Annotated in this window: 64 protein-coding genes and 7 pseudogenes (1 of these 71 only partly in view); 30 read left to right on the forward strand and 41 right to left on the reverse strand. The window is 58.0% G+C overall.

All coding sequences use genetic code 11. From position 1 onward, the window contains the following. The 11 genes from nodC to ACFFWD_RS07765 form a co-directional block, all read left to right on the forward strand. Window positions 1-287, forward strand: partial view of a chitooligosaccharide synthase NodC gene (gene nodC / locus ACFFWD_RS07715; protein ID WP_376963139.1) — the 3' portion only. The gene continues 1,072 nt to the left of window position 1, outside the view; 287 of the gene's 1,359 nt are visible here — the last part of the coding sequence; its start codon lies off the left edge, out of view; it ends in the stop codon at window positions 285-287. A gap of 19 nt (window positions 288-306) precedes the next feature. Continuing rightward, window positions 307-945, forward strand: a complete 639-nt coding sequence (gene nodS / locus ACFFWD_RS07720; protein WP_376963142.1) for a nodulation methyltransferase NodS — start codon at window positions 307-309, stop codon at window positions 943-945. Between the two features lie 13 nt (window positions 946-958). Next, on the forward strand, window positions 959-2,668 hold the full coding sequence (nodU, locus tag ACFFWD_RS07725; RefSeq protein ID WP_376963145.1) for a nodulation protein NodU: 1,710 nt from the start codon (window positions 959-961) through the stop codon (window positions 2,666-2,668). 7 nt (window positions 2,669-2,675) lie between these two features. Beyond that, on the forward strand, window positions 2,676-3,590 hold the full coding sequence (nodI, locus tag ACFFWD_RS07730; protein ID WP_376963148.1) for a nodulation factor ABC transporter ATP-binding protein NodI: 915 nt from the start codon (window positions 2,676-2,678) through the stop codon (window positions 3,588-3,590). 3 nt (window positions 3,591-3,593) lie between these two features. Continuing rightward, complete coding sequence (locus tag ACFFWD_RS07735; RefSeq protein WP_376963151.1) at window positions 3,594-4,382, forward strand: nodulation factor ABC transporter permease subunit NodJ; 789 nt, start codon at window positions 3,594-3,596, stop codon at window positions 4,380-4,382. Between the two features lie 329 nt (window positions 4,383-4,711). Next, on the forward strand, window positions 4,712-6,757 hold the full coding sequence (locus tag ACFFWD_RS07740; RefSeq protein WP_376963154.1) for a carbamoyltransferase family protein: 2,046 nt from the start codon (window positions 4,712-4,714) through the stop codon (window positions 6,755-6,757). Between the two features lie 177 nt (window positions 6,758-6,934). Next, the gene (locus ACFFWD_RS07745) at window positions 6,935-8,050 is read left to right on the forward strand and encodes a nodulation protein NodZ (RefSeq protein WP_376963157.1); all 1,116 of its coding nucleotides are present in this window, start codon (window positions 6,935-6,937) and stop codon (window positions 8,048-8,050) included. A gap of 717 nt (window positions 8,051-8,767) precedes the next feature. Next, window positions 8,768-9,607: an SDR family NAD(P)-dependent oxidoreductase gene (locus ACFFWD_RS07750; RefSeq protein ID WP_376963159.1), complete on the forward strand. Its 840-nt coding sequence runs from the start codon at window positions 8,768-8,770 to the stop codon at window positions 9,605-9,607. Window positions 9,608-9,867: 260 nt separating this feature from the next. Then, entirely contained in the window at window positions 9,868-11,622 is a 1,755-nt protein-coding gene (gene nifA, locus ACFFWD_RS07755; protein WP_376963311.1) for a nif-specific transcriptional activator NifA, read from the forward strand. A 584-nt stretch (window positions 11,623-12,206) separates the two neighbouring features. Further along, window positions 12,207-13,049, forward strand: a complete 843-nt coding sequence (locus ACFFWD_RS07760) for an electron transfer flavoprotein subunit beta/FixA family protein (protein WP_376963162.1) — start codon at window positions 12,207-12,209, stop codon at window positions 13,047-13,049. Window positions 13,050-13,137: 88 nt separating this feature from the next. Beyond that, window positions 13,138-13,509: a hypothetical protein gene (locus ACFFWD_RS07765; protein ID WP_376963164.1), complete on the forward strand. Its 372-nt coding sequence runs from the start codon at window positions 13,138-13,140 to the stop codon at window positions 13,507-13,509. Window positions 13,510-13,870: 361 nt separating this feature from the next. On the opposite strand, the gene ACFFWD_RS07770 is transcribed toward ACFFWD_RS07765, so the two are convergent. From ACFFWD_RS07770 to ACFFWD_RS07795, 6 genes and pseudogenes are all read right to left on the reverse strand, one after another. Beyond that, window positions 13,871-15,223, reverse strand: coding sequence for an MFS transporter (locus tag ACFFWD_RS07770; protein ID WP_376963167.1), 1,353 nt, complete (start codon window positions 15,221-15,223; stop codon window positions 13,871-13,873). A 386-nt stretch (window positions 15,224-15,609) separates the two neighbouring features. After that, the gene (locus ACFFWD_RS07775) at window positions 15,610-15,744 is read right to left on the reverse strand and encodes a hypothetical protein (RefSeq protein ID WP_376963170.1); all 135 of its coding nucleotides are present in this window, start codon (window positions 15,742-15,744) and stop codon (window positions 15,610-15,612) included. 174 nt (window positions 15,745-15,918) lie between these two features. Next, window positions 15,919-16,698 (reverse strand): HAD family hydrolase, encoded by a 780-nt coding sequence (locus ACFFWD_RS07780; protein WP_376963173.1) that lies wholly within the window; start codon window positions 16,696-16,698, stop codon window positions 15,919-15,921. 362 nt (window positions 16,699-17,060) lie between these two features. Beyond that, on the reverse strand, window positions 17,061-17,669 hold the full coding sequence (locus tag ACFFWD_RS07785) for a LysR substrate-binding domain-containing protein (RefSeq protein ID WP_376963176.1): 609 nt from the start codon (window positions 17,667-17,669) through the stop codon (window positions 17,061-17,063). Window positions 17,670-17,726: 57 nt separating this feature from the next. Beyond that, window positions 17,727-17,894: pseudogene (locus ACFFWD_RS07790) on the reverse strand (helix-turn-helix domain-containing protein); the annotation flags it as partial. Between the two features lie 302 nt (window positions 17,895-18,196). Beyond that, a pseudogene (locus ACFFWD_RS07795) lies at window positions 18,197-18,417 on the reverse strand (integrase core domain-containing protein); the annotation flags it as partial. Between the two features lie 1,030 nt (window positions 18,418-19,447). Here ACFFWD_RS07795 and ACFFWD_RS07800 point away from each other — a divergent pair. Continuing rightward, a complete protein-coding gene (locus ACFFWD_RS07800; protein ID WP_376963178.1) occupies window positions 19,448-20,767 on the forward strand; it encodes a GFA family protein in 1,320 nt (439 codons plus the stop codon). Then, window positions 20,764-21,429: a 2OG-Fe(II) oxygenase gene (locus ACFFWD_RS07805; RefSeq protein ID WP_376963181.1), complete on the forward strand. Its 666-nt coding sequence runs from the start codon at window positions 20,764-20,766 to the stop codon at window positions 21,427-21,429. The genes ACFFWD_RS07800 and ACFFWD_RS07805 overlap by 4 nt, the downstream gene beginning before the upstream one ends. Window positions 21,430-21,664: 235 nt before the next feature. On the opposite strand, the gene ACFFWD_RS07810 is transcribed toward ACFFWD_RS07805, so the two are convergent. From ACFFWD_RS07810 to ACFFWD_RS07835, 6 genes are all read right to left on the reverse strand, one after another. Next, window positions 21,665-21,955 carry a hypothetical protein gene (locus ACFFWD_RS07810; protein ID WP_376963184.1) on the reverse strand — a complete coding sequence of 97 codons (291 nt, stop codon included), beginning with the start codon at window positions 21,953-21,955 and terminating at the stop codon, window positions 21,665-21,667. A 475-nt stretch (window positions 21,956-22,430) separates the two neighbouring features. After that, on the reverse strand, window positions 22,431-23,747 hold the full coding sequence (locus ACFFWD_RS07815) for a preATP grasp domain-containing protein (protein WP_376963187.1): 1,317 nt from the start codon (window positions 23,745-23,747) through the stop codon (window positions 22,431-22,433). A 175-nt stretch (window positions 23,748-23,922) separates the two neighbouring features. Then, window positions 23,923-25,458: a class I adenylate-forming enzyme family protein gene (locus tag ACFFWD_RS07820; RefSeq protein ID WP_376963190.1), complete on the reverse strand. Its 1,536-nt coding sequence runs from the start codon at window positions 25,456-25,458 to the stop codon at window positions 23,923-23,925. After that, on the reverse strand, window positions 25,459-25,686 hold the full coding sequence (locus ACFFWD_RS07825) for a hypothetical protein (RefSeq protein WP_376963193.1): 228 nt from the start codon (window positions 25,684-25,686) through the stop codon (window positions 25,459-25,461). It abuts the gene before it with no gap. A 1,075-nt stretch (window positions 25,687-26,761) separates the two neighbouring features. Beyond that, on the reverse strand, window positions 26,762-27,064 hold the full coding sequence (locus tag ACFFWD_RS07830; RefSeq protein WP_376963196.1) for a hypothetical protein: 303 nt from the start codon (window positions 27,062-27,064) through the stop codon (window positions 26,762-26,764). 70 nt (window positions 27,065-27,134) lie between these two features. Further along, window positions 27,135-27,659: a flavin reductase family protein gene (locus tag ACFFWD_RS07835; protein ID WP_376963198.1), complete on the reverse strand. Its 525-nt coding sequence runs from the start codon at window positions 27,657-27,659 to the stop codon at window positions 27,135-27,137. Between the two features lie 579 nt (window positions 27,660-28,238). Between ACFFWD_RS07835 and ACFFWD_RS07840 the strand changes: the two genes are divergently transcribed. After that, a complete protein-coding gene (locus ACFFWD_RS07840; RefSeq protein ID WP_376963201.1) occupies window positions 28,239-28,403 on the forward strand; it encodes a hypothetical protein in 165 nt (54 codons plus the stop codon). Between the two features lie 149 nt (window positions 28,404-28,552). On the opposite strand, the gene trpC is transcribed toward ACFFWD_RS07840, so the two are convergent. From trpC to ACFFWD_RS07905, 13 genes and pseudogenes are all read right to left on the reverse strand, one after another. Continuing rightward, on the reverse strand, window positions 28,553-29,371 hold the full coding sequence (trpC, locus tag ACFFWD_RS07845) for an indole-3-glycerol phosphate synthase TrpC (protein WP_376963203.1): 819 nt from the start codon (window positions 29,369-29,371) through the stop codon (window positions 28,553-28,555). Between the two features lie 15 nt (window positions 29,372-29,386). Continuing rightward, window positions 29,387-30,400, reverse strand: coding sequence for an anthranilate phosphoribosyltransferase (trpD, locus tag ACFFWD_RS07850; protein ID WP_376963205.1), 1,014 nt, complete (start codon window positions 30,398-30,400; stop codon window positions 29,387-29,389). Between the two features lie 122 nt (window positions 30,401-30,522). Then, window positions 30,523-30,813: a hypothetical protein gene (locus ACFFWD_RS07855; protein WP_376963208.1), complete on the reverse strand. Its 291-nt coding sequence runs from the start codon at window positions 30,811-30,813 to the stop codon at window positions 30,523-30,525. Between the two features lie 553 nt (window positions 30,814-31,366). Further along, window positions 31,367-32,974: an acyl-CoA carboxylase subunit beta gene (locus ACFFWD_RS07860; RefSeq protein ID WP_376963211.1), complete on the reverse strand. Its 1,608-nt coding sequence runs from the start codon at window positions 32,972-32,974 to the stop codon at window positions 31,367-31,369. 1 nt (window position 32,975) lies between these two features. Next, a complete protein-coding gene (locus tag ACFFWD_RS07865; protein WP_376963214.1) occupies window positions 32,976-33,479 on the reverse strand; it encodes an acyl-CoA carboxylase biotin carboxyl carrier protein subunit in 504 nt (167 codons plus the stop codon). A 2-nt stretch (window positions 33,480-33,481) separates the two neighbouring features. Next, window positions 33,482-34,951, reverse strand: a complete 1,470-nt coding sequence (locus ACFFWD_RS07870; protein WP_376963217.1) for an acetyl-CoA carboxylase biotin carboxylase subunit — start codon at window positions 34,949-34,951, stop codon at window positions 33,482-33,484. Window positions 34,952-37,837: 2,886 nt separating this feature from the next. Beyond that, window positions 37,838-38,191 carry a hypothetical protein gene (locus tag ACFFWD_RS07875; RefSeq protein WP_376963220.1) on the reverse strand — a complete coding sequence of 118 codons (354 nt, stop codon included), beginning with the start codon at window positions 38,189-38,191 and terminating at the stop codon, window positions 37,838-37,840. A 248-nt stretch (window positions 38,192-38,439) separates the two neighbouring features. After that, window positions 38,440-38,647, reverse strand: a pseudogene (locus ACFFWD_RS07880) (LabA-like NYN domain-containing protein); the annotation flags it as partial. A gap of 157 nt (window positions 38,648-38,804) precedes the next feature. Further along, entirely contained in the window at window positions 38,805-39,068 is a 264-nt protein-coding gene (locus tag ACFFWD_RS07885) for a Flp family type IVb pilin (protein WP_376963223.1), read from the reverse strand. Window positions 39,069-39,296: 228 nt separating this feature from the next. Then, window positions 39,297-40,196, reverse strand: a complete 900-nt coding sequence (locus ACFFWD_RS07890; protein WP_376963225.1) for an alpha/beta hydrolase family protein — start codon at window positions 40,194-40,196, stop codon at window positions 39,297-39,299. Window positions 40,197-40,391: 195 nt separating this feature from the next. Beyond that, complete coding sequence (locus ACFFWD_RS07895; protein ID WP_376963228.1) at window positions 40,392-41,228, reverse strand: Crp/Fnr family transcriptional regulator; 837 nt, start codon at window positions 41,226-41,228, stop codon at window positions 40,392-40,394. A gap of 664 nt (window positions 41,229-41,892) precedes the next feature. Then, window positions 41,893-42,368 (reverse strand): annotated as a pseudogene (locus ACFFWD_RS07900) (Lrp/AsnC family transcriptional regulator). A gap of 415 nt (window positions 42,369-42,783) precedes the next feature. Then, window positions 42,784-43,038, reverse strand: a complete 255-nt coding sequence (locus ACFFWD_RS07905) for a hypothetical protein (RefSeq protein WP_376963231.1) — start codon at window positions 43,036-43,038, stop codon at window positions 42,784-42,786. Between the two features lie 901 nt (window positions 43,039-43,939). Here ACFFWD_RS07905 and ACFFWD_RS07910 point away from each other — a divergent pair. Both ACFFWD_RS07910 and ACFFWD_RS07915 read left to right on the forward strand, forming a co-directional pair. Beyond that, window positions 43,940-44,224, forward strand: coding sequence for a hypothetical protein (locus ACFFWD_RS07910; protein ID WP_376963233.1), 285 nt, complete (start codon window positions 43,940-43,942; stop codon window positions 44,222-44,224). Beyond that, on the forward strand, window positions 44,221-45,546 hold the full coding sequence (locus ACFFWD_RS07915) for a DUF3422 family protein (protein WP_376963236.1): 1,326 nt from the start codon (window positions 44,221-44,223) through the stop codon (window positions 45,544-45,546). The genes ACFFWD_RS07910 and ACFFWD_RS07915 overlap by 4 nt, the downstream gene beginning before the upstream one ends. Before the next feature lie 892 nt (window positions 45,547-46,438). On the opposite strand, the gene ACFFWD_RS07920 is transcribed toward ACFFWD_RS07915, so the two are convergent. The 3 genes from ACFFWD_RS07920 to ACFFWD_RS07930 form a co-directional block, all read right to left on the reverse strand. After that, window positions 46,439-47,701 carry a serine hydrolase domain-containing protein gene (locus tag ACFFWD_RS07920; protein ID WP_376963239.1) on the reverse strand — a complete coding sequence of 421 codons (1,263 nt, stop codon included), beginning with the start codon at window positions 47,699-47,701 and terminating at the stop codon, window positions 46,439-46,441. A gap of 457 nt (window positions 47,702-48,158) precedes the next feature. Then, a complete protein-coding gene (gene modB / locus ACFFWD_RS07925) occupies window positions 48,159-48,845 on the reverse strand; it encodes a molybdate ABC transporter permease subunit (RefSeq protein WP_376963242.1) in 687 nt (228 codons plus the stop codon). 5 nt (window positions 48,846-48,850) lie between these two features. Next, on the reverse strand, window positions 48,851-48,994 hold the full coding sequence (locus ACFFWD_RS07930) for a hypothetical protein (protein WP_376963245.1): 144 nt from the start codon (window positions 48,992-48,994) through the stop codon (window positions 48,851-48,853). 1,180 nt (window positions 48,995-50,174) lie between these two features. Here ACFFWD_RS07930 and ACFFWD_RS07935 point away from each other — a divergent pair. Further along, window positions 50,175-50,319, forward strand: a pseudogene (locus ACFFWD_RS07935) (transposase domain-containing protein); the annotation flags it as partial. Window positions 50,320-50,373: 54 nt separating this feature from the next. On the opposite strand, the gene ACFFWD_RS07940 reads toward ACFFWD_RS07935, so the two are convergent. Continuing rightward, window positions 50,374-50,811: a hypothetical protein gene (locus ACFFWD_RS07940; RefSeq protein WP_376963247.1), complete on the reverse strand. Its 438-nt coding sequence runs from the start codon at window positions 50,809-50,811 to the stop codon at window positions 50,374-50,376. A gap of 236 nt (window positions 50,812-51,047) precedes the next feature. Then, a complete protein-coding gene (locus ACFFWD_RS07945) occupies window positions 51,048-51,818 on the reverse strand; it encodes a YopT-type cysteine protease domain-containing protein (protein WP_376963250.1) in 771 nt (256 codons plus the stop codon). 1,755 nt (window positions 51,819-53,573) lie between these two features. On the opposite strand from ACFFWD_RS07945, the gene ACFFWD_RS07950 reads away from it, so the two are divergent. From ACFFWD_RS07950 to ACFFWD_RS07960, 4 genes are all read left to right on the forward strand, one after another. After that, window positions 53,574-53,765, forward strand: coding sequence for a hypothetical protein (locus tag ACFFWD_RS07950; protein ID WP_376963251.1), 192 nt, complete (start codon window positions 53,574-53,576; stop codon window positions 53,763-53,765). A 77-nt stretch (window positions 53,766-53,842) separates the two neighbouring features. Then, complete coding sequence (locus tag ACFFWD_RS45250; RefSeq protein ID WP_446680515.1) at window positions 53,843-54,166, forward strand: DUF7694 domain-containing protein; 324 nt, start codon at window positions 53,843-53,845, stop codon at window positions 54,164-54,166. A 614-nt stretch (window positions 54,167-54,780) separates the two neighbouring features. After that, a complete protein-coding gene (locus tag ACFFWD_RS07955; protein ID WP_376963313.1) occupies window positions 54,781-55,428 on the forward strand; it encodes an FkbM family methyltransferase in 648 nt (215 codons plus the stop codon). An 891-nt stretch (window positions 55,429-56,319) separates the two neighbouring features. Next, complete coding sequence (locus tag ACFFWD_RS07960) at window positions 56,320-56,652, forward strand: hypothetical protein (RefSeq protein ID WP_376963254.1); 333 nt, start codon at window positions 56,320-56,322, stop codon at window positions 56,650-56,652. Window positions 56,653-56,712: 60 nt separating this feature from the next. On the opposite strand, the gene ACFFWD_RS07965 is transcribed toward ACFFWD_RS07960, so the two are convergent. From ACFFWD_RS07965 to ACFFWD_RS08010, 10 genes and pseudogenes are all read right to left on the reverse strand, one after another. Continuing rightward, window positions 56,713-56,955, reverse strand: coding sequence for a hypothetical protein (locus ACFFWD_RS07965; protein ID WP_376963257.1), 243 nt, complete (start codon window positions 56,953-56,955; stop codon window positions 56,713-56,715). 597 nt (window positions 56,956-57,552) lie between these two features. Beyond that, window positions 57,553-58,128: a hypothetical protein gene (locus tag ACFFWD_RS07970; RefSeq protein ID WP_376963260.1), complete on the reverse strand. Its 576-nt coding sequence runs from the start codon at window positions 58,126-58,128 to the stop codon at window positions 57,553-57,555. 303 nt (window positions 58,129-58,431) lie between these two features. Beyond that, window positions 58,432-58,665 carry a hypothetical protein gene (locus tag ACFFWD_RS07975; RefSeq protein ID WP_376963263.1) on the reverse strand — a complete coding sequence of 78 codons (234 nt, stop codon included), beginning with the start codon at window positions 58,663-58,665 and terminating at the stop codon, window positions 58,432-58,434. Window positions 58,666-60,568: 1,903 nt separating this feature from the next. Next, window positions 60,569-61,306: a carbonic anhydrase gene (locus tag ACFFWD_RS07980; RefSeq protein ID WP_376963266.1), complete on the reverse strand. Its 738-nt coding sequence runs from the start codon at window positions 61,304-61,306 to the stop codon at window positions 60,569-60,571. 370 nt (window positions 61,307-61,676) lie between these two features. Further along, window positions 61,677-63,538, reverse strand: a pseudogene (locus ACFFWD_RS07985) (extracellular solute-binding protein). 997 nt (window positions 63,539-64,535) lie between these two features. After that, window positions 64,536-64,721 (reverse strand): hypothetical protein, encoded by a 186-nt coding sequence (locus ACFFWD_RS07990; RefSeq protein ID WP_376963269.1) that lies wholly within the window; start codon window positions 64,719-64,721, stop codon window positions 64,536-64,538. 79 nt (window positions 64,722-64,800) lie between these two features. Further along, entirely contained in the window at window positions 64,801-65,706 is a 906-nt protein-coding gene (locus ACFFWD_RS07995) for a beta-1,6-N-acetylglucosaminyltransferase (RefSeq protein WP_376963272.1), read from the reverse strand. 295 nt (window positions 65,707-66,001) lie between these two features. After that, window positions 66,002-66,442 carry a VirK family protein gene (locus ACFFWD_RS08000; protein WP_376963275.1) on the reverse strand — a complete coding sequence of 147 codons (441 nt, stop codon included), beginning with the start codon at window positions 66,440-66,442 and terminating at the stop codon, window positions 66,002-66,004. A gap of 2,465 nt (window positions 66,443-68,907) precedes the next feature. Beyond that, the gene (hemN, locus tag ACFFWD_RS08005; RefSeq protein ID WP_376963277.1) at window positions 68,908-70,260 is read right to left on the reverse strand and encodes an oxygen-independent coproporphyrinogen III oxidase; all 1,353 of its coding nucleotides are present in this window, start codon (window positions 70,258-70,260) and stop codon (window positions 68,908-68,910) included. Window positions 70,261-70,659: 399 nt separating this feature from the next. Continuing rightward, on the reverse strand, window positions 70,660-71,346 hold the full coding sequence (locus tag ACFFWD_RS08010) for a universal stress protein (RefSeq protein WP_376963279.1): 687 nt from the start codon (window positions 71,344-71,346) through the stop codon (window positions 70,660-70,662). Between the two features lie 824 nt (window positions 71,347-72,170). Between ACFFWD_RS08010 and ACFFWD_RS08015 the strand changes: the two genes are divergently transcribed. The 6 genes from ACFFWD_RS08015 (at window position 72,171) to ACFFWD_RS08040 (ending at window position 77,259) form a co-directional block, all read left to right on the forward strand. Next, window positions 72,171-72,551, forward strand: coding sequence for a hypothetical protein (locus ACFFWD_RS08015; RefSeq protein ID WP_376963282.1), 381 nt, complete (start codon window positions 72,171-72,173; stop codon window positions 72,549-72,551). Between the two features lie 236 nt (window positions 72,552-72,787). Continuing rightward, complete coding sequence (locus ACFFWD_RS08020; protein ID WP_376963283.1) at window positions 72,788-72,991, forward strand: hypothetical protein; 204 nt, start codon at window positions 72,788-72,790, stop codon at window positions 72,989-72,991. Between the two features lie 1,467 nt (window positions 72,992-74,458). Beyond that, window positions 74,459-74,731, forward strand: a complete 273-nt coding sequence (locus tag ACFFWD_RS08025; protein ID WP_376963286.1) for a hypothetical protein — start codon at window positions 74,459-74,461, stop codon at window positions 74,729-74,731. Between the two features lie 75 nt (window positions 74,732-74,806). Continuing rightward, window positions 74,807-74,992 carry a hypothetical protein gene (locus ACFFWD_RS08030; protein ID WP_376963288.1) on the forward strand — a complete coding sequence of 62 codons (186 nt, stop codon included), beginning with the start codon at window positions 74,807-74,809 and terminating at the stop codon, window positions 74,990-74,992. 336 nt (window positions 74,993-75,328) lie between these two features. Then, window positions 75,329-75,481, forward strand: a complete 153-nt coding sequence (locus tag ACFFWD_RS08035; RefSeq protein WP_376963291.1) for a hypothetical protein — start codon at window positions 75,329-75,331, stop codon at window positions 75,479-75,481. Between the two features lie 509 nt (window positions 75,482-75,990). Further along, window positions 75,991-77,259 carry an IS256 family transposase gene (locus ACFFWD_RS08040; RefSeq protein WP_376963293.1) on the forward strand — a complete coding sequence of 423 codons (1,269 nt, stop codon included), beginning with the start codon at window positions 75,991-75,993 and terminating at the stop codon, window positions 77,257-77,259. Between the two features lie 128 nt (window positions 77,260-77,387). Here ACFFWD_RS08040 and ACFFWD_RS08045 read toward each other — a convergent pair whose 3' ends face one another. Then, a complete protein-coding gene (locus tag ACFFWD_RS08045) occupies window positions 77,388-77,903 on the reverse strand; it encodes a MarR family winged helix-turn-helix transcriptional regulator (RefSeq protein ID WP_376963296.1) in 516 nt (171 codons plus the stop codon). 1,049 nt (window positions 77,904-78,952) lie between these two features. Here ACFFWD_RS08045 and ACFFWD_RS08050 point away from each other — a divergent pair. The 3 genes and pseudogenes from ACFFWD_RS08050 to ACFFWD_RS08060 form a co-directional block, all read left to right on the forward strand. Beyond that, complete coding sequence (locus tag ACFFWD_RS08050) at window positions 78,953-79,168, forward strand: hypothetical protein (RefSeq protein ID WP_376963299.1); 216 nt, start codon at window positions 78,953-78,955, stop codon at window positions 79,166-79,168. Window positions 79,169-80,186: 1,018 nt separating this feature from the next. Further along, window positions 80,187-80,448: pseudogene (locus ACFFWD_RS08055) on the forward strand (hypothetical protein); the annotation flags it as partial. A gap of 330 nt (window positions 80,449-80,778) precedes the next feature. Continuing rightward, the coding region (locus tag ACFFWD_RS08060; protein ID WP_376963302.1) for an ArdC family protein at window positions 80,779-81,485 on the forward strand (707 nt) is incomplete at its 3' end.

Below are 81,485 nucleotides of genomic sequence, written 5' to 3' on the forward strand. Positions count from 1 at the left end.
CTCGCCAGATCCGATTTATCGGGTTTTCCCTGCACACACCCATCAACATCTTTCTTTTGCTGCCTGTGAAAGCTTATGCGCTCTGTACATTAAGCAATAGCGATTGGCTGTCGCGCAAGATCGCCAACTCACCAACTGGAGTTGAAGAACAGGTCGTCGTCCAGAACCCAAACGCTCGGCCAAAAGCTGCAGGAGGTTCGGAAATTGGTGGGGAAGTTCGTCCGACTGATTGTTCTCGCGGGTCGTTGAGTGTTGCGGGGACGGACAACGCTTGCGGTCGCGAGTGATCAGACAAATCGCAAATACATGGATTGGCTCGTGGCAGAAGACAAGACGTATCAATTGTTAGAGCGTGCGTTGGCGGTCGACGATCCCTGGCGTCTCGACGGCAATCCATTCGAGCACGAGCGTCACGCACAAATGCTTCGGATGTCGCTTTCCAAAGGGAGTGTTACGAATGCCCTTGAAGTCGGATGTGCGGCCGGCGCATTCACGGAAAGGCTGGCACCCCACTGCCAACGCCTCAGCGTGGTCGACGTCATGCCGCGAGCAATTGACCGAGCGCGCCAACGAACGAAGAGGTGGTCGCACATAAAGTGGATAACTGCCGACGTTCAACAGTTTTCCACCGCGGAGTTGTTCGATCTGATCGTCGTGGCGGAGGTTCTTTACTACCTCGAAGACATAACCAAGATGCGCGCGGCCATCCGGAACCTGGTGAGCATGCTGGCGCCAAATGGGCTTCTGGTTTTCGGGTCCGCGCGTGATGACACATGCCGACGCTGGGGGCACGCTGCTGGTGCCGAGACAGTCATTTCCATCTTCAATGAAACGTTGATCGAGGTCGAGCGCCTGCATTGCCAGGCTGATCCGGTTAACGAAGACTGCTTGCTCGTCCTGGTCCGGAAGCCGGTGCAGTCCGCGCAATCGAATTGCCATCATTAGGCAAGGCGGAAGTATGCGCATCTGCGGTATTAAACTAACGCATAACGGGGCGATCGCTGTTGTCGATGATGGGCGGCTTGTCTTTTGCACCGAGCAGGAGAAGCTGGGCAATAATCCGCACTATCAAGCCATTGATAATCTCGATGCAATTGTCGCCGCCTTGGGGGATTATGGTCTGGATCCGCGGGATATTGGCCAGTTTGTCATCGATGGCTGGAACGGGGAGGTCGAGTCGGAATTCCAGGTCCTCAGCGGGGCGGTACCTATCACACTCAAGGGGGCCCCATATGTTGAACTCCGTGCCGAGGGCCTCCTCGATTGTGTCGACGGCTTTGGCCTGATTCTCGGCAGCAAGGCGTTCTCCTATCGAAGCTATCCGCACGTCACGGGCCATGTCGCCTCAGCATACTGCACCAGCCCCTTTGCAAAGGCCGGGCGACCCGCGTTCTGCCTTGTATGGGAGGGCTCCATCCTTCCACGTCTTTACTATGTGGAACGCAAAGGCGCGCGGCTCATTCAGTGTCTGTTTCCCATCATAGGTCATGCCTATGCTGCTGCGGGCCATCATTTCGGACCGTACAGGCAGGCGAACCGAGGCAATTGGGATCTAGGCGTTGCCGGCAAGCTGATGGCTTACATCGCTCTCGGGTCTGTCGATGAAGGCATCGTGGCAGTGTTCCAGGAGCTCTATGAAACGCGCTTTGCGGCCGACACGGAGCGGGCTCGTCGTTACCGCGCGGACATCAACAACGCCGGGTCCTCACTTGAGGCGATGCGCGATTTCTTCGATGCGAGCGCGCTGCGATTAAACGGGAAGCGACCCGAAGATGTACTCGCATCGTTCCATGAGTTTCTCGAACGTCTGCTCGTTCAAGAAATCGCGTTCGTTTTGTTGCGGTACTCGTCGCTTCCGGGCGCGCGCAATCTCTGTATAGCGGGTGAGTGCGGCCTCAATATCAAATGGAACAGCGCACTACGTGCTACCGGCTTGTTCGATGATGTCTGGGTGCCGCCCTTTCCGAACGACAGCGGCTCGGCGATCGGAGCCGCTTGCTGTGCGATGGCGGCGCAGAACGGATTCGTCCCGCTGGAATGGTCAGTCTATAGTGGACCGGCCCTGCGAGCCGGTGAGATCCCGCCAGAATGGGAGGCCGCGCCGTGCAGCATGCACGAGCTTGCCGCAATTCTCGCCAGCAACAAGCCCGTGATATTCCTTGCCGGGCGTGCCGAGCTCGGACCACGGGCCTTGGGTGGCAGAAGCATTCTCGCAGCCGCGACGTCGCCAGGAATGAAGGATCATCTCAACGACATCAAACGTCGCGAACACTTTCGACCAGTGGCGCCGATTTGCCTGGAAGATCGGGCGCCTGATATTTTTACCCCTGGAACGACAGACCCTTACATGCTTTTCGATCACCAGACACGGGCGGAATGGCGGGACAAAATCCCCGCTGTTGTACATCTGGACGGATCTGCGCGACTGCAGACGATTTCGAGAAACTCTCAACACAAGATCGCGGAGCTACTTGTCGAGTATGAGCGACTCACGGGCATTCCGCTGCTTTGTCATACAAGTGCCAACCGCCACGGATGTGGATTCTTCCCGGATGCCGCAGCCGCCTGCCAATGGGGACGTGTTGAACATGTATGGTGCGACGGCGTGCTCTGGACCAAGACGGTCGTGAGGGAGCCATCGTCGACCGAGCGACTTGTTTCAGCCTAAGACGAAGATGTCCACCATAGCAGTCGACCTTGCCCGCGTAAAAAAGTCGTTTGGCGACAGAATCGTTGTCAACGAGCTGTCGTTCACCATTGCGCGCGGAGAGTGCTTCGGCCTGCTGGGGCCAAACGGCGCCGGCAAGAGCACGATCGCACGTATGGTCCTTGGCATGATGTCACCCGATGCGGGAACGATTACGGTACTCGATGAGCCGGTGCCGGCACGCGCTCGTGTGGCACGTGTGCGCATCGGCGTTGTCCCGCAGTTCGACAATCTTGACCACGAGTTTACGGTACGAGAGAACCTGCTGGTATTCGGTCGGTACTTCGGCATGAGCGCGCGCAATGTCGAGGCGATCGCGCCGTCGCTGCTCGAGTTTGCCCGCCTGGAGAACAAGGCGGACGCTCGCGTCGCCGAGCTGTCCGGTGGCATGAAGCGCCGGCTGACGCTGGCCCGTGCGCTCATCAACGATCCACATCTGCTTGTCATGGACGAGCCGACCACCGGGCTCGATCCGCACGCGCGCCATTTGATCTGGGAACGCCTGCGATTGCTGCTGGCGCGCGGCAAGACGATTCTTTTGACCACCCACTTCATGGAAGAGGCCGAGCGGTTATGCGACCGGCTCTGCGTGCTTGAGAATGGGCTCAAGCTCGCCGAAGGCAAGCCTCACGCGTTGATTGATGAGCACATCGGTTGCCACGTAACCGAGATCTATGGCGGTAATCCACATGAGCTGGCTGAGCTGGTCAGGCCTTATGCGCGGCGCATCGAAGTGAGCGGCGAGACGCTCTTTTGCTACGGCCCGGATCCCGAGCAGGTACGCATGCAACTGCGCGGGCGCGCGGATCTTCGCCTTCTGCAGCGTCCCCCGAATCTCGAGGATGTCTTTTTGCGGTTGACCGGGCGCGAGATGGAGAAATGAACGATGGGTGAAGGCTACGCGGCGGCGATGCCCGCCAACGCATACAACTGGGTCGCGGTATGGCGTCGGAATTTCCTAGCATGGAGGAAGGTTGCTGTTGCATCGGTGCTTGGTAATCTCGCCGATCCCATAACCAATCTGTTTGGCCTCGGCTTTGGTCTCGGAATGATCGTGGGGAGCGTTGACGGTACTTCATACATCGCGTTCTTGGCGGCGGGCATGGTCGCGACCAGCGCCATGACCGCCGCGACCTTTGAAACAATGTATGCAACCTTTGCCCGGATGGATAGCAAGCGCACCTGGGAAGCAATCCTGTCCACACAGCTTACGCTCGGCGACATCGTTCTGGGTGAATTGGCGTGGGCGGCAAGCAAGGCCGTCCTGGCCGGGACGGCAATTGGGATTGTCGCTGTCGCGCTGGGGTATGCACAGTGGCCGTCCATTCTCCATGCGATGCCAGCAATCGCCTTGACTGGGTTCGTCTTCGCCAGTCTGGCTATGGTCGTGATATCTCTTGCGCCAAGCTATGACTATTTCGTGTTTTACCAGACGCTTGTCGTCACACCGATGGTGTTTCTGTGCGGCGTAGTCTTTCCGGTGAGCCAACTGCCCAGCGCATTTCAGCGCGTGGCGGGCTTGTTGCCGCTGGCGCATTCGGTCGACCTCATCCGCCCAGTGATGCTTGGACGGCCAGCCGGCGGCATCGCCCTGCATATTAGTGCGCTTTGCGTCTACGCGGTATTGCCGTTCTTCGTTTCGACGGCGCTCTTTCGTCGGCGCCTGATGCGTTGAGGCGACATTCCGCAGCCACGAAGGAGATGCAACTGATGCAGTGCCACGATGTGAGCTGCGCGGGCTCGAGACGCCGCAGTATACGACAATCGCGGATCTACAACTGTCCTCGGAAAGACGACATCAATCAGAGTCAGGGAGCACTCCAGTCAATCCGTCAGCGCGATGGAAAGCGGAACTGTGATCGGCTGATCGGGCGTCGTTAAGTCGGACGGAGCTTGAGAAAGGCGTAGTCGGGGTGTGTAACTCGCGTACTCAGCGGGCTGCGGCGGTAAAGGTAACTTAGATGGAACGGTAGTTTAGCCTTTGACGATTAAACGGAGAACGAGATGCTGTGCCTGGGACTGAGCGGCGGGCTGGACAAAGTATATGAAAATCCACTTGAGCTGCCGAACACGTTTCTGCACGATGGCGCTGCGGTGCTCGTCCGCGACGGACACGTGATAGCAGCCATCGAAGAGGAGCGCCTCAATAGGATCAAGCACTCGAACAAGTTACCCAGCAGTGCGGTCCGATACTGCCTTGCAGCTGCTGGAGTGCAGCTCGGTGACATCGACCGTATCGCGTTCTACGCGACCGAGGCCTATTGCAATGCCATGCTCGAGCGCCTGTTTGTGTCGCAGCCTGACGTCTCCATTCCGTTGGACGCCAAACTGTTGCTGAGGAAGTTGCTGGCGCAGGAGTGCGGTACTGAGGTCGATGCATCGCGAGTGTCATTCGTGAATCACCATCACGCGCACGCCGTGAGCGCGTTTGCGATGTCGGGGTTCGAGCAGAGCCTGATTGTTGCTATCGACGGCGGCGGTGATTTTCTCTCGGGTCTAGTGGCGGTGGGGTCTGGGACCGAAATTACGCAACTGGAAACCTTTCCAGAGAATAACTCTCTAGGGCTGTTTTACCTCGAGACGATTCGCTATCTCGGTTACGGCTTATTCGACGAATACAAGGTGATGGGGCTTGCCCCGTATGGGGATCCCGCTCCCTACCGCGATCTCTTTGAGCAGTTCTACGAGCTGTTGGATAATGGTGGCTACCGCGTCCACCTGGACCGAATCGGACCGACATTGCTCCGCAATATCCAGGTCCGGCGGAGGGGAATGCCATTCACGCAGCAGCATCGAGATGTGAGCGCTTCATTGCAGGAAGCGTTGGAGCGGATCGTGTTTCACATCCTGCGGCACCATCGCGAGGCCACCGGCATGAAGCGCTTGTGCCTGGCTGGTGGTGTAGCCCACAACTGCACCGTGAATGGCAAGCTGCTGTATTCCGGGCTTTTCGAAGACATCTTCGTCCAACCCGCGGCACACGATGCTGGTTGCGCATTAGGCGCAGCATTGATGATGTCTAACGATGCGGGCAAGCCGGCCCCACGTGAGCGTCTGCAGCAGGTCTATTGGGGACCTGATCTCGGAAGCGAGCGAGCCATAGAACAGGAACTGCATGCATGGGCAGGGCACCTCGATGTCGAACGTCGTGACGACATAGCAGGCAGTGCAGCCGATTGGATGGCTCATGGCGCCGTGATCGGCTGGGTCCAGGGGCGCTCCGAGTTCGGGCCACGTGCTCTTGGCAACCGCAGCATTCTTGCCGATCCGCGGCCGGCGGCAAACAAGGACCGGATCAACGCAATGGTCAAAAAGCGTGAGGGCTATCGGCCGTTCGCCCCATCGGTGCTGGAGGAGGATGCGAGCGAGTTCTTCGAGCTGCCGGAAGGCCAGCGCGAATTTCCCTTTATGAACTTCGTCGTCCGCGTGCGGGATTCCAAGCGTAGCGTGCTCGGCGCGATCACGCATGTTGATGGTACGGCTCGTTTGCAAACGGTATCGCGCAAGACAAATCCCGCCTATTGGGATGTTATTCATGCCTTCAAGGAGCGCACGGGCATCCCAGTGCTGCTCAATACGTCCTTCAACAACAATGCCGAGCCGATCGTGGATTCCGTTTCTGACGCAATCACGACATTCTTGACGACCGACCTGGATGGACTTGTGGTTGGGCCGTTCCTGATCAAAAAGCGGACCACGACGCTGGAAGACTGGACTGCACTTGCGGTGTCATTGCCGCCTTATGCGTCCCTTTATCGAGTCCGCGCTTACGCAGCCGAAGATCGCCAGGAAACTGTCTGCGAGATCCGGAGCGGACACTCGATCCGTGACAGCGTGCGTATCTCTCATGACTTGTTCGATCTTCTGATGAGAATCGAGGGTGAGGCCGTCCTCGGATCGCTGCTCGATGCAACGACGTTCGACCTGGCGAAGCGTGAAGCTCTGGTGAAGGAACTACGGATATTGTGGGAGCAGCGTCGGGTTCGACTGCATCCGCCACGCGCTGCTCGCGTTGGTCGAGACAGCAGTCAAAGGCAAGGCGGAGTCTAGCGGGAACTCATGAACGTGATCGTATCCGTACCTCAGCATTCGGGAGACCGCCGAGTCCGACGCGAGTTGATAGAGCGGATTGCCATCCGACAAAATGACGTACGGCTACGGCAGCATTCTTAGCGCGGAAGGACGGAAGGCAGTGAGAGAGCTCATCACATTCAGGCGAGCCGTGCTATGAAGTTCTATCGGCGCAGCAGGCCGGCATCGCGATCGCTGACGGGCACCTCGGGCCAAGCCCTGCAGGGAGCTCCTGACGTGACTCATCTTATCCAACCAACATCCCGGAACGAGGCAACGCAAATGCTCGTTAATGGCTCGAGGCACGATCGGTTCGTTGTTTCTCGACGACGTACAGGGTTTGGTGATTGCCTGTGGTCGCTCGCCGCAGCTTGGCGTTATGCACAGCGAACCGGGCGGACGCTAGCCATCGACTGGCGAGGCTCCTGTTACCTCGATCAACCACTCATCAACGCGTTTCCAGTGTTCTTCGAACCAGTTCAAGACATCGCTGGGGTACCGGTCATTTGCGATGACCAGATCAGTCAGGTGTCGTTTCCGGGTCCGTTCTTCCCCTCGTGGTGGAATAAGCCGACGATCGACTGCGTCTATCGGCCAGATGAACAGATATTCCGAGAGCGTGACGAGCTGGATCAGCTTTTTCAAAGCCGAGCAGATAGTGACGCCAAAACTGTGGTCTGCGACGCTTGCTTGATGTGGCGCTGCGACCAGGATGCCGAACGGCAGATATTTCGGAGCCTCAAACCGCGATCTGAAATTCAGGCGCGGATTGATGCCATCCACCACGAACATTTTGAGGGGCACAGCATAATCGGAGTTCATGTTCGCCACGGCAACGGCGAAGATATCATGGAACATACGCCCTACTGGGCGGATCCGGAGCTCGCCTTGCAGCAGGTGTGTACTGCCATTCATAAGGCCAAAGCGTTACCGCATCAAAGACCTGTGAGGGTGTTCTTGTGCACGGACAGCGCGCTAGTTCTTGACAAATTATCGGGCATATTCCCCGATCTCTTTACTATCCCAAAACGTTTCCAGGAGCCTCAGGCCGGGCCTTTACACAGTGCAGCGCTCGGGGCCGAAGGCGGATTTTCTGCTCTCCTCGAGATGTATCTCCTTGGGCGATGCGACACCGTGATTCGTTTTCCCCCGACGAGTGCCTTCACGCGCTACGCTCGCCTCTTCGCACCGCGTATTATGGAGTTCGATTTGAACGATCCCACTCGCTTAATTTTGATCGAAGAGGCGTCGGAAGAGCTTGCGGCTTCGTGACATGAGACCAGACCGATCCGTCAAAGGGATCAATTTGCGGCTGCGAAGGCGACTTCAACTGTGCCGATGAGGTTCAGTCGGGAACTTGCTGGCTGGGGGCCGGCGCATCTTGTGATCGGTTAGGTGGGTTAGCGCAGAAGTCCAGTGCGCCAGCTTTGTGGTCGCGCAATCATTTGGCGCGATCGAGTGGCACCGCTCGACCAAACGGTGCAGAGCGCGACGAATTCAAGTGCTAGTCGCAGGCGAACCTTACCTACTGACTGGTAACGTCAGCTTTGTGTTCGCTACTGCTGAGACCAGCTCGGCCGACCTATTTCCTCGCATCGGTTCGTGGGCCCTGAAGAGCCGGTTTCCCTTTGCTGGTTGGTCTGCTCGCTCGTGCGGATGAAGTGGCCCAGCTCGATCAGGAGAGGGCAACGCCCAGCTGTAACTGGCGCGGGTTCTGCGAGGATCGAGCGGTGCATCAGGGTCAGAACGAAGATCCCTGAACGGAACCAGTTCACACGCGCAAGAACCGCACCGGCCATCTACACTCGCAACAATTTCGAAGCGCCCGGACCTTGCGTGCGTCGTGCATTGTTGCTGTCGGAAAGCAAACGCGTGATGTCCGGAATCGTCCAAGCGTTTTGGCAAGCGCGACATTGAGCCGCAAGACCGTGGAGCCGTTCCGCTGTATGGCAGTGGCCCAAATCCTGCAATGCATTCGCGGGCGAGGCTATGGGATGGGAGGCGTGCTTGAGTCCCGATCTACTAAACTGTGATCCGGTATCGGCGACGGACGTGGGCTGCCCGTTTCACGCCGATAAAGCCCGCGTCCAGGAGGAGCGAAAAACGCTGTTGCTGACAGGAGCATCTCGTGGCATCGGTCACGCCACCGCCAAGCTGTTTTCGGAAGCGGGCTGGCGTATCATTTCTTGTGCGCGCCAACGGTTTGATGACAAGCGGTGCCCGTGGGACTCAGGGGCCGACGATCATGTCCAGGTCGACCTCAGCAACCATCGGATGCTGCCCCGCGTGATCGGCGCGGTCAAGGAACGACTCGCGGGCGCGCCGTTGCACGCATTGATCAACAATGCCGGCATTTCGCCGAAAAGCGCGGATGGCACCCGACTGACGTCGTTGGCGACGTCAGTCGAAACCTGGATGAGGGTGTTCCATCTTAATCTGGTCGCGCCGATCCTGCTCGCGCAGGGTCTGTTTGACGAGCTGAAAGACGCGTCAGGATCGATTGTCAATGTCACGTCAATCGCAGGTTCGCGGGTGCATCCCTTTGCCGGCAGCGCTTATGCGACGTCGAAAGCTGCGCTCGCGAGTCTCACACGCGAGATGGCACACGATTATGCGCCGCACGGCATCCGCGTGAACGCGATCGCGCCGGGCGAAATCAAAACGGACATGTTATCGCCGGAAACGGAAGCGCGTCTTGTGCCAAGTATCCCGTTGCGCCGGGTGGGCACACCCGAAGAAGTCGCTAAGGTCATCTTCTTCTTATGCTCGGATGCGGCAAGTTATGTGACGGGTACCGAGGTTCCGATCAATGGCGGACAACATCTGTAATCGGTGAGACCTGGCGATTCGCGGCGCATTTGAGCGACATCAGTCGAACTCGTGTTCTTCGCCAAATTAGCGCGATGATTCCGCAACAATGAAATGTGTAGAGCAAGGCACCGTAAGGTTACCGCCGTGCCATGAAAAGGTGTTATCTTTCCGTGTCATCTCGTCAACTTGAAGGCTACAGCGAGAATGACATGCAACACGAAGCTAGCAAGCCCGAACAAGGTGTCAGGGAGGACGATCAAAAAAACGGAGACCTCCTCATGCTGCATATTGCTTCCGCACGCGAAAGACCTAACTCAGTGTCAGATACGGACCGCGAGGTGTCTATTGCGCCGTTGCGCGAGAGCGCGCTGACCGGCATCTTCGAAATTTCGAAAGTGCTCGCCGCCCCGTGCCGGCTAGAAGTCACACTAGCCAACGTCGTTGATCTTCTCCAGTCATTTGTGCAGATGCGGCATGGCATCGTGTCGCTCTTCGACGAAGAGGGAATGCCGGAGATTACCGTGGGTGCCGGCTGGAGCGAAGGAAGCGATGAGCGCTATCGGATGCGCCTGCCGCAAAAGGCAATCGATCAGATTGTGGCGACGGACAAGCCGCTCATCGCAGAAGACGTGACAGTGGAGTCAGCCTTCACTGCTGCGGACATCAATTTGCTCGGGGCCTCCGACAGCATGCCAGTGTCGTTCATCGGCGTCCCCATTCGTATTGATGCGAAAGTCGTGGGCACGCTAACCATCGACCGCATTCTGGACAACAGGTCGAGTGTCCGGCTCGATTACGACGTGCAGCTGCTCACTATGATCGCCAATCTCGTCGGGCAGACAGTGAAGCTGCATCGCCTGTTCGCTTGCGACCGCGAACGATTGATGGTGGAAAAGGACAGGCTGCAAAAGCAATTGTCCGAACTGAGGCAGCCCGCGCGAGAGCGTAAGAAGGTTCATGTCCAGGGGATCATTGGCGACAGCCCGCCATTGCGAAGCTTGCTGGAGAAGATCGCGGTGGTAGCCAAATCGAACAGCACGGTTCTGCTGCGCGGTGAATCCGGCACCGGAAAGGAACTGGTCGCCAAGGCCATTCACGAGCTGTCGGCGCGTGCAAAGCGGCCCTTTATCAAGCTCAACTGCGCAGCGCTCCCTGAGACAGTCCTGGAATCGGAGTTGTTCGGTCATGAGAAAGGTGCCTTTACCAGCGCGTTTAGCTCGCGCAAGGGGCGCTTCGAGCTTGCCGATAAAGGCACGCTGTTTCTCGATGAAATCGGCGAGATATCTGGCTCGTTCCAGGCAAAGCTGCTGCGAGTCTTGCAAGAGCAGGAGTTTGAGCGCGTCGGCAGCAACCAGACAATCAAGGTCGACGTTCGTGTGATTGCCGCGACCAATAAGAACCTTGAAGAGGCTGTGGCAAGGAACGAGTTCCGCGCGGATCTCTATTATCGCATCAGCGTGGTTCCCTTGTTGCTGCCGCCACTGCGCGAAAGGCGCAGTGATATCCCGCTCCTCGCTGCCGAATTTCTCAGGATGTTCAACAGCGAGAACGGCCGTGCGCTAACCTTCGATGCGAGTGCGATCGATGTGCTAATGAACTGCGGCTTTCCTGGCAACGTCCGTGAGCTTGAAAATTGCGTGGAACGCACAGCGACCCTCGCGCCGGGACCGTCGATCCTCAGAAGTGACTTTGCATGTTGCCACGGTCAGTGCCTTTCTGTGATGCTATGGAAGAGTAAACCGGACGAGACGACGCTCCAGCCGGGAGCGGCCGTACCAGTGCACGTCAAGCCTGCCACGCGGCCAATTGAAACTGCTGCTCCGGTCTCACCGGCCGGCGGCGAGATGACTCCGCTAGCGCCTGCCGGCGCAGCCCTCGTAAGTGGCGCGAAGATGGCCGATCGCGAACGTGTCATTGCGGCTATGGAAAGATCCGGTTGGGTGCAGGCAAAGGCGGCGCGCCTGCTTGGGCTAACGCCTCGCCAGATTGGCTATGCGTTGCGGAAATATGGGGTCGAGATCAAGCGCTTCTGAAGGCATTATTCGGACCCGGCGGCTTCTCGGGACGGCGACCAATTCAAGTGACGGCGAATAGCTGACACATCAAGCCATGATGTCTCGGACGCTGGATCCGATCACGATCGCGTACGGTCCGCCGCATCAGCGCCAATGGGCGCCGAAGACAACATTTATCCGAGCTCGGCGCGGTCAACCAAAAAGCCGCAGTCGCGAGAGACAGTCAGCCTCTCCGGCGAGCGGGCGACTTGCTGTTCGGGATACAAGGTATTTCAGTGTAAATTGACCCGGAGCCTGGGCATCTGCCGCGCTGCGACCGTCGCGGCGGAGGGCTCGATCGGCACCGGGATTGACCCTGGCACGGCGCGTCTCAGGCGCCGTGCTCTTTGGGGCCAAGATCAGCCACAGATCAAGCCTCTTGAATGGCGCTGTCGCAGCCACGACGAATGTCGGAGTGTTGTCGTCCTGCAACGGCGGGCTAAACAGCACCCACCTGCGGATAAGCCTTTGCATTAGGCGTCAATCGTTTGAAGCGTCGCGTAACTGGTACGACACTTGCTGCTCTCTTCGCCAGCTGTCTGTCGTATCTTCTGGAGAAGCACATGCACACCGTCGTCTGCATCAAGCAAGTCCCCGATTCCGCGCAGATCCGCGTGCACCCTGTAACAAATACGATTATGCGTCAGGGCGTACCGACCATCATCAATCCATACGACCTCTTCGCGCTCGAGGCCGCGCTGGAGCTGCGCGATCGGTTTGGCGGCGAAATCACCGTGCTTACAATGGGGCCACCGTCGGCCGAGGACTCATTACGCAAGGCGCTGACCTTTGGTGCCGATCGCGCCGTATTGCTCACCGACCGCTGCTTCGCGGGATCCGACACCCTGGCAACAACTTATGCACTGGCCACCGCCATCCGAAAAATTGGCGAGGAGTATGGCCCGCTAGACCTCGTCTTTACGGGCAAGCAGACCATCGACGGCGACACCGCGCAGGTAGGGCCCGGCATCGCGAAGCGGCTCGGCATGCTGCAGCTGACCTACGTCGCCAAGGTCAGAGCCCTGGATCTCACCGCACGCACAATTGAAGCGGAGCGGCGCTCCGAAGGCGGTGTCCAGGTCCTGCACACCAGACTGCCGTGTCTCATCACCATGCTGGAGGCGACCAACCAGATACGCCGCGGTGCCATGGCAGACGCATTGCGTGCCGCCCGCGCACCAATCGCGAAATGGAGCGCGCAGGACGCCGGCGTTGAGGATCTCTCCAGATGCGGTCTCAAAGGCTCGCCGACCGTCGTCAAGCGGGTGTTCGCTCCCCCCGCGCGCGCTGAGAAAGCGGCGCTGGTGGAGGTCGCCGAGCAGCCGGCGCAAGCGTTGATCGACGCCATCTTCAAGCACCAGCCCAAGCTCGAAAGCGACCTTGCGACACTGGCACGCGAGGTCTGATCCGAAGAGTCTGCGCGATGGAATAGTATCGGAGCACACGCGTCGCCGCGGAAAGGAGCGCCAGCGCTGATAAGGAGGCATCGTTGCAGTGCAAGGCGGACAAGGATCGATCTGGGCCTTCAGCGAACGCCGCCATGCCCGGCGCCAGCTATCGCTGCTCCCCTGCGTTGATGCAGAAGGGCTGCTTCACATCGGCCGTCGGATGGGGCAGGCCGGCAAGGCCCATTCGGCCAAACCTGTATTGCCGTCGGCGTTTCAGGGCGATCCAACATGGCGTCGGCATCGAGGGAGCGGATCACGCGTGTCCGCCAACACGGATAAGGACGCTTCGATCTTCAACGCCGCATACATCGAAATCGTTACCGATGCGAGCGCTTTGTTGCCGATCCTAACAGCGGTTATTCATGGTGCGCCACGGCCGCATTCACGGGCGCGTTTTGAGAGCATGCGCCACGAATAAGGCAGAGTGGGCATGATCAATTGTTCGGGGTCAAAATGGGTCGAAAACGCAGGGCGCGACTGATCATGCCTGAACGTAGCAAGAAGTGCTTTAGCTCGAGCAATAACAGCTCGGCAGAGTGGAAGACGCCTCGCCAGTCGAGCGCCCACTATCGGCATGGCATTTCGACGCGGCGCATCAGCCCTGGCAGCCCACCGATACCGGTCGATGACAGGATCGACCAGGATGATCGGGTGGATGAATCTCCCATCTCGCAATATGGACCCTGACGATCGCTGCGGAAATCCCGCCGAGGGCCACAGTTTTGCTTGTGGCCGTAACGTGATCGGCGAACTTGGGCATGAGTGGTCGGGACCGCTGGCTAACGCGATGTGGCCGGCACGCCTAAAACCTTGCTGGGCCGTTCAGGGCGCGACGGTTTCGCAACTCTCAACGGCCTGGAGGTCCCGGGATAGATGGTAAGTGCCGCGATGATGCCGAGCAGGGCTGCGATCATCAGCCAGAAGCCGGGTGAAGCCTTGTCCGAAGTTCGGTCGATTAGCCAGGTCGAGGCGAACGGCGTGAAGGTGCCAAACAAGGCGGCGGCGAGTGCGAAGGCCAGGGAGAAGCAGGTTGTGCGCACATGCACTGGTACAATCTCGACAAGGGCACCCAGCATAGTGCCACTGTAGATGCCGAAATAGAACGAAAACATCATCGCCACCGCTATCATCTTGCCGAAAGTGGGGGCGCTTACCAGCCAGTGCAAGGCCGGATAAGTGGTCACTAACGCAAGGCCCGCAATAGTCAGCAGAACCGGCTTGCGGCCGAGTCGATCAGAGACGGCGCCGCCAATTGGATTCCAGATGAAGTTGGTTACGGCGACCAAGAGCGTCACCAAGAGCGCGTCCTGGGTGGACAGTTTCAACACGGTCTTGCCGAACGTGGGCGTGTAAACTGTGACGAAATAGAAAGTTGTTGTGGTCAGGATCGCGACCATCATGCCGAGAATGACGACGCGCCAGCTCGCGAGCGCCGAGGCAAAGACCTCGCGGGCGGTGGGATGCCTCTTCATGGCTAGAAATTCCGGAGTTTCCTCCAGCGTCCGGCGCAGGAAGAAGATAAGCGGAATAATTAGGCAGCCGAGAAAGAACGGGATACGCCAGCCCCAGGCGGCCACGGTTTCAACCGACATCGATTCGTTCAGTACGTAGCCCACGGTCGCCGCAACAAAGATCGCGACCTGCTGGCTGGAGGACTGGAACGAGGTGTAGAAGCCGCGCTTGCCTGGCGTTGCGATCTCCGACAGGTAGACTGAAACACCTCCGACCTCGACGCCGGCGGAAAAGCCTTGCAACAGCCGTCCGACGAGCACGATGATGGGGGCGGCAATGCCGATTGTCACGTAGCTAGGACAGAAGGCGATGATCACGGTGCCGATTGCCATGATTGAGAGCGTGACGATCAGACCTTGGCGACGGCCGATTTTGTCGATATAGGCTGCCAGCACGATCGCGCCGACCGGACGCATCAAGGCGCCCAGCCAGAACACGCCGAAGGTATTGAGCAGCGAAGCGGTTTCGCTTTCGGACGGGAAGAATGCCTTCCCAATGGCGCTGGCGTAAAAGCCGAACAGAAAAAAGTCGAACTGCTCGAGGAAGTTGCCGCTGGTGGCACGCAAGATCGCGCCGATGCGCGACTTGACCGTGGCATGCGGAATGAACGCTTGTGACACCGCGAGTTTCCTCTCTGTCTGGAATGGCCGGTCGCAAAAAAACTCACGCCAGCCAATTGTCATTTAGGCCGGGACCCTGCCATCATGGACACCGACCAACCCGAAATCGCCTGATCTTTTGGGCATATTTTCGGCGACCGTCGGATGCCTGCACAGATTTCAGCATCGTTTTTGCATGTTCCGCCAGGAGTCAAACGCGGACTAAGCGGAGCATTGGCCGAGTTCGGTGACACCACTCCATCGACCGCAAGCGCAACCTTCCTGGTCGAACCGCGTGTCGGAGAAGAATCGGAGTGCAAAACGCAACATATGTCGCACCGGCACGAAGATAGCCGACTACCGAAAATCGCGAGGCCATTGTTCCCATCGCTGTGATCCGTTGTCCTTTAGGAAAGTGCGAGATGAGGCAAGTCACCTTTTCCTTCAGCAACAGAGGTATGGAATTTTTGCGCGGCGACGATCAGAACCGGCACGCTTATCGCCGTTTCGCTCGCTAATCGCACGCCGCGATCAATATCCATTGTGGCATTTGTGATGGATATTGCAAAGTATCTGGTTCGTCGCCCGGCAAAAAGGCAGCGAAGTCTCGGAATATTCCGCTGTTGGTCGCACCGCGACTGACGAGAGCGTAAGGTTGCAAGATCAACGCGAAGGCCATCGGCAAACTAGCAAGCGACCGCCGCTATGCCCCATCGTCATGCTGTTATCGACCAGCTTGAGCTTATGGCCTTGCCCAACATCACCGACATGAGCGATGTTCCCGCAAAATGCAGTAAGAAGAGTCCGCAAGCGACTATGCGTCTCGGAAAAAGGCCGCCGTCTCGCAAAATGGGCAGCAGCTTGTGATGGTCATCAATAAGGTAATCAGGTTGCGCCGCCTGCAAGCGCAACTCGGAAACAAATCCGCCGGTAATGGCTATGCTGGTCAAGCCAAGATTGCGCGCAATGTCCATTTCGACCGGCATATCCCCGACGATGAAGGTTGACCCCGGGTTCAAATTGTGTGTTTCCATATACTGGCGAAGACGTTCGCCTTTGCTCATGCTTTTATATTGAGTAGCGCGGCTTTCAAAGGCCAGAACCTCGCTAACGAAATCGTCGATTCCCAGCCTTCGCAGTTGGGTACGAAGGGGGTCGACGATGTGGTTGCTGACGATGATGGTTGAAACGGCTTGTTGACGTGCGGTTTCCAAGATACGGCGCGCGCCTTCGCGCAGAGCGGATTTGCTCGCCAGCGGTTCGTAGGTGTCGTGAAAAATAGCGCTATCATCCCTATCCACTGTTTCGACTTCGCGCGCTGACATTCCGAGATTGCGGTAAAGGACGGACAGTGGGACGTCGAATTGGTCTCGAAAGGTTTGCATATCGATGGCGGCGCGGCCGAAGCTGCCCAGAATGGTGTTAGTTGCTTGAAGCACCGCATCGGCATCGTCGAGCAGAGTGCCGTTCCAATCGAATACGAGAGCAGCTTTCATCGTGACCTCAGATGGCGGACAATTTCGTGAAGGCAGGGCCGGCAATCAATCGATTCAGGTTCTCGTTCGCGCGCTTTTGCCCACGATGGGTTGACATCCGGAACACCATGTCTGGGGCCAGACAGCAAGCGAATGCAATTTGCCAGCTCGGTGCGCAGCACATGGTGTTGTTGCCTCGTCAAGCAAGGCGCATACCAAGGTTCTTGTCGGCACGCTCAAGACTTTGCTATCGGCCGAAAATGCGGGATCTGAGCAAGCCGCCCGGAGATCCAGACTGTCAGACTTGCGAGTAGCTCGCCGGCGGCTGTTCGCTATGCATCAGGTCATCGACAATCTCAGTTTCTGTACCTAGCGACCACCTGCTAACCGGTTTGTTGATGTTTGTCGTCGAATATCTTCATGAGCCTTTTCACAAGTCTGGTCGCAACTTCCTCTCGAAGCCCCGGCCTCGCACAGATGAGGGCTCGGAGGTCGGACAATTGAGGCAAATAGTACTCAGGCGATCGAACCAAATCGTCAGGCACGGAGAAGGACGGCAGGGCAGTTAGGCCGATGCCAAGGCGTACGGCTGACAGCCTCACCAAGTAGTCAGAGGTGTGAAGAACAACCTTGTAAGCCGATCCCATCCTGTCTAACGGACCAATCATCCAATCGTGGTCAGGAAGCGTTATTATCGGAATAGGAGCGCCGGGACTGAGAACAAACTCGCGCGAGCGAACCCAGACTGCCGGGAATGCCCGTTGTTCAAGTACGGTCTTTGAAAGTTCAGAATCGACATATGGCGCCAAAATAAAGGCTACGTCTATGTAGCCTTCGATCAACCCCTTACGGATCGTGCTGGAATGATCGGCATGTATAAAGAGATCGGAAAAGTCGTCGTTTCCGGCCCGCTCGAGAAGCTTTTGAGCAAAGAGGTTGCTTAGGCCAACGCGATGAACAGGCGCGTTGCCATGACCTCCAAGCCTGAGCATTTGGTCGTTGGCTTCGAGTATTATTTGTGCCTGCTGGAGGGCGAGTTCGCCGAGGTCTGTGAGGGTCGTGCCATTCGTTGTTCTGACGAACAGTTGCCCACCAATGAGCCCCTGTAATCGCTTAACTTGAGCGCTGACGGCGGGCTGACTAAGTCGAAGCTTGGCTGCAGCTTTCGATAAGCTGCCCGTCTCGGCTATGGCTACAATAGTCCGAATTGCCTCGATTGGAACCGTTTGGTGCTGGGAGCGTTATTTTGCGCAAAAGGGAACCGCGAACTGCGTCAACTTTGAAGTTGCAATCTCAGTATCATACAACGCGCGTGAGGCGCGATCAGATTTGGGATAGAACGACTAGTGCAACGTAGATCCCTCATCTTCAATCCCGTCGCTTAAATCATAACAGTTCATTCTGTCCGAAACGTACCAACGTCTCACCTGCGCGCTTCCATACAATTGTCTCGTTTGCGGATTTGCGTTAGGCCTATGCAAAGCCAAAGACGGAAACTCCAGCATCGCTGCCGCGTGACCTACAAAATGTTCATCCAGCGGCGCTTAGAGTCTTGGAGTTTTTGTACGCCAAGTGGCGTGGGCGGAGCGGCGGACGATCGGCGGAACTGGTCGAGGTTCGTAGCCGATCGTCCGTTATGGAGAGGTGTGCGGCGTAGGCCGTGGAGGGCAGGTATTTCAGCGACGAATGCGGTCGCCGGATATTGTGGTCGGCGACCCAGTTGGCAATCTTGGCGCGGGCAGGCGAGTATGACATTGCAGGTGAACTGGTGCCACGATCGGACACGACATTCCTGGCTTGCAGCGTCCCCCGACGATTGTCATCAGTCCGCGGGCCAACGCCGTCTTCTCCGGCGTGTCCATTTTGACATGGGGCGCGATAAAAAATCTCCGCATTGCCGCCTGTTAAGAGACGATTCTTTTGTGCTGAGACCCGATCCGCTGGCAGACCGGTCGTCTGCTTTCTCCCGAGACTTAAGCCGCTGTTGGAGAAATCCAGCAGCGGCTCTTTTTCTAGAAACCTGCCATCTCTTCCATTGAAGCAAAATGATATCGCCGCGGCTCCGCTGGCTCCCTGGCGTTCGTGGGCCAAGCATGAGCATCTTTTCGGTCTGTGCGAGCGGTCGAACGACAAACTCGCATGGCCCTCGGTTCGGCTCGCGATCCGGTCTGACGCGAGGGAGACCGCGTACCGACAATTCATATGCCTCGACGCGTGTCCTCCTAGAGTGGCGTTGGCCAATTCGCGTGCCGAGGGCTCATCAAACATCATTGCTTCGAACAGCATCAGCCTCTGGTCACCGTGTGGGAACTAACACCTTGGCCCACGGTCGTTGTCCGGTTTCGGACCGCCGCACCAATCCTGTCAGGTTCAAAACACCTGGCGTGATCGGTCTTTCCCGAGTTTTGCTGTGGGTAATCATAAGCTTATAGGTAAGGACGGCGCTGGCACGGTGGTTGCTGTGAGCATGCAGCAAGGGCTGGCGGCGAACGCCGGCAGCGTCGAGGACTTCAAAATCGGGATCTGATGAAAGTCGAAATATCAGTGCATGGAGACGTCCGCCGCCGGAGGACGGCTGCCCCGGTCGCTGCTTCAGCGCCTGCATCAACTCCCTGGAAGAGAACACTCTTCTTGACCAACGGACTGTTCGGCAGTCACCGCTTGATGGTCACGGTGTTCGCGATCGCTGCCTCGCTCGTGCCAATCTCTGGTGCCGAGAGCCTGCAATGCGAGTCACGGCTTACAGTCTGTCAGGGCTGAACAGGCTGTTATGACAACAGGAACCCACGTCGGTTCGCTCCTGTTTAGCTCTTTTCTTTCCTCGCCCAACAAACGTTCTCTCTGCACTGTCGAGGTTCAAGTGTCGCCTTTTGCTTCTTCTTTCAAACTGCATCAGCGTCCAGAGATAACTGTCGGCGAGCACTTGGCTCACCACGCTCGGGATGCGTTCGGCCCCCATCCGTTCGCTGCAGAGTTGTCTAAAGGTCAGGTTGCAAGCCTACTACCTGAATATTTTGCGATGTCACAGGCGTTCCCCTACCTGCAAGCAGGATCGCAGAAGGATCTCATATTCGATGCAATAAATCGCAATCGAGGTCTTCCGAGGGACATTGAGCTGACCAGTGTGGTCGCAAATTTTATCTGCTGGGATGAGACGGGAGGTCATGGTCGGGTTCTGCAGGGCGGCAACGCTGCGCTACCCGATATTCTGGACACGGAAAACTTCCACTCAAAGCTGCTAAGAAAAGATGCGTCGCGGCTGCTTGGTCAAGCGATAAAGCCTAACTACGGCACCGCAACGCGCCGCTACCTGCGTGCGCTATATCATGGCCTATCGTCGAGAGACCCCATAGTGCGTTGCGCCTACATGGTCGCCTTTGAGCTACATGCTGCGGAAATGATCCAGTCACTTTGGACCACCATAGTCGGAATCTTCGACGCTCGGTCTGACGATCTTGAGTATTTCCGGATCCACGTGGGTGGCGAAGATCCCGCGGAGAAATATCACGGAGAAATGACAAGCCGGCTCATTAGCGAACTTGTCCCGGTCGATTGCGTTAACCGCTTCTCAGAGGAATTCGATCGTGCCTATCAGCTCAACTTGGAGTGGTGCCGCAATCTGGTACGAACTCAGTCACTTGACGAAAACGATCAGGCGGAGGTTGACCACCGTGGTCGTTGTCACTGTGGTTCGGTCAAGTTTTACGTCCGAGCGCCGGAAGAAATCTCTGCAGTGAAGTGCAATTGCTCAATCTGCCAAATGTCCGGATTCCTGCACTTGCTCGTTCCCGACGACAAGCTCGCGATTGAGTGCGGCGAAGAATTGCTCACGACCTATCAGTTTAACACGAACATCGCTCGGCACACATTTTGTCGGGTTTGCGGCGTAAAGCCATTTTATCGGCCGAGATCGAATCCGTCAGGATTCAGCGTAAATGTTCGATGCCTGGATAGGACAACTATCAAGGGAATAAGAATGGTTGAGTTCGATGGCGAGAACTGGGAGCGGGAAATCAGCTCGATGCAGGAGGATTTGGAAGACGCGCTTAAGCCGCAATTGTTGAGTGAAGCTGAAAGGCGCGCGCAATGAATGATAAATCTGGTCTGCTTTCTGAAGAGGTCCTCGCGAAATACCGCGCAGAGCTGAGAGATAAGGGTACGGTTCTGGTTGCGCCTGGGGCGCTGTTCACCCAAAATGACCTGGCAAGGATCGATCAGCTGCAGTCCGATATTCCCGAAGAGGAAGTTCGGAGGGGAGATGCTGACGACTCCCACAATGTGTTTGTAAAGCGGCTGCGGGTAGATCCCCCCGGCGGTCGGCCTAGCAACGTGAATGGTCCGGCTTCAGCACAGATTATCGAACTACTTGAAAGAAAAGACCGGAGCTTTGCACTTCAGAAGATCTTCGGAGCGTCATCAGAGTACGTCATTCGCCGATGCCAGATGCATCGCATGCCGCCTGGATCCTTTGTTGGTATCCATTTGGATGCGGAGAGCGACCCTGACTTCGAGTATTCTGTGATTGTTCAGCTCGCGAGAGGCTTCGAGGGTGGCGAGTTCGTGGTATATCCAACTACCCGCGAGCCCGAGGTATTTCGCCCACAGTTGGGAACCGTGGTTATCACCAAATGTAGCTTGCGGCATGAGGTAAAGCCGGTGCATGCGGGCGAGCGGCGGTCACTGGTCTACTTCTGTTCAAAACGGGATGGTGCGAACCGCCGGGTAATCGAAAAACCCCCGGCTGGCCGATGAAGCCGGCTAGCCAGGACGAGCGATTGGCGCTGTCCGAATTGGGTGTTGGCCGGCACTCTGCAACGAGTTGCGCCAGAACCAACGCAGCGATTTTGCCGTCTTCGTCATCGTTCGTTATCGTCCGTCCGACTGGAACTGAATCGATTGCGAGATTGCGCCCGCTGCCCCCATGATGGGCACTCGCGGGGCGAGGTTATTGAGGCCACCGAGACGCCCGCGGGCTAAGCTGCTCTGGCTAGCTGACGGGAAGCTGACGAGACCTGCTTTTCGGCACCAAAGATCGGACTCTGGCGCGTGCGCGCTTGTCGTGCATGTACTCGCGCTTGCGCTTGCGTTCCTTTTCGGCGTGCTCGGGGTCATCGGCGAGCTTGTCGCGCTTGCGCGCGCGACTGCACTCTAGGCACTTCCTGTCCGAAACGAGCCGCTCCGCAACGTGCCCCTTCGAACACAGTTTGCCGTTGAAGTAGCGCTTCAGCCCTAGCGCGTGGGCCTCGTTGCGGCTGATGGTGATGATCTGTTCGCTCATGCCCCCACGCCCTACCGCCCGGTAACGTCTCCTGTCAACCAAACGGGATGGGGCCAGCCGGAATCAGGCCGCCAGCCTATCCAACCATTCGACGTCGAGCACGTGGAGCGGCTTGAATCCGAATCGGAAGCCGTTGCGCAGAACGATGTGCGGCTCTCGCGGGTCTTGTTGATGTCCCGTATCGCGCGACAAATGATGTCGCGCTGCTCACATCGAGATGCCACATCTCTTGAACACTATCATGGCCCACCTGTACAGAAACGGCCGCGGAAAGAACCATGAACCTGGCAATGGATCACCATCATCTATCCGGGGTTGAGGGTTCCCGCGACCAAAGAACGGATGACTAACTACTTAGACGAACGGAAGAAATGGCGCTCTCTGTGACCGCGGAATTGAATGCCGGAGCCGTTCTGCATCGCTCCGCCACTCTGATGCTTCCCGCAGGTGCTGAAGTGCGGGTGCAGTGTGCCAATCAGATTATGCTCAATAGTCGATGCTCCAAATTGCGGACCGCCAGCCTGTCGCGCGCGATTACGAGGCACTCCACCGTGCCTGCTTCATGATCGGCGGCAAGCGGAATCACCCCTTCCTTGCTTGCGCTGTCGAATAGACAACTTTCATTCGCCAGATGATCCAATGCTGCTCCGAAAGATCTTGATTGGACGTTCCGCACAGATGAAATCACGTAGGCGTCGGAGTAGTTGGGGCCTAGCAGCCGGGCAGCAATGCTGTGTAACACCGAGCCACCGCCCCAGCGACCGTTCGCTTCATTAAACAGCAGCCGCCCTTCGGTCGTGAAAATAGCGTCGATGTTGATCATGCCGCGGTATCCCAAGGTCCGCGCAAGCTCCACAAATCGATAGGCATGCGCTTGAGCGGTCGAGCATTGCGCATGGCTCAGGTCGCTTGGAAGCTCGAGCCCGGTCCAGACGAGAGCTCTTTCGGATCGATCGTGGCTTCGACGCAGACGTATGTTTCCGCTGTTGACGTATGCGATTGAGCCGGTTTCCTCGATTTCATACTCAAGGTAGAATAGGGAGTGTGCCAAGTGGTACGATTCCACGACCACTGTCTTACACGACGGGGTTATGATCTCAGACCAAAGCGCATCAGGATCAAGCGAGGGCCAAAGCGCTCGCCGGGTGTCTCTTGCCCCAGGTAATGGAGCGCTCTCCTCGCTGGTTAGTATGATATTTCCAATCCCGCCGGCTCCATTATCCAGCTTTAGAATCACGCTGCCGGTCTCAGACTTCAGGAAGGTGACCGCTCTGAAGAGGTCGTCTGCACTCGTTGTAACGCATCCATTGGGCAGCGGAAGTGCGGCACTCGTCGCCAACTGACGAAAGTGGCTCTTGCGGTTCAATAGATCAGGTCCTCGCTGCAAGGCGAAGGCGTCCCCGTTTTGCGGTATGCCGAGCATCGCGGCCAAGCGCGCAACGCCTTCGGTTGAGTAGCAGGCACTTATTTTCCAAGGATTTCTCAGACGAATGTGGCGGTTAATTCGTTCAACGACAGTATTGCACTGCAGGCTGCAATCGCTAAGGACCGGCGTTTCGCGGGCGCTCTCGGGTACAAGCAGCAAGAGGGTCGAAGGGTCGAACTTAAGCGTCGCACCAGCAAAGGATAGCAGGTCCGCTGGGATGGCTACCGGAGAGACTATTATGTCGCCATCTTGTGCAAACCACACAGAGCGCCAGGCCGACTTGGCGGCAAGCAAGAGTTGGATTGCCGCCAGATCGGAACCCGACATTTGCGCGGTACCGGCATTCATAATCAGGATCCGCGGCATCAACGACTTCCGGTTCATTTGGCGTTATTGGGTGGAAAGCGCCATTCCAGGCAAAGGTAGGCTCGCAGCACCGTATTCGCATGGAAGCGGTGACCGAAGGGATTTTCGCGGATCTGAGACGCAAGATCACCTGCGGGTGGGGAGGGGAACATCGCCGGCTCCCGATCTGCGATAATCAATTGCTATCACTTTGTTCGCCCGATCGCAGACCGAGTTCCTTCAGCACAAAATGCTGGACTTTGCCCAAGGCCGTTCGTGGCAATTCTTTCGTAAAAACGATCTCGCGCGGCACCTTAAAGCGGGCGAGCTGCGATTGGGCATGCGCCGTCAGTGCGTCCGTTTCGATCCGAACCCCCGGTCGCGTGATCACATAGGCGACTGGCACTTCATCCCAGCGCGGATCGGGTCGGCCGACGACGGCGCATTCCGCGACATCGGGATGCTCCATGAGCACGCGCTCGACTTCCGCCGGATAGATGTTTTCTCCGCCGGAAATGATCATGTTCTTCTTGCGATCATGGACCCAAAGATATCCATCGGCATCGCGGCGGCCAATGTCACCGGTGCGATACCAGCCGTTGTGCAAAGCCTCGCGTGTTGCTTGTTGATCGCCCCAATATCCGCAGAAGACATTCGGCCCCCGTACTGCGATCTCGCCCGGGATGTCTGATTGCAACTCGTTGCCGGCATCGTTGATGATCGCCGCTTCGCAGCATAGGCCAGGCAAGCCGCTCGACCCCTTACGCGCAAAATCGCCGCCTAGCCTCGTATACACCGCGATGGGGCAGGTCTCCGTCGAACCATAAACCTCCAGCACCGGCACCCCGCGCGCGACAAAGCGTTCGATGAGGTGCTGCGGCACCATGGTTGAACCGGTGCAAATTGCCTTCAACGAGGATATGTCCGTCGTTGGCCACCGAGGATGGTTGATCAGGGCTTGCATCGTGGCAGGCACCAATACTGCGAGCGTAGGCCGGTCGCGCTCGAACGCAGCAAGCGTCGCCTCGGGCGTAAACCGCGTGTGGATGGTAACAGTCGCGCCGTGATGCAACGCTGGCGTAGTCTGGATATTCAGGCCGCCAACGTGGAATAGCGGCAATACTGTCAAGACATGGTCGGCGGAACTGAGGTCATACATGTGCTGACCCATAACCCCATTCCACAGCAACGCCTCTTGGCTTAGCACAGCGCCCTTCGGCCGTCCTGTGGTGCCCGAGGTATAGACGATAAGGAGCGGACAGGAGAGGTCTGCGTGCGGATCGCGATCATCGCCGCGACCTCGCTCTAGCAGGCTGTCCCACCTGCTTCCGCCGAGAGGCGCAAAATCAAGGCCCACAGGGTGGGTGTCGGGCAGTTGCTCCGCCAGAGCTGGCAAGAGTGCGTCGAAGTCCTGTTCAATAACTAGAACTTTGGGACGGGCGTCGGACAGGATGAAGAGCTGTTCGGCGACCGCAAGCCGCCAATTCAATGGCACGAGCATTGCGCCGAGCCGCGCGCATGCATAGAGCAGCGCCAGATAATCTGGGCGGTTGAGGCTGAGAATCGCGACGCGGTCGCCTCTCTTGACACCGAGCTCGCTTTTTAGCGCTCGAGCGATCTGCCCGATCTTTCGATTGAAGGCGGCGTAGCTTAGCGTCTCGCCCTCGAACTGGATCGCGGGTTTGTCGGGAGTGAACCCTGCGTTACGCTCAATCAGTGTGCCGAGATCCACTCAGTCCTCCTTGCGCTCAGGCTTGCTCAATACGTCCGTGCCGACGCGCTCAAGTCGCTGAGCTCCTGAAGTTGTTCGGGAGGTCTCGATCGCGGTGCTATTGCGCCGAGTGGCCTTTGGCCGCTTGCGATCATCTGGCGATTTCAGCTGGAAAAAGACGTCGTTGACGATGTCATAGGCCTGGGCGCGATGGATGTTTCTTGAAGGTTGAAAACCCACGCGCTTCATCACTTGCTCCATTTTGGTCGACGGCGGTTGCGTGCATCTGCGCGTAATGATAAGCGCACCATGACGATATCTTCTTTCCTGGTTTTCTAAATACAGGCTCACCGCACATATAGGGCGATCTGGGATCTCCATTTTCGAAGCCGATAATGGCGCGGCATTGACCTTCAGTGTGGTCCTTCAACAGAACCTTCTTGGCGCCATCGGGTTTTTTCACTTTGCTGCTCCGAGATGCGACGCAATCTCTTCCGATATAGCGCCGGTCATGCCGAGCGACACTTGCAGCCTGAGCCCATCGAAGACGTCGGCAGTTGGAACGCCTTTCGCGCATTTCTGCAATGATGACGCCATGCGAGCGCCCAGCGACGTGTGCGGACAGAACAAGGAGTACGTTCGCTGAATTGACTTCGAGGCGTATCCCGGCCAGCAGAATAAAGGCATGGTGTCGGTTCTGGATTGCCGAGCCCATCATGATTAGCTGCCAGCCTCAGCGCCGCGATTGAGAGTCGGTGCATGACCACTTCGACAAGCCCGCCGTTGGGATTGAAGATCAAGCTAAGCTCTTGCGTCGTGAGTCCGACAGCTTGAGACATTCACAATCCTTACCTCGATGCGGCCGAAGAGTGGCGTACCTCAGATCGTACAATTTAACGTTACGTACGATTCAAGCCCTTTGGGTCTCACAGTGTGAATATCTCAGACCCTAGAGTGGCTCTTTTGAGTGACAAGATAAGAGAATTGGAAGAGCGCGCCGTTCTCGAAGCATCTGGCGTGCATTCACCCGCCGCTGGTGCAGAGGAGGGTGGTGGCGCTCCAAGGAAACAACCGACAGTTACGATGCCTGCTGTTTTCCAAGATAGTGTTCGGCGGCACTAGCGCGGAAATCGCCTAGCTTGCCAACTCTGGTCGGTCAAGTTCGTCCCTGACGTCTGATCGTCTCGCGGCAATGATGCTACTCGTCTGTCGACAATAGACGAGCTACCAACTCTGGCAGGTGCGGAAGCAGACGTTTACATCGTGAGTGGCACGCACGGTTCAGGTCTGCGCCGTTATCGAAGTAAGTTGGAGCGTCTCTTGATCAGAACCTTCTTTCGATGTGCGCGCGAATCGCATTCGCGTTGACATCGATCCACCCGTGCTCGCGAGCGCTTGCAACCATCTTGTTGTAGGCTGATTCCCAGGTTTCGCTGTCCTTGGGGTGACCTGGCAGCTTAGGCACCAAGTCAATGGGAACCAGCGCGTTGTCTTGATCAATGAGGGTGATCCCTCTCAAGGCTGGAGTGTTGTGGGGGACCGGGCCCTTCAATACCAGCTTGAACCCGCAAAAATCCAAAGGTTGCACCAACTGCAGGCCCTTCTCAGGCGAGTATTCTATAATCATCGCTCGGGATCCTTGTTATGATCTACCGGATTGGGTCCAACCGCTTGGCGGGATTGCACGGAAACTGCGCTCACCCATGCGGTAAGGGTCGAAGCGCGCCTCGGAAGTTTATCAATGGATCGCCATGGCCGGCCCGGGTTGCGACGATTCGTCCCACAAAGATGGTATGCGTGCCAATGACCTTGTGGTCGTGCAACACGCATTCGAGCGTGCAAACTGCGCCTTGCAAAAGTGGTACGTCGAGGGCGCCCTGAGTCCAGGAGTCTGTATCGAATCGGTGGACACCTTTCGCACCATCCCGGCCACCAAAACGCAGTGCGAGGTGCTCCTGGTCGCTGCGGAGAAGGCTCACTCCAAAACTGCCACGGGCGAATATTGCGTCATGGGTTTCGGAACTGGCATTTATGCCAACTAGCAGGCAGGGCGGCTCCATGCAGATCGACGTCACAGAACTGACTGTGAGCCCACGCCTGCCGATGGTCGTTCCCGTCGTTACGATGGCGACACCACTGGCCAGATTTCGCATGGCCTGCCGGAACTCGGTTGCTTGAACAGACGGAATATCGCGCATCTCAGAAGGAAACTGGCGGCTCATTACCAACCTCTGCAGGGTGTTCGGTTTCCAGTGTCTTTGCTAGGCAGAGAATATTTTGATCATTGTTGCACCTGCCATTCGGCGTGGGGTGCGGGAATATTGCAGCCAGCGATGGACAGATCGAAATCGGGCACCACATGAGTAACTTAACTGATGCGAAACAGCTTGCCGCGTTGCAGCGATTCGCACTTGTACCGCAGTCTCCAAAAGCCGGGCGACTTTCGGATTGTTATCGCTGCAGCCATTGAAGCGAGGTGCTTCGAACATCAAGGTCGTCGTGCGGACTGCCGGGATCAAGGGCAAGCCGTTGCTCATGAACCCGAAGTCACGATCGGTGCAGGTGTGCATGAACCAGGTCGGCAGGCTTCGGTCGCGCAAGCTGGCGCTGATTGCCGGCGAACGCCGGCCAGGGTTCTCCCGGGTGTAACAGGCATCAGCGCGGCCTATCGTATTCCGTGAACGTCAAGTACGCGTTGTCTCGCAGCGAGAAGATGCTCATCGAGCGTTGCATGCAACGCACCCCGCAGCTCCGGTGGGATCGAGCTGTCTGTATCGATCAATTCTCGAAACTTTCGAATCATGTGTTCTATCGTTGCGATAGACCCGAGTGCTTCTATCATTCGCGAGGACATCATCGATTATTTCCTTTTGACGCGCGGCGACACGCACTATGTGGCGAGCCATGGCGTCGGCAACGGCACGCCGCTCGACCTACGGCAGGCCGCTCTCTCCGGCTCTCCGTGATCTGGATTGAGTTCTGTAGCGGCCGCTTGGGATTGTGGTTGCACATTCTCACGGACCGAGGAGCAGCGAGCCGCCGCGGCGCTTTGACGCCGTTGGCGAGGAGCAGAAGCCGAACCCGATCCAGCTCCTCTGGAAGGCTTTGCCGGTCATTACTGCGTTCCGGTTGCGATTGCTGTCGCGCCAGACAACAGCGATTGAGTTGCAGCGGTCACATCAGCTTGCCGCATCAGACTCTCACCGACCAGGAAGGTCGAAACGCCGACGCGCGAAAGTCGGACGAGATCGTCGGGCCTGAGGATACCGCTCTCGCTAACGATCAGACGGTCCTGCGGGACCAGCGGCGTCAGCGCCTCGGTGGTTGCAAGCGCGGTCTCGAACGTGCGCAAGTTGCGATTGTTGATGCCGATCATCGGCGAGCGAAGTGTAAGGGCACGATCGAGTTCCGCGCTGTCATGGACCTCGATCAGCACGTCCATGCCGTGCGTCAGCGCTGCGGCTTCTATATCGCGCGCAGCGCTGTCGTCCAGCGCCGCCATGATGATCAGGATGCAGTCGGCGCCATGGGCGCGCGCTTCGGCCACTTGATAGGTATCGAATATGAAGTCCTTGCGTAGTACAGGCAAATTGGTCTGCGCCCGCGCCGCCGCCATGAAGTTGAGATGTCCCTGGAAAGACGGCGTGTCCGTCAGGATCGACAGGCAGGCCGCGCCGCCGGCCTCATACGCTCTCGCGAGTAAAGGTGGATCGAAGTCGGCGCGAATGCGGCCCTTGGAGGGAGAAGCCTTCTTGATCTCGGCGATGAGGACATAGTCTCGCGCAGCGTGTTTATTGCGAATCGCGTTGATGAAGCCGCGCGGAGCAGGCGCACGCTGCGCAAGTGCTTCGACGTCCGGCAGTGGCAACGCGCGCTTTGCGGCTGCGATTTCTTCGCGCTTGTAGGCTTCAATCTTGGTCAGGATGTCGGACATCGCCCATCTCGGCTGTCAAGCGTTGGAGACTGCGATCAGGCGTTTTAATCGCGCCGCCGCCGCACCACTATCGAGTGCTTCCTGCCCAAGTGCGATACCGTCCTTCAACGTCGCTGCCCGGCCGGCCACGATCAGTGCCGCGGCCGCGTTCAGAAGTGCGACATCACGGTACGGGCCTGGTGTGCCGTCGAGCACGCTTTGCAGTGCGACCGCATTGGCGTCGGCGTTGCCGCCCTTCAGCGCCTCGCTGCGGCAGCGGGTGAGCCCGGCTTCTTCGGGGATCACTTCGAAGGTGCGGATCGCACTCATCTCGAGCGCTGCAACAAACGTCGGGCCGGTGAGGGTGATCTCATCAAGTCCGTCTGAGCCATGTACCACCCACACCGACTCAGCGCCAAGGTTCTTCAACACCTGCGCCAACGGTTGCACCCATTGGCGCGAAAACACCCCGACGATCTGCCGTTTGACCCCGGCCGGGTTGGAGAGCGGCCCGATTAGATTGAAGATCGTGCGGGTTCCAAGTGCGGTTCGGATCTGGCCGACGCGCCGCATGGCCGGATGATGGGTCGGCGCAAACATGAAGCCGATGCCGGCTTCGTGCACACAACGACCAACGTCTTCCGGCTTCAGGTCGATCTTCACGCCGAGGTGCGCCAAGACGTCTGCCGCGCCTGATCGTGAGGATACCGCGCGGTTGCCATGCTTGGCCACAGGAACGCCGGCGCCGGCGACGATGAAGGAGGCGCATGTCGACACGTTGACTGACCCCGAGGAGTCGCCACCCGTGCCAGCAATGTCGACGGGATTGAGTGGCGCACTAACTCGCAGCATCTTGTTCCGCATCGCGGAGGCTGCGCCAGTAACTTCCTCCACCGTTTCGCCGCGCACCCGCATTGCCATCAACAATCCGCCTATCTGCGAGGGCGTCGCCTGGCCCGACATCATGCTGTCGAAGGCGAACGCGGTTTCCTCGCGAGTCAGCGTGGCGCCGCTGGCGACTTTACCAAGGATTTGCTTGAAGGCTTCCATCGGGCTCTACAGGTGGGTAGTTGTCCTAAAGTCGCTGTTTGCATACGCGATGCGACCTACGTCGATCGGCAAGCCGATCTCATCTTCTGGCATGGTGACGCACGCCTAGACGTGTTCGTTGCTCAAGCTATTGCGGGCGTTTTCCGACATTGTGGTGTTGCCGGGTCCGATCGCGACGTTTCCGCGCTGGGGGTGATGCTGCGGAGCGCGACTTGCTCGTTGGGGTTGATGTCCTCAGACGATGCGAGCGGATAGGTCGTGACCGTTGACCAATAACACTTTTGCTCCCGCGACCGCCACGGCCTTCCATCGCGAGCCGCCTCGACCAGCTTCAAGATTGTCCGCGTCGTCTCGAGATTGTTGATGGTCGCGAGCGCCTTCAACAATTTCAGCACGCCGTCGGCCAGCACCATCGTCGCCTCCTTCCGACTGCGTGGGCGGGCTCACCCTTTAGATTTGCACTGGTCCTCAAAGGCACTCCTTGTCGATGCGTGCGCTGACGGTGAAACCGCCCAACGTCTGAAGCTATTTTGCGTTCAACAGCGTCGGAAAGGCGTCGCGTCCATATTGGCATTCATGCGGCCGGGCATTGGTCCGCCGGCGGAGCCGATGCGCGATCGACGCTTGCGTCGTGTTAGTTTGACCTTAGCTTGTCCCTGGGTCCGCTTTGCAAGAGCTTGACCCTGGGTCCGCTTTGCAAGCCTACAACCTCACGCCACGTGAGATTCAAGCCCTCTATTTCAAGAAAGGTTTTGAGCTCCCGAGATCAATTCTGGCGGTTGGACGGCAAGGCGGCCGACGATCTGCCACAAGGCGACCATATCCGCGGCCGATGGCGTCTGTCGCACCCGGCGGGCCTCCGGCATCGCGTCCCCTGGTTGCTATTTGATGTTGCAGACGATTCCGAGCCCAAGCCCAACGAGGGTAACATCTGTCCGACCGCATGTGGTGTTCGGTCCCAAAGCGCTACATTCTGAATACGCCGTAATCCGGCGCTTCGATCGGAGCATTCAGCGAAGCGCTTAGGGTGATTGCGAGGGCATTTCTGGTGTCGACCGGATCAAGAATGCCGTCGTCCCAGATTTCAGAGGTTGCATAGTAAGCGCTCGATCGCTCTCGATACTCTTCGAGTATCGGTCCGCGAATGGCCGCCAACTCCTGCTCCGACAAGCGCCCACCGTCACGAGCCAATTGTCTTGCTTTAACATGCGTGAGCACACCCGCCGCTTGCTCCGCGCCCATCGCAGAAATCTGAGACTGGGGCCAGGTAAACACAAACCGAGGATCAAAAGCGCGTCCCGCCATAGCGTAAGTGCCGGCTCCGTGCGAGCTGTTGCAAACGACTGTGAACTTAGGCACCGATGCTCCCGACACGGCCATGATCAGCTTGGCGCCATCCTTGGTGATACCGCGCCGCTCGTACTCGCGGCCAACCATGAAACCCGTGGTATTCTGCAGGAAGAGCAGGGGTGTCCGGTTGTTGTCGCATAATTGGATGAAGTGAGCGCCTTTCAGCGCGCTGTCGTTGAGCAGCACGCCATTGTTTGCAAGAATCCCTATTTGATATCCGTGAAGCCGTGCAAAGCCGCACAACAGAGACGTGCCAAAGCGCGGTTGATATTCGTGAAATCGGCTGCCATCGACCAGTCGCGCGACGATCTCCCGCATCTCGAACTGCGTTCGAGGATCTTTGGGAATGATGCCATACAATTCAGACGGATCGTAGGCGGGCGGCTCCGGAGCGACTCGGTCGATTAAGGCCTTTGCGGGGCGATTGAAGCGAGCGACGATATCCCGCGCAAGCGCAATCGCATGCATCTCGGAGCTCGCGAAGTAGTCGCTCGTACCCGACACGCTGGTATGCATGTGGGCGCCTCCAAGCTCTTCTACGGACACGGTTTCCCCGGTGGCAGCTTTCACGACTGGAGGGCCGCCAAGAAAAATCGCTCCCGCACCCTCAACGATAATATTGTATTCACTAAGCGCCGGGACGTAAGCACCTCCCGCGGTGCAATGGCCCATTGCGATCGCGACTTGTGGCACTCCGATCTTGGAGAGAACAGATTGATTGCGCAGAATCCGACCCGCGAAGTAGCGATCCGCAAAGAACTCCGCCTGCAAGGGCAGGAATCCGCCGGCACAGTCGCACAGATGAACAACTGGCAGACGGTTTTCGATCGCGATGTCCAAAGCTCGTACGATCTTCTTGACAGAGAGCGGATACCATGCGCCGCTCTTGACACTGGCATCATCGGCGTGAACGATCACCTCGCGGCCCGCCACGATGCCGATGCCGACGACCTGCGCTGCGCCGGGCACCTCGCCGTCATAGGCCTGGTTGGCGGCCAGTGTTGAAAGCTCAAGGAACGGAGTTTCCGGATCGAGCAAGGCCCCGATCCGATCACGAACAAACAGCTTATTTTGCCGACGCAGGCGCTCTAGTTCCCGCTCGGGCCGGTGGAAGCGCACGGAGCGTTGCCGCTCCTTCAATTCGGCCGCAAGCTGTCTGTTGTGGAGCTCGTTGTGGCGAAATTCTTGCGAGTTGACATCCGCCACGGAGGCGATCCGCTGCATTTTAACGCCCTTCCTTCGAGAGCGTGACCAGCACAGCACCGCGCTCGAAGCTCTCGCCCTCCTTGAAGTGAATCCGATCGACCACGCCGTCCTGTGGTGAGCGTATGATGGTTTCCAGCTTCATGCTCTCGATCAGCATCAGCGCCGTGCCTGCGGATATCGTTTGACCAGGCGAAACCGTGGTCGTAACGACTACGCCCGGCATCGGTGCGCGGGCCACGAGAGGACTTGATTCGTGGTCGGCGGAAGCGAGGGGACGCAAAGGGTCGCGGTAGCGCAAAATGCGCGTCCTGCCGCGGATATTTAGGTGGATCACGTCGCCGTCGATGACGAAGCGGACCGGTTCGGTCTCGCCTGCAATAGTCAGCAAGCCGTAACTGTCGCTGTGATGGGCGAACGCAACCGGGGCAATCACTTGGTCACGCAAGTGAAGACTATAGCCATGCTGGCCGGGTGAAAGCCATAGCTGATAGTCGACGCCATCAACCTCGAAAGAGTGATGCACTTTTAATTCCTCCAGCTGCCCAGCGCGGCGTGAAGCTCGGGTACGGCATCGGCCGACTCGCGGACCGGTCGCGCCAGGAGAGCTCCTGCTGCCAGGAACGCAGACAAGCCGGAGGCAAAGTTGTCCGCTGCAATGTGCGGGTTTTCCTCAAGATATCCCGTATGGAACTGTCCGCCGAGAAAAGCCTCGTCGGCGAGGATGCGCGCGAGAAAGCTTGCATTTGTCTCGCAGCCGAGAAGAACCAGCTCCCTAATCGCGCGATGGGCCTTCATCGCAGCCTCTATGCGGGTTGGCGAATGCGCGATGATCTTTGCGAGCATAGGATCAAATGCCGTCGTGATTTGCTGGCCTTGCAAGATGCCGCTATCAATCCGTACGCCATCCGGGTACTCCAGAAGAAGTACTTTTCCGGTCGTCGGAATGTATCCGCGTTGGGGGGCTTCCGCGTACAGCCTGAGTTCGATCGCATGTCCATTCGAAACGATATCGCCCTGCGAAAAGCCAAGTTCTTTGCCCGCGGCGGCATAGACCTGTTCGGCAACAAGATCGATGCCGGTGATCATCTCGGTCACCGGATGCTCAACCTGCAGGCGGGTATTCATCTCGAGAAAGAAGAACTCGTTTTCGCCGAGAATGAACTCGACGGTGCCTGCGTTTTGATAGTTCGCGGCACGCGCGATGCCGACCGCCGTTTCGCAAATCCGTTCCCGTAATTCTGGTGACAGCGCCGGTGAGGGCGTTTCCTCGATGATCTTCTGGAAGCGGCGCTGCACCGAGCACTCCCGTTCGAAGAGGTGGACCACGTTTCCGAAGGCGTCGCCGAGCACCTGTACTTCAATATGCCGCGGGTTCTCGATATATTGTTCGACGTAAAGTCGGCCGTCCCCAAAGTACCGCTGTCCCTCACTGCGGGACTGGTCAATCGCGTCCTCCAGGGTGCTAAGATCGCGTACAATCCGCATGCCCTTGCCGCCACCGCCACCCGATGGTTTTACCAGCAGAGGAGCTCCAATAGCGCGCGCCCTGGAAACGAACGTCGCTGGATCATCTTCTTCGATCGCCGAGGATGCGACCGGAAAGCCGTTCCACTGAACAAAGTTGCGGGCCCGGATCTTGTCACCCATCAATTCTATAGTTTCGGGAGCGGGTCCGATGAACGAAAAGCCTGCCTCTATCACGGCCCTTGCGAATTCAGCATTTTCGGAAAGAAACCCATAACCCGGGTGGACCGCTCCGGCGCTCGCCTTGTGGGCGGCAGCGATAATTTGTGCGATGTCCAGATAGGCTGCGATCGGCGTACGACCGCTGATCGGGATCGCTACGTCGGCCATCGAGACGGCCGGGCTTCGCGCATCGACCTCGTGGCAGATAATTGCAGAACGAAGTCCCAACTTGCGTAATGTCTTGATAATCCGTACGGCGATCTCGCCCCTGTTGGCGATCAGAATTGTATCGAAGGGTAATTTGTGCATTCGCCTTTCGTCCGATCAAACGCTTGAAACGAGATGTCCGGTCAGTTGCGAGCGGTTGGTGCGGCTCTTGATCGCCCGCGCTCGTTCAGCTGTCTTCATGTGGGATCCGGCATTGGCGCGCTGCAGGTCGGGCTCGGGAGTAATCCCCGAACCCCAGCCGATCGAAAATGTGAGGTGGTTTGTCGTACCTCATTTCGAGTTTGGTTTTCCTTTGGCAGTATCCCGAACCGATATCACGTAGCGACATTGGCGGCTCAAGCTCGCCTGCTTGTCCTTAAGACAAGCAGTGATGGCGGCACGATCCGGTATGCTGCTGCTACACAGGCGAAACACGTCCTCCATGCATGCCTCTCGCTCCTCGGCGGTCGGGGGCTCGTCTCGCGCACTTACCCATGCTGGGCAGAGGAATGTTGCTGCAACAGCAACAACAAGAACAGTTGTACAATGGTGCGCTTTGAGGAACGAAGACCAATGAGCTCGGTGTGTTTGATTCACGATATCTCCTTCGATACGTTCTGCGGTATTGGTGTTCCTGCGCGAGGCGCAGTATGACCTGCCTACCGGGAAACAGGTCGGAACCGTTGAAGGATTGAATGGCCGCGAAAGCAGTCCTTCGGGCCTGCGGACCTAACGCGGTGGCTGGCCATTAGTCCCGGCACGGCGATATCAGCATCAGCCGCGGTCGAAGCCGAACGAGGCTTGCTACGATGGCAGCACTACTGCCCGAGCAGTTGATAATGTGTGCTTCCGATGAGAGTGCGGTCGGTATTGTCATGGCTTGGGTATTTCGAGGGCTCAGTGTTGATCTGCGCTGCAAGCGCCGGCGGCAGTCTGTAACGCCTGGCCGGCTGAACAGGCAGTAGCCGCGAACGCAGGGTGGCATTTGCGGCCTGGACTAGACGAAGATGTCGCAACAGCGGTGAGTTAGGCGAGTCTAAATCCAGCCGCGTTCAAGGCCTCCCCAAGGCGGCACTCGATCGGTGCGAGCAAGCCATTAAAGGAACCGGGGCGCTCAAGTGGTCGTTGGTCTGGCCCCGCTGCCTGCATTCCATCTCGTCTGAGGAGAGGCGCGCGACATCGGAAATGGGGGCGCGTCCGTTGCGGTCCGGCTATGGTGATGCGAGGACCTTTCGCCCGGCTCTCGAAATGCTCGTTTTCTTCCGGCTGGGACTGGAGGGGAATCCCACGAGTTGCGCAGACCGGTGCGTCGTCGGCGGGGTGCTCGAGAAGCCTGACGGATTCTTGCGACGAGAGCTTAGACGTTTGAGACATTCGGTAAATTCTCATGAGCTGTCAGGAAGCGTCTAGATTTGTCGGAGGTGGTTCTCACTTGTGCAGGATCGTACAATCTAACGCTACGTGCGATTCAAGTGCCTTCGTGGACGGATCGTGTGAATATCGAGCTCGCATACTTTGAGCACAATCCTGTATGAACCGGACGCGGATTAGTCTCCGGACCGGAAGATCTTAGCTCACTCTCACTCTGGTTATAGGCAGACTGCAGTTGTCCACTATGGTGTGCCAGCTCATGCATGGTGATCCGCGCAATCAGTGGGTGGTGCGGAATGCTTGTTTGCGAGTGCAGCCAGCCACAAGCGTTGCGGCCAACAGAGGGCGAGCGGCAGGACATCGCGGTTTGGTCGGTAGTCGTGTGCGATGTCGAAGGCCATTGATGTGATTGAGAGCGTCACGAAGCGTGCGCAGCGCATCCGCTTTGGCCAGCGCGCTCGCATCGATTGTTAGTCCAGACAACAGGAGGATGTTTGGCGCTGGGCGACATCGAGAATCGAATTGCGGAAGGCAGCTGACGTAATCATACGGAGGACCGCTGTCGCATTTCTCTGATCTACGGATTGCATGTTCAACGCCATGAATCCGAAAAGTAAACTCTACGATCCCGACCACTGGCGAGGCCGTGCGGAAGCGACTCGAACCAAGGCGCAATCGTTGGATTACGGCAGAGCTAGAGATAGGCTCCTTAAGATTGGCGAGGAATATGACAAGCTAGCGCGACGCGCCAACGAATGGCAGGCGCGCAGAAATGACGGTGAGGTAGACTCTGGTGAAGAGTTCTAATGCGTCGTTGCTTCTCAATGGCCCCAGTCGTCGGGTTTTCCATCCTGTTTCAGCCAGGAGGACCACCCTTGGAGGCGCATTCATTCAAGCGCTAATGTACCGTTCGCGTTCGCCGACAGAGTGCGTCCACCATCGCATTCCCGGTGTGGGGAATCAGGACACGATAACTGTGCCGCGCGAAAGGTCATGAGCGCATTTTTGAGTCTGGGACACTGTGCGGACGTCTGTGGAGGGCGTAATCGTCAACTCTCAGACCCGCCGTACTGCGTGACTGATTGCGAAGCTGAATCAATATCTGCGAATTGCAGAGCGGCTCGGTGACCTCCAGTTTTGTTTAGTTACCTCTGGTTGTCTGTCCGTCTTGCGTCCAATGGTGGCGGTCCCCGCGGCACACGGAGACACATCGCTCGATGGCTCCGGTAGGCCAAAGCACGCCAGCCAACGCGACGAGAACCAAGTGCACGAGCTAGCCTGCTTGGGTACGCCATTTCGATCATGAGCACGACGCGACAGCCCAGCAGATAGCAGCCCAGAGGAGCGCGTTGAGAAGAAGCGCTCCAAGCGGCCAGAGATTCAAAGTCGTTTGCGTGTGCGAAGGACCAGTCCCCAAAGTGCGACCGGCCTTGCTGGCGTCAATCATGGGCTGTTTTGATGTGCGCCAGTGTGTCATCCATGCACTTTCTTGCGCGGCGCTCGTCAACAGAGTCACGGCTAGGGTCTAAGGTCACCAAAGCCAGGCGAACGTCGTCTCGATGCCGGCGATCACGGTCGCGAGGACAACAACATGCCGCCCCTTGGCGCCCGCGCTGTTCATCTCAGCAATCGGTGTGCCATCTGCGAAAAGTGTGGCGCATCACCTAAAATAGCAAAAAACGTGTTTGCCGGAGCAGGTGGCGCGGAATGGTTTAGCTGCGCGGTAGTCGGGTTCTCCACATTGATGTCGTGAAACAGACACGCCTGGTGCGGCCAGATAGCGCAGCAAAACCACGCCTGCGCGTTCTTCTCTCTTATGTCTGCCGTGACGTGGTGAAATCCGCGGAAAAAGGCGGTCGAGCGCTGAATTGAAGCGTCAACCATAGCAAATTGCAGCAAAACGTTGGATTCGGTGAAGATAATGATGCGACTAGACGCTCCTCTTCGGCGAAACGGCATAGAGCAGGACATGACCAGTCATCTCTACCGGGTGCTGTACCGATTCCGCATGCGGACGTATGCCGAGGCGCTGTTTCGGCGTGGCAGACGCGAGAAGCAGGAAATGGTCTGGCTGCGTTGCAGCCTGATGCGGCTCGGGAGCGAACTACGGCAATCTGAACACTGGTCCAGCGCAGCGTGCCAGCTAGACCGATGCGGAAGCGATGGGGCTAAAACACTCGTTAAGTTGACTTAGCTCCATCTTGAACTGAGGTAACGGCGAATTCCTTGGTTAGGCTGGTGACAACCGCGCAGCCGTCATAATCGAGTCCACTCTCGACAATCGGTAGAACGCACGCAGCACCGTGTCGCGGCTCTGAAACTCCCCGTGCAGGCACTTGTAGTCAATGTCGAAGCCAGGCGGCCTCTGGAGGTTGCGTGGAGGTTGGCGCCAGCGAGAAAGAGCGCGATCCTGCCGCGGAGTGACATTGCTGCTCCGATCTCAAAATCCATGCGCGGGGCTGCACAGCCTATCGGCGAACCCTCTGCGAAGAGAACGTAAGGTTGGCAGCCAATGGTGCATGACCGGGGACGAGATATACTGCCGGCTCATACGCCGCAGCAATCCTGTCCTATCGCCTTCATATCATCGGTCCGAAGAACCAGCGGGAGTCTTTTCGAAGGTCTGTTGCTTGCGCGTGCTGCGTTCGCGTGCGGCATCCAACTTGTCAAGCTGGTCGGTTGAGAGGTTGGACAAAGGCGAAGAGCTGCAATCAACGTTTCGGTTTGTGCGCAGACCATTCAGCGCAAGGATAAGAGGAATGGAAATCGCCACCGCGATCAGGCCGTACTCAATGGAGGTCGCCCCAGTCTTGACCGACCAGAAACGCAAAAAAGGAGATGACTTCATTGCAATGCCATTTTCCCTCGAGTCTCCTTCCGGCTTGTCATTCGGGCCCTACGAATTCCGTCCACGCTCTGCCCTTTCTACTATGTTACGTAAGACTAGTTCAGATAGCTGCACAACCAGCGCTCGGAGGCGTGCAAGTTCTTGCTTGCAGCGCCTCAATTCGCGCTGTTCATCCGTTGTCTCCGATGCTTCAGGGCGGCTGCTATTCCTGTCTGCCATGATACGTAATCAACCAATATACTTGGTCCGGTGGGCTGCGCTCCGACGAACACAGTACGCAGCGGACGGACAATCGCGTTTCTCACCTGAGCGATGCGTCGACACAATGTCCTCGTCGACCGCATCTGCAGCTCTCGTCATCCAGCTGACGGCCGCAAGATCTCGCGCCAAACTCCAAAGGCCGCCGTCGCAAACCGCCGCTGCAACGCGGCGATCAGACGCCGCGAAGGCGGTAGCTAGCGCAGCCGACAATCCGTCTCCGTAGACGCCGATCCGACCGGCATCAACCTCAGGCCGCGATGACAAATAGTCCAAGCAGCACGACAACAACATTTCCGGTTCGACACCCGAGCGATTTGAGACGTCGTCATGGGAGATAACAAGAACCGACATGCCTCGACCAATCACCGCCGGCAAGAGTCTCCCGAGAAGTGTCGCTCCTGTCTCTTGTTCGCAGCTGATGCAAATGACCGCCGGCGCGCATAAATCGGGATGACCGGCGGGCACATAGTAGGCTGGAAATTCAGCTTGATCGCACCACGCAATCTGCACCCGCTCAACCTTCTGCCGCAGAGACAATCCGAACCTATGTATATCTGCGTCGACTTTCGCCGAAATGTCTCCACTGTTCGGATCGTCTTTATTAATCAGGCGCCTGGCCACTTCAAAGGAGGTTAGCGCGCAAAGCCAGGCCTCGGCCGCCTCGTCGAAGGCCTTCTTGTTGATATTGCGGTCAGCAAGAAGGCACTGAGCGTCTCCAATCTCCGTCCATTTTGCAGCCCAGGTCTGCCGACCTGTCGCGCCGCAGATGACCCCATCTGCTAGATTGTCCAGGAATATCGCGGCGCCTCGCCGTGTGGACGCAAGATCACTCCTCACATCAGGCCAAGCAGTGCTCTCCATTTTCACGAAGATCCTCCAAACTGCTTCAGCTCAAACAGAGCGCTTAAGCTTACGGAAGAGGCCGGCCACCTTGCTCCCCAATCATTTCCGACCTGCGGGGCAGTTTCTCGAAGGCCGATTGATGGATTGACCCAGACAGCCAACTCGTTTCAAAAAAAACGAACAACTGAAGTGGTGAGGCAGAAGACCTTGGCGAATTTGCTAGCTCACTGGCTCTTCTACTGAGATTACGGACTGCGACGAGGCATAAGCGCTGGAGACAAGCTTGTAGCAACAGCATGCCCTTTGCTCGAGAGACTCGTGTTCATCGATTCGCAAAACGCCGCGCATCTTGCGAATCAACCCTTGTTCTTCGAATCGACTTAGCGTCTCCGTTACCCCAGCACGGCGCAATCCTAAGGCGGAGGAGAGGTAGTCATGGGTCACTGGCAGCACACGAGCGTCAACAGCATCACTCGCCAAACAAAGCCAGCTCGCGAGCCTCTGTTCCCGATCGTGCCGAACCCCGCATAGTCCTGTCTGAACGCACTGATATGTCAGCGCCTGAACGTACTCAAAAAGATGCTCCCGGATCTCAGGACGCTCCTTTATCACCCGACGCAATTCCTCGACACGGATCCTGTGCGCGCTTCCGGCAAACAGCACCACAGATTGATGCATCGAAAGATGTCCTCCCCACAAAAACGAAGCGCCGACCACCCCCCGATATCCTATGACGGCCGTTTCAAGCATGCTTCCTGCCGCGACAACCCTTAGCGAGACGAGGCCCGACTGTATGAAATAGACGTGCTCGACACGCGTTTTCGGCTCTTGAAGAACCATACGTTCTTTCAGGACGATCGGCTCAAGGCACTCCTCTATTGCCGCGAGGTCTTGCACAGAAAGACTCGCGAGAACCCCATTTTTGACAAAGCACCGCTTCTTGGGGCGCGACGTAAGAGGCCGCTGAAGCATCGTCTGTGTGCCAGACACCTGCTTGAGAGCTGCATCGCTCGAGCAGTCGAGCGCTTCGCAGACGGCGGGCACGTGATCGGTCATGGTCCCTCTCCTGGCATGCGGTTCCTGGCGCCTCCGCCCGCTGGCTAATGGGGGAATTGAGTTTGATTGTAACAATGTTTTGCTGTTGATTGAGGCAACGAACCCCGCTCTGACGCTCAAATCCTGCGTTAGAGCGTTTTTCTTCGACGTATTTCGACCGGACAGTTGGGGGCGTGTACGAGCGCTCGCCTTGGGCGTCAGCGTCACGTCGCTGCCTCCGCACGGTGGACGTGGCAATCCGATTAGCGCCTCTAGCTGTTTCACGCGCATGTGCTGCCGGCTCGCCCTCAAGGGGCCGACTGGAAATTAATAGCCCCGCCCGCGCTACCCCGATGGAGACGATGGCCGGGGGAAACGAAGGCGGGGCCTGCCCCCCTTCCGCTGAAAGCGGTAAGCCACGCTGTGCCAGAGACTCACGGGAGTTCTGAGTGTTGGCCTTGGGCGCATTTTACGACGTCGCGCTAAAAGTACTCCGACACACATTGTACGTAAGGAACGAACAGTCTCGTTTCTTGCCCTGAGTGTGTCATCTCGGCTTCAGATTGGATCGTTCCGTACAAAAGTTCCTGCGCGCGGCGTCGTCACGGTGAGGTGAAGCCTCCGCCCGTCCTCCAGCATCACGGCGCGAGTCCGCAAGGATTGAGATACGTGCATCAACGTTTGGTCAATCCTCGGACGGAGTCTCAACTGGAACAGCAAACCCCGCCTTCACGCGATCCAATATGACCATCGTTTTGAAGCCCTTGATATCCGGGTTCTTATAGAAGAAGCACCTGGTGAACTGCTATAATCTTCCATGGTGCGTGCGGTAACGTATAGGACAAAGTCCGCATCGCCAGTAACGTAGAAGCCGCTGACGACTTCAGCTGACGATTTGATGGCCTTCTTGAACCTATCGATTATGTCTGAACGCTCCCGCTCCATGGTCACAAGTACAAGCATTTGGATGGGTCGTCCCACGGCCCTCGGCGAAACGATTGAGACATCGGCCTCGATGAGGCCTTCCGAACGGAGCCGCTTCAGTCGTCGTTGGCACGCGGTAGCAGAAAGCCCCGCGAGTTCGCCGATCACCTCGGACGTTAGACGGTTGTTTTTTTGCACAATTTCAAGGATGCGGGCGTCTATCCGATCGTATTGCATAATCACCTCCGGAGGCTTGAGGCCCGCTCGATGGAGTGGTGACGCTGGTGCAATGGCGTTCCCGGAGGGGGGCGGCAACTGCGGAACGGAACGAAGTCGATCGCACTCGACGAGACGCTTCTCGGTTGAGCGAATTGCCCAGCGGGCCGCTATGCAGGAGATAATGGTCCAATGAAGAAGTGGACCGAACCACTGAGATTATTGTTTCCTGATCTCACAGCGGTGAGTCTCCGTTCCGCGGATTCGTAGCGGGCACACCGGAAACCAACCTTGGTGCGTAGCGTGACTTAGTTAAGCACGGAGCCGCATACCAGATGAAAGGAGGCATCCCCGAGCACGTAAAAGAGGCTTTCGAACTCTGCCGGTCAGGGGCACGTAGCGGCGGGGCGCTAGCGATGCGCGACGTAGCCTCACATCAGTTTTCTCCCGTCAGATATTCCGGCATCCTGTTGCACGCCTCCTCGGCCTTGGCGAGCGTTCTGAAGGGCGAGCCACCGATCTTGATGGCGCCACGGCTCTGGTGAAGCGGGCGCCATGATGCCACATAGCCGGGACGTCCGTGAAAGCCGGGGCCGGCGGGGCTCTCATAGGTGATCACGAATGAGAAGCCATCCTCGCTTGCGCTCCATACTTCAAGATGTTCGATGGCGCGGTGGAATTGAAGGGGCATCGCCATCCGTTCGCAGCAGAATCGAAATGGCCCGGGAGGTACCGTGCCGTTGGGGATCGTCGTTGCCACCTCGGGATATTCGCATGAGGAGACGCTTGCGCCCGCAATCGACGATCATTGGGAAGTCAAGTCAATGCCCAAGCCGGACAAGGCGATCACGCCCAATAAGTCGGCTTCCAGCGATAAACGGACGAGACTTGGTTTAGGAGCCCTTGTTGAGTGCACCGTTAGATCGCAGGCCAAGAAGTGTGCCGCTTTGAGCACGCGACGCAATTTACCTGACGGGCCCGCCCGACCGCACCAACAGCAGATCAATTTCGACAATACAGCCAAGCGTACGGCTTTGGCAGCGGCAGGCGAGCGATCATCTTACCGAAACAGGTCATTCCCTGTGGCCTGCGCCACGTGCGCTTCTGTCAGAATGCAAGCGCGCTTCATGTCTGAGACCCGCCTCCGACTGTTCGAAAGCCACATTGCGCCAAAAAAAACGCGAGCGTTCCCTTCTACAGCGCTGGCCCAAATCCTGCACCGCTTACTCCGCGCCAGGATAGATGGCGGCGGCAAAGTCTGGGAGTCGCGTTTGGGCCTCGATCTGTCAATCGACAATGCAGTTGCCGGTCCAATGCCGGCGCCGGAGGTCGCCTGTCCGCACCCCGCGGCAAAATCGGAAGACGCTCCTGCCTACTACGATCTCGCGCGGCATCCGTCTCGCCACCGGAAAGCTGTTCTCGGAAGCGGGCCGGCGTACCATCACTTGCACGCGGCACCCCTTCGATGGCGGGCGATGTCAGCAGGATTTTGGGGCAGACAACCATGTCCACGTCGATCTTGGCAATCGTCACACGGGGCCGCACGCCACCGCCGAGATCACGGAACGGCTTGCTGGCGCACGGCTACGCGCATGGATCCCCAATACCGGCATTTCGCCATAGACGCCGGTCCGTACCCGGCAGCCGTCGTTGGCGGCGTCCGTCGAAAGCTGGATGAAGCTGTTCCGCCTCAAGCTGCTGGCCTGATCCTGCTCCCGCAAGACCTTTTTCACGAGTTGAAGGCGGTCTCGGTATCGATCGTCGATACGAGTTCGATCGGTGCCTTGCGCGTGCACCCGTTTTCCAGCACCGCCAATGCTTCTCGCGTCAAGGCTGACGGTTGCTTGCTCACTCTGAAGCGAGGCGTCAATACATGATCGATGAACTGGATTTGCGAACCTTTAAGCTACATCCGCAACGCGACGCCGTGCTCGGCGAAGTGCACGCGCGCCCTTTCACGCGCCTTGTTTCGCCATTCAGCGTGATCCACTTCGCTTTTCTTGCGCAGGGCGAGGCGGCCGCAAGCGATCGCTGCCGCTTTATCGATTTCTGCCTGGAGCACAATCTTCCGCCGCCTGAGCAATCGACGAAACATCATCAGATTGTGATCGGACCCGCTATGCTACGCTGGGAGCAGCATTCGGAATTTACAACATTCACCTGGATCTGGACTAACGCGAATGGTCCTGCCGCTAGCCAATTCGACAAAGTCGATGATACCGTCCAATCGCTGATCCGCGCGTTGCGGCAGACCGGACAATTGCTGGTCGCGATCAAGTTAGAAGTGGAGCAGGGCGCCTCGCCGACCAAGCGCGCCGAACAGATTTTTGACAAGAACAGCCTGGCCATGGTTGCCACAAAGAGCGGTGCAGGCGTTGCCGCCTCGGACTTCCGCGTGGACGAAAAAGGCTTCACGAAAATCCTCGTCTGCGACCTCGGGTTGACGTCGCACGATCTCGGAGCACTGGTGCAACGGCTCCTGGAAATCGAGACCTACCGTCCGTTGGCGTTGCTTGGCCTGTCGGCGGCCCTTGAGCTTGTACCGTCTGTTGATCGCATCGACCGCCGTCTTGTCGAGGCGCTCGAAAAAATGCAGAGCGCAGAGGGGCTGCAATTCAACAACCATCTGCTTGCCGAACTGACGGCGTTGGCCGCCTCCTTCGAAAGAGGCGCGACCGGTAGCCTGTTTCGTTTTGGCGCCAGCAGGGCCTATAACGAGCTGGTCCAATCGCGACTGTCCATCATCGAAGGCGACGATGTCGCGGGTTATCCGACCTGGTCGTCGTTTCTGGCGCGCCGCATGGCGCCGGCGATGCGAACCTGCGCGACCGTGGAGGACCGTCAGACGACGCTGTCGGTCAAGCTCGCGCGTGCCGCCGATCTGTTGCGAACCCGTGTCGACGTCGAAATCGAACGACAGAATCGTGACCTGTTGCAGGCTATCAACGAGCGCTCGAGACAGCAACTTCGGCTGCAGTGCACGGTCGAAGGATTGTCGGTCGGGGCGATAGGATATTATGTGGTCAGCCTGTTTAGCTATCTTGCCAAGGGCGCGCACGATGTCGGACTGCGAGTAGAGCCCTCGTTCCTAACCGCACTCTTCGTGCCGATCGCGGTCGGCGTGATCTGGCTGGTGAGTTACAATATCCGGAAGCGACACCTCAAGCACGACGACGCGCCGGCTGTGGCAGGCGACTAAAGTTCCTTGAGGGAAGTCAGGGCGTTCGTTCTACGAAGCTCGCATAGTCGTGGTGCGACGACGCTGCAAAAGCCCCGACTGGTTTGCCACCGTAATCTGTGTGCTTTGATTCCCGATCATACTCTGGATCAATTCTGGTATCGAAGTCCTTGGCCGTTCGGCCCAAAGCAAAGCCCAGGTACTTTAGAAATGCGCTTGTTCACGCCGTGGCCGCGCAGGACATCGCCCGACCGTCGTCCTCTGTCAGGGCTCCGTCGCCGGACAATTACGGCGGTCTTGAGTCACTGGTTGATGTGAATACACCCACACCACACGATTTACGTGGCGATGCTCACTCTGCCCCGCCCTGGACGCCACCAAACCGGCTGTAAGGGTATCCGGGATCGTCCCGCCCGGCAGGCGGTTTTCAGGCGCATGTTACCCAGCGATCCGATTTCGGATTGCAGGACTTTCCCACTCGTGCGGAAGGTGAGCGTAGGGAGTGGTGCAGTAGCCGCTTCGGTTGTCAATTAATCTTCAATGAGAGGCGGGAATTCGAATCATCCGCGCGGGCAACCGGTGAATTCTTGGATACTCGGGATTTCTGCGTCAGAACGAATGACGAGCGCGGCGGGGCGTTCAAGCCTGAGATTGTCAACCTGGAAATCCTATGAGTTTCGGCAGCCGAACCAAGAGCAAAATCTGTCTACCATCCGCTGGGCGATTTCGCGCATTAGCTAGCTGTACGATTTCGAGGCGCCTAAAGCACTGTGTTGCCTGTCGACCATCTCGTTTCGCAAAGGCTGGCCTGTGAGGCCGGAGGCCTCTTCGAGTTCGATTGCGATCAGCTGTCAAGCTTCACTCGGTTCCTCGATCACTGTTCACTCTGCCCGCGAGCCCGACGGCAAGTGGATTACCGAACTATTGCGGCATAAACGATGTCCTGGACTTGCTCGCGGTAATACTTCCGGATTTCTCCAGGCGCTGCCGTTCCCACCACGACGACAAGACGCTCCTTTGGGTCGCAGAAGAACTGCGTACCGTAGGCGCCAGTCCAGGTGAACTCGCCTGGGTTTCCTGGCACTGCCGAGAGACCCTCGTTTATACGCACCGCCACTCCGAGCCCGAAGCCGAAGCCAGCACGGTGCGGCTCTACATCGGCGACGTTATTCTTGATCTCTGGCCCAAGGTGGTTGGAGATCATGTGATGCACCGTCTTGGCACCAAGAATGCGCCGTCCTTCGAGCTCACCGCCGTTTAACAGCATTTGTCCAAAACGCAAATAGTCACCGACTGTCGCGAACGCACAAGCTCCCCCGCAGTCAAACTTCGTTGGCCTGTCGAGCAGCTCAACGGCCTGTGGATTGCCCGTCAGCGGGTCGTCTGGAAATGGACGCGCAAGGCGCTCGCGCTGTGACTCCGAGGGGTGAAAAGTGGCATCTTGCATCCCGATCGGGCCCCACAGCTTGTCAGCAAGATACTCGCCCAATCGCTGTTCGCTGACTTGTTCCACGACAGCGCCCAGCACGTCGGTCGAGAAGCCGTATTCGAATTCCGTTCCCGGTTGGTGCGCCAGTGGCAGCTTGGTAATATCGTCGATGAAAGCTTGTTTATCGCCCTTGATCGCTGGAGCCGCGAAATCCGGATAGAGACCGGATACTTGGCTTGAGCTGTCAGACCGCCCGCCATAAGTCAGGCCGGATGTGTGGCGATAAAGATCATGGATATAGATCGGCGAAGTCTGCGCTTCGAATTTTAATGAACCGTCAGGTTGCGGAACGCCCACTTTCATGTTGGCGAACCCTGGATAATAATCCGCGAGCTTCGCGCGCAGGGGTAGGCGGCCTTGTTCCATGAGCGTAAGCCCAGCAACCGCCACCATTGGCTTGGTCATCGAGGCGAGCGCGAACACCGCATCGAGCGGCATGGGCGTTCCTTTTGCTGGATCGAGCTGCCCGTACGCCTTGTAGTGAATCAGCTTGCCGTCTCTGGCGGTTGCGACCACCGCACCAGGCACACGCTGGTCTGCGATCTCGCGAGTGAAGAACTTGTCCAGCCAGGCGAGCCGCTGCTGCGAAACTCCGACGTCATCGCTCGTGGCCTGAGGCAGAGGCGCGCCTTGTCCTGAATTGAGGGCGATCCCGGCAGCCGCCGCGGCTGTGACAGACGTCGTCATCAGCTCCTCTCTCTCAAAGGATGGATCGATCTCCCTTTCGTGCAATCCCGTCGTTCGATCACATGATCGGATCACGCCGGTGTTGCATTTTACGCGGTGAGATCACGCCCAGCCGGGCCAGACGCGACAAGGAGCGATGCATTCTGGTGCTCCGTCCGTCCTTGTCTATCCTGAGGGCGCGTTGGCGCCATAAGAAATGTCTGCCTTGGTCATCCGGCCATGTAAAATGGTCCAAAACATCGAACGGGCGGCCGAGGTTTGGTCCATGCGTCATAAATCGCTTCTCTCGATGGTTCGGTCTCGCTATCGATGGTGTAGACCCCGGTTGGCAAATGCTCCGGCCCAGTGATGCTGGAGCGACCATGGTGTTACGGCAGCCGAGTTGAACTGCGCATCGACCGAAAAGCCAACGACACTGCCGCTGAAGGCGGTTCGATCCGGCCTGATGCACCTGTCCTCACGCGCTCCTCCGTCCATAAAATTTGTCGATCAGTGTTAAAGTGAGGATGACCGCAAAGGCGAACATCACCATGCCGCCGGCAAGCCAACTTGCTTCGCGCCAGCGCGACGTTTGAACATAGTCCAAGACATAGGCTGACACTACTTTGGTGCGCCCAGGAATGTTGCCGCCAATCATCATCACGACGCCGAACGTACCGATCGTGTGAGCAAAGCCAAGCACCGCGGCCTTCAGGCACTCCGGTCCCGCCAATGGCAACGCAGTCGTGAAGAAGGCATCCAATGGAGAGGCGCGCCGAGTCACCGCATCTTCCAGCGGGCGGTTACCCATCGTAACAAAGGCGCCACGTATCGGCTGCACCACCAGAGGCAGCGCTGAGAGAACCGATCCGACCACGATCCCTGCAAACGTGAAGGCGAGTGTGCGCTCGCCCCAGAACGAGGCGAGAAGGCCGCCCGGGCCGTTCGGGCCGAGTAGGATCAGTACGCAGAAGCCGAGTGCCGTTGGCGGTAGTACGAGCGGCAGCGCGATGATCGTCGCGATCACCTCGGCCAAAATGGTCTTTGAGCGGGCTAACCACCACGCGAGTGGCGCGCCGACAACTAGGAGGATCACCGTCGTCACGCTTGCAAGCTCAATCGTTAGTGCAGTCGATTGCCAGATTTCTGTCGAAAGGGCATCCATACGCCTCACTCCGGGGCAAGCGCGTTGGTCAGCATGCGGAAGTTTACGGCGGCCACCATCTTGATGTTCGCCGCTTCGGCATTTCCGAGCAAAAGCAGCAAGAGCAGGATCAAAATCGAATTGACAAGGATCAGTCGGGCAAACCTCATCGGAAGCTCCTTTGACGGGCCGCTTTGACCGCTTGGGCCGCAGCGGCTGTTTGCGTCTCAACCAGCAATCGTCGTGCCGCTCGCGAATTGGTGCGATCCGTGCTTGAGGAGGGGCCAAACACACATAAATGTCGGCGTCTCCGCTGGAATAGGTGATTGCTTTGTCAGGTTTCCGGCATCTTCGTCCTCAAGTGGACACCGGCTAGGGATGGTGGCGCTCGCCTCTCGGGCCTTAATACCGGCTTGACGAGCGCGATGCATCCTGTGGTGACCTCACGATCGGCGATTGGCATCGCTCATCGAGGGCGCGGGTGGCGCGCTTCTCTCGCCGCGCGAAGCACGGCGATTTGTGTCAAGGTCTGCAGCGATACAATGTGCGTCAGGTTCAAAACACCGGCTGCAGCCTCCACGGCGTCTATTCGGATAGGCCATCAAGTGCTTAGCGACCCGATGTCCTAAGACGCCGTGCCTCGCGGGTGAAGAGCACGCGTGGGCTGTCGATAATCGCGGATTACCGAAGCTCAGGCCCGGCATTTCTCGCGGGCACATTGAAAGCGAGCCCGCATGCCTGGACGCCTGAAAGGATCATGAGCAGTGTTGCGCTTGAGATGACCGTCGAGGATCACGACAACATAGACGCCGATGTGGACCTCATGGCGTCGCGAGGCAGAACACCAACCCGAGAGACCGACGCTTGTTTCTGGGCGGCAATTTGGATGAGTATAGGACCGCCAGCGAACCGAATCCGTACAGGACCGAGAGAAGTGAATAGTGTGTTCGTCCGTGAGGAGATCGGATTTCGGCTCGTGACGCGCTGAAGTTGGAGAATGATCGGCACAACAGCATTTGGAGGACGGGATCTGCAATCAGCGAGGTAGACGCCGCTTCCCATCGATCGCCTCGACGTGACGAGCCGGCCTGGCATAAGGTACTGCCATCGCGGCATCTCCAGCGGCCCCCTTGTGCCAGGCGGCATCGCGCAAACACCTCGCACGACGAGCGGGGCGCCTCATGCCCGTTTCCGCAAATGCTTACTTTGACGATCCGAACAGGCGCAATTTCAACCCATCCTGACCAAGGATGACATGCCACGCATAGTGCAGGGCTGCCACAGCTGGCGCGGATCACGGTGAATCTCGGGGAAAAAAGCCAATTCGGCATGGTTCGGCAGTCGGAATAAACGGCTAAGCTCAACGATATCGACCCCGAAAGCTTGGCTCGCCGATGTGCTCGTCCGCGTCGCCGGCATTCCTCAAGGCCGTCTTGCTGAACTCCTGCCTTGGGAGTGGAAATGCGCTGCGCCAGCTGCCGTCCAGGCGGCCTGATCACTGTTACGCCGGATCAGAGCGACCACGTCGAACGATAGCAACAGGTGCGCGTCAGCGCAGGCTGGCCGGTTCGACCGCGGTCTCGGCGTCAGCGGTATCGGCGTGGATAGCCTCCCGGATCAGCCGCTCGGTGGTCTGCTCGAAATAGAGCCAGAGATCCGTATGCAGCTCAGAGAACTGCCGCCACACAACGGTATCGAAAAAGCGTCGCGGCGCCCTGACCATGATCGTCGTCGAGCGCTGCCGCGGATATCGGAAGGGCCGCACGCCATAACGCCGGCACAGCGCGATGAACAGCCGGACCGACCATTGGTCTGGTAGGCTAAACTTCATCTCGATGGGGGGATCGCGACGGCTCACCTCCTCGAGCTTGGCCTTCAGCCGTTCTACCGCGGCTCCCGCGGCGCCGCGTTCTCCATCGGTGGTCGCGCCGAAATACAGCGCCTCCACCTTCTTCAGCCGTTCCCGAAGCTGGTCTTCGATCGACATGCCGTCGCTCCTCGGAAGAAACGAGGCCATCAAGCCAAACGGCCGTCAATCACCAACAGCACGCCGTCCACACATCATCGCAAGCACGAGCGGAACGCTCGCGGTTGCGCTCAAAAACAGGTACCCCGCGGCCTTCGCCGGACGCTTTCGGGACTGGGGACGTCGACCTAGCTATCTTGTCGAGGACGCGCCTTCACAGAAGGCGCCACTCGCCGGCGCCCCGCAGGCCCGACTCATCACATCTTTTGTGTGGTGATCGTCGATATATGCAGCCCGTTGGGATTCCTGTAACGATTGTCTAGGCTTTGGAACAATCTATCCATTTGGTCTGGTCGAACAGAAAATTCTCCATAGTTGGGATCGAACAGCGTGGTCCTTCCATCCGACGCCGACGTCGCAATTGTGTGTCGGCCACCTTCGGCGAAACGTAAGCTCAGCAAATGGTTCGATCCGTCGGCGGTGATTTTGCCTTGCATACGCAAGCTGCTCGCAGGATCGAAATTGTACTCCTTCTCTCGTCCGGATGGTTCCAAGCCCATTTCCCGCAACACGGTGTTTTTTGCCTGCATGTTGGCCTGAGAAGATTCTGCTCCGTCGCGTCGCAACTCAGCCCTGAGGTCCTCATACTGCTGCTGCCGCTCAGCCGCCGCGCGGTGCCTTTCCGATCCGGGTATTAGCGCATTCATTCGGGATCTCGGGCTGCTGCCGAGATTGTTGAGCCATTCTCCAGTCAGCCCAACGCAGATGCCGTCTACATTCGCGTCAGCCAATTCAGCTGTCCTGTATTCGAACAGGGAGGTGCTCGGCCTCGCCGCAGAGGATGCACTGGGGTTGTCTGGATCCGAGGCACGCGGCGTGCTGACGCAGCACCCCATTTTGTCGGGCGGCAGGCTCCTCTGCATTGCGAGATTCGCAAGTGTTTCCGTAAAGCTGTCGTTATCCCCCGGCTGGCTCAGTTCGTCAGTTTGGGTAGCGCGTGTGGATGAGTCACTGATTCGATTATACATGGCGATTCATGTTTCCTTTCGGCCTCAGTCTCTTCGCAGTGAGTGCGGGCTGCTTAGGCCCTGCTGCGAGTGATACTCAGACGAGCTGACGACGAGCTTACGGGCAGGTGGTTCCCCAACTTGCAGGTTGTTTCCCCAACCTAAAGAGTTCCCCAATTTAAAGAGCATCGGGAAGGCCACCGTCACGTCAACCAGCATCCGACGGAACTTGGGCGGAGGAAGAGCATAGGTTTCAGGCGGCGACCGACGTGATGTCCGTCCATTCTCCAAGGCGATCCCTCGGGCTTTGCAATAAGTGGTAGAAGTCAAGCAATGGCGGCTCAGGTGAAACGGTCTCGCGATGGGATCGTGGATAGGAAGAAGCGCCGCGGCTGTCGTGCCGATTTGAAGCGCTTCATCTGCCGTTCTCTTCGGCAAGCTGGAGCACTGCTACCATCGCTTCCCCGGCCGAAACCTGTAAGCTGGACAACCGCGATCCGCTTGCCTACCTGACTGACCAGGATGAAAGGGCTTCGCCTCGCTCGTGACGCAAGGAAGGGCAGCCCAATCCGAGTTACGACCCGGCGTCGGCGCGATCCGTGTACCGCCACGACTGCCAAGACAGAGAGCAAGTCCTTCGTTGCGCCGAGCTGGCAACAATGCGTTAGAACTTGCAGCCGTATTGACGTGGCCTAACCATTCACCGTTGGACAGGTTGCCGTCAGCTCGATCGAATAAAAACGTTCGTTGGATCGTTCTCTGACTACTTAAAGGACCTACTGACGTGGCGACGGCAACTGTCGAATCTTTTCAGCCCGACCAGGGCCTATGGTTCATTGTCCCAGACGGCCGGCTGCTCTGACGAGCCGACGCACACCTGCGCTCGACAGGGCCGGTTCGCTTCAGGGCGAGTCAGAGTCATTCTGTGAACCAGCAAATGGCTGCTCAGCGAATGCGAGCTCCATTTAGCTCTCAACGCAAAATCACCTCGCATGGCCACATAGATGTCGCATTGGCACTGTTTCAGGCTGCGGCGAGCAGCGAGAGCATACAAATGATCAAGAATGAGGCAGCATCGGACCGCGATGTTTATCGTCCTTGGGATCCATCACCCGGTGCGGTCCCAAGAGGGGCGCCAGCAATAATGGAGTACGTACGACATATCCTCGATACGGTTGTATTGAGCATACCAAGTATCGATTCATTAGCGCTGAAAGAATCTGGCACGACGTAGCTACATCATATGCTCAGGCGTCTGCACGAGCCCTGAACGGCAGGACAAAACGGCGCAAGCTCAACAGTTGCCTCAGTCGTCGAAGGCTCGCTTCGTTCGGCTACGTCACACCAGCGCTGACCGCCATCGATGAGCAATATACGGCCTTGGGCCAGGCTCGCCTTGGAACGGAAGCGCCCGACGCGCGCACCCGGTCGAGCTGCGACGAGTGCGACAGCAAGAGCCGCTCTTCGGAACGTTGTTTCTCGAGGCAGTCAAACCGTCCCTGCCAGTCGCGATGAGATCGTCACCTGTATTGAGGCAAGCTCGGGACAAGTCTGCAGGTGGAGCTGAAGGGACAATCTCGATGCTGAAGCACAAACCACGGCTGAAAAGCCTACTCGTAATCGCATCGCGCGGATCCGTGCGGCAACTGTCGCCTGCATTCAGGCAAAGCTGGACGAGATGGCGAGGCGCCGTCCTGGCGTGCCGGTGAGATCACGTCGTCTGATTGTGGAAAGAAGTGCATCGGCCTTCAACAATTGGCAGTGGAGGATGGACGAGTGATCGACATCTACGGCTTTCTTAGCCGATTGTTCGAGATGCAGCAGTTAATGCAACCTAAAAAATGGTACTTCAACGTTGCGCTGAAGGCCCAGCTGGCGCCGATGAATGAGTCGCGAGACAACGTCATCTACGTCGATTTCAAAGCCATCCGCGAAGCAAAGGAGGCGGCGTGCGATCGCAGATCATAGAAAAGCTTGAAGCAGGCCGCGTGCAAGATGGCCCATTTGCCACCGCTCCTGGATCAGGTCCCTGCGGCCTCTTCTTTGTGCAGGGGCCTTGCGGCTGCAAACTTAACATCACCGGGTTAGTTCGCCCAGGCTGGGAGCATGTCTCTGTCTCGACTCCACGGCGTTGTCCGAACTGGGAAGAGATGTGCTTCGTTAAAGACCTGTTTTGGGATGAAGAGGAATGCGTGATGCAGCTGCATCCGCCCCGATCACAATACGTGAATAACAGCCGATACTGCCTGCATCTGTGGAAGCCCACTCATCGAAACATTCCGATGCCACCTCCGGGCTTCGTAGGCATCGTTGGGCTAGGACCATCCGAAGCGGCCATGTTATTTGCACAGATGAGCGCGATAGCGTGATGGGCTGGATGAATGAGGTCGGAGCGGCTGTAGAAATCGATCTGTTCTGCTTCGGCGAGCATCTTCTGAAGAGCGGCTCATGAATTAACAATTCCACTGAGCGAGGTAATGCCCGCGACCGGGATAAGGATATGACAGACCTCACCTATACGAGCGAGGATCTCCGCATGCAGGCGGGGCGCGCGAGGCAGTTGTTGCTCCATGACGGAGTTGCCGCGGACAACCCATGCCGCGCGGTTCGCGAAACCACAGAACAAGTGGTGGCCCCTCCTTGCCTTGCGAGGTGGCTCCGTCCCTTGCCCCTCCCTCTACCGTTCTGTGTTGATCGCCCGCTGTGGTGCACTACGGTCAGCGTCGAACCGTGAATCCGTTCGACGTTCGCCGATATTCCCATTTGGCTAGCTTCAACGGCGATGGCGTCCTAAATGCCGCGATCTGCCGAGCGACTACGCATTGTCCCGTTCGGCCAAGTTTGTCGTCATGTCGGCATATGCATTATATGCTCTGATATAGGTTATATACGTTCATATGCATTGCACCGGGATGTCTGGCGTGTGATTGCAGCTTCGAGGACGAAGTTTCAATGGATCTCCGCGCCGATGGAAAAAGCTCCCGTGTCTTCCTTAGAAGTTCATCAGCACATTATTTCACTTCTTCAGAAGCCTAATCCCGTTATCCTGGATATCGGCTGCAACGACGGAACCGACACGCAACAGTTTCTCAAGCTGTGCCCGCAGGCGCAGCTCTACTGCTTCGAACCGGATCCCCGAGCGATCGCTCGCTTCAAGAAAAACGTGGGTCCGCGCCTCGACAAGGTGAAGCTATTTGAGATCGCGATTAGCGATCGAAATGGAACGATCGATTTCCATCCAAGCAACGGAGATGGAGATGCGAAGGAATGGGACCTCTCTGGTTCAATTCGCCGACCCAAGAACCATCTTACCGAATATGATTGGGTTCGGTTCGATCGCCCCATCTCAGTTGAAACGCGGCGGCTGGACGACTGGTGCAGCGAAGCGAATCTGAACAACATCGATTTCATCTGGATGGATGTGCAGGGAGCTGAATCTGATGTCATCGCTGGGGGGATGCAGATTTTGAGCAATACGCGCTTCATTTATACGGAATATAGCGACCGGGAGCTCTACGAGGGGCAATTGTCCTTGCAAGCGATTCTTGAGCTACTAACTTCGTTCGAAGTAGCGACCCACTATCCGCGCGCCGTGGAGGGGGATGTTTTGCTCAAAAACACGCGCCTTTAGGATAATCCCTGCTGCTGCTGGTTTCCCGTCCGCTATTGAAGGATCCATGAGCGGTTGGACTAATTATGACGATCGCACATGATCTGATCGGCCCGCTGACAAGCGTGCATTGGTCTGAAGATTGAAGGCGCTGCATTCAGCTCGAGACGACCTTGCATCCCACGAGGATCGCATCCTGGCTGACAGGGGTTCTCTCCTGCGTCACATAGCCGTTGCGGCGACCTTCCGCGATCGTTCTTGCCGCGTTGTTGTAGCCAGTGCGGCGAAAGATGCCGATGTCAGTGAACTGCCAGGATCGGTAATCGCGACCCCATTAGAATTTTCAAGAAGGCTACCAGCTCTGACGATCGATGACATCGCCCTCTGGCTTCGGGGCTTAGGATCGGCAGATTTGGCCCTCCTTCCGGGGCGCGCACGCATTTCAGAACATCACTAGCTGCCCGTCAGCTCATTATCAGCTTGTCTGAGTATCATTCGCAGCAGGGCCTAAACAGCCCGAACTCACTGCGAAGGGAAACACGAAGCGCCATGTACAATCGAATCAGTGCTTCACCTCATCCACACTCGCTAGCCAAGCTGATGAACCGACGCAGTCGGTCGACAGCGATAGCTTTGCGGAAACACTTGCGGATCTCGCGCCGCGGAGGACGCTGCCGCCTGTGGAGCTGCCCGACAAAATGGGGCTCTGCTGCATTAAGCCACATACCACAGATGGAAATTGTCACAGTTCAAGCTCCTCCGACCCCTGTACATCCTCTTCTCCGGCCAGGCCGAGCACCTCCCTGTTCGAATACAGGACGGCCGAATTGCCTGAGGCGAATGTAGACGGCATCTGCGTTGGCTTGACTGCGGAGTGGCTCCTCAATCTCAACAACAGCGCGCCAAAACCGAATGAATGCGCTAATACCCGGATCGCAAAGGCGCGCCTCAGCGGCTGTGCGGCAGCAGCAGTATCAGGATCTCAAGGATACGTTACGAAGCAGGGGGCAGGAGCTTCCGAGGCCGACCTTCAGGCACAGAACACCATGTTGCAGGAAGCAGGCTTGGCACCATCCGGAAAAGAGAAAAATACAGATTCGGCGAACCTTCGAGCTTCTCGCGCATGCTGGACAAGATCACCGAAGACGGATCGAACGATTTGCTCAGCTTGTATTTCGCCGAAGGTGGCGGACACACAGTGGCGACGTAGGCGTCGAATGGAATGACCACGCTCTTCGACCCTAACATGGAGAATTTACTGTTGGATCGGGCCAGATGGCCTTTGTTCCAAAGCCTCGCCAATCGTTACAGGAACCCCAACGGGCAGCATTTGTCGACGGTCACCACACAAAGGATGCACTGAGTCGGGGTGCTGCTGCATCCGTGGTTGAGCGCGAAGTAGAGGGCACTGAACCGGCTGCCGATCGCAGCAACGATGCCGGCCGCGACCGTGAGGTTCGCGCCCGTGGTTGTCATCAGTCTTTTGATCTCGGTATCCTCGATCGTGAACTGTGCGATCTCGCGATCGAGGAGGGCACCTGTTGCCATTAACGGGCACCTGGGGGACGAGATTAATGTCGACCAAGTATGCCGCGGCGGCCAGTGCGGGGCCTGCAGTTGATGGATATGCTACGAGACGTTGCAAGATGTAGATTTGTCCTACCTTGATCGCATCATTTCAGTCGGCACCCTAGGACTCTGGGCATTTGCTGCAGGTCTACTGATCTGGACGCTTTTATTTTCGTAATCGAGAACGTTACGACCGATACGCCCGCACTACGGCCGCCGCCGAGCATGGAGCGGAGGGCGGAATAATAAACGCACGGACAGCTTCTGCATCGCCCCTTTAGCTCGCCCGAAGCAGACCTCAAGCGGTGAGGTCACGATATTCGATGTCGGCATAGAACTTCGGTTCAACCCAGGCGGCCTTGGGCTCCTGCGGGCTTTGTCAGGTTGGTTTTTGGACTGGCTAGGTTTGTCGAGCCGTGCGGGCTTCATGTCGCGGCCCGCCAGCGGGCCCGATGATGCGTACCCGCTGGCGGCGCGGACAGTCCACTGCTGAGCGGTGAATTACCTAGGTAGTAACAACCGAAACGACCGCAGCGCTCCAGCCCGGGGCGATCGGTTCAACACTCGGGCTGAGTCTCATACCCGCGTAAGCTTAACAAACCCTCCTTCGGTTAACTCGGCTTTGTAGGCCCGGCCGTTAAGCTGGATTGTTGTGGGGTTGTTTGCGGTCGGCATGAAACCCTCTTCGCGCAGCTTATCCATTAGCGCCGGTGTGGCCCATTGCTGCGGTAGCGGTGTTCCCCGGCGCCGGTTCTCCATGAAGAATGCTCCGAAATCCGGTACCCCCGCCCGCCCGGCTCCGACCACTTGGTCGTCCGGAGGGTTATGGATGAGACGAACGCGGTTGGACAGATCCAAACCGGCCGTGTAGCGGTGACCCTGGATCTCATAGGTCATCGTCGGCTGGTCCGAGTCCGGCAAGAGACCCCGGTGGAACAGTCTCTCGACCATTGCGTCCGGGGCGATTTGCGAACCGTGGGAAAATCTCTGGGGAACGGCGAATGAGACATCCACCGCTTCCTCAGGCGCGGCAGATGATGATGGTCCGGCTTCATTCATGATCTGACTAAATAGATCGTGATCCTCCTGTGTCCAGATGTGCGCCGTTGGCGATCCTGGCGAGCGGGCACCGTCGATCGGGTTGGGATCCATACAGCTCTCCTTTCTGTTATGAGAACAAAGCCTCTTGCAGATCCGCCCAGCGGGTAAGCTAAGGTTCGTCACGAGTTCAGTCACGGGCGGCTTCGTCATCCAGAGGCCAGGTTCGAATGCTAGGAAGGTTGGCTTTCGAGAAGCTGACGAGGTTCGAGGAAAGAGATGGACCCGCGCCCGCATTTGCTACCTCTGATGCAGCCTTCTCCGCCCTAAGTCTCCATCCCGCACGGCTTTTGTAATCCGCGCGCAACGCCTGAGTCGTACACGCCATTGCGTTCGGCGGCAGAACTGGTCGGAGGTCTAGGCGATGCGGGCACGCGGGTGGGGTCGGCGTCGCGATTTTCCCTGAGCTCGCCGACGCACGTTCGGCGTCATCGGTGGGACTTCGCGAATGGGGCTTGCAAGCTCCGGAGCGTCTGCATCGGCGGCTGGCAGGCGCTCGGCCACGCGAGCGTGGCTCTCCACGTATTCGAGCACCGCGCGGCCCTTCTCTGTGATCTGCCAGCCGAAGGAGTGGCGCTCGACCAGCTCCATCGTGAAAATGCTCAGATCAGGGACACGAGCAGCAAGTCGCCTGATGCGCTCGGACCAATCCTTGCCACTCTTGGCCAGAATAGCCGTATCGTGTTTGAGATCGTCGAGGCGCGCAATGCCATTTGGATAGATAACGAGAAGCTACAAAATGGGACCTGGAGAGTCATGGCCAGTACGTGAAAATTAAAAACGTGCATTCTTCTAGAGAACGCCAACGCATGTGACATGACACAATAAATATGACGTGCAATGTCCCTCAAGCGCTCATGCCCGACAAGCCCCATCCGTTGTTGAGTTGTGAAGTCGAAAAAGACCGGCGAGGAAGTGCGTAAAGTTAGTCAGGATTCACCTTTCGGCTTGGCAGAGTGATCGTTGCGGTCGGGCGTGATGAAAACGAACGTATACGCCGGCGACGGGTATTTCTCTCGCAAGATACGCGCCGCCTCCGCTGCGGAATCCGCAGTTACACGCGCTTGGAGAATGCTCCGATCGGCCTTGTTCTGAAAGGCCACCACAAAGCCTGGCACGATGATCCTTTCATCTCCGGATGGGACGCAACCTTCCGGGTGCCTCTTGGACAGCATGTGCCGTGCCAGAATTTGTGTGTCGGATTGGGACCAATGGGTCTCAAATGCAGACAATGGCCGGTCAGGCGAACAACTCAGCGTTGACCTGGGTGAACTTCGATGCCGCGTTCTCCTCCAGTTCCAGCCAGGCTTGGGCGGTGGCGTAGTCCAGCGAAGCTTGTACTTGGCCGTCGTCGCCCTGAGCTCGGAAGCATCGAACTGTTCGGATTCTCAATCAGCAGCCGGCTTAGAGGGGGAGGGCGGCGGCGTGTTTCATCGGCGAGAAGCAGGATTCCCGGTCCTTGCCGAACGGCACGGCGTGACTGATCCGGTCATGCCAGTTCGGCACGATGTTCACGATCGGAGCGCGCCGCAGGACCGTGCAGGTGCGATACCAGCCGACGCGTGACCATGGTCGGTCCTGGAGCGGGCGTCCAGACGGAAATCGACCGGGCGACCGCAGCAACCGCGGCGCCAATGGGCAGATGATTGCGCCAATAGCGGCTCGCTAAAGGCCGCTGGCAATCGCGACGATGACGCGCCGGCAGACAAGGGATTGACTAAGGGGCGACGAGCGTTGTGGGTGTGTCGCTTTCGCAACGTCACAATTGTTTCATGGGCTTTCGAATTATTTGTGACTTCACAGGGAGAAGAGTCCCGGGCTTATGGCGGAGGTAAGGTTTGAGGCAGATCCACGAGGCCGCTCTCTGGCGCTGGCGGTTCTCTTCGCTTGCTTCATGCAGGAGAGGCCGTCCGATGTCGACGCAAGTATCGGTTTTCGTCACTGCAATCGGCTGGACGGCCGTCGTGGCCTTGATCCTGCTCTATGTGATCTTCAATCCAGCCTGACCCTGGGCGGCCCTTAATCGTACGATTTGTACCGAAGCCTCTGGGGCATGCGTATGTCCAATATCGGCTCGGCTCGCCCCGGGGAGTGCCGAAAGTCCTGCGGACAAAGGTCCGGCGCTGGTCCAATTTTCTTTCCGTGTCCGTCCACTCCTCGACGACTGCGGTCGCATTATCATCTACGAGCTCGGAAAACTCACTTCACAGATCGCCCGTCTCGGGTGAAGGTTCCGCGGCGTTGTCGAAGGACATTCACTCGAAGCCGTAATCTCGGAAGTATAGTCGGCGTCTTGGCGACTGGCGCCTCCCAATTCGCCTTGACCCGCGTTCCTCCGCGGGGGCGGCGCTTATGCGTTTGAAAAATGCATTCTCATCTTCGCAACAGCGGGGATGCTGCACCAGATTCCAATGATCATCTATATCCTGGCGCCCTCGCGCAGGGGCAGGTTATGGCGTCAGTGGCCCGTGAGGGGGCGCGCTGATGCGAGCCGTCAGTTCAGCAGATCGACCCTGCCGGTGTCGAGCCGATAAAGGCCGCCTACGACCTTCAGCTTATTCTGCTCAACTGCCGCGTTCAGAATTGGGGTCGCTGATTTGAACTTATTGACGTTATCGATCACATTTTGCCGGATCGCATTGGCAAGTGCATCCCCGCTTTCCAGAGAAGACGCCCATACCGCGGGCGCAAGTGCTGCGACGAGGGATGAAATATGCCCTGGCGGCGGCTTGTCGTCTTTCAGCGACTTCATCGTGGCATCCACGGCGCCGCAGCGATCATGGCCGAGAACCAGGATCAGCGGGGTGTTTAGCACGGCCACCGCATATTCCATGCTGGCAACCGTTTCATCGCTGGCGAAATTGCCAGCGACACGGCAGACGAACAGATCGCCAAGTCCGCTGTCGAAGGCATATTCGGGGGCAATACGCGAATCGGCGCAGGTTAGGACCGCCGCATATGGATTTTGTCCACCGACCAGAGCTTCGCGCTCCTGCTTAAAATCGTTACGTCGCGATACACCCTGCACATAGCGCGCGTTCCCTTCCATCAGCCGCTTCAGCGAGGCGTCCGGCGAGAGCAGGTTATCTGGCTTAGGCGGCGCCTTTGCCTCCGTCGCGTCGGCGATCCTGTCACCAAGCAGCATGCCGACCGCCGAAGCAGCAAACAGCATCAGGGAACGGCGGGACGGCGCGATCGGATGAGGCAGATTCGGCGAGCAGTGTTCACACATGTTTTTCCCTTTAGCGGGCAGCTTTGCGCCATCCCGTGGCTTTGGCCCCCGCTTCGCTAAATAATCTCCAGCCTACGCCTGATGCAGCGTGCGCAGGCCGGCAGAGGACGAACGAACAGGGAGATCCCCAGTTCGCAGAAAGGTGACGCACCGCAAGCAGGCTCGCTCCTTGAGGGAGCTCGGACGAGGTTATGGATGATGCTACGACGCCGATCACATGCTGCGGCCGACAAAGGGCTCAAGCCATCATTCCGACTGCCCTCAAATTTCTGCCCGACAAGACATCGACGCCCAGCGTCAGCTCATCAATTGGTTTAGTTTCGCTTCGCGCTATCCTCAGCTACCTCGCAACGGCTCCCGTGCCCTCGGCCTAACGCGGCGGCGAAGAGCGCGCCGGATCGGCCCACCAGATATCCGGCGCACCGACACCGTTGGCGTAACGCGGAGGCTTCGGTGGATGCGCAAACAAGTCCCAGTAGGCCACCCGATGCATGTTGGAGTACCATTGCGGCACCCAATAGCGGCCGGCACGGAACACGCGGTCGAGCGCACGACAGGCGAACGTTAAATCGGCGCGTGTTTCAGCGGCGATCGCCTTCTCGATCAGCGCATCGATCGCAGGACTGGAGACGCCCGCGAGGTTGTAGGATCCTTTGGTGGCGGCCGCCCGGGATGAGAAGTACGGCCGCAGGCTGTCACCCGGCGTCGCCGACATGCTGAGGCGCGCCGTCGTGATCTCGAAATCGAACGACTCGACGCGAGCGCGATACTGAACCGCGTCGATCAGGCGGATTTGCGCCTCAATCCCGAGCAGTGCCAGGTTCTTGATGAAGGTCGCGTGATGCGGTTCGGAGGAGGCCTCGTCCAGCAAAAACTCGACCTTGAAGATATCGCCATTCGGCAGCAGACGCTTGCGGTCCTTCACCATAAAGCCGGTGTCCTGCAGCAGCTGCCCGGCCTTGCGCAGCAGGATCCGGTCCTGTCCGATCCATCCGACACCGGCGGGATGAAAGGATCGACGAACACTTCGTCGGGCAGCCGGCCGCGGAACGGTTCGAGCAGCTTCAGCTCTTCCAGTGACGGCGGGCCGCTCGCCACCATGTCCGAATTTTGGAACGGCGACACGGTGCGCGCATAGGCCCCATGCATCACGGTCTTGTTGGTCCATTCAAAATCGAATGCGCAGCCGATCGCCTCGCGAACCCGCGGATCCGCGAATTTTTCGAGTCGGGTGTTGAAGAACCAGCCTTGTCCGCCGGTCGGCAATTCGTCGGCAAGGGTCTTGCGCTTAACACGCCCGTCCTTCACGGCGGGAAAATCATAGCGTGTCGCCCAGATGCGGGCGGTGAACTCCTCGCGAAACAGATAGCTCTTCGCGGTGAAGCCTTCGAAGGCGATATCGCGATCGCGGTAGAATTCGTAGCGCACTGTGTCGAAATTGTAGCTGCCGCGCGCGACCGGTAGATCGGCGGCCCACCAGTCCTTGACGCGGTCGTATTCGATGTAGCGGTTAACCTCGTATCTGCCGACTTTGTACGGGCCGGAGCCGAGCGGCGCATCGAGCGTCGACTCTGCGAACGTCCGGTTCGCATAATAGGCCTTCGAGAAGATCGGCAGGCCAGCAACATAGAGCGGCACGTCGCGCGCGCGATTGGGCGCGAAGGTCACGATGACGGTGGCGTCGTCAGGCGCCTCGGCCTTCACGAAGTCGCGCATCTGCAGGACGATCAGCGGATGCCCCTTTTCCTTCAACGTATTGAGCGAGTAGGCGACATCCTGCGCAGTCAGCTTCGAACGGTCGTGGAAACGCGCCTCAGAGCGCAAGGTGAACCGGTAGTTGAGCTTGTCCGGCGAAATCTGCACCGATTTGGCGGCAAGGCCGTACATCGCGTCGGGCTCGTCATCGGCGCGCACCATCAGTGTCGCGAAGGTCATCTCCATGCCCTTCGCGCCCTCACCCTTGAAGATGAAGGTATTGACCGAATTGAAGGTGTGGAAGGACTGGTTGTAGGCGCGCGTCGACGGAATCAGCGAGAAGAACCCACCTTTCGGCGCGTCCGGATTGACGTAGCCGAAATGGTGGAAGTCCGCCGGATATTTCAGGTCGCCGTACACCGACATGCCATGCATCTCGGTCCCGCATTCGGCCGCCGCCGGTGCGGCACGAATTCCTGCAGCACTCAACGCACCGATACCGAGACCGAGTGCGTGCCGACGGGTGAATAGCGCCATGCGCGAATCCTTAATGTTATGAAGGCTTGCCGACCTTTGCCGCCTTGTCGGCGTCGTACCTCCTGGGATTCGGGAATCCTGAAGCGCCGTGCAGGCGCGCAAGCGTCAACTTGCCTGATCCCGTGTTCGCACCTTGCTTGCGGATTCCAAACATCAGGCATGTCCGTCCTTCGGACAACAGCACCTGTCGCAACCGCTCTCAAGTGGTCACCAAGATTAATCTAACGTCACAATCTCGTATGGAAGGTTTTGTGAAATGGCGTCATAGTTTGTGACGCCCTCTGCCGCAGTTGATTCAGCGGTGGAAAGCCTTGAGAGGATGAATGGCAATAGGTGTAAATGCAAAGCGGCCGATATGATCGAGAGGGCGCAGGTTAGGACTTTGTCGTCGAACATCCTTTCAGAACGATCAAGCAGTGGATGAACCGGAGCGGCCTTCTTATCGGCCGGCTCGAAACCGTACGTGCGTCCGGAGGCAGGCGTGCAAGACGATCCGCGGGAAGCTGTCTATCGCTAAATTGGCCATCGCCGGGCTATGGATCTCAAATTCGGACAGTGCCTGACGAACAACTCAGCGCAGGCCTCGGTGAACGCTACTCTCATGCAGATCCAGCCAGTCTTCGGCGATGGCGTAGTCGGAGCCTTACTTGGTGCAGCGTCTTCCAGAGCCCGGGAGCATCGGGCCGCTCAAGATCATCAATCAGAAGCTGGCCATTTATGCTCCCGCCCGATGTCGATCTCCACGATCTTGCCGGGGATCGTCTCGGGGTTGCATAGAAACGATAGCATATTTCATCGGCAATAAATCGGCATCTCCAGTCTTTAATGAATGACGCGGCGTGGCTATGCCAATTGCCAGTTGGCACAAGGTTCGCAGATCCGGCCGCGACGCACACCGTGCACACGAGGTGTTAGCCCATGCGTGGCCATGATCGTTCAGCACGCGGCATTTCGCCATGCCGTGACTTCGGCTTCCGCTTCGCCGCAGAAACATCGTTCACCAAGTCCCTTCCAAATTGATCTGCCCGAAATTGAGTGGCCGGGCCGAGTGATAGAGGCGCTCGCCCTTGTGGTTCACGCTGCCCGTTATCACGCATTCGGGTGAGGGCGGGCCTGATAACAAAACGAGTCCGAGCAGGAGTGCTTGAGCGGTGATTGGACCTGAGGCGGCGAGAATGATCATGACCTTTGTCGCGGTGGCGCCAGTCCAAAGGCGCGACGAACGCCCCAATACCACAGGCAAGCAATGCGGCCGGAGCGTATCACACCTCCGTATTCCGTTGTCGAATCATGTCCGCGAGTTGATCCGCGATGGCTGCGTCCGTGACCTTGCGGCAAAACAACAGTTCACCGGAGCCGTAGATACAATCTACTTTCATGCGCGGATTGGCGCGAAACATCGCGACATGGCGCTGGCCAATCTTCGCCGGAGTTGCCCTGCCTCCGCTGAAGTCCGAATAGGTGACGCTGCGCCGGATGCTCGGACGAAACGGTGAGTTCGCGAGAATGGTCTGGAACACCATCTCATCCGGGACATGAGTGTTCTCAAAGAACTTCATGACCTTCGGATGATCGACGGCGAACTTCCGGATGTAGAAGCACGCATCGCGCGTCAGCGCCCACCAGAGATTGCCGGCGTGAGGGACGAGTTTGCCGAGACACTCCTTGTAATCGCGCTTCTTTGGTATCAAGCCAAGTTCGCCGAGCAGCCGACGCCCTTTGCTGGTGCACCAGCCTAGCGGACCAGGGCGACCTTTGTAGATTGTCAGACGGGACAGCGGCTTCGCTGCCGCCGCGGACGGCATCGCCACTATATCGATGAACTGAATGCCGTTGTTCTCACGAAAGAACTCCTCGATCTCGGTCGCCGAACGCAGCGGATAATCCATGCCGCTGATCAGGACCAAATAATCGTAGTGGCGAGGCGTCGCCAAGGCGGTCTCCATCAGAACAAAAGCCGCCTTGATCAGCGAATAGTCGCCCAAATAGACCGGAATTCGCTTTACCGTGAAATGAGCGCCCGAGCCGACAGCCCGCAGGAACGGGCCGATCTCGGTCTGGGCATCGACATGCACAAACATGTCCGCCGCGGGCGACTGCAAGTGACGGATGAGCCGAGCAAGCTGCTCCGGCTGCCGGTGGGCGAGAATGAGATAGGCAACCTTCATCTTCTGGGATCCAGGCTCATAAATCCGCGGTCGACAAAGAGGCGCAAGCCATCATTCTCAACAATCCCTCGGGTTCACTGGAATGTCCGCTCGACAAACAATCTGCGACAAGCGTCACGTGTTCGAATGCTGCTAGAAGTAGTTTCGCCGCGTGACGGGGCGCTACGAAAAGGCGGCCAGAAGCTATCTGGCCGTCGTCGCGATCGCGGCTACCGTGTTATGTGTTGATAGATGTCCGCACGGCCTATCCGGGGTAGCGAAACCACACCTCGGCCGTGCGCATTGCTGTTTCTGATTACCAGACGAAATTCGCGCCGTCCGGCAGTTCGCAGACGAATTCGCCCTGGTTTACGACGTCGGTCGTCCCGACGGCCAGCTTGGAGGCGCGCACCGTGAGCTTGCCTTCGCGGCTGAGGCTGTGGCGAATGTATTCCGTTACCGCCCGTCCCGAGCTATCGACGGTTTGATGCGCATTGGCGAAGCTGATGCCGTTCTGGGCGGTTACCCTGAAGGCACTGATGACCAGACCGCCCTGCACAGCCGGCCCGGGCTTGCCGCCATCGATGGTGGTACAGCGGCTCAGGTCCAGCATGACTTTCACATTCTTGCCGGTCTGCAGAGCACTGAGCACCTCAGCGTATTTCGGCGAGGGCTCATCGGCCTTGGCGATCTTGCTCACGCTTGCAGCCAAAAGCAAGGACAACAGGATCGACAGGCCTCTGCCACTGAACCGCATATACTCTTCTCCTCCACAAGAACCTGACGCATTCCAGACATCAGGGACGTCCACCCTCGGACAACAGCACGTGTCGCAACCGCGCTCAAGTGGTTGCGAAGGCCAATCTAACCTCACAAACTCGTATGTTAGCTTTGTGAATGTGTCATGATTGGCGAGACCCTCTGCACCATTTGATCCAGCGTCGTCAGTTCCGAGAGGACGAACGGCGATAGGGCGGAAATGCGAAAGAGCCGATTTGACCGAGAGGGCGCAGGTTAGGTTAGGTTAGGTTAGGTTAGGTTAGGTTAGGAAGCTTTCGTCGAACATCCTCTCGCCACGATCCGCAGTGGATGAACCAAGATGCATCCTTATTGGCGGGCTCGAAGACCTGCGCGCCGACCGGAGTGACAAACCGCCGGAACGTTGCTCTTCCTGGTAAATTGGCCATCATCGGGCCGAGGGACATAAAAGAAGCCCGGCCTCCTTTCGGTGGGCCGGGCGGAAGTCAGTCCGGGAGGAGCGACGCTGCTACACATCGCACCAACTTCCATCGGCAGAGGGAGGACTACCGACGGTTCGATTACGGCGAGGGGCATTCGCCGCAAACTCTAGCCACGAAGGGACGGATATTTTCCATCCAATTGAATGGGGGCCTCGATCAAGTGAGCCTGTCCGTACGAGAGTTTTACATCCGGCAAATCGCTGTTTCGATAGTCGTATAGGTTAAGCAGAGCCGAGGCGTGGCTCAATTGTACCGTGGTATACGGCCGATATGGCAAGGGTTTGTGGATTCACACGAAGGCTCGCCATTGATGCGGACCTGCGAGAACTGCGGCACACTCGTCGCGTCGAGCCAGCGCGACAAAACTTGCGCACATCGTTGCAGAACGTGGCGGCAATGGAACCGCATCGACCGCGCTCGGCGGACACCTGCAACCGTCTCCCCAAGCGAGGTAGAAAGATCGACGATCATCTTGATATCGCTGGAATCCTATTCCTCCAAACCGGCCACCTTTCCTATCTGACACTATGCAAACTCGCAAAATCGATTGTGTTGATGGAATGCATCTACGCTATGGATAAGTGTGATCATCCGTTTCTCGAGAGCCTTGATCTAAAGCTCCTTCGGAGCGGACGCTCTGATCACTGATCGTAATTTTGCACCGCTCCCGCTCGGCGACGGACGGTTCTTGTCTTCACGAGCCAAGTAGCTGCCGATCGATGTTGGCGAGTGACGAGAAGATCAAAGCCGGCGGCCGTATCGGCGCTACCGCCGGATCCGTGGCTGCAACTCCAGCGGTCAGCCGCACATCGCGTGCCGAACTCGGTCAGCCAATCGCGAAGCCAAGCGCCATCCCGATCACCCCGCTGCGCTTATCCCCGGCAAACGCCCATCAAATGCTGCTGCCGATATGCGTCGGCAGTCTCGGCGATTTGAGCAGGGCGATCGCGGAGAGCACGATTTCGCGGTTCTATTGCCGCCCGACCTAATAGCATCGACATAAACGTCATGGCGTAAGCCCTTCGTGTGCTTTACTCCGGTCTGGGATCTTGTCGACGACAGAAGCATACGAAGTCGCGGTGATCTCGGGGTTGCCACAGATTATGCGCGCTCGAGCCAGAATCATGTTGCGTCCACCTGCCTCTCAGGAGCTGGCAGGAGCGGTGGTAACCCATTCGATCATTGAGAGGTGCGTTCCCCCTCGAACTCTGCGTGGCACTCGGCGCCATATCTCAAGCCGCTTGCCATCCAGCGAAGCCATTCATGGTCGGCCTCTCGCCGCGCCTTGAAGCGGTCGACGCATTTCTGAGAGCAAAAGGCTGTTCGCCAGTAGTAGTGGCGGATCAGACCGAACTTTCCGCCGCATATCGCGCAGCACTTTGCTGAACTGTGTTGGGAACTATGATAGCTGTTTTGCATTCCCGCCTCCTATCGGCGTTAGTGGACAGCCCCTTGCAGGTTCTTCGCCCCAGCACAACGCGCGCAGGCAGATGTGGCGTCGACGATGCCAAATCTTGCGGCATGTCCGGACACCCGGCGCAAAATTGTGACTCTTATGTGCGCTTTCTTGGCGGAGCGGATACTGCGTTAGCGTGCTTCGCCGAGATTGCTGACTGTAACGCTATTCTAATCGTGATTAGTGCAACGTGAGGCCCATCGTTGATCGAATCCTGCGTTCGAGTGCTTTTGTTCGACGGATTTCAACTAGTCCGACGGCTAACCTGCTTTTCGGAACCTCTCTTCGATGAAGATCTGCGCGGAACTCGATGAGAGGGTAAGTCGAGCATCCAGGGACACGCGCGGAGCGAGATGCCGATCAGTTTTCTTCTTCAACCAGATGCGATGCAGGCAATTGAATCACTTTCTGAGAATGGAAAGCCTGACCTCTGCGTGCCATTGCCATACTGGAGTGCCATCTGCAACTACCTCTCTTGGTAGTGTGCTTCGAGATACGAAACTGTCTCGGGTCTGCTGAGTAGGTTCAGACCGCCCGACCGGGTGAAGCTGCGGACCGCGCAAGATGGGCGTCGAATACCGACGCGACGCTCCTAACCAGAAACTCCGCACCATCGCTTACGTAAAGCTGGTCACCGTCCATGATTACGGCGCCATCCGCGATGAGGTGGTCGATCTGAGAACGATCGACGATGGCTGATCTCGGATCCTTGCCGTGAAGGCGCGATATTTGGGAAAGATCGACGGCCATATCACACATGATCCGTTCGATGATGTCGGCGCGGAAGCGATCTTCCTCGGTCAGTATGTAACCCTTGACGGTAGCGAGCCGATCTTCGGCAACACGTGGAAGGTAGCCGCGCGTCGCGACGGCATTCTGTACGAATCCATGCGGCATGCGGCCGATCGCGCTTGCGCCGATACCGATGAGCACGTCGGCGGAATCGTCCGTATAGCCTTGGAAGTTCCGTCTTAGTCTACGTTTCTGCTTCGCTAGGGCCAGATTGTCATTCGGGAGGGCGAAGTGATCGAGGCCAATACGTACGTATCCCGCGTCAATCAAAGCTTCCGTGATCGCTTCGGATTGGAGGTATTGCTCGCCACTGTCGGGCAAAGTGCTTCCGGGGATCTTGCGCCGATGCTTTTTGAATGAAGGAATGTGCGCGTAGCCGAACACCGAAAAGCGGTCCGGATTCAGCGCGAGACACTTGGCGACGGTATCACGGCACGAGGCGACCGTTTGCAGGGGTAGGCCATAAAGCAGGTCAAAATTGATCCGGCCGATGCCGGCGCGGCGGAGCCGCTCGACCGAAATCGCGGTCTGTTCGAAGCTCTGCAGGCGATTGATCGCGCGCAGGACAGCGAAATCGAAGCTCTGGACACCAACGCTCGCACGGTTGACCCCGCAATAGCCGAGTGCCTCGGCCATTGGCTCGGTCAACCTGCAGGGATCAATCTCGACGGCGATCTCGGCATCAGGGAGCACAGAGAACGAGTAGCGCAACGTGCCGACAAGGTCAGCGAACGTTTCGGGGGTCATGATCGTCGGGGTGCCACCGCCGAAGTGGATATGAGAGATCGGCAGCGGCTGACCGACGGTTTCCGCGACGAGGTACGCTTCAGTACGCAGTCCCGCCGCATAGATCGCAATTGGTTCGTCACGCTTTGTGACGGAGGTGTGGCGCCCGCAGTGCCAGCACATGGATCGACAAAATGGCACGTGCAGGTAGATTGAGGCCGGTTGTTGGACCGGCAACGACTTGAGCCATGTTCGGTAATGGACTTCGCGAACTGACGACGAGAAGTGCGGAGCCGTCGGATAGCTGGTGTAGCGCGGCAGCCGGTCCTGCCTGTAGCATTTTGCCAAATCCGGTCCCATTCGGATTCCTTTTTTCCTTTTCTGAACGTATCGGGCTCGCCGCGGACAAGCTTTGCGCTGCCTCAAAATGTCCGGTGTGTCCACGACGACTGAAGCCGAGATTGGTAGGGGATGCCCGCGGCGCATACATCCACTTGGGAAATGAACGGGCAGGACGAGAAATGGGCGCCATCTACGACACAACCTCGGGAGTTATTGCGATCATCCGCCCGGCGCCCACCGCGCGAGGCGTGGACGAAACCAGCGACCCGTCCAGAGATTGCATAGAGCCGCGCCAGATGGCGGATTGTTCCTGATCCGCGGCGGCCGCTGTCAGCACCGCCCCGATCATGATGACCGCGATCAAGCATAGCTGACGGCACGCAGGAACGAAGTATCGGCGTGTAAGCAAGCTCGCACTCAGTGCGACATCAGGACCGGGACGCTCATCATCTGAAACATGTCGCGCGGAAGGCGGCCGAGTGTTTTTTTCATCCATGCGTGGCTATATCCGCCCGCCACCACGAGATCGAGCCTTTCGTCCGCCGCAACCGACCGGAGGACTGCTTTGACGATTGACCGGGACGCCGGGACCGACATGACCTTCGCAGGAACGCCGGACGTTGCAAGGTACCGTACCAGATGGTCGGTGGACCCTTTTGCGGGGATCGCATCCGGGCCGGTGATCGTGATGACAGTGAGAGTGTCAGCTTTGCGCAGAAGCGGCATCGCGTCGTGCAGCGCGCGGGCGGCAAGCCGGCTGCCGTCCCAGAAAATCCCGATTCGCTTGGCCGAAAATGCGCCGTGGAACGTATACGGCATGAACAGGACTGGGCCGCCGGCCCGAAACAGAATCTCCTGCGGAACGATGTTATCGTAGCTGTCGTGGTCGCTCTGCGGCTGTGTGACGATGGTCAGATCGTGCAGTCGCGCACTCGCGCAGATGATCTCGCGCGCATCAGCAGGAATCGCACCCACGGGGTGGCTCGCGTAGGAGATGCCCGCATTCCTGGCCTTGAGATCAAGGACACGAAGTACCGCTTCGGCTCGCTCGAGCGCTCGCGCTTGCTCGACCTCGAAGATCGAGGCGACGGTGACGCCGCCCATCGCAACGAGCGGAATGATGGTTCTCTCATAGCCGATCGCTATCGCATCGAGATGCGCACCCGTGCTGACTGCGAACGAGACTGATCCGTTCACCGCAGCACGAGCCGATAGCTCCGTAGGAAGGTGGACCAATATGCTTCTGAACATTGCCGCTCTCTAAGCGTGAATGGCTTATTTCATCATAACACAGACCTGCCAAGATAAGTTGATCGGTCTCCCAGTCGCGTTTGTTGATTTGGTTTGAGCGAGATCAACCCGGCCACGGCGCAGTTCGCGCAATGGTCCGACGTCAAGTAAAGAGAAACAAGCACGTGTCGCATTGGTAACTGGCGGCATCAAACGGATCGGCGCCGCTATGTCGCGTGCTCTCATCGCGTCGGGATGTCGGGTGGCGCGCCGTCACGTTTCCGGCGGCTGAGGATACACCATTTGCCACAGGTTGATGCTTTCGATCAACGGCGGTCAACATATGTGCTGAACGGAAGAAACGACGATGCTTGCAACCGACGTTATGCGCAGCTCGTCTGCGATGATCAAGCCTAACGCTACCGTCCTCGATGCCGTCCAGCTGCTGCTCGAGATCGTTCAACGCGGCTTGGCTATCTCGTTGGCGAGGTTTCGGAGGGGGGGCTTACCGTGACGAACTCGGCAGCAGTTCTCCGTCTGGCGCCTGGCTGGCATCGCTCCCCGGCACCGACGAGAACACAACATTACTCAGATTCCGGTTGTCAGTGCGGGAGCCGTGATCGGCATCGTCAGCCGCAAGGGGCCCTGGCGGTCCGATTGAGACAGGAAACCGCGAAAGAAGGCACCGGAGCCCATTCATGAACGAAATGACAGTTCGAATGCACGCGTACGCCGTCGTTTGGATCGACCACCTCATTGCCAAAATATTCTTAATAGGACTAACGGGCGTCAGTGCGACGGACGTGCGCGCGCATTTGTCGTCCCAGCGTCTTCATTACAAAGCGAACACGAGCGGTTCTGCCTGCGTCAGCGACGATTCGACGTTCCTCACCAGAGTGAGCGAGGCGCTCAGTAACTGCACCGATCTGCTCATCATTGGGCCGGATACCGAGAAGACCGAACTGATGCACTTTCTGAAGACGAAGAGGCCGAACCTCGCCCTGCAAGTCGAGCCGAGCGATCATCCGACCAACCGGGAAATCGTAGCGCTGGGCCGGAAGCGCTTCCGCCTCGATTGAATCGGCGATGTTCTCCGCTTCAATCAGACAAATCGACGCAGGACAACGCAAAGGCAAGGATCGCAAAGGTAAGGATTCCGCCAGAGTGGTCGAATATTTTCACGGCGGGCCCTCACATTCGATCAGCGCGCCTACGTGTGCCCGGGATGCCACTGGCCACTGGCCGGCAAACGCGTGTCGGTTCTCGACGATGAATTGTACAGGGGGGAGCGCTGCTATTTGAGCCAGAGGCGCCAATGGGTGGGCTGAACGGCGACGCGTTCTCCGGTTTTCGCCTTAATCCAGCCGCCGAAGATGCGGCGGCAAGGGAAGACCAGCCGGTGAATGGCGTTGCCCTCGATCACAGCGATCTCCAGGTCGCGATCAAAGGGCGCCGTTTCGATCATTTCCCAAGTGAGGTAGTTGTCGACTTCGGGACGCTGTTCATGGTCGCGGATTGACAATTTCAGGCAACCTTATGAACAGCTCTAACCACACCGCCAGTCCTTCGGGCAAACAAGTCAGCTTGACATTTGCCCAATGCCGCGCGGCCTCGATCGCGGAAGTCGTTTGCGCGGCGCTGCCCGCCGTGACGCCCTTCCAATCGTGGAGGGGTATGATCCTCTCGGCAACCGAGATCGTCGAGCTGATGTTGCGGAACAACTTCCAGGCGACGGTCGAGTCAATCTGGACCCGCTCAAGCGAGCGCTGGTTAGCTTCGAGCTTAGGTTTCGCAAGGCGCGAGCGTGCGTGTCGCGAAGATGGACTGAGCCGCGTTCGACTCCGATCTCGCACCGCAGGTAGATAAAGTGGACGGCGTCTCAGGCGGCACAGGCTATCAGATGCAGGTCGTCGTCCCCAAGCGCGGACGTCTCTCCCGGCAGCAGGCCCTCGATAATATCGGCCTGAATTCGGATACGAGAAGATGATCGGGCGCCAAGTCTTTCTATCTATCATGTCCCTGACCTTGACGGGAGAGGAGCCTCTATCGGCATGGCGCAACCGTCGTATTGATGCAGGTCAAAAAATGCGAGGCGAGGCGGATCAGCCGACGGCGAGGCGCCGGTCGCGAGGCTCCGGAGGGGCCGGCCGTCGAGGCTGAGAATCGCGACCTCGCTCTACGTGGTGCAGAAGACCTGTCGCACCCGCCCCGCGGGCGATCTCGCGTCGTGATTCGTGGATGGTTGCGAATAACTTCTTCGTTCTGATCGCTGGTACCGACTATCTGTTCGGCGTCACCCAATCGAACGAATATGCCGAACCGATAAGCCGGTCTCTGGATTACCATCGCCTATGGTCGCGGCGCACCATCGTTGACGATGAGCCGGCAAACATTCAGAGCCAGTCCAGATCGTAAAAATGGATCAACGCGACTGCGGACGCGATGGTCGGCGCTGTGCAGAGGAGCGCCAGCGCGAGTGTCCAGTCGGTTCGCCGTTGCGATTGCGTAACCCTCGATCGCATGAGACGGACTGTGAGCAGCCGGTTGATAGAGGCAAGCTGCATCATGTTTAGAAGCAGCTGATCAGGATATGTTTCGCTAACTGGCGCCTGACAATTGTTGACGTCGAGAAGATCGTAGAGCGCTTTTCTCGCGGCGGCCGAGGCTGTGATGTTTCACATTTCCTTAGGGTTTTTGCACGATGCGTGCCGGCCCATCAGCTGCATGGAAGGTATGTTCTAACAAGATTGTATCGTTGCACATCATATGTTTAGCAGTCAAATCAGCTGGAAATCTAAGCGAGGTGTGTATCTCGTCGGAGTGCGTAAGCCGAGGCCGATCGGCCATCGCACATGCAATGAAAAGGGGGACCGGGCTTGATCGGAGCTCAGCGAATCTAATTGTGATTTGATCATCGTCTCTGCCACAGACATGTACTATGCCTGATTGGCTTACACTAACCAGATGTTGATTGGGGGCGGTTAGAATGAACAAAGGCGACGAAGTCCAGATTGATTTCCACGCGCGAGCGGTCCTTCGCAAGTGGCCCTCGCTCAACAACGAGCGTCGCCGTACTGGCTCGACCCCGTATCTGGTTGTCGATGGTACGCTCGATGACTGCATTCGAGAATTCATGGCGAAGCCGGCCCCAGCTCGTCATTTATACGAGATCCACTCAACTCCGCAGCCGCCATTGGTAACTGGAGTGTTGTCCTCTGAACACATCACTGAACTTGCGCGGTTGCGCGAGTTCCTGTGATTGGCTCTTTTCTAACGGTCGTCGCTGCGGAAAAACTGTGTTACAAGCCGTGCCTCTTAAAAAGGAGCAGTCATCGTGAAGAAAGCAACCAAGAAACGCGTTAAGCGGCGCGAGTGGACCAAGGCAGATATCAAAGAGCTCAAGGCGCATTCGAAGGCCCGGACTCCGGTCATAAAGATCGCAAAAGTGACCAAACGCTCTGTCGGTGCGCTACGCCAGAAGGCATTGGGTCTCGGAATCGGACTCGGGCATCAGCGATAGCTTGCTAAGCCCCGCCGACAGCCTGGCACGGTAGGGCGGCCCATAGGCCGCCCTGGTCTGCAAGCCAACGAAGAAATCTCAAGTACATTCCTGATGTCGGCGCGCTGCAAAGTGGCCGAAGGCGCTGCGAGTCCAATCTTGGGAACGTGGCGGGCGCCGCGGGTACTTGATGTCCCGCGATCCAGACGACGGCACACAGCTCTCCTGGATCGATACCTTGTCCAACATTCTCAAGTGATCACTGAGCCGCGACTATTTCCAACCCTGGTTCCTAGCCGTGGGTACTATGCGGTACTCGGCAGCGAAGTGGACTTCCTGGAATCTCCAGACCGGAGCATGAAGAAGACTTCTGAGCATGTGCCACCCGAGGTGATCGATAAGCTCGTCTTTTACGTGAACGACGCGATCCTCGTCCTCCAGCGCAAGTACCCGTGGCTCTACAACGACGATGCGGGCCGCGTCTCATGTTGCATCAAGCAATCTAAATAGGATCGAAGCTGGTAATTCATTGTCCGGATTTCTGGACCGAAGCAACAGCGCGCCTCTGCTCGCTCTACGGGAGACTTTCCAAGGAGCGCGAGAGAGAAGATGTGGAACAGCTAATCAAAAAAGAAATTGAAGGAATTCGCCGAGACTGCGCCGTGTGGTCAGTCTTGTAGGGCCTCCGGACGGACACAACCTGCGAGCGGGTCATTCCGCGAAGATCACGGTAGGCCTAAAGTTTAGGCGAAAGCGAGCGCCGAAGACGAGACTCTAGGTTAGTGTTCGTCGCCGAACGGTAGGGCGCGCTCAGCAGCAATAGAAAAAGTGCTCTGTTGGCTCTGTAGCTGGCGGCAGATCGACGGCTTGCCGACCCAGTCATGACCAGCGTGCCGTCGGTCGTACTGACCGACCACAACCAGAGCTATGCAGGAAAGTGGGTGATGACGGAATGAGATAGGCGGCGTATCGAGGCGGGTGTCGAGCCTGCCAGAACCTCTCAAGGAGAGCGATACGCCATGAACGAGACTAGCAATATAGTTGCGCTTCGTCAGCCCGACGAGATCGACGATCCACTGACCAATATTCTGCGAGCTGGTGCGCGGCAGCTTCTGGCGCAGGCCGTGGAGATCGAAGTCGAGACGTTTCTTGACACCGTGAAGGATTTGAAGCTTGCCGACGGGCGCGCCCGTGTCGTGCGGCATGGTTACGGCCCGGCGCGAACGATTGCGACCGGCATCGGACCGGTCGAGGTCGCGCGGGCGAAGATTCGGGACCGCGGGGCGGCCGGCGATAGCGAGCGGATCCGGTTCAGTTCGGCGATCCTGCCGCTGTGGGCGCGGCGCACTCGGAGCCTGGATGCGCTGTTGCCGGTGCTGTATCTGCGCGGCATCTCGACCGGCGATTTCCAGGAGGCGCTGACGGCCCTGCTGGGCAAGGACGCGCCGAACTTGTCGCCGGCGGTCGTCTCCCGGCTGACGGCCGAGTGGCAGGGCGAGTACGAGCGTTGGCAGAAGCGCGATCTGTCGGCGCGACGCTATGTGTATGTGTGGGCCGATGGCGTCTTCCTGCAAGCGCGCATGGAAGACCACGGCGAATGCATGCTGGTGCTGATCGGCGCGACGCCGGAAGGCAAGAAGGAACTGATTGGCTTTCAGGTCGGCGTCCGGGAGAGCGCGCAGAGCTGGCGTGAACTCCTGATCGACGTGAAGCAGCGCGGGTTGCAAGTCGCCCCGGAAATTGCCGTTGGCGACGGCGCGCTCGGCTTCTGGAAGGCGCTCGACGAGGTCTTTCCCGACACGCGGCACCAGCGCTGCTGGGTGCACAAGACCGTCAACGTCCTGGACAAGGTCCCGCTCTCGGTGCAGGCCAACATGAAGAAGGACCTGCGCGAAGTCTACTGGGCGCCGAACCGGGCGGCCGCCGAAGTGGCGATCGACGTCTTCGCCGAGAAATACCGCGCCAAGTACGGCCGGGCGGTCGAATGCCTCGCCAAGGACCGCGACGCGCTGCTGGCCTTCTACGACTTCCCCGCCGAGCATTGGGATCACTTGCGCACGACCAACCCCATCGAAAGCGTGTTCGCGACCGTGCGGCACAGAACCGTGCGGACGAAAGGATCGCTGTCGTCAACGACCGCCAGGCTGATGGTGTTCAAGCTGGTTATCGCCGCATCAAAAACCTGGCGGCGGCTCAAAGGCACAAATCAGTTGCCGAAGGTGATTGCAGGTGTCAGATTCAACGACGGCATCGAGGTCATCCGCATGCCGGCAAACCACGCCGCCTGATCGCCTCGTCACCCAAAATCCCGCATAGCTCCCACAACCACCTTCGCCCGCGCTGCTTTAAGAAAACCTGGAAAATTGGAAGATCGGACATGGCATTCAGCCCCGCGTCATCTCTGAGGATTGTATCCTCAGAACTCCTGAGCGACCTTCAAGCGAGCCTTCTCCAGACGATGCCTGATTGCAGCCAGCTTGCTGACGAACTCATTGAAGTCTGAAATGCCGAATTCTCCAAAGACGAACTCGTCCAGTGCTTCCTGCTGTGTCGCGACGCTCGCGAGATGCTTATGAGCTTTGTCCGTCAGCGACATTTGCACGACCCGGGCGTCGCTTGTGGAGGACTTGCGCCGCAGGAATCCCTTTTTCTCCAGCAGCTTTGATTGGGTCGTGACGAACGAAGACTCGACGCGCATCAACTTGGAGACTACGTTGACCGGAACACCATTTTCTCTGTCCAAATCCGCCAAGGCCATCAAGATCATCCACTGTGACCCTGTGATACCAAGCACATTGGCCCGGAATTGGCGAAGTTCTTCCATGGACGCATTGATGGATCTGATCTCCCAAATAAATCGTCGGACCATCTTCTGACCTTCAGCAGAGCTAATTCCGACCACTCTTGCTGGAGTAGACAAATCCGGCGGCATCGTATGTCGGGGGTTCCATCTTTGGCGTGTTTCCCTTAGCGCTAATTAAAAATGGGGACAATGAAGCAGATCAAATACTTGGTACGCTTCGGACGCAAATGAAGCGTTACGGAAACAAGAATCGTAATCAAGCCCTTTACGTACCGCCTAATTGCCCTAGATCACGGACTATTCAAGCGCGCCGCCTGTGCGTTGACGAGGATCAAAAAGCGGTCGGGCGAGATCGTCGTGGCGGGCCAAGGTGAGACAACCACGAATATGCCTTGCGGCCAGCAAGCCTCTACAGGTCGCGACTTGTTCTACTTCGTTGGGCTCCAGATGCGGCGCGCGCGGTGGTCGCCAACTACGGCGACGTTTGGTTCATCAGCGGGCTAGCCGCTGCGGCATGCCCACCGCCGAAGGCTCATTTTGTCGGTCCGCCCGGCCGCGGGCCACGGCCCAGCTCTGGTTCGACTGTCTGCCATCTTCATCGCGCGCGAGAGGCGGGCTGAGGCCCCGAGCTGCCCATGAGCGTCTGCTCGATTTGTCGAAGAAGGGATTCGGCTATGAAGGCGATCCAGATACAGAAGATCGACCCTCAAGTCATGATGAGCAAGGATGTCGGCAATGGCGCAGCAACGGCGGGCGCCGCCAGTGGCTAGAAAGGCGAGTCGCTCGCCAGATCATGTTCTTCGACAGCGTGGCGATCCCAAACGAGCCCGCTCGTCGACGTGGTTTGCTGCAAGGTCATTTTTTTGACGCTCGCAACGTGCAAAAGTGGTTGCTCGCGGTGAGCGCGCGGGAACTTGTTTAGTTTTGCGTCGTTGGAGTGCGAACGAGTAACCGCGCGGCTCGCATCTGCGTGAATTGGGCTTTCGTTATGACGATGCGCTGGATGTCCGTAACTGCATTCGCGACAGCTTTGCTCCCTTCCACGCTGCCACAAACTGGCTTGTCGCGCTGATGCTCCGTCTTTGGATATCCATTTCATTCGTCTGTTGTTGACCGTGTCGACGAATCCTAAGGCCACAATAATCAGATAGGGGCGCCGCGGCTGGCGTTGAGCACACATGGGCAAGGCCTACATCATCGAAATATCTGGTCAAACTGCAGGAATCGTCGTCAGCGAGGAACGTGGCTTTCGCTTCTTCTCATCCGAACGCACTTTTGACTGCCTTGACGGCGGTCATTTCGGCTCGGCCCGCGCCGCGGAACGCGCGGCGAGGGCGCTTGTCGAGCGTCGTCGCCGAACCGGAAAGCAACCGGAATTCGCGATGGACACTTGATTCGAGTGGCCGTTGGTGTGGTGATCTGTCGCGGGGTGCCCGCACTCCCCACAGTGCTCCTTTTCCGGGAGTTCCTCCAGCGTTTCGAGCACCTCTCCGCTCATAACCTCCTTGCTGTCCTCTCGGAAAGATAGATGGGCAGCGGCCTTTAGCGTCGGCGATCTTAAATAGTTCATTGCAGAAATAGGCTCGTAGCGGGACGGAGGCGGCACTCATGCATATTGGGATAGGTTATCGAGCTTTGCCCTGGAATTCTCTGGTACGAGCATCGACCAAGGTCCATGCCATTGGAGCGACGTTCTTGGGCGGTTTCGGACAACAGTATCGCACCGACTGCACGCGACAAGGGCTCCCATCCAGCGTAGGCGCTTACTCGGTAGACCTCGGTATAGTTCTTTCAACCCTTTCAATTTCGGCGGTTTATCTTCGTATAGTTGAGCTAGCCTTTGATTTCGGGTTCTGACTTGTGAGCAGTCGCGTGCTGCCGATTGCAGCCGTCAAAAGCTTCTGGGATTCATCGAATTCGATAGCCGCAGACCATGAGTTACAGTCGAAATCCTTCACGTATGACGATGCCGCGCAAGCGATCGCCCCATGTCCAGCAGCAGGCGCGCGCGGCTGCATCATTGGTTTTGCAGCAGATGCCTGCCGCCAGCGTGCTGGCCCGGTCCCGCCGACTCAGGTTAAGAGTGTGATCGATCACACTAAGCCGCTAAAGGAACGAAATGGTCGCAAGCGCTCGTGGACTGCCCGCATCTGGTTATGCGCTCGAAATCGACGGCCAATTGAAGACCGAATTCGCGACCAGAGATGGAGCATGGGCCAGAGCGGAGGAGCTAAAGAAGCGCTCTCCCATGCTTCAGGTCAGGATCTACAATGCTCTGACAAAGGCCAGAGAGGAAGTCCGGCTTCCGCGAGCTTGAGTTTCGACTGGCTGCTTTTTCCTGGGCGTGCGGCTAGCGCCGCACCGGGCTCTCATGTTGGGGTGGACGGCCCCCTACGGCATCCAGCGTGCCAGATTGAGGTCGTTCAAGATCTCAAACAAAGGGCCGTCCGTGGAAGAACTCGCATCGGTGTGGATACGTCCAAGGGCGTCTTTCAGTTGCACGGCGTCGACGCCACAGAGCAGCCGATTTTGCGGCGGCAGTTGAGACGCAGCCAGTTTCTCCCTTTTTTCGTGCCCTTCCGCCAGCGCAGGTCGCGACGGAGGCTTGTGGTGCGTCGCATTATTGGGCGGGGAGCTACAAGCGCTGGGGCATGACGTGGTGCTGATCCCGCCGCCGGCTTCAATCCCTCGCGCACAATCAGGTGCCCCTTGCCGGTCTAGCTCCCGTCGCATTCCGCGGCGGGTAATGCCTCCGAATGTACTTTGACACGGACCCAAAGCCCTGCCTACGAGCGGCGCTATGCTGGCTCTCCTTCGGCTGCCTCGTTCTAGCCCGCCGCATGTCGGGAGCTTCCGCTTTCGCCTCATTCGATCAGGCTGCCAATCTGCCCCCCGAACAGATCGGGGCCGCGGCGGTAAGAGCAGAGTGAGAGGAGCGCTCCGCTCGCCGTGACGGGTTCATAGCCGCGAGAGAGGCTCGCGACGCCCGTCGCGGAGACTAGCGATGTCCAGACATTATCCTAACGGGCGCGCCGGCCAGGACCGGTCGTGCCTCTATGACGAAATTACCGACAAGATCATCGCCGAACTCGAAGCGGGCCGTGTGCCCTGGGTGCAGCCCTGGGGGACAGCAGCGGCGAAGGCGCCGTTGGCTATGCCGAAGAACGCTGCAAGCGGACGGCGGTATGGTGGCATCAACGTGCTGATTCTCTGGGGGGCCGTTGTAGAGCGCGGCTTCGCTGGTCAGAGCTGGCTCACCTTCCGCCAGGCGTTGTCGCTTGGCGGTCACGTCCGCAAAGGCGAGCGGGGTATTACCGTCGTCTACGCCGATCGCTTCGTTCCGGTCGACGAAAAGCGACGCGCGAGCGAGACCGGTGAAGAAGCCCAGGCGATCCCGTTTCTGAAGCGCTTCACGCTCTTCAACATCGATCAGTGCGAGGATTTGCCTGCCGATATCGCGGCCACTGCGCCGCCTCCGCCGCCAGGCTTGGTCGAACCGACGGTCGAAAAGCTGATCAGGGCGATCGGCATCGATTTTCGTATCGGCGGTAATCGCGCCTTCTACGTCCCGGCTGAAGACTATGTGCAAGTGCCACCGCCTGCGGCCTATTGCGAGCCGATCAATTGGCACCGCACCGCTCTGCACGAGATTGGCCATTATGCCGAACCAAGTGTTATGCCGCGCCGATCTGGCTTGGCCTGCGCAGCGCG

Origin of the sequence: Bradyrhizobium erythrophlei, assembly GCF_042430365.1 — a bacterium.
In the GTDB taxonomy this organism is placed as follows: Bacteria; Pseudomonadota; Alphaproteobacteria; order Rhizobiales; family Xanthobacteraceae; genus Bradyrhizobium; species Bradyrhizobium erythrophlei.

Coding starts and splice junctions, on each gene's coding strand:
- trpD (WP_376963205.1), bottom strand. CDS start 30,400: ATGGAAGCCTTCAAGCAAATCCTTGGTAAAGTCGCCAGCGGCGCCACG.
- ACFFWD_RS07910 (WP_376963233.1), top strand. CDS start 43,940: ATGGATCCCCAATACCGGCATTTCGCCATAGACGCCGGTCCGTACCCG.
- ACFFWD_RS08045 (WP_376963296.1), bottom strand. CDS start 77,903: ATGCCGCCGGATTTGTCTACTCCAGCAAGAGTGGTCGGAATTAGCTCT.
- ACFFWD_RS08025 (WP_376963286.1), top strand. CDS start 74,459: ATGAACAAAGGCGACGAAGTCCAGATTGATTTCCACGCGCGAGCGGTC.
- ACFFWD_RS07810 (WP_376963184.1), bottom strand. CDS start 21,955: ATGAGCGAACAGATCATCACCATCAGCCGCAACGAGGCCCACGCGCTA.
- ACFFWD_RS07885 (WP_376963223.1), bottom strand. CDS start 39,068: ATGAAGTCATCTCCTTTTTTGCGTTTCTGGTCGGTCAAGACTGGGGCG.
- ACFFWD_RS07825 (WP_376963193.1), bottom strand. CDS start 25,686: ATGAAGCGCGTGGGTTTTCAACCTTCAAGAAACATCCATCGCGCCCAG.
- ACFFWD_RS07785 (WP_376963176.1), bottom strand. CDS start 17,669: ATGCTCAGGCTTGGAGGTCATGGCAACGCGCCTGTTCATCGCGTTGGC.
- ACFFWD_RS07875 (WP_376963220.1), bottom strand. CDS start 38,191: ATGTCCTGCTCTATGCCGTTTCGCCGAAGAGGAGCGTCTAGTCGCATC.
- ACFFWD_RS08035 (WP_376963291.1), top strand. CDS start 75,329: ATGAAGAAGACTTCTGAGCATGTGCCACCCGAGGTGATCGATAAGCTC.
- ACFFWD_RS07835 (WP_376963198.1), bottom strand. CDS start 27,659: ATGAGCCGCCAGTTTCCTTCTGAGATGCGCGATATTCCGTCTGTTCAA.
- ACFFWD_RS07965 (WP_376963257.1), bottom strand. CDS start 56,955: ATGGCAACAGGTGCCCTCCTCGATCGCGAGATCGCACAGTTCACGATC.
- nodU (WP_376963145.1), top strand. CDS start 959: ATGCGCATCTGCGGTATTAAACTAACGCATAACGGGGCGATCGCTGTT.
- ACFFWD_RS07920 (WP_376963239.1), bottom strand. CDS start 47,701: ATGACGACGTCTGTCACAGCCGCGGCGGCTGCCGGGATCGCCCTCAAT.
- ACFFWD_RS07940 (WP_376963247.1), bottom strand. CDS start 50,811: ATGTCGATCGAAGACCAGCTTCGGGAACGGCTGAAGAAGGTGGAGGCG.
- trpC (WP_376963203.1), bottom strand. CDS start 29,371: ATGTCCGACATCCTGACCAAGATTGAAGCCTACAAGCGCGAAGAAATC.
- ACFFWD_RS07960 (WP_376963254.1), top strand. CDS start 56,320: ATGAATGCGCTAATACCCGGATCGCAAAGGCGCGCCTCAGCGGCTGTG.
- ACFFWD_RS08010 (WP_376963279.1), bottom strand. CDS start 71,346: ATGGGCGGCGTCACCGTCGCCTCGATCTTCGAGGTCGAGCAAGCGCGA.
- ACFFWD_RS08000 (WP_376963275.1), bottom strand. CDS start 66,442: ATGCGGTTCAGTGGCAGAGGCCTGTCGATCCTGTTGTCCTTGCTTTTG.
- nifA (WP_376963311.1), top strand. CDS start 9,868: ATGCTGCATATTGCTTCCGCACGCGAAAGACCTAACTCAGTGTCAGAT.
- nodI (WP_376963148.1), top strand. CDS start 2,676: ATGTCCACCATAGCAGTCGACCTTGCCCGCGTAAAAAAGTCGTTTGGC.
- ACFFWD_RS07830 (WP_376963196.1), bottom strand. CDS start 27,064: ATGATTATAGAATACTCGCCTGAGAAGGGCCTGCAGTTGGTGCAACCT.
- ACFFWD_RS07735 (WP_376963151.1), top strand. CDS start 3,594: ATGGGTGAAGGCTACGCGGCGGCGATGCCCGCCAACGCATACAACTGG.
- ACFFWD_RS07945 (WP_376963250.1), bottom strand. CDS start 51,818: ATGTATAATCGAATCAGTGACTCATCCACACGCGCTACCCAAACTGAC.
- ACFFWD_RS07750 (WP_376963159.1), top strand. CDS start 8,768: ATGGGATGGGAGGCGTGCTTGAGTCCCGATCTACTAAACTGTGATCCG.
- ACFFWD_RS07840 (WP_376963201.1), top strand. CDS start 28,239: ATGTGTTCTATCGTTGCGATAGACCCGAGTGCTTCTATCATTCGCGAG.
- ACFFWD_RS07855 (WP_376963208.1), bottom strand. CDS start 30,813: ATGGTGCTGGCCGACGGCGTGCTGAAATTGTTGAAGGCGCTCGCGACC.
- ACFFWD_RS07780 (WP_376963173.1), bottom strand. CDS start 16,698: ATGAAAGCTGCTCTCGTATTCGATTGGAACGGCACTCTGCTCGACGAT.
- ACFFWD_RS08040 (WP_376963293.1), top strand. CDS start 75,991: ATGAACGAGACTAGCAATATAGTTGCGCTTCGTCAGCCCGACGAGATC.
- ACFFWD_RS07800 (WP_376963178.1), top strand. CDS start 19,448: ATGACAACAGGAACCCACGTCGGTTCGCTCCTGTTTAGCTCTTTTCTT.
- hemN (WP_376963277.1), bottom strand. CDS start 70,260: ATGGGACCGGATTTGGCAAAATGCTACAGGCAGGACCGGCTGCCGCGC.
- ACFFWD_RS07975 (WP_376963263.1), bottom strand. CDS start 58,665: ATGGAGCTGGTCGAGCGCCACTCCTTCGGCTGGCAGATCACAGAGAAG.
- ACFFWD_RS07815 (WP_376963187.1), bottom strand. CDS start 23,747: ATGCCGCGGATCCTGATTATGAATGCCGGTACCGCGCAAATGTCGGGT.
- ACFFWD_RS07980 (WP_376963266.1), bottom strand. CDS start 61,306: ATGTGTGAACACTGCTCGCCGAATCTGCCTCATCCGATCGCGCCGTCC.
- nodS (WP_376963142.1), top strand. CDS start 307: ATGGATTGGCTCGTGGCAGAAGACAAGACGTATCAATTGTTAGAGCGT.
- ACFFWD_RS07970 (WP_376963260.1), bottom strand. CDS start 58,128: ATGGATCCCAACCCGATCGACGGTGCCCGCTCGCCAGGATCGCCAACG.
- ACFFWD_RS08015 (WP_376963282.1), top strand. CDS start 72,171: ATGAACGAAATGACAGTTCGAATGCACGCGTACGCCGTCGTTTGGATC.
- ACFFWD_RS07870 (WP_376963217.1), bottom strand. CDS start 34,951: ATGCACAAATTACCCTTCGATACAATTCTGATCGCCAACAGGGGCGAG.
- ACFFWD_RS07860 (WP_376963211.1), bottom strand. CDS start 32,974: ATGCAGCGGATCGCCTCCGTGGCGGATGTCAACTCGCAAGAATTTCGC.
- ACFFWD_RS07740 (WP_376963154.1), top strand. CDS start 4,712: ATGCTGTGCCTGGGACTGAGCGGCGGGCTGGACAAAGTATATGAAAAT.
- ACFFWD_RS07760 (WP_376963162.1), top strand. CDS start 12,207: ATGCACACCGTCGTCTGCATCAAGCAAGTCCCCGATTCCGCGCAGATC.
- ACFFWD_RS08050 (WP_376963299.1), top strand. CDS start 78,953: ATGGGCAAGGCCTACATCATCGAAATATCTGGTCAAACTGCAGGAATC.
- ACFFWD_RS07995 (WP_376963272.1), bottom strand. CDS start 65,706: ATGAAGGTTGCCTATCTCATTCTCGCCCACCGGCAGCCGGAGCAGCTT.
- ACFFWD_RS07905 (WP_376963231.1), bottom strand. CDS start 43,038: ATGCCCCTTCAATTCCACCGCGCCATCGAACATCTTGAAGTATGGAGC.
- ACFFWD_RS07930 (WP_376963245.1), bottom strand. CDS start 48,994: ATGAGGTTTGCCCGACTGATCCTTGTCAATTCGATTTTGATCCTGCTC.
- ACFFWD_RS07990 (WP_376963269.1), bottom strand. CDS start 64,721: ATGATCATTCTCGCCGCCTCAGGTCCAATCACCGCTCAAGCACTCCTG.
- modB (WP_376963242.1), bottom strand. CDS start 48,845: ATGGATGCCCTTTCGACAGAAATCTGGCAATCGACTGCACTAACGATT.
- ACFFWD_RS08020 (WP_376963283.1), top strand. CDS start 72,788: ATGGGTGGGCTGAACGGCGACGCGTTCTCCGGTTTTCGCCTTAATCCA.
- ACFFWD_RS07775 (WP_376963170.1), bottom strand. CDS start 15,744: ATGGATATTGATCGCGGCGTGCGATTAGCGAGCGAAACGGCGATAAGC.
- ACFFWD_RS07805 (WP_376963181.1), top strand. CDS start 20,764: ATGAATGATAAATCTGGTCTGCTTTCTGAAGAGGTCCTCGCGAAATAC.
- ACFFWD_RS07915 (WP_376963236.1), top strand. CDS start 44,221: ATGATCGATGAACTGGATTTGCGAACCTTTAAGCTACATCCGCAACGC.
- ACFFWD_RS07895 (WP_376963228.1), bottom strand. CDS start 41,228: ATGACCGATCACGTGCCCGCCGTCTGCGAAGCGCTCGACTGCTCGAGC.
- ACFFWD_RS07745 (WP_376963157.1), top strand. CDS start 6,935: ATGAAGTTCTATCGGCGCAGCAGGCCGGCATCGCGATCGCTGACGGGC.